Genomic DNA, 112,416 nt, shown 5'->3' with positions numbered 1-112,416 from the left:
CGGCGGTACTCGATGCTCAATGGCGGTTGATTGACCGTCGCGGCAAGGTGCGTGAGAACCGCATCGTTCATCTTCAAGAGCAACACGCCGGCACCACGGCGGCGCAGGTTCAGGCCCAGGGTGTGCTGCTGCAACGACTGGCCGAACAGCTGTCCGTCTCGCTCAAGCCGCTGGCCAACCAGCCTCCTATCGCTGAAGTTCCACGCAAGCCCGCTCCCGCCCCGGCCAAGCCGGCAGGAAAGGAAAAGGACAAGATTCCAATGGCCCTGCCGATTCGGACGGATATGGAAGTGTTCCGGTTCTGACGGTTGGTATGGATGCAAGACAAAGCCCGCGTTGATGCGGGCTTTGTTGTTTCTGCTCTTTGGATTTGTGGCGCCTTCCCCGGCCCTTTCGCGAGCAGGCTCGCTCCCACAGGGGGAGGGCGGCAAGCCACAGATCCGGTGTGGGAGCGAGCCTGCTCGCGCAGAAGCCATCGAAGCCAATAAAAAAGCCCGCAGACAATCACTCATCTGCGGGCTTCGTTATTCCAGGCAACGGGACTCAGGCCTGGCGCTCATGCATCCGCGCCAGTTGCCGTTCCAGCATCGACGGATAAGGCTCCATCAGTCGTTCCACACAGCAGGCGCCCTCGGGGCTGGCGATCGGACGGATGCGTGCGCGTTGGCGGATCAGCGCATCGTCATTGATCTTGCGTTCCACCAGCAGCAGGTTGCGGCTGTGTTGGGAAAGGGCCAGGGCGTCCTGGGCGGTTTCGGTCAGCAGCAGGTCGATCTGGCTCAGGCCGAACAAGCCATCGCCCAAGGTCAGGCCCAGTTGCAATTGCAGGGTGATGCCGCTGTCGGCGACCTCGATCTGCAATTGATGACCCAGCGCCCGCAGCAATTCGCCGCAGCAGATGGCGTTGGTCAGGTAGTCGTCGCCGCTGTCCTCGGTGTGGAACAGCATCAGCGTGCTGCCGTCGTTCAGGGTGTGCAGTTCGCCCTGATAAAGCGATGCGGCCTGGTCGAGGCAGTCGCGATAGCGTTCGAGCAGTTCTTTCAGGCGAGCCTGGGGCAGGCGCCGCAGTTGGTCCTGGGCGCCCAGTTGCACGGCCAGTACGGCGCTGTGCTGGGGCTGGTTCGAGGTGACAGGGCGGGCAAGCGGCTGTGGTTCGCCGGCAATCGAATCGTCGCGCAAATCGGCAAAGGCCTCGTCGTCATCGTCGTCTTCGACAGTGCGCACCACATGTCGCGGCGCGGGGCGAGCAGCGGGCAGCGGCGCGCTTTCGTCGAACCCCGGGTCGCGCAGGTTGCGCACTTCGAAGCCCGGCTCCGCATCGTCCTCGTCAACGTAGTCGATGTCTTCAGGTTCTGGCACGGGTTCTGGCTCCGGCGCGAAGCTGGCGTGCAGCTGCCGGGCCAGGTCGCCGATCTCATCCTGGCGCTGGGTGGCTGGCGTGTGTTCGTCGATGTCTCGCAGCCAGACGCGCAACTGCAACAGCGGCGTGGATATATGCCGCCCCAGGCGCAAGCTCAACGCCAGGGCCAATGCCAGCAGGATCGCGCTGAGGATGCCCATGCTTTGCAGGCTGATAGTCATGGGTTGCTGGAACTGGTCCATGTCCAGGCTGATGCGCAGTTGGCCGGCGGTCACGTCCTGGAAGGTGATCTTGCTCTGGTACATGCCGCCGGTTTCGCCGAGCAAGCCTGGCTTGGGACGCTGGCCGGCCTCGGCGAGGATGCGGTTGTCCACGCTGTAGATGGCAGCGTGGGCCACCAGCTTGTTCTTGGTCAGGTTGTTGAGCAGCACATTGAGACTGAGGATGTCGTTGGACACCAGCAGCTCGGTGGCGGACGTGGCGGTCTGGGTGGTCAGGCTTTCGCCCAGGGCATCCGCCTGCTCGTGCATGGCCTGCTTGAATTGCAGGCCCATCACGCAGGCATAGATGACCAGGGCCAAGGCGACCAGGATCACGTTATGGCTGGCAATGCGCAATGCGATCGGCACGCGGCGATGGCGCAATGCACGGAAGATCAGCAGGAAGAAATTGTCGGTTTTGACTGGCGTGGGCCGGTTCACTGAGCTCGGCTCTTTGTCCGTGAAATTGACGCGCAGTATAGCGACAGCCCCATGACCGGCAAAGCACTGGCGGTGCCCGATGGTCACTGAATGTGAGTAGAATGCGGTTTTTTTCCACCTGCGGGGGTGCGCCTTGCGCGAAATCGTCCTGATAAACATCACTGGCAGCGACCGTCCGGGTCTGACTGCGGCCATTACCGGCGTTCTGGCCCAGGGTGGTGTGAACATTCTCGACATCGGTCAGGCGGTGATCCACGACACGCTGTCGTTTGGCATCCTGGTTGAAATCCCGGACGCCGAACACAGCAAATCGGTGCTCAAGGACATCCTGTTCACCGCATACAAGCTTGATCAGCAGGTGCGTTTCACCCCGGTGTCCGAGGAAGATTACCAACAGTGGGTGGCTGGCCAGGGCAAGAAGCGCCATATCGTGACGCTGTTGACCCGCAAGGTGACCGCCGAGCAGTTGCAGCGTGTCAGTTCGATCACCGCCCAATACGGTCTGAATATCGATCATATCGACCGACTGTCCGGGCGCATGCCGCTGGATACTCCGGCCGATCAAGGCAAGGGCTGCATCGAATTTTCCGTGCGCGGCGAACCCGCCGATCCCCAGGCTTTGCGCGCCGAGTTCCTCAGCGTGGCGCAGGAGCTGAACGTTGACATCGCCTTCCAGGAGGATTCGCTGTTTCGCCGCAACAGGCGCCTGGCGGTGTTCGACATGGACTCGACGTTGATCGAAGCCGAGGTCATCGATGAGTTGGCCAAGGCTGCCGGCGTCGGCGACAAGGTGTCGGCGATTACCGAGCGGGCGATGGCCGGCGAGCTGGATTTCCGTGCCAGCTTCAAGGAGCGCCTGGCGTTGCTCAAAGGCCTGGATGTCAATGTGCTCGACTCGATCGGTGCCTCGTTGCGCCTGACCGAAGGCGCCGAAACCCTGTTTGCCGAACTCAAGCGCCTGGGCTACAAGACCGCCATCCTGTCCGGCGGCTTCACTTACTTCGCCAAGCAATTGCAGGCCAAGCTCGGCATCGACTACGTGTTCGCCAACGAACTGGAAGTGGTGGATGGCAAGGTCACCGGCGTGGCTGTCGAGCCGATCGTCGATGCCCAGCGTAAGGCGGACTTGCTGCGTGAGCTGGCCGCGAAAGAAGGCCTTCGCCTGGAGCAGACCATCGCGGTTGGTGACGGCGCCAACGACTTGCCGATGCTTGCGATCGCCGGGCTGGGCGTGGCGTTCCGGGCCAAACCGCTGGTCAAGCAATCAGCCAGGCAGGCCATTTCGACCTTGGGGCTGGATGGGGTGCTGTACTTGCTGGGCTTCAGGGATCGCGACGGGCAGGTTTAGTTTGCAATAAGCCCTGTGGCGAGGGGATTTATCCCCGCTGGGTTGCGCAGCAACCCTCGATCAGGCACTGCGATGTATTGGTTGATCGGGGTGACTGCAATCGGGCTGCTACGCAGCCCAGCGGGGATAAATCCCCTCGCCACCAAAGGCTTGCATCACCCTAGAGTGACTTCCACAGCGAATCAAAATCGCCTTCCTTGTCACTGCCATCCCCGCCGGTGCCTGAGTCTTCGGGGTGATAAGCAAACTGATTGAAGCTGTGGGTGCTGGTCACGCGCCGATCCAGCGAGGCTCGTCTTTCCTGTCCGTTGGTATTGATCAACACTCGCTGGCCTTCCTGGAAGGGCAGGCGCGGAGCGATCATCGTGGGCGGCAGGTCGATCGCGCTGATTTCCGGCAGCAGCAACCCCCGCAGGTAGTGGCCTTGCTCGTTCTGCTCGCGCGCCAATTGCACGCCGCAAGGCTGGGCATGGGGAGCTACCAGTTCAATGCCCATTTGCATCGCACCGTTGCGCACCTGCCGAATCCAGCGGACCACGGCGATACTCCAGGCCTGGTCGCTGGTGTCACGAATCCCGACCATCTCCCCGGCCTGCAATTGCTCCGGCACTTCCTTCGGCCAGCCGAGGCAGTACCCACCCGGGCTGTGATTGATGATCGGCAGCTCAAAGGTCGGGAAATGATGCTGGTTGTCGGAACTGGCGCCGTCGTCATCGGCCGGGTTGACCGGATACTCGATTTCCTCGTAGGGCAAGAGGTCGCTGTCGCCAGCTGGCGCGGCGTCGAACGCCTGGTTCCAGGTGTCGTTGGTTTTGGTTGGCGAGGCCTCGAATCGGGCCTTGCGCATGGCCGGGTTCTTCAGGATGTCGCTGAAGGAACGTTCGCCCCCAAGGTAATAGTGCAGCGCGCTCATGCCCACGCACAGGGTCAGCGTGCCGTTGCCTTCGGTGCGTTGGAAGCTGCGTTCGGCAGCTTCGCCCCAGGCCGCTTGCAGATGATGCAAGGTGTCGGCACTCATGCCGGCAGGTACCGCCAGGGGGGAGTCGCCAGGTTGCGCCAGGTGAGCGCTGATGGCACGCACCAGGGGCTGGGGATCGAACCCCTGCAGGCTCGGTTGCTGTTCGGCGCGAAATTTGGAGCGATAGCGCGGCCCTACATCCAGTTGCGGTGCGACGGCAAACAGGCTGGCGCCAGTGACGGCCGGGTCGAGCTTGACGCTCTGGCTCCACGGCTCCAGCACTTCGGCCAGCCGGGCGATCTGGCTCTGGCGTAACTGGTTGCTGCGCGACGCGCCCAGCAGCAGGGCGACGACGTAGGTCTGCTCGGCATTCAATTGAGGGACCTGGCTGGCCAGTTCATCGCCAACGCTGAGGTGCTGCAATCGGTGCTGGCAGGCGATCCGGTACAGCTGGTGCAAATCGAGCCATAAACCTTCAGGCACGGGGCTGTAGAGCTGGCTGGCTCGCAACAGCGTGCCGTCGAGGGCATGTATCGCCCGTTGCAGCGCTGTCGCCAGCAGGCGCGCCCGGTCCTTGGTGAATTTTGGCGAGATGCGCGCAACGATTTGTTTGTATCCCATCGCCAAATGAATCTGCAGGGCCTGGCTCAGGTTGACGATCTTGCGCGAGCGCTCATCCAGCACGATGGCCTGTTGCAGGAAATGTCGCTCCAAGTGCTTGCAGACGTAATAAACCTCGGGCCGCAGCAGTTCGAGCAGCTGCAAGCGATTTTCACTCGGGGTGAGCAACTGGTTCAGTTCACCGAGCGCCTGGTACAGCAGGCGCGCGGTTTCACCGATGTTGGCCTTGGGCAGGTTGCCGATCCAGCGCTTGAGGTCGCGTGGCGTGGCATCGCAGAAGGACAGGCGCGACTGGGTCGGTGTCGAGACGCGCAGTAACTGGAGAGGGCTGGTCTCATTCATGCCGTGGATGGGCTCCGGCGGGAAATGAAGGGAATGTTCCAACTCTAGCAGGTGTGGGCAAAAGATCATGCTGCGGCGACACCTGGCGCCCGCGGCGTCCACGACCGCCGCAGCGCCGGTCGGCCACGCTAGCTTTGCAGACGGCCCATTGACTGGGGGTCGTAGGCTTTCATTTCGCCGACGCTGCGGGTGATATACAAGTGGTTGGCCGGGATACTTTTGTTGACGAAGGCGCCAGCGCCGACGATCACGTTGTCGCCCAGCTCCAGGTCGTCTGAAATGATGCAGGCATGGGCGTGTACCCTGACGCCGTCACCGATACGCAAGAGCGCAGTTTCGCTTTGGCCCTTGATGCCCAGCGTGCAGTTCTGCCAGATCTTGAAGTCTTTGCCGATAACGGCGTGCGAGGTGATAACGATTCCATTCGGGTGCGCGATCCAAAGCCCTTCTCCAATGGTGGCGCCGAGCATGATCTCCACATTGAACTGGCGACTGATTCGCTCGTTCAGCAGTTTGCCGCGCCGTCTCCAGAACTTGCTGTCCTGCTGATGCATGGCGTAGGCCAGGCGAAACCAGAACAGATAGCGGTACCGGTTGATGCGCTGGCACTTCTGGTAAAGCCGGCGCCATCTGAACGGTTTGTCCAGGCCACCAAGGATTTCGATATGCCAGTAGCGTTTGGCTGATCGGAAAATATCAATGAGCATCGACAGCCTCTTTGCAAGACGCAGGGCCTGGTAAAAAACGCTGGGAAAGAATGATCCCGACAGGAAGCCAGAAGACGATCCAATAGACCCCGGGCCTGTTGAATACCGTGTGGTAGTCGAACATGGCCGTTACAAGGCCAAAGATGAGCAGCGGCAAGCCGACCGACCCCAAGGGATGAGACCAGGTCTTTCTGTCGATCGAGTACCTGAACACATGAGTAACAGCCAATAACAGCAACGTTGCGCCTATGACTCCGAATTCGTAAAAGAACTGAAGAAACAGATTGTGGACCTGGTTGAAGCACTGCGCCTCGAGGATGCAGATATCAAAGTTGCTCCCCGCACCGGCCCCGAATAGCCAGAACTCTTTGATGCGGCTCAGCCAGCCGGCCCAAATCAGGTCGCGCAGGCTGAATCCACGACTTTGCTGATCGACGATGACTGGCCATAACCATGCAACTGCCACAAGAAAAAGAGCACCTGTGAGGTACAGCCATTTTCTTGTTCGTGGTGTGTGTTGGAACACCACGCTGGTGCAGATGGCCAGGCCATACCCAAGCCAGACGGCCCTTGAAAGGGTGCAGAACAGGTACAGCGACAGGCCTGCCACGCATGCCATGTAAAAGACTCTGAGCCATGGCCCGCAGGGTTTGGTCAGCAGGAGGTGGAACCCGTAGATGCCAAAAAAACCGTAATACAGCGCAGCGATGATCGGGTTCCTGAAGTTCGCATAGTCGCCATACCCCAGGTTGTACAAGCGCCCGCCCGTAAAAAAGATGTTCTGGTCTTGCTGTACGAAATGAATCACCAGGCCTGCGATTGCAAAGAGTCCTGCCACGGCGAAGGCAAACGTGAGGCTTTTTTCAAGCAGCCCCTCTCGAGCCAGTATATGCACAGTGCCGAGGTACAAGGTCACGTACAGCACGGTTTTGAACTGCGAGAAGGCGGACGTCGTCGAGCCGGAGTTCAGGAGCGCGATCAGCAATGAGAAGGCCAGCATCAGCAGGACCGGCCAATAGCACTTCTGCACCAGGCTTTGGCGCAGGCGTGCGTCGACAATGCACAAAAGCAATGCAGGCAGGAACAGGCTCAGATTGGAAATTGTCGTGTAGGTGCTGCCGTCGGTGATGAAAAGTAGCCCTGTCAGGTGTACGGTGAATCCGATCATCAGAACTAGCACGGTGTATCTGGTAAAAACCGAACGTGTCATACCTATTCCAGGGGCAGTGAATGGGAGCCAGGGCTGAGTTTCCAAGGCGTGGGGGAGACCGCCGGCGATGGCAGCGACTCACGTCGCTGCCTCGGTGGTCAAGCCTTGGGTAATGCCAGTCCTTGACCCATCTGCACCGGCGAGCCGGCTACAAGGTCTTCGGCCCACTTCACTTGATCCGGCCCGAACAGCACGATAGCGGTCGAACCCAGTTTGAAGCGGCCCAGCTCGGCACCCTTCTCCAGGTGAATCGGCGCACGGGCGGCTTCGTCATAACGGAAGGTCTTGAGTTCGCGCTTGGGCGGTGTCACCAGGCCGGCCCAGACCGTCTCGATGGACGCCACGATCATTGCACCCACCAGCACCACGGCCATCGGCCCGCGTTCGGTGTCGAAAATGCACGCTACGCGTTCGTTGCGGGCGAACAGCTCCGGAACGTTCTCGGCAGTGGTCTGGTTGACCGAGAAAATGCGCCCCGGGATGTAGACCATTTCCCGCAGCGTGCCGGCCAACGGCATGTGCACGCGGTGGTAATCCTTGGGCGACAGGTAAATCGTTGCGAAGTCGCCGCCCATGAATGGCGCTGCGTTGGCCGCATCGCCGCCCAGCAGTTCCAGCACGCTGAAGCTGTGGCCCTTGGCCTGGAACACGCGGCCATGCTCGATCGGGCCGAGCTGGCTGACGGCGCCGTCGGCGGGGCTCAGAATCGCGCCTGGGGTTTGATCCAGAGGGCGGGCACCGTCTTTCAGCGCGCGGGTGAAGAAGGCGTTGAAGTGCTCGTAGGCGCTCAGGTCTTCCACCAGGGCCTGGGACATATCCACCTGGTAGCGCTTGGCGAACCAGGCCGTAAAGGCGTTCTTGAACCAGCGCACGCGGCATTCGGCAATGCAGCCGGCGAGGCGCGACAGCAAGTGGTGCGGCAGCAGGTATTGGGAAAGGATGAACAAGCGGTTCTTCATTAAATGTCCTTAGGAATCTTCAAAGCTCGATCGGGGTGTCAGGGTGGTTGCCCCATTCGCCCCAGGAACCGGCATAGCCTTTGACTCGCGGATAACCGAGCGCCTTGGCCACCAGATAGGTGAAGCCAGAGCGGTGATGAGTCTGGCAGTGGGTAACGATTTCCTTGTCGGGTGTAATACCCAACTGTCCGAGGATTTCGGGCATGTCCTTGCGAATGCGCAGGTTGCGCGTCGGGTCCATGCCGGCGGTCCATTCGAAGTTCACCGCGCCGGGAATATGGCCGCCCCTGGCCGCGACGACTTTTTCGCCGGAGTACTCCAGCGGGCCGCGTGCATCCCAGATGGCCAGGTCGGCAGCGCCGAGACGGCCTTGCAGGTATTCGCGGGTGGCAGTGGGTTCGTCGTGCAGCACAAGGCTCACCGGGCGTGCGCCGGGCGCGGGCATTTCAGTGGACACCGGCAGGCCCTCATCCAGCCAGGACAGCAAGCCACCGTCTAGGTAGTGATAATTTGAATGACCGATCACGTCCAACAGCCAGATGAAGCGCCCGGCCCAACCACCGCCTTCATCGTCATACACCACGTAGACGGCGTTGGGGTTGTGTCCGAGTTCGCCGAACAGCGCCTCAAGGTCGGCTTTTGCCGGCAACAGGCCTGGGGCCGGAGGCTGACCCAGTTGCGTGCGCTTGGGATCGACGAAACGCGCGCCGGGGATGTGCCCGCTGCTGTAGCGGGCCGCGCTGGTGAGGTCCACCAGAATCAGCTCGGGAGCATCGAGGCGCGGCCGCAGTTCGCTCGGTTCGATTACCAGCGGCAAGCCAGAGAAGTCAGGCATGTGAGGCCTCCTGGGGCGCAAAGGGAAAGGATTGTAGCAAGTTCAGCGGCCGCGGTTGGTGAAGCTGTGCAGGGCGCGCTCGATGCACTGCACGGTTTTACCGAAAGCTTGTACCGTCACATCCGAAAACGGTCCGCCGCCCTGGTCTACCGCCACCAGCATAATCACTCGACCGTTACAGGTCAGAGAGCGCAGCAGCAAGTGTTCGCCGCGAAACAGGCTGCGCAGGCCCGCTGGCAGCAATGCCGAATATTGGGCGTTGTTTTGCGGGGTCAGGCGAACCTGAGCCTGCTGTGCAAGTAATCGTTGCAGGATTTTGCTTTGGCTGATGGAGAAGCTCATGGCCGCCGCTTCCTTGGGCAAACCGGCAGTCTGATGCACGCGTACGCTGGTCTGGCTGCGGTCGGCCATCAAGATCATGACCCGGCGCATGCCACATGCCGCTAGCGCATCCCGTGCCGAGGTGGTCAGGTGCATGGCGTTGCGGAACGGGCTCGGCTCCACCAGCAACGCGGCGCATTGTTTGCGCCATTGGCTCAGGTCCTGGGCGCTGGGCGGGGCGGCGGGCAGCAAACCTGGGTGGACCCGCTTGCTGCCCGGCGGCCAGATCAGCGCCACGGCGGGATGCCAGAGGTCCGGCATGGCGTGCTGGCGCGCGCTGTTGGCGGCCTGTTGATGAAGCTGTTGCTGAATGTCGTCCATCGGCATCTGCAGATACAGGCTGGTGAGGTATTGCCAGCGGGCACTGTGCGGGCTGTCCCAGGCCTGCTGTGCCGAAAGTGCCAGGCCGTTGGCCAGCAGCACGGTGTTGGCTGGCTGATTGAGCCAGCGCCGCAGGGTCGGGTCGTCGTCCAGGCGATTCTGTTGGCGCAGCGGATGCTCACTGTCGCGCGCAATGCGCAGCACTTTGACCAGTTCGCGACGCTCGTTGAGCAGCAGGCGATAGCCCTGCGCTACCCAGACCGGCAGGCGCCAGGTCTCCACCAATGCCAGGCAGATTTTCAGCAGGCTGACGCCGAACAGTTCACGCTCCACTTCGCCGGCTGGCTGGCCTTTGTGAACGACGCGCAGCTCCCATTCCCCGAGCAATCGTGGATGAGTAAGGGCCAGCGGCCAGAGCGGTGACAGGAACAGCAGGCTGCCCCAATGGATGTCTTGCCACAGCCGCGCCAGGCGGCTGGCAAAAAAACCGTTGGCCTGTTGTGTGGCGTGCTGGCTGATCAATTGCAACTGGCGCAGGGCCAAGGGAATCTGCTGCCCCGGCAGTGAGGGCAGGCGAGCAAGCAGTTCTTCGGTGCGCTTGAGGCCGAGGCGGTTGATGGCCACCTCAAGGTTTTCCGCCGGCTCCGCCAGGGTGCCGTGCGTGTGGTGGTTGGCTTCGCGGATGACGCTCAGGGCCAGCGCGGGGCTGTCCTGCATCAATTCGGCGATGTCACGCAGCGAGCGGCGACTGTCGCCAATCGCCTTGCAGACCAGGTCGTGGCTGGCCTGGGGTACCGGCAGGTGCACGCCCTCAAGCAGCTTTACCCAGCCTTCGAGGGTGGTCGGTCTTGGAGTTGGGACGTTCGTTTCGTTAGCCATGGTTGGACGTGATCATCGCATGGGGTATCTACGCCCGGAACGGGGCAAAATTGGCTTTTCGCCGGAACTGGCTATAGTCTGGCGCAGTTTTGCCGATAAGTAGAAGAAGAGATTTTTCAGCTTCCGAATATGACCTTGAACCCGACTTAAATAAGTACTTTCTATCTATGGCTAAAATTATCGGCATCATCGTCGTGTTCGCGAGCGTGCTCGGCGGATACGTGCTCTCCCATGGCAAGATTGCCGCCCTGGTCCAGCCTTTCGAGGTGTTGATCATCGGCGGTGCAGCCCTTGGTGCATTCCTGCAGGCCAACCCTGGCTATATGACAATGCATGTGCTCAAGAAGTCCTTGAGCATGTTCGGCTCGCGTTTCAGCCACACCTTCTATCTCGAGGTGCTGGGGCTGGTCTACGAGATCCTCAACAAGAGCCGCCGCGAAGGCATGATGGCGATCGAGGGTGACATCGAAGACGCCGCCGCCAGCCCAATCTTCGCCAAGTACCCCTCGGTGCTGAAAGACGAGCGCATGACGGCGTTCATCTGTGACTACCTGCGCATCATGTCGTCCGGCAACATGGCCCCCCATGAGCTTGAAGGTTTATTCGACATGGAGCTGTACAGCCTCAAGGAAGACCTTGAGCACCCGTCTCATGCAGTCAACGGCATCGCCGACGGCATGCCCGGCTTCGGTATCGTTGCGGCGGTATTGGGCATCGTGGTGACCATGGCATCCCTGGGTGAAGGCGATCAGGCGTCGATCGGCCTGCACGTGGGCGCGGCATTGGTGGGTACTTTCTTCGGTATTCTGGCGGCGTACGGTTTCTTCGGCCCGCTGGCCCATTCCCTGGCGCATGACGCCAAGGAAGAACTCAACGTCTATGAGGCCATCAAGGCTTCCTTGGTGGCTTCGGCCTCGGGCATGCCGCCGTCCCTGGCGGTGGAGTTCGGTCGCAAGGTCCTGTACCCGGCGCACCGTCCAAGCTTCGCCGAGCTGGAACAAGCGGTTCGCGGTCGTTAAGTTATGGAAAATAACCAGCCCATTATAGTCAAGCGCGTCAAGCGCATTGCCGGCGGGCACCACGGGGGCGCCTGGAAAATTGCCTTCGCCGACTTCGCCACGGCGATGATGGCGTTCTTCCTGGTGCTGTGGCTGCTGTCCACCGCGACCCCGGAACAGAAAATCGCCATCGCCGGTTACTTCAAGGATCCGATCGGTTTTTCCGAGAGCGGCACGCCCTACATCATCGACCTGGGCGGCTCGCCGGTCCTGGCGCCGGAAAATACCCTCAACCCCGAGGTCAAATCCCAGCCTCAACCTGACAAGGCGACGGTCGACGCCAATGAGGCCGAGGGCATGGCCGAGCAGGTCGAGCGCGAACGCCTGGAACTGCTCCTGCAGGAATTGCAGAACAAGGTTGAAGAAAATCCGGAGCTGCAGAAATTCAAGGACCAGATCCTTTTCGAGATCACACCGAACGGCCTGCGCATCCAGATCATGGACGCTGATAACCGTCCGATGTTCGACTCTGGCAGTGCGCGCCTGAAGCCGTATTTCGAAGACATCCTGCTCGCCATGGCCGATACCATCAAAGCGGTGCCGAACAAGATCAGCATCAGTGGCCACACCGATGCCAAGCCTTACGTCGGCAAAGGCGACTTCGGTAACTGGGAATTGTCAGCCAACCGGGCCAACGCGGCACGGCGTGCCCTGGTGGCGGGCAGCTATCCGGATGAGCAAGTGGCGCGGGTCGTCGGTTATGCGTCTTCGGCGTTGTTCGATCGCAAGGATCCGTTCAACCCGGTCAACCGCCGCATCGACATCGTGGTGTTGACCAAGAAAGCCCAGAAAGCCATCGAAGGTTCGCAAACCGACGATCCGGCGCCAGACCCGGCCCCGGGCGAGGGCGCGCCGGGCGAAGTGCCTGCATCGCCCGCCACGCCTGGCGCGGCCGCCGATCCGAACGCTCTGCCGGCGGACCAGCAACCAGTGCCGGCCCATGAGTTGCGCGAGCGCCTGAACCTGTTCGACGACGCCGCGCCGAAACCGGCGGAGCCGCCAGCGCAGTGACCCAATAAAAAGCCGACATCATTGTCGGCTTTTTTATGAGCACTGTTCAGTTGAGACTTGCTTGCTTTTTGTGGCGAGGGAGCTTGCTCCCGCTCGGCTGCGCAGCAGTCGCAAAACCGGCCGATCCGGTCTGCCTGAAGAACAGCCGGGCCTGCTTCGCAGGCCAGCGGGAGCAAGCTCCCTCGCCACAGGAGAGATCAGCCTTGCATTGCCTGCAGGTCAGTAACTGCTTTCCGGCAAGCTCGCGATGATCGAACGGTAGCTGTTCATCCGTTGTTGATGCACGCGGCCTTCTTCCAGCGCCTTGAGCAAGGCGCAGCCGGGTTCGCGGTCGTGCTTGCAGTCGCGGAAGCGGCAGGTGCCGATCAGGTCGTTGAACTCGATGAACCCGGCTTCGACATCCGCCCGGCTGACGTGGCCCAGGCCAAACTCGCGGATGCCCGGCGAGTCGATCAGCTCACCGCCGCCGGGAAAGTGGAACAGCCGCGCGGTGGTGGTGGTGTGGGTGCCCTGGCCGGACAGCTCGGACAACGGCCCGACGCGGGTCTCGACTTCCGGCAGCAGGCTGTTGACCAATGAAGACTTGCCGACGCCGGACTGGCCGACGAACACGCTGATGCGCCCGTCGAGTTGCTGCTGCAATTGCTCCATGCCGTTGCCGTGGTGGGCCGAGACTTCCAGCACCGGGTAACCCAGATCCCGATAGACCGACAGCAGGGCGTTCAGCGCCGGGGCGTTGTGTTCGTCGATCAGATCGAACTTGTTGAGCAACAGCAACGGGCGGATGCCGGCGTGTTCGGCCGCCACCAGGTAACGGTCGATCAGGTTGGCGTGGGGCTCAGGCAGCGGGGCGAAGACAATGACGATCATGTCGACGTTGGCCGCTACCGGCTTGAGCTGGCCCCGGCTGTCCGGGCGGCACAGCTCGGTGTGGCGCGGCAGTTGCGCGACGATCACGCCGATGCCCTGGTTGCCGGCCCGCCAGACCACCTGGTCGCCGGTCACCAGCGCCGGCAGGTTGGCCCGCAAATGGCAACGGAATACCTGGCCGGCCAACTCGCCTTCCTGGGCCTCGACCTCGACCTGGACGCCGAAATGCGCGATCACCAGTCCCGTCTGCTCAGGGCCCAGGTCTCCGCCCTCCAGGGCCTCGACGGCACTGGATTCACGTTTGGCTGCGCGGGCGGCGCGCTCGCCCTGGATCTTTTCGATGCGCCAGTTCTGACGACGATTGAGTTGGCGTTTGGCCATGGGTGTTCCGTATGAAGAAATGCAGCGAATAGGGTAAAACGGCGGCGAGTTTAGCACGCCCGACCGGTTGCCTAGGCTAAACTGCGCAGCTAAGCCGAGGAGCTCCCCCATGCAAAACCCGCAGAACCTGATCTGGATCGACCTGGAAATGACCGGTCTGAACCCTGACACCGACGTCATCATCGAAATGGCCACCATCGTCACCGACAGCGATCTCAACACCCTGGCCGAGGGGCCGGTGATTGCGATCCACCACAGTGATGAGGTGCTGGCCGGCATGGACGAGTGGAACACCCGCCAGCACGGCGGCTCGGGCCTGACCCAACGGGTGCGCGAGAGTAGGATCAGCATGGCCGAGGCCGAAGCCCAGACCATCGCCTTCCTGGAACAATGGGTGCCAAGGGGCAAGTCGCCGATCTGTGGCAACAGCATCTGCCAGGACCGTCGCTTCCTTTATACCCACATGAAATCCCTGGAAAGCTACTTCCATTACCGCAACCTGGATGTCTCCACGCTCAAGGAGCTGGCCGCCCGCTGGGCGCCAGAGGTGCGTGACAGTTTCCAGAAGGGCAGCACCCACCTGGCCCTGGATGACATCCGCGAATCCATCGCCGAGTTGCAGCATTATCGCAAGCACTTCATCAAGTTCTGATCGAAAGCGCTCTTGTGGCAAGGGCCCGCTCTTGTGGCGAGGGAGCTTGCTCCCGCTGGCCTGCGAAGCAGGCCCCAGCAGTTTTCCAGGAAGACTCAATTGTCCGGTTTGCGACTGCTGCGCAGCCGAGCGGGAGCAAGCTCCCTCGCCACAGGGGATCCTCTCAGCCAGGGTCGGCGCCGCGCCCCCTTTTGGTGCCTGCCCAAACTGGCTAGACTGCGCGCCTTCCCGCAAGGACTGCCACCATGTTGCTGATGCTGTATCTGATCGCCATTACCGCCGAAGCCATGACCGGCGCCTTGTCTGCCGGGCGGCGTGGCATGGACTGGTTCGGCGTGGTGCTGATCGCCTGTATCACGGCGCTGGGTGGCGGCTCGGTGCGCGACGTGCTGCTGGGGCATTACCCGCTGACCTGGGTCAAGCATCCGGAATACCTGGTGCTGACGACCGCGGCGGCCATGTTGACGGTATTCCTCGCGCGGTGGATGCGTCACCTGCGCTCGCTGTTCCTGGTGCTCGATGCCGTCGGGCTGGTGGCGTTTACCTTGATCGGCTGCATGACCGCGCTGGAAATGGGCCATGGCATGTTGGTGGCTTCGGTCAGTGGGGTGATTACCGGGGTTTTTGGCGGCATTCTGCGGGATATCTTCTGTAACGATATCCCGCTGATTTTCCGTCGCGAACTCTATGCCAGCGTCTCCTTCGCTGCCGCGTGGTGCTACCTGCTGTGCGTCTACCTGCAATTGCCCAGCGAGCAGGCGATTCTGATCACCCTGTTTGGTGGTTTCCTGCTGAGGCTCCTGGCGATCCGGTTTCACTGGGAAATGCCCAAGTTCGTCTATAACGACGAAGTCTGACGCTCGGCATGTTGGCGCAGCGCCCATTGCACATGTTCCTGCACCAGGGCTGACGGATAATCCTGTCGAGCCTTCAACGCCTCCAACACGGGAATTGTCGTCGGCGCATTGCCAAGCCCCACCGCCAGGTTACGCAGCCAGCGCTCATAACCGGCGCGGCGTAATGGCGAACCTTCGGTGCTGCTGAGAAACCTGTCCTCATCCCACATGAACAGCTCGGCCAGTTCGGCATTGTCCAGGTTGTGGCGTGGCTTGAAGTCGCCTTCCACGGAGGGCCGGGCGAAGCGGTTCCACGGGCAGACGATCTGGCAGTCATCGCAACCGAACACCCGATTGCCAATCAGCGGCCGCAGCTCCTCGGGGATAGCGCTTTTCAGTTCGATCGTGAGGTAGGAGATGCAACGCCGGGCATCCAATACGTAGGGACCAACAAAGGCGTTGGTCGGGCAGATGTCCAGGCAGGCGGTGCATTTTCCGCAATGCTCGGTGCCATGGGGCGGGTCCACCGGCAGGGGCAGGTCGACGAACAGTTCGCTGAGGAAGAAATAGCTGCCGGCCTTGCGGTTCAACACCAAGGTGTTTTTGCCGATCCAGCCCAGCCCGGCCTGTTCGGCAATGGCTTTTTCCAGCACCGGTGCGCTGTCGACAAACGCGCGATAGCCGAAGGGGCCGATGGCTGCCTGGATTTTTTCTGCCAATTGCTGCACGCGTTTACGGATCAATTTGTGGTAATCGCGGCCCAACGCATAGCGCGAGACGTAGGCTTTTTCCGGTTCGCCAAGCAATTGCGCCATTCGGGTGTCGCCCGGCAGGTAGTCCATGCGCAGGGACACCACCCGCAGCGTGCCCGGAACCAGTTCTTCCGGGTGCGAGCGTTTGCTGCCGTGGGCGCCCATGTAATCCATTTCGCCGTGGTAGCCGGCTTCGAGCCAGCGTTGCAAGTGCTGCTCATGCTCGCCAAGATCCAGGCCGCTGATGCCGACTTGCTGGAAGCCCAGCTCGCGGCCCCAGTCCTTGATGGATTGGGCGAGGGCGGGGAGGTCTGTGGGAATGGCAGGCATGAGGCGAGAGAAACCGGAGCTGAGATGCGTATAATTCTGCCAGACATCGGAGCCCGAAGACGCATGCCGCAGACTAAAGATGAATTTCCCGACGCGCTGTACAGTGCCGCGCAAGTCCGGGCCCTCGACGCACAACTGATCGCGGCGGGCACCAGCGGCTTCGAATTGATGCAGCGCGCCGCCCGCGCCACCTGGCGAGCGATCGTCCGGCGCTGGCCTGAGGCCGGCGAGTTGACCGTATTCGCCGGCCATGGCAACAACGCCGGCGATGGCTACCTGGTGGCGACTCTGGCCCGGCGTGCCGGCTGGGCGGTCCGGGTACTGGCGGTAGGCGAACCCCGGCGGTTGCTGGGTGATGCCGCCAATGCCCATGCCGAAGCCGTGGCGGTCGGTGTGCCGGTGGAACCTTGGTCGGATGATTGCGAATTGCGCGGTGTTCTGCTCGACGCGTTGCTCGGCACCGGGGCGAGCGGTGACGTTCGAGAACCGTATGTCCGGGCAATCGACACCATCAATGTCAGTGGGTTACCGGTCGCTGCGGTGGATATCCCTTCCGGGTTGTGTGCCGACACCGGTCAGGTGCTGGGTACCGCAGTGACGGCGGACCTGACCGTGACCTTCATTGGCCTGAAGCTTGGTCTGTTCACCGGCGATGCGGCGGATCGGGTGGGAGAGTTGGTATTCAACGACCTGCACGCGGACCCGGACCTCGTTGACGCGGCGCCGGCCAACGCTCGATTGCTCTTGCCGCATAACCTGCCGCGTCTGCCGCCCCGTGCGCCTTCAGCCCACAAGGGCAAGTTTGGTCATGTGCTGTTGATTGGCGGCGACCGCGGTTTTGGCGGCGCCATCCAGATGAGCGCCGAAAGCGCCTTGCGCAGCGGTGCGGGGATGGTTTCGATGGCGACCCGCAGCGAGCACGTGGCCGCCGCGCTGGTGCGTTTGCCCGAGGTGATGGTGCAAGGCACCCATTCGGCTAACCAGTTGATGGGGTTGCTCAAGCAGGCCAGCGTGCTGGTGGTGGGGCCGGGCCTGGGCCAGGCCGCTTGGGGGCGCAGCCTGTTGTCGGCGGCGGCCAATGCGTCGCTGCCGCAGGTGTGGGATGCCGATGCGCTGAGTCTGTTGAGCCATGGCGTGGTCAGTCTGCCGGAGCAGTGCATCATCACCCCGCATCCGGGCGAGGCCGCGCGACTGCTGGGGATTTCCACCGTTCAGGTGCAGGCCGATCGTCCAGCGGCGGCCCACGCATTGAGCAAAAAATACCGAGCCTGCGTGATTCTCAAAGGCGCCGGTAGCCTGATCACCAGCCCGGACGGGCGCCTGGCGGTTTGCGGTCAGGGTCATCCGGCGATGGCCACCGCTGGCCTGGGGGATGTCCTCGCTGGAGTGGCCGGCGCTTTGCTGGCCCAGGGAATGGAAGGATTCGAAGCCGCGTGCCTGGCCGTCTGGCTGCATGCCAATGCCGGGGTGCAGGTCGGTCGCTCGGGTCGCGGATTGGCCGCGACCGATCTGATTCCGGCCATTCGTCAGTTGTTGGAGGAGCATTCACCGTGTCTGAAGTAACCCTGTACGTGGCGGACGAACAAGCCATGACACAATTTGGCGCCCGCATCGCGCAGATCACCGCAGGCCATGGTCTGATTTTTCTCGAAGGTGACCTTGGTGCGGGGAAAACCACCCTGTCCCGTGGCATCATTCGCGGCCTCGGGCATGTCGGCTCGGTCAAGAGCCCCACGTTCACGTTGGTCGAGCCCTACGAGATCGGTGGTGCCCGCGCCTTCCATTTCGACCTGTATCGACTGGTCGATCCTGAGGAGCTGGAGTTTCTCGGGATCCGTGATTATTTCGAAGATGACGCCTTGTGCCTGATCGAATGGCCTCAGAAGGGTGCAGGCTTTTTGCCAAAGCCCGACCTGACCATTACCATTGGCGCGCAGAACGGCGGGCGTTCGCTGAAACTGACGCCGCAAGGCTCGCGTGGCGAGTCGTGGTGTGCCGCTCTGGCACTGGAAAACTAATTGATGATGGGGTTTGGTATGCGCTTTCGCGCGGTGGTTGCTGTCGTAGGACTGTTGCTTACGGCACTGGCCGTCGATGCTGTGGCTGAGACAAAGGTCAACAGTGTTCGCCTCTGGCGGGCGCCGGACAACACCCGGCTGGTGTTCGACCTGACAGGCCCGGTGCAGCACAGCGTGTTCACTCTCGCGGCCCCGGATCGCCTGGTGATCGACATCAACGGTGCATCCCTGGGCGCGCCGCTGAACGTGCCCACGGCCAACACGCCGATTACCGCGATGCGTTCGGCCCAGCGCACGCCCACCGACCTGCGAGTAGTCATCGACCTGAAACAGGCCGTGACCCCGAAGAGTTTCACCCTCGCACCCAATGCCCAGTACGGTAACCGGTTGGTGGTGGATCTGTTCGATAACCCGGCCGACGCCGCGCCTGCGCCACCGCCCCCGACCAAGGTCGCGACGGTGCCTGCCGTGCCGGTCACACCCACCGAGCCTGCGCTCAAGCTGCCACCGGCGCCAGCCGGCAAACGCGACATCATCGTGGTCATCGATGCCGGCCACGGTGGCGAAGACCCTGGCGCCTCGGGCTCGCGCGGTCAGCGTGAGAAAGACGTGGTGCTGGCCATCGCCCGGGAGTTGCAGCGCCAGGTCAACGGCATGAAGGGCTTTCGCGCCGAGCTGACCCGCACCGGCGACTACTTCATTCCGTTGCGTGGCCGCACCGAGATCGCCCGCAAGAAAGGTGCGGACCTGTTCGTCTCGATCCACGCCGACGCCGCGCCTTCGAAGGCTGCGTTCGGCGCCTCGGTATTTGCCCTGTCCGATCGTGGCGCCACTTCCGAGACCGCGCGCTGGCTGGCCGACAGTGAAAACCGTTCCGACCTGATCGGCGGTGCCGGCAATGTCAGCCTCGACGACAAGGACCGGATGCTTGCTGGCGTGTTGCTGGATCTGTCGATGACCGCCTCGTTGACGTCAAGCCTCAACGTTGGGCAAAAGGTCCTGAGCAACATCGGCCGCGTTACCCCGCTGCACAAGCAACGCGTCGAACAGGCCGGATTCATGGTGCTCAAGTCGCCGGACATCCCGTCGATCCTCGTGGAAACCGGGTTTATCTCCAACGCCAACGAAGCCTCGAAACTGTCCTCCGCGAGCCATCAGCAGGCCCTGGCCCGTTCCATCAGCAGTGGTGTGCGGCAGTTCTTCCAGCAGAACCCGCCGCCGGGCACCTACATCGCCTGGCTGCGCGACTCGGGCAAGATTGCCCAGGGACCACGGGATCATCGCGTCAGTCCTGGCGAAACCCTGGCGATGATCGCGGTGCGCTACCAGGTGTCGCCCGCTACCTTGCGCAGCGCCAATAACCTGCAGAGTGACGAGCTGAAGATCGGCCAGACCCTGACCATTCCCGGCAACGAAGTGGCGGTCAAGCAATGACGGATGAAGTGATTGGCGGCAACGCTCGCATCGAACTGCTCAGCCCGCGGCTGGCGAACCAGATCGCTGCCGGTGAGGTGGTCGAGCGCCCGGCGTCGGTCATCAAGGAACTGCTGGAAAACAGCCTCGACTCCGGGGCCAAGCGCATCGACGTCGATGTCGAGCAGGGCGGCGTCAAACTGTTGCGGGTGCGCGATGACGGTGGCGGCATTCCCGCCGACGACCTGCCGCTGGCGCTGGCTCGCCACGCCACCAGCAAGATTCGCGACCTGGAAGACCTTGAGCGGGTCATGAGCCTGGGGTTTCGTGGCGAGGCGCTGGCGTCCATCAGCTCGGTGTCGCGCCTGACGCTGACTTCTCGCACCCGCGATGCCGACCAGGCCTGGCAGGTCGAGACCGAAGGCCGCGACATGGCTTCTCGCGTCCAGCCCGCCGCCCATCCGGTGGGCACCTCGGTAGAAGTGCGCGACCTGTTCTTCAATACCCCGGCCCGACGCAAGTTTCTCAAGGCCGAGAAAACCGAATTCGATCATCTGCAGGAAGTCATCAAGCGCCTGGCCCTGGCGCGTTTTGACGTGGCGTTTCATCTGCGCCACAACGGCAAGACCATCCTCAGCCTGCACGAGGCCAACGATGATGCGGCCCGCGCCCGGCGCGTGGGCGCGGTGTGCGGTGCGGGTTTCCTCGAGCAGGCATTGCCCATCGAGGTGGAGCGCAATGGCCTGCACCTGTGGGGCTGGGTCGGCTTGCCGACGTTCTCCCGCAGCCAGGCGGACTTGCAGTATTTCTATGTGAATGGCCGCGCGGTGCGCGACAAGCTCGTGGCCCACGCGGTGCGCCAGGCGTATCGCGATGTGCTGTTCAACGGTCGGCATCCGACCTTCGTGCTGTTTTTCGAGGTCGACCCTTCGGTGGTGGACGTCAACGTGCACCCGACCAAGCACGAGGTGCGTTTCCGTGACGGGCGCATGGTCCATGACTTCCTCTATGGCACTTTGCATCGCGCCCTGGGCGATGTGCGTCCCGAAGATCAACTGGCGGCCCCGGCGGCGGTGGCCGGCATGGTCCGGCCAAGCGGACTGGAAGCTGGCGAATTCGGCCCCCAGGGCGAAATGCGCCTTGCGGCCAACGCGCTGCTTGAGCAACCCCAGCCCCAGCCGGTCTATAACACGGCCGGCAGCGGTGCCGGCAGCGGCTATCAATACCAATACACGCCGCGTCCTCAGTCGAATGTGCCGGCGGCGGAGGCCCAGGCTGCCTATCGCGAATTTTTCAAGCCGTTGCAGGAGGCCGGTGCGGCGGCATTGCCCGATGGCCAGGGCGATATCCCGCCGCTAGGCTATGCCCTGGCGCAGCTCAAAGGTATCTACATCCTCTCGGAAAATGCCCAGGGCCTGGTCCTGGTGGACATGCACGCCGCCCACGAGCGGATCATGTACGAACGATTGAAGATCGCCATGGCCAGCGAAGGCTTGAGCGGGCAACCGCTGCTGGTGCCGGAATCCCTGGCCGTCAGCCAGCGCGAAGCCGATTGCGCCGAAGAACATGTGAGCTGGTTCCAGCGCCTGGGCTTCGAGTTGCAGCGCCTGGGCCCGGAGACCCTGGCGATCCGGCAGATCCCGGCCTTGTTGAAACAGGCCGAGGCCAATCGCCTGGTCAGCGACGTGCTGGCGGACCTGATGGAGTACGGCACCAGTGACCGGATCCAGGCGCACCTGAACGAACTGCTCGGCACCATGGCCTGCCACGGCGCAATCCGCGCCAACCGGCGCCTGGCCCTGCCGGAAATGAACGGTCTGCTGCGGGATATGGAAAACACCGAACGCAGCGGTCAATGCAACCATGGCCGGCCGACCTGGACCCAATTGGGCCTGGACGACCTGGACAAACTGTTCCTGCGCGGTCGCTGATGAGCCAGCTCCCTCCGGCTATCTTCCTGATGGGGCCGACGGCCGCCGGCAAGACCGACCTGGCCATCGAACTGACCAAGGTGCTGCCCTGCGAGTTGATCAGCGTCGACTCGGCCCTGGTCTATCGGGGCATGGACATCGGCACCGCCAAGCCATCGAAGGAACTGCTGGCTGAATATCCGCACCGCCTGATCGATATCCTCGACCCGGCCGACGCTTACTCGGCAGCCGATTTCCGGCGTGATGCGCTCCAGGCCATGGCCGAGATCACCGCGCGGGGCAAGATTCCGCTGCTGGTGGGCGGCACCATGCTCTATTACAAGGCCTTGGTCGACGGGCTGGCGGACATGCCGGCGGCCGATCCCGAGGTGCGCGCGCAGATCGAAGAAGAGGCTGCGCGCCTTGGCTGGCAAGCGCTTCACGAGCAATTGGCGCTGATCGATCCCGAGTCGGCGGCGCGTATTCACCCCAACGACCCGCAGCGGCTCAGCCGAGCGCTGGAGGTTTATCGGGTCAGCGGCCAGAGCATGACGGCCCTGCGCCAGCGACAATCTGCGCAAAGTACTGAAGCAGCCGCTTCGGGACTGCAACAATTGCCCTATACTGTCGCGAATCTGGCCATCGCTCCGGCGAACCGGCAAGTGTTGCATCAGCGTATTGAACAAAGATTCACATTGATGTTGGAACAGGGGTTCATAGACGAGGTCGTAGCCCTGCGTGAGCGAAGTGACCTGCATGCCGGGTTGCCGTCTATACGTGCGGTAGGTTATCGACAAGTCTGGGATTACCTGGACGGCAAGCTGACGTCAGCCGAGATGCGCGAGCGTGGGATTATCGCCACGCGCCAATTGGCGAAGCGCCAGTTCACCTGGTTGCGCAGCTGGACTGACTTGCATTGGCTCGACAGCCTTGATTGCGACAATCTGCCACGCGCCTTGAAATACCTTGGGACCATCTCCATATTGAGCTGAGTCCTTGCAATTGCCGTCTATCCTTGGGGGTGTGACGGCCCAAGCCATCTGATTCCGATTTTTATAATTGATCCTTAAAGGAGTGCGGCACATGTCAAAAGGGCATTCGCTACAAGACCCTTACTTGAACACTTTACGTAAAGAAAAAGTTGGGGTGTCCATCTATCTGGTCAACGGGATCAAACTGCAAGGCACGATCGAGTCTTTCGACCAGTTCGTCATCCTGCTGAAAAACACCGTCAGCCAGATGGTCTACAAACACGCTATCTCGACGGTAGTGCCGGTTCGTCCAATTCGTCTGCCTAGCGCAACCGAATCCGAAGGCGCTGACGCTGAGCCGGGTAACGCTTGATAGGAGCCTCCTTTGTTCTTTGAGCGCCACGGTGGTGGTGAACGGACTATTCTCGTTCACTTGGAAGGACAGGACCCTGAGGCGCGCGAAGATCCGCAGGAGTTTCAGGAATTGGCAATTTCGGCCGGCGCCGAGACCGTCGCGTTTGTCAACGTGCCGCGTCATCGGCCAACCGCCAAGTTCCTGATCGGCAGTGGCAAGGTCGAGGAGTTGCGCGACCTGGTCAAGGCCGAGCACATCGATCTGGTGATTTTCAATCACATCCTTACGCCCAGTCAGGAACGTAACCTCGAACGTGTCTTCGAGTGTCGCGTGATCGATCGCACCGGGCTGATTCTCGATATCTTTGCCCAACGCGCGCGTACCCATGAAGGCAAGCTCCAGGTCGAACTGGCCCAGCTTGAGCACATGAGCACACGGCTGGTTCGCGGCTGGACTCACCTTGAGCGCCAGAAAGGCGGTATCGGCCTGCGTGGCCCGGGTGAAACCCAGCTGGAAACCGACCGGCGCCTGCTGCGGGTTCGCCTGCGCCAGATCAAGGGGCGACTGGAGAAGGTCCGCAGCCAGCGCGAGCAGTCGCGACGCGGCCGCAAGCGGGCGGACATCCCGACGGTTTCACTGGTGGGGTATACCAACGCCGGCAAATCGACGCTGTTCAATCACGTTACCCAGTCCGACGTCTACGCGGCCGACCAGTTGTTCGCCACGCTCGACCCGACCCTGCGCCGGCTCGACCTGGACGACCTCGGGCCGATCGTACTGGCCGACACCGTGGGCTTCATCCGGCACCTGCCGCATAAACTGGTCGAGGCTTTCCGGGCTACGCTCGAAGAGTCGAGCAACTCCGACCTGCTGCTGCATGTGATCGATGCTGCCGAGCCGGACCGGATGCTGCAGATCGAGCAGGTCATGGTGGTGCTGGGCGAGATCGGGGCGCAGGACTTGCCGATCCTCGAGGTATACAACAAACTCGATTTGCTCGAGGGCGTGGAACCGCAGATCCAGCGCGATGCCGACGGCAAGCCGCAGCGGGTCTGGCTGTCGGCGCGTGATGGCAGCGGCCTGGACCTGCTCAAGCAGGCCGTGGCGGAGCTGCTGGGCGACGACCTGTTTGTCGGCACCCTGAAGCTGTCACAGCGTTTTGCCCGGCTGCGTGCCCAGTTTTTCGAGCTGGGGGCGGTGCAGAAAGAAGAACACGACGAAGACGGTGTCTGCCTGCTGGCCGTTCGCCTGCCTCGGTCGGAACTGAACCGGCTGGTCAGTCGTGAAGGGCTGCAACCGATGGAATTCATCGAGCAACACACTTTGCAATAAAAGCCTGAGAAAGCTGTGTCAGGCATTCTGTAGCATTGGCCGGCGCGCCGTGGGTGCGTCTTTGCTTTATCAGATGGAGAGCGCTATGGCTTGGAATGAGCCGGGTGGCAACTCGAACAACCAGGATCCCTGGGGCGGCAAGCGTCGTAACAACGGCGACCGCAAGGGACCACCGGATCTCGACGAGGCCTTCCGCAAGCTGCAGGAAAGCCTGAACGGTTTGTTCGGTGGTGGTAAGAAACGCGGTGACGATGGCGGCAGCCGTCCGGGCAGAGGCGGTGGTTTCGGCCTGCTCGGCATCGGTCTTGTCGTGCTTGCGGCTGTCTGGCTGTACAGCGCGGTGTATGTCGTGGACGAGCAGGAGCAAGCCGTGGTGCTGCGCTTCGGCAAGTACTACGAAACCGTCGGCCCGGGCCTGAACATCTATTTCCCGCCGATCGACCAGAAGTACATGGAGAACGTCACGCGTGAGCGTGCCTACACCAAGCAGGGCCAGATGCTCACCGAGGACGAGAACATCGTCGAAGTGCCGCTGACCGTGCAGTACAAGATCACCAACCTGCAGGACTTCGTGCTGAACGTCGACCAGCCGGAAATCAGCCTGCAACACGCGACTGAGAGTGCCTTGCGCCATGTGGTGGGCTCCACCGCCATGGACCAGGTGCTGACCGAAGGTCGCGAGCTGATGGCCAGCGAAATCAAGGAGCGTCTGCAACGCTTCCTCGACACCTATCGCACCGGTATCACCGTCACCCAGGTCAACGTGCAGAGCGCAGCGGCACCGCGTGAAGTCCAGGAAGCCTTCGACGACGTGATCCGTGCCCGTGAAGACGAGCAGCGTTCGCGCAACCAGGCCGAAACCTACGCCAACGGCGTCGTGCCGGAAGCCCGTGGCCAGGCCCAGCGCATCATCGAGGATGCCAACGGTTATCGCGACGAAGTGGTTTCCCGCGCCAAGGGTGAGGCTGATCGCTTCACCAAGCTGGTGGCCGAGTATCGCAAGGCTCCTGAAGTGACCCGCCAGCGTCTGTACCTGGACACCATGCAGGAAGTCTTCAGTAATACCAGCAAGGTCCTCGTGACCGGCAACAAGAATGGCCAGAGCAATCTGCTGTACCTGCCGCTGGACAAGATGGTCGAGAGCGGTCGCAACACCGGCACGCCGTCAACCGGCGCGGCGGCAGCCGCCAGCAATGAAGCCAATGCCCGCGCGGCGGCGGACCTGCAGCAACAGCAAGCACGTACCAGGGAGAGTCGCTGATGAGCAATAAATCGCTGATCGCCCTTATTGTCGGTGTCGTCGTGGCGATCGCTGCCTGGAACTGCTTCTACATCGTGGCTCAGACCGAGCGTGCGGTGTTGCTGCAGTTCGGTCGCGTGGTCCAGGCTGATGTCCAGCCGGGGCTGCATGTGAAAGTGCCGTACGTCAACAAGGTGCGCAAGTTCGACGCCCGCCTGATGACGCTGGACGCGCCGACGCAGCGCTTCCTGACGCTGGAAAAGAAAGCCGTGATGGTCGATGCCTACGCCAAGTGGCGCGTGAAGGATGCCGAGCGCTTCTACACTGCTACGTCCGGCCTTAAGCAGATCGCTGACGAACGTCTGTCCCGTCGCCTGGAATCGGGTCTGCGTGACCAGTTCGGTAAGCGTACCCTGCATGAAGTGGTCTCAGGTGAGCGCGATGCGCTCATGTCCGACATCACCCGTTCGCTGAACACGATGGCGGAAAAAGAGCTGGGTATCGAAGTGGTCGATGTCCGCGTCAAGGCCATCGACCTGCCGAAGGAAGTGAACCGCAGCGTGTTCGAGCGCATGAGCACCGAGCGTGAGCGTGAAGCCCGCGAGCACCGTGCCAAGGGTAACGAGCTGGCTGAAGGCATCCGTGCCGACGCCGATCGCCAACGCCGTGTGCTGCTGGCCGAAGCCTATCGCGAATCGGAAGAAGTCCGTGGTGATGGCGATGCCCAGGCCGCTGCGATCTACGCCAAGGCCTACGGCCAGGATCAGGAGTTCTACGCGTTCTATCGTAGCCTGCGCGCCTACCGTGAAAGCTTCGCGAACAAGTCCGACGTTCTGGTCCTGGACCCAAGCAGCGACTTTTTCCACTACCTGGAAAAGGCCAAGCCTTGATGCGACGTTGACCTGAAGCACTCCGCCCGGCGGCTAAAACGTCGGGCGGGGTGATCCTTTGGGAAAACGTGTGTATGATGCGGCAGCCGGGAAATTCCCGGCTTTTTTGCGTCTGCACGTTCGATTGTGGTGTTGGTTGCAGGCGTCGGGTGAAATGACCCGACAGGTTTTTCGAGGAAAGTGCTTGGCGAGGCCGATTCAAGGCCATTCGTCACGTCGCCCTTGCGCGTGGTTTGCGGTTTTTCGCATGGCGCGGGCATTTTCTGCTTCACTCAAGGCCAGCCCGAAAGTTGGCCGCCCGGATCATAGGGGAATGGCGTAATGGCAACGGTAGACCGCTGGCTGCTGCCAGATGGCATCGAAGAAGTACTGCCACCGGAGGCCGCGCGTATCGAAGTAGCGCGTCGGCAGGTGTTGGATCTGTTCCAGAGCTGGGGTTACGAGTTTGTCGTGACCCCGCATATCGAGTACCTGGAATCCCTGCTGACCGGCGCGGGCCAGGACCTGGATCTGCGCACCTTCAAGGTCATCGATCCGCAGTCGGGTCGGCAGATGGGCTTTCGGGCCGACATCACGCCACAAGTGGCGCGCATCGATGCCCACACCCTGCGTCGTGAAGGTCCGAGCCGCCTGTGCTATGCCGGCAGTGTCCTGCATGCCTTGCCGCGTGCCTTGTCGTCTTCGCGCAGCCCGATCCAGCTGGGCGCCGAGCTGTACGGCGACGCGAGCCCGAGCAGCGACGTGGAAGTCATCAGCCTGATGCTGGCCATGCTGCAACTGGCTGACGTGCCGGATGTCCACATGGACCTGGGCCATGTCGGCATCTACCGCGGCCTGGCGCGTGCGGCCGGCCTGTCCGGCGAAGTGGAACAGCAGTTGTTCGATGCGTTGCAGCGCAAGGCCATCGACGAAGTCATCAGCCTGACCGAAGGCCTGCCGACACAATTATCCGGCATGCTGCGGGCATTGGTGGATCTGTGTGGCGGCCGTGAGGTGCTGGGCGCCGCTCGCGAGCGTCTGGCCGGTGCGCCGGCCCCTGTGCTGGCGGCCCTTGATGACTTGTTGGCGATTGCCGAGCGTCTGTCGGTGCGTTTCCCGGAGCTGCCGTTGTATTTCGACCTGGGTGAACTGCGCGGTTATCACTACCACACCGGCGTGGTGTTCGCGGTGTTCGTACCGGGCGTTGGCCAGTCCATCGCCCAGGGCGGTCGCTACGACGACATCGGTGCCGATTTCGGTCGTGCCCGTCCGGCGACCGGCTTCTCTACCGATTTGAAAACCCTGGTGACCCTGGGGCGTGCTGAGATCGAGTTACCGTCTGGCGGTATCTGGATGCCTGACAGTACGGATGCGGCACTCTGGCAGATGGTCTGCCAGTTGCGCGGTGAGGGTCAGCGTGTCGTCCAGGCATTGCCTGGGCAACCTTTGGCCGCCGCCCGTGAAGCGGACTGCGACCGGCAATTGATTCAGCAGAACGGGCTTTGGCAAGTATTGCCGCTGGCTTCTTGAGTTTTCCTGCCGGCCATCGCCGGCACCAAGTTTGCGCAAATGAGGACAAGTGTTATGGGTAAGAATGTCGTAGTCCTGGGCACCCAGTGGGGTGATGAGGGCAAAGGCAAGATCGTTGATCTGCTGACCGAACATGCTGCCGCCGTAGTGCGCTACCAGGGTGGCCACAACGCAGGTCACACCTTGGTGATCGACGGTGAGAAAACCGTTCTGCACCTGATTCCCTCGGGCGTGCTGCGCGAAGGCGTGCAGTGCCTGATCGGCAACGGCGTGGTGGTTGCCCCCGACGCCCTGCTGCGGGAAATCATCAAGCTGGAAGAGAAGGGTGTACCGGTGCGCGAGCGCCTGCGCATCAGCCCGTCCTGCCCGCTGATCCTGTCCTATCACGTTGCGCTGGACCAGGCCCGTGAAAAGGCCCGTGGCGAGCTGAAGATCGGCACCACCGGTCGCGGCATCGGCCCGGCCTATGAAGACAAGGTCGCCCGTCGCGGCCTGCGCATCGGCGACCTGTTCCACCGCGAACGTTTCGCCGCCAAGCTGGGCGAGTTGCTGGACTACCACAACTTTGTCCTGGTCAATTACTACAAAGAGCCGGCCATCGACTTCCAGAAGACCCTGGACGAGTGCATGGAATACGCCGAGCTGCTCAAGCCAATGATGCTCGACGTTACCGCCGAGCTGCACGAGCTGCGCCGTGCCGGCAAGGACATCATGTTCGAAGGCGCCCAGGGTTCGCTGCTGGATATCGACCACGGCACCTACCCGTACGTCACCAGCTCCAACACCACCGCTGGCGGCATCGCCACCGGTTCGGGTTTTGGCCCGATGTACCTGGACTACATCCTCGGCATCACCAAGGCCTACACCACCCGCGTCGGTTCGGGCCCGTTCCCGACCGAGCTGTTCGACGACGTCGGTGCCTTCCTGGCCAAGCGCGGCCACGAGTTCGGTGCCACCACCGGCCGTGCCCGTCGTTGCGGCTGGTTCGATGCCGTCATCCTGCGTCGCGCCATCGACGTCAACAGCATCTCGGGCCTGTGCCTGACCAAGCTGGACGTGCTGGACGGCCTGGAGACCATCAACATCTGCGTGGGCTACAAGAACCAGGACGGCGCCGTCATCGACGCACCGACCGATGCAGACAGCTACATTGGCCTGGAGCCGGTGTACGAGCAGATGCCAGGCTGGACCGAATCGACCGTGGGCGCCAAGACCCTGGAAGAGCTGCCCGTGGCGGCCCGCAACTACATCAAGCGCGTCGAAGAGCTGGTCGGTGCGCCGATCGACATTATTTCGACGGGGCCGGACCGCAACGAAACCATCGTTCTGCGTCATCCTTTCGCCTGATAAGTCGTTGATGTAACTCACAAAGGACCCTCGTTTGGGTCCTTTGTCGTCTCTGTCTGTCAGACGGCACGACCTTTGCTACGCACCCTTGATAATAAGTACTTCTTGTGAAGTGCCATCAATTTACTGGCGTTAGTAGAGGGATTCCCCTGTGTCGGCCGTTCTCTCACTGTTACAAAGCCGTTTGCTGCGGCCTGTTTTCGTTACGCTCGGTATCGCCCTTTTGGTGCAGGTACTGGTCGCCGTTGCGCTGACCCGAAGCACGGTCACTGCGCTGGAGGCCGACCTGAACGCGCGCCTTGGGGCTGACAGCCAGAAACTCTCCGGTGAGCTGGAGCAGGCCGGGCGTGAAGTCACCTCCAGCCTCGATAGCCTTTCCGCCAGCACCCGCCAACGGTTGAACGCCGGTTTGTCCTCGCGGCTGAAGGAGGAACAGGCCCATCTGCGTGCGACTCTGGAAAAAGACCTGAGGGATTCCGCCAATGATATGGCGCAGCTTTTGGCCTCGGTCGCGCCTCGCGCCATGTGGGACAGCGACGTGCCGACCCTTTCCGAATTCGCCCGCCGCGCCCAGCGCAATCCCAACGTGTTGTTCGTCATCTATGACGACGCTGCCGGCGAGCACCTGACTCGTTATCTGAACCGGGAAAACCCGATCAACAAGGCCCTGCTGGAAAAAGGCAAGGGCGAGCGAGCACTGGACAAGGTGCTGGACGCGGCGAAGAACGACCCGTCGGTCTATTACCTCGAAGCGTCGATCAACCCCAACGGTGTGGAAATTGGCAAAGTGCTGATGGGCGTTTCTACCGCCTCGGTGGAAACCGATCTGAAAGCGCTGGACCAGCGTTTCTCGGCCCTGATCGCCAGCAGCGACCAATTGGTCGGTGACAGCCTCAAGGGCGCAGCCGCCGACAGCGCCACCGCCATGCGTGGCCGCCTGGGCTCGGCGCAGGCAACCGCCACGCAAATGCAGACCAATACCGCCGCCACCGTGCAGGAGGCTGCGGGAACGTTGCGCTGGCGCATCGGCCTGGGCCTGGCGCTGGTCGGGTTCGGCGTGCTGGCATTGCTGGCCGTGGTGCTGGGGCGGCGAGTGGTCAATCGCTTGAAGCTGTTGATTGCAGCGATGAACGACCTGGCGGCGGGCGAGGGCGATCTGACCAAGCGTGTACAGATCAGCAGCAAGGATGAAATTGGCGACATGGCTTCGGCGGTCAATCGTTTTGTCGACAAATTGCAACCTATCGTGCGTGAAGCGGGTGACGTGGCCCAGCGCACCGGCCAGGAAATCGGTGCGATGACCCTGCGCAACTCCGGCGCCGACGCGGCGGCCGGCATGCAGCGCGACGAAGTGGCCGAGAGCCTGCGGGCGTTGTCGCAGATGGCTGATGAGGCGCAATCGGAAAGCCAGGCGATGCAGGCGGCCTTGCAGCAGGTAGTGGAGATCCGCCAGGCCACCGATGAAACGACCCGCACCGCGGCCAAGGTAGGCGGCTTGATCGAAGCGCTGGCCGGACAGGTCGACACCGGGGCGAAGGTCATCGAGCGGCTGGCGCAGCAGAGCGAGCAGATCGAAGTGGTCCTGACGGTTATCCATGGCATCGCCGAGCAAACCAACCTGCTGGCGTTGAACGCGGCCATCGAAGCGGCGCGGGCAGGCGAAACCGGGCGCGGATTTGCGGTGGTGGCGGATGAGGTGCGGGCACTGGCGAGCAAGACCCAGAGTTCGACCGGCGACATCCAGGCGCATATCGTCGCCTTGCAACAAGGTGCGCGCGAAGCGGTGGCTGCGATTGGCCAGGCTGGACGACAAGCGAACGAGGGGCTGGCGGTGCTGCGAGACAGCGCGCGCCTGCAGCAATCAGTGCAGGCTTCGGTCGAGCAGGTCCACGCGGCCATCGGCCTGGCGACCCAGGCAGCGGCGCATCAGGCCCAGGGCGCCCAAGCGGTGCGCGGACGGGTGGAAACCATCCACGCCCAGGCCGAAAAAGCCGCCCAGGCGGTGGTCGAGACCACTGCCAGCGGCAAGGTGTTGGACAGTCTGGCGGCGCAGTTGAAGGCGAGCCTGGGGCAGTTCAGGGCCTGATCAGGTGGAGGCGATGACGGGCTGACAGTTTGACCGGGTACATATCCGTTGCTGTAGTAACGGCTGCTTAGGGTTCCGCCCTGACGGCGGCTCACTTTTATGAAGCGCAAAAGTAAGCAAAACGCTTTTGCCCCACCACTCGGTGCCTCGCTTGGGCTCGGCATGCCCTCACTCCGGCATTGCTCCGTGGGCCCGCCGCGAAGGGCCGTCCCTGGCCCAGCGCGGCTATCCCCGCATCCATGCCGGGATGCCCACTGCGCAATACCTGCGTTCGGCCAGCGTGGTTAACGGGGCGCCGAGATCAACATCCACGGCGAGGCGGCCTTACAGCCGACCTGGCTCTTCGGTTGTATTCCAATCCCATTGTGGGAGCGAGCCTGCTCGCGAAGGCGGCACATTCAACGCTGATGCAAGCTGACCCACCGCTTTCGCGAGCAGGCTCGCTCCCACGCTGATCTCCAGTGTTCATTGCATCCACATGCGCAACAAGCCCCTGTAGGAGCGAGCCTGCTCGCGAAAGCGATTTCAGCGGCTCAGATACATCCGCGTCGTCAGCAAATAGACCGGCAACCCCGACACCAGGATAAGCAGCGCCGCGTAAGGCGCCGCTGCCGCAAACTCGACGTTCGAGGTATGTGCCCAGACCGCTGTCGCCAGGGTGTTGAGCCCGGTCGGGCTGAGCAGCAAAGTAGCAGTCAGTTCTTTCATCGCGTCCAGGAACACCAGCGCAAATGCCGCCCCCAGCGCCGGGAAGATAATCGGCAAGGTCACCCGGCAAAACGCACTGAAAGAAGAAGCCCCCAGCGTGCGAGCCGCCTCTTCCAGCTGCGGCGCGGCCTTGTTCAGCGCCGTGCGCACCGGCGCCTGGGCCAGCGGCAGGAACAGCAGCGCGTAGGCAATCAGCAGCAAACCCGAGGTCTGATAAAGCGCCGGCACATAGTGCAGCGCGAAATACACCAGGCTCAGGGCAATCACCAGGCCTGGCAGTGCATGCAGCAAATACGGCAGGCGTTCTGCCCATAGCGCCAGGCGCCCCTTGTGACGCACCACCAGCAGGCCGACCGGCACCGCGAGTACAAGGCACAGCGCGGCGCCGCCCAGTGACAGCGCCAGGGATGACAGCAGGGCTTCGCCGATCTCGCCCACCGGGAAGGCGGCGGAAGTGCCCACCGCCAGCCAATACACCAGCATCCCCAGCGGAATACCGCTGCCAATGACCGTCAATGCCGCGCAATACAGCTGGCCGAGGAACGCCCAGGGGCCGAGCCGTACCTGTTCCGCGCGGCGTGCCGCGCCTTGTCCGGTGCGTACGTGGCGGCCCTTGCCGCGCACGCGCAATTCCAGCCACAACAGTGCCAGGCAAAGCACCAACAGCACCGCTGACAGCATGGCGGCATTGGCGTTGCTGAACTCCAGCTCGAATTGTTGATAGATCGCGGTGGTAAACGTTTGCAGTCCGATGATCGACAGCGCGCCGAACTCCACCAGCATGTGCAAGGCAATCAACAGTGAGCCGGCCAGCAGCGAGGGCCAGAGCAATGGCAGGGTGACGCGAAAAAACACGCCCCAGCGATTTTGCCCCAGGGTTCGTGCGGATTCCTCGAGAGAGGGATCGAGATTGCGTAGCGTTGCCGCCACCGGCAGGAAAATCAGCGGATATTTGGACAGCGTCATGACCAGGATGGCCCCGCCCAGTCCTTCGAATTGCGCGCTGAGCGATACCCAGGTGAAGCTGCTGACAAACGCCGGCACTGCGAATGGCAGGCAGAGGATCACGCCCCAGACCCTGCGTCCCGGCAGATCGCTGCGCTCCAAAAGCCAGGCCAGCGACAGGCCGATCACGCCACAGGCCAGCGTGACACCGATCATCAGCGCCAAGGTGTTGCGCAGCAGGCCGAATACATAAGGCCGCCAGAGCAAGTGCAATGCTTCTGTCCAACCGGCCTGCCAGGCCTTCGCGATGACATACAGGAGCGGCAACGCGCTCAGCAGCACCAGCAGCAGAACCGGGAGCAGCAGACCGATCGACGGGCGCTTGCGCCGGGGAATATAGCTCCTCGCGGCAGAGGGAGCGTTCAGCGACGGTGTCATCAGTTCAGGCCGACTTCACGTTCCAGCTCCAGGGCTTCTTCAGCATTGCCGAGGTCGGCCGGAGTGACTTTTGGCGGTTCAAGTTCAGTGAACGGCTTGAGGCCACGGTCCGACACCATGCCTTTGTGGAGGGGGTACTCGGCGGACGTCTGGGTAATCACGCGCTGGCCTTCTTCACTGGCCATGTAGGCGAGCAGTTGTTGGGCTTCCTTGGGGTGCTTGCTGGATTTCAGCGCAGCGGCGCTGGACACGGTCACCAGGCCGCCGGCATCACCTCCGGTGAAATAGTGCAGCCTGGAGTCGAGCTGGCCCATCTCTCGCTGCAGCGCGAACCAGTAGTAATTGTTCACCAGGACCGTCGCCACTTCGCCGTTTTCCACGGCCTTGAGGGCAACCATATTGTTGCTGTAGACCTTGCCGAACGCGCGCAGCCCGGTGAGCCATTCCTCGGCGGCGTCCATCCCGTGCAACTTGATGATGGCGACGGCTTGCTCCTGGAACGCGCCGCTGGTTGGTACAAAGCCGACCTTGCCCTGCCATTGCGGCTGGGCGAAATCGAGGACGGTTTTCGGCAGATCTTTCTCGTCGATCAGTTTGGGGTTGTAGGCAACCACACGCACGCGGGCGGTCACGCCCATCCAGGTGCCATTGCTCGCAACATAATCCTTGGGTAGTACGTTGAGCGTGGCGTCGTCGATCTTCGCCAGCAGCCCTTGCTCGCCGAGCTTGTTCAAGGGCGGCGACTCTTCGGTGTAGATCACGTCGGCAGGGGAGCGCTCGCCTTCTTCGACAACCTGGCTGGCAAGCTGGTTGCTGCTGCCCTTGCGCACGTTGACGTGGATGCCGGTCTTGGCCTCGAAGGCCTTGGCCAGTTCATCGCCAACTTCTTTGTGCTGGCCGTTGTAGAGAGTCAGTTCCACCTTGTCGGCGGCTTGGGTGAGGGGCGTTGCGAGGGTCAGGCCGAGCAGGGTGCAGGTCAGGGCGCGGCGCAGGGTGGTTCGAAACATCATTCGCGGGGGTTCCTCACTGTCGTGTAGCAAAAACTTGTAACAATGATAAACGATATTGTTTCTCATGTGCGTTGTGGCGAGGGGATTTATCCCCGTTGGGCTGCGCAGCGGCCCCCGGCCAGACAACTCGGTGCCAGTAAGATTGAGATCGTTGCTTTTGGGGCTGCTACGCAGCCCAGCGGGGATAAATCCCCTCGCCACAGAGGGAATTTCCGGATCCCGAAAACGCAAAAACCCGCTTTCGCGGGTTTCTGTGAGGTTCAAGGCATCTGACCTTGAAGCTTGAATTGGTGCCCAGAAGAAGACTCGAACTTCCACGACCTTGCGGTCACCAGCACCTGAAGCTGGCGTGTCTACCAATTTCACCATCTGGGCAGTATCTTCAGCGTTGCCGCTGTTGATGTCGCGCACTATACGGAGCGCGTTTTGATCTGTAAACCCCTGTTTTTGTTTTGGTAATTGCCAAAACGAAACGGCGGGGGCAAAAATGCAAAAACCCGCTTTCGCGGGTTTCTGTGAAAGCTCGCAGACATTATCTGCTGCTTGAAATTGGTGCCCAGAAGAAGACTCGAACTTCCACGACCTTGCGGTCACCAGCACCTGAAGCTGGCGTGTCTACCAATTTCACCATCTGGGCAATATCGACAACGTGTGTGCGTCGTCGATGGCGCGCACTATACGGAGCGTGTTTTTAACTGTAAACCCCTCGGTGCAAAAAAAAAGCTAAATTTCACGAGCGGTGCAATCACAGGCTTTAAAGGCGTGTCAAAAGGCTTTAGAAAAGGCATCTGACGCTTGAAATTTCCCGTTTCATTACGCCTATGCCAAACTAACCCGCATATAGACAAGGTGAAAACTCTCTAATGGCCGATTGGCAGTCCCTCGATCCCGAGGCCGCTCGTGAAGCGGAAAAATATGAAAACCCTATTCCTAGCCGCGAACTGATCCTGGCGCATCTCGCCGATCGGGGTTCGCCTGCTAGCCGTGAGCAGTTGGTCGAAGAATTCGGTCTGACCACCGAGGACCAGCTCGAGGCCCTGCGCCGCCGTCTGCGCGCCATGGAGCGCGACGCTCAACTGATCTATACCCGCCGTGGCACTTATGCGCCGGTCGACAAGCTCGATCTGATCCTGGGTCGTATTGCCGGGCACCGCGACGGCTTCGGCTTCCTGATTCCGGATGACGGCAGTGACGACCTGTTCATGAGCCCGGCGCAGATGCGCCTGGTGTTCGACGGCGACCGCGCCCTGGCCCGTGTCTCCGGCCTGGATCGCCGTGGGCGTCGTGAGGGTGTGATCGTCGAAGTGGTGTCCCGTGCCCACGAGACCATTGTTGGTCGTTATTTCGAAGAGGGCGGCATCGGTTTTGTCGTCGCCGACAACCCGAAGATCCAGCAGGAAGTGCTGGTGACGCCGGGCCGCAACGCCAACGCCCAGGTCGGTCAGTTCGTCGAGGTGAAAATCACCCACTGGCCAACCCCGCGCTTCCAGCCGCAAGGCGACGTGGTGGAAGTGGTCGGCAACTACATGGCTCCGGGCATGGAAATCGACGTTGCCCTGCGCACTTATGACATCCCCCACGTCTGGCCTGAGGCGGTGCTCAAGGAAGCTGCCAAGCTCAAGCCGGAAGTCGAAGAGAAGGACAAAGAGAAGCGCATCGACCTGCGTCATCTGCCGTTCGTCACCATTGACGGCGAAGACGCCCGGGACTTCGACGACGCGGTCTACTGCGAAGCCAAGCCAGGCAAGTTGCGCTTGTTCTCCGGCGGCTGGAAGTTGTACGTGGCGATTGCCGACGTCTCCAGCTACGTGAAGCTCGGCTCGGCACTGGATGCCGAGGCCCAGGTGCGCGGCAACTCGGTGTATTTCCCCGAGCGCGTCGTGCCGATGCTGCCCGAGCAGTTGTCCAACGGCCTGTGTTCGCTCAATCCCCAGGTCGATCGCCTGGCCATGGTTTGCGAGATGGATATCTCCAAATCCGGCGAGATGACCAACTACTGCTTCTATGAAGCGGTGATCCATTCCCATGCCCGCCTGACCTACAACAAGGTCAGTGCGATGCTGGAAACGCCGAAACTCGCCGAATCGCGCAAGCTGCGCGGCGAGTACACCGACGTGGTGCCGCACCTCAAGCAGCTCTACGCGCTGTACAAGGTATTGCTGGCGGCGCGTCACGTGCGGGGCGCGATCGATTTCGAAACCCAGGAAACCCGGATCATCTTCGGTACCGAGCGCAAGATCGCCGAGATCCGTCCGACGATTCGCAACGACGCCCACAAGCTGATCGAGGAATGCATGCTGGCGGCCAACGTGGCCACGGCCGAGTTCCTGAAGAAGCATGAAATTCCTGCGCTGTACCGCGTCCACGACGGTCCTCCGCCAGAGCGTCTGGAAAAATTGCGGGCATTCCTGGGCGAGCTTGGCCTGTCGTTGCACAAGGGCAAGGAAGGTCCGTCGCCGAAGGATTACCAGGCCTTGCTGGCGAGCATCAAGGATCGTCCGGATTTCCACCTGATCCAGACCGTGATGCTGCGTTCGCTGAGCCAGGCGGTGTACAGCGCCGACAACCAGGGCCACTTCGGCCTGAATTACGAAGCCTACACCCACTTCACTTCGCCGATCCGTCGCTACCCCGACCTGCTCACGCACCGGGCGATTCGCAGCGTGATCCACTCGAAGATGGACACCCCGCACGTCAAGCGTGCCGGCGCGATGACCATCCCCAAGGCGCGTATCTACCCGTACGACGAGGCGGCCCTGGAGCAGCTCGGCGAGCAATGCTCGATGAGCGAGCGACGTGCCGACGAAGCGACCCGCGACGTGGTGAACTGGCTCAAGTGCGAGTACATGAAGGATCGCGTGGGTGAGTCTTTCCCGGGCGTGATCACCGCAGTGACCGGTTTCGGCCTGTTCGTCGAGCTGACCGATATCTACGTCGAAGGCCTGGTGCATGTCACCGCGCTGCCGGGCGACTACTACCACTTCGATCCTGTGCATCACCGCCTGGCGGGCGAGCGCACCGGTCGCAGCTTCCGTCTTGGCGATACCGTTGAAGTGCGGGTGATGCGCGTCGATCTGGACGAGCGCAAGATCGACTTCGAGATGGCCGAAAAAACCATCAGCGCGCCGATCGGTCGCAAGAAGCGCGGCACCGAAACGGCTGCGCCAGCAACCAAGACCACCGCCGAGCCTGCCCCGGCCAAGTCGGGGCGCCGCGGTTCGGCCAAGGAGAAGGCTGTCGAGGCCTATCGCCCGAGCGATGCGGCGGCGAAAAATGCCGAGTTGCGCAAAAGCCGTGAAATGAAACAGGCGTTGCTGGCCGAAGCCAAGAACGGTGGTAAAGCGGCGTCTGGGGGAAAGACCGGAAGGTCGACCCCGGACAAGGCGACCAGCAAGCCGAGCAAGCACCGTAAAGGTCCGCCGAAAGCGGGCTCGGCCCCGGCCAAGAGCGGCGGGGCGCGTAAACCCAAGGGCAAGTCATGAGTCAGCTGGAAAAAATCTACGGCGTGCATGCCGTAGAGGCGCTGTTGCGTCACCACCCCAAGCGGGTCAAGCAGATCTGGTTGGCGGAAGGGCGCAGCGATCCGCGTGTCCAGACGTTGATCGAGCTGGCGGGCGAAAATCGCGTGGCGGTCGGCCAGGCCGAGCGGCGTGAGATGGACGCCTGGGTTGAAGGCGTGCACCAGGGCGTCGTGGCCGAAGTCAGCCCGAGTCAAGTCTGGGGCGAGGCGATGCTCGACGAGTTGCTCGATCGCACCGAGGGCGCGCCGTTGCTGCTGGTGCTGGACGGCGTGACCGACCCGCACAACCTCGGCGCCTGCCTGCGTTCGGCGGATGCCGCCGGGGCGTTGGCGGTGATCGTGCCAAAAGACAAGTCGGCCACCCTGACCCCGGTCGTGCGTAAAGTCGCCTGCGGCGCGGCGGAAGTGATCCCACTGGTGGCCGTGACCAACCTGGCGCGCACCCTGGAAAAACTCCAGCAGCGCGGCTTGTGGGTCGTCGGCACGGCGGGCGAGGCCGAGGTCAGCATCTATGACCAGGACCTGACCGGCCCGACCATCCTGATCATGGGCGCCGAAGGCAAGGGCATGCGCCGCCTGACCCGCGAGCATTGCGATTACCTGGTCAAGCTGCCGATGGCCGGCAGTGTCAGCAGTCTCAACGTCTCGGTTGCCACCGGCGTGTGCCTGTTCGAAGCCCAGCGCCAGCGTGGGGCCAAGGCTGCCGCCAAAAAGCCCTGATCGCCGTACACCTTGTGGGAGCGAGCCTGCTCGCTCCCACATTGGTCTGTGTGTAATTGAAAGTGGTGGTTGTTCAAATAATCGCCAATTGCCTTGCGCCGCCCTCGACCCTTCTCTACAATTGCGCCCCTTGCTGTGATGGCAGGCACTTATGTGTCTAGCGTCCTCAAGTCCATAAGTGTCATTCACTCCTTGTCTGACCGTTTTTGAGCGGCAGGCTACAACCCGTAAGGAGCATTCATGCGTCATTACGAAATCATCTTTTTGGTCCACCCGGATCAAAGCGAGCAAGTCGGCGGCATGGTTGAGCGTTACACCAAGCTGATCGAAGAAGACGGCGGCAAAATCCACCGTCTGGAAGATTGGGGCCGTCGTCAACTGGCCTACGCAATCAACAATGTTCACAAGGCTCACTACGTGATGCTGAACGTTGAGTGCACCGGCAAGGCCCTGGCCGAGCTGGAAGACAACTTCCGCTACAACGATGCAGTGATCCGTAACCTGGTCATCCGTCGCGAAGAAGCCGTCACCGGCCAATCCGAGATGCTCAAGGCTGAAGAAAACCGCAGTGAGCGCCGTGAGCGTCGCGACCGTCCTGAGCACTCTGACAGCGCCGATGGCGATGACAGCGATAGCGACAGCGACAACAGCGATAACGCTGACGAGTAATCCACGGACCTTTTAAGGAGCCAATCACATGGCACGTTTCTTCCGTCGTCGTAAATTCTGCCGCTTCACCGCTGAAGACGTGAAAGAGATCGATTACAAAGATCTCAACACTCTGAAAGCCTACGTATCCGAGACCGGCAAAATCGTTCCAAGCCGTATCACCGGTACCAAAGCACGTTATCAGCGTCAGCTGGCCACCGCTATCAAGCGCGCCCGCTTCCTGGCCCTGCTGGCCTACACCGACAGCCACGGCCGCTGAGACCGGGCAGTCGATACGTAGCAAAGGATTGAATGCATGCGCGCCTTAGCTGAGTTCATCATGCGCGGTCGTATGCAGGCCACTCTCGTAGTGGCTGGATGCGCGGCATTGCCGTTGTTGTATTGGTTGGGTGCTGCCGCGGTGAGTCTCGTACTCCTGCGGCGCGGATTGAGGGACGCCCTTGGCGTTCTTGCTCTGGGACTGCTGCCGGCCTTGCTCTGGTGGTTGTATTCCGCTGACCCGCGGGCACTGATGGTGCTGCTGGGGTCTTCGGCGCTGGCGTTGGTGTTGCGCGCCAGCGAATCCTGGAACCGCGTGCTGCTGGTCAGCATAGCGATGGGAGTGGTGTTTTCAGTGGTGCTCGGGGTGGCTTTCGCACCCCAGATCGAGATGCTCTCGCAGGCTTTGATAAAAATCCTGCCCGAGGCCCTCGGTGATCTCTACCAACAGATGTCGGCAGAGGAGCAGGCGCGTTTCGCGTCCCTGATCGCACCGGTCCTGACCGGCCTGATTGCGGCCTTGTTGCAAATCGTCAGTGTGCTGAGCCTGATTATCGGGCGCTACTGGCAAGCGTTGTTGTACAACCCGGGTGGTTTTGGTCGCGAATTTCGCGCCATTCGTTTCCCGCTCGGGCTGGCGATGTTACTGCTGGCGGGCATGCTCCTGGGGCCGAATTTCGGTCCGCAGATGGCCATGCTCACGCCGTTGTGCAGTGTACCGCTGGTGTTTGCCGCCCTGGCCCTGATTCACGGGCTTGTGGCGCAAAAGCGACTGGCCAGGTTCTGGCTGGTCGGGTTGTACGTCACGTTGTTGCTGTTCATGCAGCTGATCTATCCGTTGCTGGTGGTCCTGGCCATCGTCGACAGCCTGATTGATTTTCGCGGTCGTATGGCGCCGAAAGACGCCGACAACGCGAACGGTGAAGGTTAAAAGTTAGAGGATTTTCACATGCAACTGATCCTTCTGGAAAAAATCGCCAACCTGGGCAACCTGGGCGACAAAGTAAACGTTAAGGCCGGTTACGGCCGTAACTACCTGCTGCCTTTCGGCAAAGCCACCGCTGCGACCGCTGCCAACCTGGCTGCGTTCGAAGAGCGTCGCGCTGAGCTGGAAAAAGCCGCCGCAGACCGTAAGGCATCGGCTGAAAGCCGTGCTGCCCAACTGGCCGAGCTGGAAGTGACCATCACTGCCACCGCGGGCGACGAAGGCAAGCTGTTCGGTTCGATCGGTACTCACGACATTGCTGACGCACTGACCGCCTCCGGCGTTGAAGTTGCGAAAAGCGAAGTTCGTCTGCCGAACGGCACCATCCGCAACGTAGGTGAATTCGACGTAGCCGTGCACCTGCACGCCGAAGTTGAAGCCACCGTACGCGTTGTCGTGGTAGCAGCCTAAGCAACACCTGTCGGTTGGCACCCTCGGGCGCCAACCGGTAACATCGGGCACGATCCTGTCTACAGGTCGTGCCCTTTGTCTTTCTGCAATTCCCGATTTTCATAACCTGACGTGGCCATGAACGAAATCACCGCCCCCGAGCAATACGATCTGCAAACCGCTGCCTTGAAGGTGCCTCCGCATTCCATCGAGGCCGAACAGGCCGTGCTCGGTGGTCTGATGCTGGACAACAACGCCTGGGAACGCGTGCTTGATCAAGTCTCCGACGGCGATTTCTATCGGCATGACCACCGGCTGATTTTCCGCGCGATCGCCAAGTTGGCCGATCAGAACATGCCGATCGACGTCGTGACCCTGGCCGAGCAATTGGACAAGGAAGGTCAGACATCCCAGGTCGGCGGCCTCGGTTACCTCGGCGAACTGGCGAAAAACACGCCGTCGGTCGCCAACATCAAGGCTTACGCCCAGATCGTGCGCGAGCGGGCGACCTTGCGCCAGTTGATCGGCATCAGCACTGAGATTGCCGACAGTGCGTTCAACCCGGAAGGTCGCACCGCCGCTGAGATTCTCGACGAAGCCGAGCGGCAGATCTTCCAGATCGCCGAGGCGCGGCCGAAAACCGGCGGCCCGGTAAGCGTCAACGACCTGCTGACCAAGGCCATCGACCGCATCGACACCTTGTTCAACACCGACAACGCCATTACCGGCCTGTCCACCGGCTACACCGACCTCGACGAGAAGACCAGCGGCCTGCAGCCGTCCGACTTGATCATCGTCGCCGGCCGTCCGTCCATGGGTAAGACCACCTTTGCGATGAACCTGGTGGAAAACGCCGTGCTACGCAGTGAAAAGGCTGTGTTGGTGTACTCCCTCGAGATGCCAGGCGAATCGCTGATCATGCGTATGCTTTCGTCCCTCGGGCGTATCGACCAGACCAAGGTCCGTTCCGGCCAGCTGGAAGACGACGATTGGCCGCGCCTCACCTCGGCGGTGAACCTGCTCAACGACCGCAAGCTGTTCATCGACGATACCGCAGGTATCAGCCCGTCGGAGATGCGCGCCCGAACCCGCCGCCTGGTGCGTGAGCACGGCGAGGTCGGGCTGATCATGATCGACTACCTGCAGTTGATGCAGATCCCCGGCTCTAGCGGCGACAACCGGACCAACGAGATTTCCGAGATCTCCCGTTCCCTCAAGGCCCTGGCCAAGGAATTCAACTGCCCAGTCGTTGCCCTTTCGCAGTTGAACCGTTCCCTGGAACAGCGCCCCAACAAGCGTCCGGTGAACTCGGACTTGCGGGAATCCGGAGCGATCGAGCAGGACGCCGACGTCATCATGTTCGTTTACCGTGACGAGGTGTATCACCCCGAGACGGAACACAAGGGCATCGCCGAAATCATCATCGGCAAGCAGCGTAACGGCCCGATCGGCTTCATCCGCCTGGCATTTATCGGCAAATACACGCGCTTCGAAAACCTGGCGCCGGGTAGCTACAATTTTGATGATGACGAGTAAATCTGTTCGCTTGACCCGCCTTTGTGGCGAGGGAGCTTGCTCCCGCTGGGCTGCGTAGCAGCCCCCAGTTTGCACATGTAATCCAGGTGTGCGGGGGATCCGGCTGCTGTGCAGCCGGGCGGGAGCAAGCTCCCTCGCCACAATTGGTTATTTTTTGTGCTATATTCCGCGCCCGCGATTTTTCATCTTCTATACCGGTCATCGACATGCAAGCAGCCAAGCCATTATTCGATTATCCCAAGTACTGGGCCGAATGTTTCGGACCGGCGCCGTTCCTGCCGATGAGCAGGGAGGAGATGGATCAGCTCGGCTGGGATTCGTGCGACATCATCATCGTGACCGGTGATGCCTACGTCGATCATCCGTCGTTCGGCATGGCGATCATTGGCCGCCTGCTGGAAGCCCAAGGCTTTCGCGTTGGCATCATTGCCCAGCCGAACTGGCAGTCCAAAGACGACTTCATGAAGCTCGGCGAGCCCAACCTGTTCTTCGGTGTCGCGGCCGGCAACATGGACTCGATGATCAACCGCTACACCGCCGACAAGAAAATCCGTTCCGATGACGCCTACACGCCGGGCGGTTTGGCGGGCAAGCGGCCGGACCGTGCGAGCCTGGTCTATAGCCAGCGTTGCAAGGAAGCCTACAAGCACGTGCCGATCGTCCTGGGCGGTATCGAAGCGTCCCTGCGCCGCATCGCCCACTACGATTACTGGCAGGACCGGGTGCGCAACTCGATCCTGATCGACGCCTGCGCCGACATCCTGCTCTACGGCAACGCCGAGCGCGCGATTGTCGAAGTGGCCCAGCGCCTGTCCTACGGCCACAAAGTCGAAGACATCACCGACGTGCGCGGCACCGCATTCATTCGCCGCGACACGCCGCAAGGCTGGTACGAAGTCGATTCCACGCGCATCGACCGTCCGGGCAAGGTCGACAAGATCATCAACCCGTACGTGAATACCCAGGACACCGCTGCCTGCGCCATCGAGCAGGAAAAGGGGCCGGTCGAGGACCCGAGCGAAGCCAAGGTCGTGCAGATCCTGGCGAGCCCGAGGATGACCCGCGACAAGACCGTGATTCGCCTGCCATCGGTAGAGAAGGTGCGCAACGACGCGGTGCTGTATGCCCACGCCAACCGCGTGTTGCATTTGGAAACCAACCCGGGCAACGCACGTGCGCTGGTGCAGAAGCACGGCGAAGTCGATGTCTGGTTCAACCCGCCGCCCATTCCGATGACTACTGAGGAAATGGACTACGTGTTTGGCATGCCTTACGCGCGTGTCCCGCATCCGGCGTATGGCAAGGAAAAAATCCCCGCTTACGAGATGATCCGCTTCTCGGTAAACATCATGCGTGGCTGCTTTGGTGGCTGCACCTTCTGCTCGATCACCGAGCACGAAGGCCGGATCATCCAGAACCGCTCGGAAGAGTCGATCATTCGCGAGATCGAAGAGATCCGCGACAAGGTGCCTGGTTTCACCGGGGTCATTTCCGACCTCGGCGGCCCGACCGCGAACATGTACCGCATCGCCTGCAAGAGCCCGGAAATCGAATCCGCGTGCCGCAAGCCGTCCTGCGTGTTCCCCGGCATCTGCCCGAACCTCAATACCGACCACTCGTCGCTGATCCAGCTGTACCGCAGCGCCCGTGCGTTGCCTGGGGTGAAGAAGATCCTCATTGCCTCCGGCCTGCGTTACGACCTGGCGGTCGAGTCGCCGGAGTACGTCAAGGAGCTGGTGACCCACCACGTCGGCGGTTACCTGAAGATCGCCCCGGAGCACACCGAGGAAGGTCCGCTCAACCAGATGATGAAGCCGGGCATCGGCAGCTATGACAAATTCAAGCGGATGTTCGAGAAGTACACCAAGGAAGCCGGGAAAGAGCAGTACCTGATTCCGTACTTCATCGCGGCTCACCCGGGCACTACCGACGAAGACATGATGAACCTGGCGCTGTGGCTCAAGGGCAACGGCTTCCGGGCCGACCAGGTGCAGGCGTTCTATCCGTCGCCGATGGCTACGGCCACCGCGATGTACCACTCGGGCAAGAACCCGCTGCGCAAGGTCACCTACAAGAGCGACGCGGTGACCATCGTCAAGAGCGAAGAGCAGCGTCGCCTGCACAAGGCGTTCTTGCGTTATCACGACCCGAAAGGCTGGCCGATGCTGCGCGAAGCGCTGACCCGCATGGGCCGCGCCGACCTGATCGGGCCGGGCAAGCATCAGCTGATTCCGCTGCACCAGCCTGCCACCGACAGCTACCAGAGCGCCCGTCGCAAGAACTCGACGCCGGCTGGCAGCCACAAGGTGGGCAAGGAAACCACCAAGATCCTGACCCAGCACACCGGCCTGCCGCCGCGGGCCAGTGACGGCGGCAATGCCTGGGATAAACGCGAGCAAGCCAAGGCCGCTGCGTTCGCCCGTAATCAGCAGGCTGCCAAGGAGCGCAAGGATGCGGCCAAGGGCAAGGGACCGAAGCCTGCGCGCAAGCCGGTTGTGCCGCGCTGATCGCCCCGCCCAATCGCAAGACGCCAGCCTGAGTGCTGGCGTTTTGCTTTCTAGCGGCAGTGCTGGCCGTTTGTTATCGTGGCGCCGCGTTATGGCGCCGAGGTGAATACGAGGTCCTTGTGGCGAGGGGATTTATCCCCGTTGGGCTGCGCAGCAGTCCTAGAACCTTCCACCTCGGTGGGGCAGGTCGATTGCGTTAAGCCTTTTAGGGCTGCTCCGCAACCCAGCGGGGATAAATCCCCTCGCCACGGGGTTCCGTGTGGAAAGAAATTAAATCCATCGATTCTCAAGGACGATTCATATGAGCAGCGCTTCAACGGGCATCGGCATGGACTTGAGCTTTTCCCAGTTCATGGCCCGTCAACGCATCGAAAGCCAGATCAACCTGCCGCGCCTGTTTGCCGCGATCGACGCCGACCCCAACATCGCCGGTGCGGGGGTGGTGTATGTCGATTCCGACTACAACGTGGTGACGCTGCGCGAGTTCAAGCCGATCTGCAGCATCGCGCCCAAGCGCATCATTTTGCGCGAGGCGAAAAAGTACATTGCTCCGCAGCAATTCATAGAACAGGTGAAAAGCAGTCCACGCGAGTCGAAGCTCGGGATTGAGGCGACCAATGCCGGCTTGTCCTGTGTCGCCGCGGTGATTGGTTGGGTGGTGGTATTCAGTGGCAGCGTTGCCGTGCCCTTTACGGCTGGTGCCAGCGCTTTTGTGGTCGCCTTGGGCGCCGCTGCCGCTACGGCCAGTACCGCGCAGTGCGTCATTGGCGGGATGCGGGTGGCGAACGAGTTGAGCAACCCTACTGGCAACGATGAGATGAACGATGCTGACTGGTACAACATCGTGTCGCCGATTCTTGACGGTGTTTCCCTGGTGGGCGTCGGTGGCTCGGCGCTGACGACTGTTCGATTGCTCAAGGCCAACAAGGCGGCCGGCACCGGCAAGAGCTGGTACCAGTTGCTCAAGGGCCTGAATCGCCAAGAGCGCAGTAAGCTGACCAAGGAACTTCTGACGCTGAAGGACCCAAGCCTGACCGCTAAGTTGCTCAAGTTGCAGCAACGGGCAGGGGCTTTGCCCAAGCGTTACTCGTCCGCTGAGATCCGGCATGCGACCCTGACTCAGATCAAGGACTCGCTGGGCGGCGCCCTGGGCGTCATCGGCAGTTATACCGGTGGTGGCCATGTGAAAACCGTTGCCGTCGGCCTGTACGAAGAGTTCACGGAATGATCGGCGGCGGATCACTGAAGCCATTCCTGGCCCGCTATTTTCCGATTTTCATGGGCACCATCCTGCTCGGCTGTTTTTCCGGTTCCACGCTGCTCGTTCTGGCCGGAGCCACTTATTGGCGCGCCTTGGAGCCCTCGATCAGGACCGACTATGTCGGTTTCGGCACGTTGGCCCTGGTGATGGTTCTAGTCTTGGGCAACCTGCTGATTGCACGCGGGCGCGCTTGGGCAATCTGGGGTGTGGCGGGTTATTTCCTAGCCTGTCTGGCGGCGGCGGTGCCGACGTTTGCTTACGGGCCGCACCAGGGCGTGTACATCTTCGCTGTGCTGTTACCGCTACTGGGACTGCTCCTGATCAACAGCAAACGCCACCGGGAAATGCGCCGCAAGCTCGTCGAGATCCGCCACCAGCGCGAACGCATCATCCAATCCGCCAAGGCCTCGCGTCCGCGCCGTTGAGTCGATTCGCTACCGCCCGCGCCGCATTTATGTGCGGCCTTTGCAGATCAATACAGGCATCGCGCGGTTTTAGTGCTCTACTGCCCTGAGTAGACGTAGAAAGTGTCCGACCTGCCTGCATGGCATAAGTCTTGCGCCGCTTTCGATAACGCCCAGGCTCCGCAGGAGGCACGCCGTGTCGATCCATGTCGCTTTGCACCATGTCACACACTATCGCTACGAGCGCGCTGTCGAACTCGGTCCGCAGATCGTGCGGCTGCGCCCGGCCGCCCATAGCCGTACGCGCATTCTTTCGTATGCGCTGAAAGTCTCGCCCGATCAGCACTTCATCAATTGGCAACAAGACCCTCAGGGCAATTACCTGGCGCGGCTGGTGTTCCCGGAAAAGACCGATGAGCTGCGGGTCGAGGTCGATCTGGTCGCCGAGATGGCGGTGTTCAATCCATTCGATTTTTTCCTTGAGCCCTACGCCGAGAAGATTCCGTTTGCCTATGCAGCCGACGAAAAACACGAGCTGATGCCCTATCTGGAAAAGCTGCCGCTGACGCCGAGATTCAAGGCTTATCTGGACGGCATCGACCGCACGCCGCTGCCGGCGGTGGACTTCCTGGTGGCGTTGAACCAGCGCCTGAGCGAAGACATCAGTTACCTGATCCGCATGGAGCCCGGCGTGCAGACGCCGGAGCACACCCTGGAGCATGCGTCCGGTTCCTGCCGGGATTCGGCCTGGCTGCTGGTGCAACTGTTGCGTCATCTGGGCCTGGCGGCGCGGTTTGTCTCCGGTTACCTGATCCAGTTGACCGCCGATGTGAAAAGCCTCGACGGTCCGTCCGGTACGGAAGTGGACTTCACCGACCTGCACGCCTGGTGCGAGGTGTACCTGCCCGGCGCCGGCTGGATCGGCCTGGACGCCACGTCCGGGTTGTTCGCCGGCGAAGGGCATATCCCCTTGGCGTGTAGTCCCGATCCGTCCTCGGCAGCGCCGATCAGCGGCCTGGTGGAACCTTGCGAGTGCCAGTTCAGCCACGAAATGTCCGTCGAGCGAATCTGGGAGGCGCCACGGGTCACCAAGCCATACACCGAAGAGCAATGGCAGGCGATCCAGGCGTTGGGCCGGCAGATCGACAGCGACCTGCTGGAGGGCGACGTGCGCCTGACCATGGGCGGCGAGCCGACCTTCGTTTCCATCGACGACCCGGACGGCGCCGAGTGGAATACCGCAGCGCTCGGCCCGGACAAGCGTCGCCTCTCCGCCGAGTTGTTCCAGCGCATGCGCAAGCATTACGCGCCCGAGGGGCTGGTGCACTTCGGCCAGGGCAAGTGGTACCCCGGCGAGCAACTGCCGCGGTGGTCGCTCAACTGTTATTGGCGGCGTGACGGCGTGCCGATCTGGCGCGACAACGCGCTGATCGCCGACGAACAGCAGGACTACGGTGCCGATGGCGAACTGGCCGGGCGCTTCCTGGCGAGTGTCGCCGAACGCCTGAATATTCCCGCGCTGTTCGTCTTCGCGGCCTACGAAGATAATTTCCATTACCTCTGGCGCGAGGGTAATTTGCCTTCGAACGTGACAGCCGAGGACCCTCGGCTCGAGGATCCCCTGGAGCGGGCGCGGTTGCGCAAGGTCTTCAGCCAGGGCCTGGACAAAGTGGTCGGCCAGGTCCTGCCGCTGGCGCGCACCGCCAAGGGCGATCAATGGCAAAGCGGCCGCTGGTATTTGCGCGACAGCCATTGTCGGCTGGTGCCGGGCGATTCGCCGCTGGGCTATCGCTTGCCGCTGGCGTCGCAGCCATGGGTGACGGCAGCCGAGTATCCGTTCATCCATCCCACCGACCCGAACCAGGACTTGCCCGAGTTGCCTGGCACCGAGCAGCTCACCCATCACGGCGAGCCGGCCCTGGAACAGGAGCGCGCGCCGAAAATCGACGAATCGGCCGATTGGCTGACGCGCACTGCGTTCTGTGCCGAGGCCAGGGAAGGGCGGCTCTATCTGTTCATGCCGCCGCTGGAGCGGGTCGAGGATTACCTGGAACTGGTCAGCGCCATCGAGGCAACAGCCGAAGAACTGGGCTGCCCTGTGCTGCTGGAAGGCTACGAGCCGCCGAGCGATCCGCGCCTGAGCAATTTTCGCATAACGCCTGACCCGGGCGTCATCGAGGTCAACGTGCAACCGTCGGCGACCTGGGATGAGCTGGTCGAGCGCACCGAGTTTCTTTACGAGCAGGCGCGGCTGAACCGGCTGACCACCGAAAAATTCATGATCGACGGTCGACACACCGGCACCGGTGGCGGCAACCATTTCGTCCTGGGCGGCGCGACGCCGGCTGACTCGCCCTTCCTGCGTCGTCCCGACTTGCTGCGCAGCCTGATCAGCTACTGGCATAACCATCCGTCGTTGTCCTACCTGTTTTCCGGACTGTTCATCGGCCCGACGTCCCAGGCGCCCCGCGTGGACGAGGCGCGCAACGACGCGTTATATGAACTGGAGATCGCCTTCGCGCAAATGCCCGAGCCTGGCGAAGCGTGCCCGCCCTGGCTGGTGGACCGATTGCTGCGCAACCTGTTGATCGACGTGACCGGTAATACCCACCGCGCCGAGTTCTGCATCGACAAGCTCTATTCACCGGACGGCGCCACCGGGCGTCTCGGCTTGCTGGAGCTGCGCGCTTTCGAAATGCCGCCCCACGCCCGCATGAGCCTGGCCCAGCAGTTGCTGCTGCGGGCGCTGGTGGCGCGGTTCTGGCGTGAACCCTACGCGCCGGCGAAACTGGCGCGCTGGGGTACTGAGCTGCACGATCGCTTCTTGCTGCCGCATTTCATCGAGCAGGATTTTGCCGATGTCATCGACGATCTCAATGTCGCCGGTTATCCGCTGCGGGCCGAGTGGTTCGCCGCGCACCTGGAGTTCCGCTTTCCCAAGGTCGGCGATTACGCGGTCAATGGTATTGAGCTGCAGTTGCGTCAGGCGCTGGAACCCTGGCATGTGCTGGGAGAGGAGGGCACGGCGGGCGGCACCGTACGCTACGTGGACTCGTCCCTGGAGCGCTTGCAGGTCAAGCTCAGCGGCCTGGCGCCACAACGTTATCTGCTGACTTGCAACGGCGTACCGGTACCCTTGCAACCCACCGGTCGAGTCGGTGAGTTCGTCGCCGGGGTACGTTTCCGCGCCTGGCAACCGGCCAACTGCCTGCAACCGACCATCCCGGTCCATGCGCCGCTGGTATTCGATGTGCTCGACACCTGGATGCAACGTTCGCTGGGCGGCTGTCAGTACCACGTGGCGCATCCGGGCGGGCGCAACTATGACAGCCTGCCGGTCAACGCCAACGAAGCGGAGAGCCGGCGGATGGCGCGTTTCTTCCGGATCGGACACACGCCTGGGAAACTTCCGATACCGAACCTGGCAACGGATGACGAATTTCCCTTCACTCTCGATCTGCGACGCTTCCAAGGGGCATTGAAGCGATAGATTTACCCTGTGGCGAGGGAGCTTGCTCCCGCCGGGCTGCGCAGCGGCCCCAGGATTTTACGGTCGCTGCGCAACCGAGCGGGAGCAAGCTCCCTCGCCACGATGATTGCCCCTGAGGCCTCTTGCCGGATTCAGCTCAAACATACCTATCCGGGCGTCATCTGCCTGCGCTAGTCTCACCTTTCATTGCCGTCCTACCGAGCTTTCCATGCCTGACCTGCTTGACCGTTACCCGTTGACGACGGGCACCTATCACGAATTGCTGGATGACAGCGGTGCGGTGCGTGCGCATTGGCGGCGGCTGTTCGACCAATTGCAGCGCAGCACGCCGGCTCAGTTGATCCAGCGCCAGGCATTGCTCGCCCGGCAGATTCAGGAAAATGGCGTCACCTATAACGTCTATGCAGACCCCAAGGGAGCTGATCGGCCTTGGGAGCTGGACCTGCTGCCCCATGTCATCGACGCTCGGGAATGGACGCAACTGTCGGCCGGCATTGCCCAGCGGGCACGCTTGCTCAATGCCGTGCTGGCCGACCTGTACGGGCCGCAGCGGCTGATCAGCGAGGGGCTGTTGCCGGCGGAGCTGGTATTCGGGCACAACAATTTCCTTTGGCCCTGCCAGGGCATCACACCGCCAGACGGCAACTTCCTGCACTTGTATGCCGTGGATCTGGCGCGCGCGCCCGACGGCCGCTGGTGGGTGACTGCGGATCGGACCCAGGCGCCCTCCGGCGCCGGTTATGCGTTGGAAAATCGCACGATCGTGTCGCGAGCCTTTCCCGATCTTTATCGCGACCTCAAGGTGCAACACCTGTCCGGTTTCTTCCGCACGTTGCAAGAAACCCTGGCGCGACAGGCTCCCAGCAACGGCGAGCCGCCGCTGGTGGTACTGCTGACGCCCGGTCGGTTCAACGAAAGCTACTTCGAACACCTCTACCTGGCGCGGCAGCTCGGCTATCCGCTGGTGGAAGGCGGCGACCTGACCGTCCGCGACGCCACGGTCTATCTGAAGACTCTCAGCGGGCTGCGTCGGGTCCACGCGATCATGCGTCGGCTCGATGATGATTTCTGCGACCCGCTGGAGTTGCGCACCGATTCGGCCCTGGGCGTACCCGGATTGCTGGAGGCGGTGCGTCAGGGGCGGGTGCTGGTGGCCAACGCACTGGGTAGTGGAGTCCTGGAGTCTCCCGGGCTCTTGGGATTCCTGCCGAAAATAAGTCAGTTTCTTTTCGGTGAAGAGCTGATGCTGCCCTCAATCGCCACCTGGTGGTGCGGAGAGCCGCCGGTGCTGGCCCAGGCCCTGGAGAAACTGCCGCAGTTGTTGATCAAGCCGGCGTTTCCGTCCCAGAGCTTCACGCCGGTATTTGGTCGTGACCTGGACGAAGACCAGCGCGCTCAATTGGCCGCACGCATGCAGGCGCGGCCCTATGCCTATGTTGCTCAGGAACTGGCGCAACTGTCCCAGGCGCCGGTATGGCAGGCCGAAGACGGCCAGATCCAGCCCCGAGCCATTGGCATGCGGGTTTATGCGGTGTCCGGCAAAGACGATTATCGAGTGCTACCGGGAGGCCTGACCCGCGTAGCCGCCGAGGCTGATGCCGAAGTGGTGTCGATGCAGCGCGGAGGCGCCAGCAAGGACACCTGGGTACTTGGCGAGCAGGCCCCCGGCGGTGAGCAATGGAAGGCCCAGCGAACCGTGGGCGTGCATGATCTGGTGCGCCGCGATCCCTATCTGCCGTCTCGTGTGGTGGAAAACCTGTTCTGGTTTGGCCGCTACTGCGAACGTTGCGACGACAGCGCCCGTCTGCTGCGGATCATGCTGGCGCGCTATGTCGATGGCGATGATCCACAGGCCTTGCAATCGGCGGTCGCCCTGGGCGAGAGCCTGATGTTGTTGCCGGAGGAGGGCGAGTTGCCCGAGCGCCTGCTGGCGGCCATGCTCGGGGATGACTGGTCGTTCAGCCTGCGCTCCAATCTGCAGCGCCTGCAGTGGGCGGCCTCGCAGGTCCGTGGCAAGCTGTCCCGGGAGAACTGGCAGGCGCTGGTGGAACTGCAACGCGAAGCCGTGGAGCTGGAAACCAGCGAGCCGGACTTCGGTGAGTTGCTGGATTTTCTCAATCGACTGGTGATGTCCCTGGCCGCGTTGTCCGGGTTCGCCCTGGACGACATGACCCGCGACGAGGGCTGGCGTTTCCTGATGATCGGCCGGCGCCTGGAGCGTCTGCAATTTCTCAGCAGCAGCCTGGCGGCATTCCTGCGCGGCGAGGCGGTTTTCGATCAGGCCGGGCTGGAATGGTTGCTGGAGTTGGGCAATAGCAGCATCACCTACCGTTCGCGATACCTGGCGGTGGCGCAGCTGATCCCGGTGCTCGATCTTCTGTTGCTGGACGAACAGAACCCTCACGCAGTGCTCTTCCAGTTGAAACTGGTGGCGCGCACCGTCAAGCGTCTGAACGACGATTTTGGCGCGCCGAGAGAAACCGCCCTGCCGGAACTGGTGGCGCGACTGTCGCGCTTTGACCTGCGCTGCCTGGAGAGTCTTTTGTTCGGCGAAGCCAGCCTGCGCGCGGCGCTCGACGGTCTGGCCGATCTGCTGCAGGAAGTCGCCGATGTCAGCGGGCAGGTGTCCGATCGCCTGGCCTTGCGCCATTTCGCCCATGTTGACGACGTCAGCCAGCGCACGGTATCCGTCTGATGAATGCCCGTTACCAGATCCTTCACGACACCCACTATCATTACGACAGCCCGGTGTCCCTCGCCCAGCAACTGGCGCATCTATGGCCGCGGCCCTGTGAATGGCAGCGCTGTACCGAACGACAACTGACCATCAGCCCGGAGCCCACGACCCGTCGCGATGAAGAGGATGTGTTCGGCAATCCGCTGACCCGCCTGGCCTTCGAGCGGCCCCACGATGAGCTGTTGGTCAATGCCCGCCTGAGCGTCGAGGTGCTGGCGCGCCCGCCACTGGATTTCGGTTCATCGCCCGCCTGGGAATCCACTCGTCATGCATTGACCTACAGCGGCCGGCCGCTGACGGCGCAGTTGCTGGATGCATGCCGCTATCGTTTCGAGTCACCCTATGTGCACCTCAAGCGCAGCTTCGTCGAGTTTTCCGAAAGTTGTTTCCCGGTTGGTCGTCCGTTGATGCTCGGCGTCCAGGCGCTGATGGAAAAAATCTTCGAGGAGTTCACTTTCGACGCGGAGGCCACCCAGGTCGCGACACCGCTGGTGGAAGTGCTGGAGCGACGCCGGGGCGTCTGCCAGGATTTTGCCCACCTGATGCTGGCCTGCGTACGTTCTCGCGGATTGGCGGCGCGTTACGTCAGCGGCTATCTGTTGACCCAGCCACCCCCCGGCCAGGCTCGATTGATTGGTGCCGACGCTTCTCACGCCTGGATTTCGGTGTTTTGCCCGGTGCTGGGATGGGTGGATTTCGATCCGACCAACAACGTGCAACCGTCCTTGGAGCACATCACCCTGGCCTGGGGCCGGGATTTTTCCGATGTGTCGCCTTTGCGCGGGGTGATTCTGGGGGGCGGTACCCATGACCCGGAGGTACGGGTGACGGTGATGCCGTTGGAAAGTGATCTGATGTTCCAATGAACACCTGTGGCGAGGGAGCTTGCTCCCGCTCGGTTGCGCAGCGACCGTAAAATCCTTGGACCGCTTCGCGGCCCAGCGGGAGCAAGCTCCCTCGCCACAGGTGAATTGACTGACAATGAGACTTTTATATGTTCCCGGTTTCCATCAAAGGCGTACTGCAATCTCCCGACGGCCTGGTCGTGCTGATGCTCAACGAGCGTGACGAATGGGAGCTGCCCGGTGGGCGGATCGAGCTGGGCGAAACGCCGCCGCAGTGCCTGGCACGGGAAATCGCCGAGGAGCTGGCGGTCGAGGTCAGCGTGGGCGAACCACTGGATTCGTATCTGTTCGAGGTGATTCCCGGCAAACACGTGTTCATCTCCACTTACCGCTGCCAGTTGCTGGGTGGTTTCGTGCCGACGATCAGTCATGAGCACAAGGAGATCGGGCTGTTCGAGCCAAGCCAGTTGCCAGCGAACCTGCCGGCTGGTTATCGCTTGTCCATTATCAACGCGCTGGGGTTGTGAGGGCCGGCAGCGAGGCTGTCGGCTCTGGACACAAAACCGTGGGGCCGGATCGGATCATCGGGCCCTGGAGGAGTCAGGCGTCGGGGGCCTGGTCTTTCGGTGCATCTGCATCATCGTCTGCCGCCACTTCACCTTCAGCATCGGGGTTCAGTGCTGCTTCATCGGCGGTGGCTTTCTTGCGCTGGAGCTTTTCCTCTTTCTTCTGCTCCTTGGCCAGGTCTCTCTGACGTTTGGCGAAGGAATAATTGGGTTTGGCCATGGGCGATCCTCTGGGGTCGAAGGTGAGGTTGAGCGGCGCGTATTCTGCCCTGTATCGGGGTCGAGCCGTTAGCTGGGTTTTTGCTCGGCCCATTTCGGCGGCACCGAGGGTTGCCATTCATCCAGCGCATCGAGCAGGTCATGGGCCGAGTCGCTCACTTGCAGCATGTCACGATGCGGCGCCCGGACGAAGCCTTCACCGACGATGTGATCGAGAAAACCGGTGAGTTTGCTGTAGAAACCGTTCACTTCCAGCAGCCCCAGCGGTTTAGCGTGGTAGCCGAGCTGGCCCCAGGTCCACACTTCGAAAAGTTCTTCCAGGGTGCCGAGGCCGCCGGGAAGGGCGATGAAGGCGTCGCTGAGTTCAGCCATGCGGGCCTTGCGCGCATGCATGCCGTCCACCACTTCCAGGCGTGTCAGGCCGCTGTGGCCGATCTCCTTGTCTTTCAGGCTTTGCGGGATGATGCCAATCACTTCGCCGCCAGCCGCGAGGGCTGCATCAGCGACGATTCCCATCAGGCCGACCGCGCCGCCGCCGTAGACCAGGGTCAGTTTTCGCTCCGCCAATGCCTGCCCCAGGGCCTGAGCCGCTTCGCGATAGGCCGGCTGGCTGCCGGTGCTGGCGCCGCAAAATACACAAACAGACGCTATGGACATGCTTTACTCCGTGATCGCTAACCGGTCCAGAGTAAAGCCTGCCCCTTGTTGCGCAAAGAATAAACCTCGCGCCGGGGTTTTTCGTAGGTGCCGCTGGCGCCGCAGGCGTAGGCGGCGAGCAGGCTGCATAACAGGCTGTTGAGGTTCATGACGGTTGCTCCAGAGAGGTGATGGAGCCGATCGTAACGGGCGAGTCATACTTGTGGCTGGTTGATTCTGTCCATCAGGCTGATAGTCTTAAGTTGTATACAATATTTGACACAGGTCATAGGAACTTGCTGGAAAATCAGGCAGTCTTCCCCTTGACGGAATTTTGTTAACAATGCCTTGGAGATTCATGATGTTCGCCAAACTTGTAGCAGTATCCCTGTTGACGCTGGCCAGCAGCCAACTGATGGCAGCGGAATGCAAGACCACCATCGATTCCACCGACCAGATGTCCTTCAATACCAAGGCCATCGAAATCGACAAGAGCTGCAAGACCTTCACCGTTGAGCTGACTCATTCCGGCAACCTGCCAAAAAACGTCATGGGTCATAACTGGGTGCTGAGCAAAGAGGCTGACATGCAGCCGATCGCCACCGACGGTCTGGCCGCTGGCATTGACAAGGATTACCTGAAGGAAGGTGATGCTCGCATCATCGCCCACACCAAAATCATCGGCGCCAAGGAAACCGACTCGGTAACCTTTGATGTTTCGAAATTGAGTGCTTCCGAGAAGTACGGTTTCTTCTGCTCGTTCCCGGGCCACATCTCGATGATGAAAGGCACGGTTACCCTGAAATAATCAATTTCAGACATAAAAAAAGCGCCCCAAGCAGGGCGCTTTTTTCATACGTGGCGGATAACCCATGTGGGAGCGGGCTTGCTCGCGAAGGCGGTGTGTCAGCCAGCACTGATGTAGCTGATGCGACGCCTTCGCGAGTAGGCTCGCTCCCACAGGTGATATCAGACCACCGCGGTGATCACGGAGCGTACGGCATCACTCGCTTGTGCTCGGTCTTGCGGTAGGTTTCGCAAATGATCCTGGCCGCCTCTTCGCGAATCGGTTGGCCATGCAGGAAGGCGTCGATCTCGCCGTAGGTCACGCCATGGGCGGCTTCATCCGGCTTGCCTGGCGACAGGTCTTCCAGGTCAGCGGTGGGGACTTTTTCCACCAGCGACTCCGGCGCGCCGAAATCCCGGGCGATGGCCCGGACCTGGTTTTTCACCAGGCCGCTCAGCGGGGCCAGGTCGCAGGCGCCGTCACCGAACTTGGTGAAGAAACCCATGACCGCTTCGGCCGCGTGGTCGGTGCCGATCACCAGGCCTTGCTCCGCGCCGGCGATGGTGTATTGCGCCACCATGCGCATCCGCGCCTTGGTATTGCCCAACACGAAATCCCGCGAACCCGGCGCCTTGCCTTCGAATGCCAGGACTTCCTTCGCCAATGCCTTGACCGCCGGACCGATGTTGACGGTATGGCGCTCGTCCGGCTCGATGAAATCGACGCAGGCCTGGGCTTCGTGCTCATCGAACTGGGTTTCGTACGGCAGGCGCACGGCGATGAACCGGTACGCCGAATTGCCGGTTTTTTCCCGCAGCTCGCGCACGGCACGTTGGGCCAGCAGGCCGGCGGTCAACGAGTCGACCCCACCGCTGATACCCAGCACCAGGCTCTTGAGACCCGAGTTGACGAGGCAGTCCTGAATGAAGCTCACCCGGCGCGCGATTTCGGCCTTGAGGGCGGCGTCATCGGCGAATGGTGGCTGGACCTTGAGCTGTTCAGCAATCTCACGCTGTACGGCTTGCATGAATTCACTCCTTGCTTGATGTGCCGGAAAGGGCGGCAGGTACTTGGAAAACATGTCGCATATAGGCGACGAAATTCGGATCCTTGCAGTGGGTCTTGCCGGGCTCGTCTGAAATCTTGGCCACGGGTTGCCCGTCACAGCTGATCATTTTAAGCACGATGCTCATCGGCTTTACGCCTGGAATGTCGCAGGTCAGGTTGGTCCCGATACCGAAGCTCACATTAATGCGACCACGCAAGGCGCGGAAAATATCCAGGCATTTGGGCAATGTCAGGCTGTCGGAGAACACCAGGGTCTTGCTCATCGGGTCGATGCCCAGTTTGTGGTAGTGAGCAATGGCCTTTTCAGCCCAGATGACCGGATCCCCCGAATCATGGCGCAAACCGTCGAACAGCTTGGCGAAGAACAGATCGAAGTCCTTGAGGAACGCATCCATGGTGATGCAGTCGGTCAGCGCGATGCCCAGCAGGCCTCGGTACTCACGAACCCAGCAGTCGAGCGCGGCGATCTGGCTGTCGATCAGTCGCGGGCCCAGCTGCTGGTGGGCCATGATCCATTCGTGGGCCATGGTGCCCAAGGGCTTCATGTCCAGCTCTCGGGACAGGTGCACATTGCTGGTGCCGACGAAGCGGCCGGGGAAGTCGTGCTTGAGCACGTTCACCACTTCTTCCTGGACACGGTAGGAAAACCGGCGGCGAGTACCGAAGTCGGCCACTTGCAGTTCGGACAATTCGTCGGCACTGGCGTTGGCCGTCAGCCAGTCGAACTTGCGATAAAGCTGCTCTCGCGCCTGTTCCAGGACGACTTCACGGTAGCGATAACGGTTGCGCACCTCGCTGACGATGGCCAGCAGCGGTACTTCGAACAGGATGACGTGCAGCCAGGGCCCGCGCAGACGGATAAACAGCTCGCCGTTATCGATGCCGGTGTGCACATAGCGCAGGTTGAAGCGAAACAAGCCCAGGAAGCGCAGGAAATCCGGCTTGAGGAAGCTGATGCGCTCAAGGAAACCCAGCTGGTCGGCGCTCAGGCTCAACTCGGCGAGGCGTTCGATCTGGAAACGAATTTCCGCGAGGTAAGGGCGCAGGTCTTCGCTGTCGCGGCAACGAAACTCCCATTCCACTTCGACGTTGGGGTAGTTGTGCAGCACCGCCTGCATCATCGTCAGCTTGTAGAAGTCGGTGTCGAGCAGGTTCTGCACGATGCGATCGGCAAACACGCTCTCGCTCATAATGGGAATCTCCAGACGGGTGCTGCGGCGTGCGGCAGTCGTGTTGAAAGGTCTAGTGGCGCATAACCGTGATGGTTATTGCCAGTATTTTTTAGCGTCCGCAGATCTTTTTGTGGCGAGGGAGCTTGCTCCCGCTCGGCTGCGAAGCAGACGCAGAGTTTTTCATCTGACAGATTTTTAGGGCCGCTGCGCAGCCCAGCGGGAGCAAGCTCCCTCGCCACGGGGGGCAACTGTCGCTATGGCGGCGCATCAGGGCTATCGATCTGCTCCAGCATCCATTCCACGAACAACCGCACCTTGGGCACTTCCGCCGAATGTTCCGGGTACGCCAGGTAGTAGGCATTGGTACTGGGCATCGGATGTTGCCAAGGGATGACCAGCTTGCCGTCAGCCAGTTCTTCCTCCACCAGGAATCTTGGCAGCAGGGCCACGCCACAGCCGACCTGGGCGGCGCGGATGCACATGTAAAACGTCTCGAAGCGTGGCCCGTGGTAGCTGTGTTCGGTGTGATAACCCTGATGGTCGAACCAGTCATGCCATGCCTGGGGCCGGGAGGCGTTCTGCAGCAGCACCAGCCCGGTCAGTTGCGTGGGGTCGGTAAAAGGCTCGTCCGGCAAGCTGCCCGGGGCGCAGACCGGCACCAGTTCTTCGCCGAACAGCTTCAGGGATTCGGTGCCTGGCCGCGATCCCTGGCCAAAATAGAACGCCAGGTCACTGCGTCCCTGCTGCAGGTCGTCGGCCTCCTGCTCGCTGCACAGATCCAGGTGAATGCTGGGATGGCGCAGGCGCCAACCCTTGAGTCGCGGGACCAACCAGCGGGCGCCGAAGGTCGGGGGCGTGGAGACCCGCAGGACTTCGGTGTCGCCGCCGTAGGAACGCAGGTAGTGGGTTGACATCTCTACCTGGGAGAGGATTTTTCGCACCTCCCCCAGATACAGATCCCCAGCGGGCGTCAGCTGCAAGCGTCGGCGCACGCGGCGAAACAGCAGGTGTTGCAGCAGTTCTTCAAGCTGCGCGACTTGTTTGCTGACGGCGCTCTGGGTCAGGTTCAATTCTTCGGCGGCGCGGGTGAAGCTCAGGTGACGGGTCACCGCTTCGAAGCACTGCAGCGCGGTGATAGACGGCAAATAGCGCTTATTGAGCATGATGGAGCCTTATTTTTGTCGCTCTGCTTTTGTGCTGCAGAGTCTGCTTGAGTGGCAGCATGAATAAACGGAATGATATCTCGCTTAAAGGTCGTTTGTTGGCAAGTCTCGGGCCAGCTACAACTACAGGTCTGATCAGCCGTGATTGCCCGGCTGCCACATCTTTGTCTTTCGCATGAGGAATTACCCATGGTTGCTGCATTGCTTGATCGACTGGGCGTCAACCCGGCCCTGTACCAGAACGGCAAACAGCCCGTGCATTCGCCCATCGACGGCAGTCGCATCGGCGCGGTGAACTGGGAAGGCGCCGCCGAAGTCGAGCAACAGGTCAGCCGTGCCGAACATGCCTTCGATTTGTGGCGCAAGGTGCCGGCGCCCCGTCGCGGCGAGCTGGTGCGTCAGTTTGGCGACCTGCTGCGTGAATACAAGGCCGACCTCGGCGAACTGGTGTCGTGGGAAGCCGGCAAGATCACCCAGGAAGGCCTGGGTGAAGTGCAGGAGATGATCGACATCTGTGATTTCGCCGTCGGTCTGTCCCGCCAGTTGTATGGCCTGACCATCGCCTCCGAGCGACCGGGGCATCACATGCGGGAAACCTGGCACCCGCTGGGGGTGGTCGGGGTGATCAGCGCCTTCAACTTCCCGGTGGCGGTGTGGGCCTGGAACACCACGCTGGCCCTGGTGTGCGGCAATTCGGTGATCTGGAAACCGTCGGAGAAAACCCCGCTGACCGCCCTGGCCTGCCAGGCATTGTTCGAGCGCGTACTGGAGAATTTCAGTGATGCGCCGCCGTACCTGAGCCAAGTGATCATCGGTGGCCGCGATGCCGGCGAAGCCTTGGTGGATGACCCGCGCGTGGCGTTGATCAGCGCCACCGGCAGCACCCGGATGGGGCGCGAAGTCGCACCGAAAGTCGCGGCGCGTTTTGCCCGCAGCATCCTCGAACTGGGTGGCAACAACGCCATGATCCTGGCCCCGAGCGCCGACCTGGACATGGCAGTGCGGGCGATCCTGTTCAGCGCCGTCGGCACCGCCGGCCAGCGCTGCACCACCCTGCGCCGTTTGATCGCCCATGAATCGGTGAAGGAGGAGATCGTCACCCGCCTCAAGGCCGCCTACTCGAAAGTGCGCATCGGTCATCCGCTGGAAGGCAACCTGGTAGGGCCGCTGATCGACAAGCAGAGCTTCGACAACATGCAGGATGCGCTGGAACAGGCGCTGAGCGAAGGCGGTCGGGTGTTTGGCGGCAAGCGCCAGCTCGAAGACCAGTTCCCGAACGCTTACTACGTTTCGCCGGCCATCGTCGAAATGCCGGAGCAAAGCGACGTGGTGCGCCACGAAACGTTCGCGCCGATCCTCTACGTGGTCGGTTACAAGGATTTTGCTGAAGCGCTGGATTTGAACAATTCCGTGCCCCAAGGCCTGTCGTCGTGCATCTTCACCACCGACGTGCGTGAGGCCGAGCAGTTCATGTCGGCGGTGGGCAGCGATTGCGGCATCGCCAACGTCAACATCGGCCCGAGCGGCGCGGAGATCGGCGGTGCCTTTGGTGGCGAAAAGGAAACCGGCGGCGGTCGCGAGTCCGGCTCCGATGCATGGCGCGGCTATATGCGTCGTCAGACCAATACTGTGAATTACTCGCTGGAGTTGCCTTTGGCCCAGGGGATTACTTTCGACTGAGAACCAGTCAGCGAAAGCTCTCTGTGGAAATGGTCCCCCTGTGGGAGCGAGCCTGCTCGCGAAAGCGCCGGATCAGCCAATATGAAGGTTGGCAGATGAACCGCTTCGCGAGCAGGCTCGCTCCCACATTGAATTCTGTGTTTGTTAGGTTTCTGTTGGAGTCTGGCAATGCCGTTACGCGAAGAATGTCTGTGGGAAAAGCTGACGCCACAACGGCCCGAAAACACCGTGCTCACAGGCGAGGTCACGGTAGATGTCTGTGTGATCGGCGCCGGTTTCACCGGTCTGTCAGCGGCGGTGCACTTGCTTGAGCAGGGCAAACGCGTGGCAGTGCTGGAAGCCCATCGGGCCGGACATGGCGGCTCGGGGCGTAACGTCGGGCTGGTGAACGCCGGCCTGTGGATCCCGCCGGATGATATCGAGGCCGGTTTTGGCGAGGCGGTGGGCAGCCAGCTCAACCGCATGCTCGGGGCCGCGCCGGCCTTGGTGTTCAGCCTCGTCGACAAATACAACATCGATTGCCAGCTGCGCCGCGAAGGCACCCTGCATATGGCCCACAACGCCCGGGGCGAGGCGGACCTGCGCAGCCGCGAAGAACAATGGAAACGCCGTGGCGCGCCAGTGGAACTGCTGACCGGCCAAGCCTGTGTCGAGGCTACCGGCACCGACAGGATCGCCGCGGCATTGCTCGATCGCCGCGCCGGCACGCTCAATCCGATGGCCTACACCAGCGGGCTGGCCAAGGCGGCCAAGGACCTTGGCGGCGAATTGTTCGACCAGTCGCCGGTCACGCGCCTGGAACGCCAGGGCCAGCGCTGGTCAGTGCAGACCGCCCAGGGCTCGGTGCTGGCCGAGCAAGTCGTGATCGCGTCCAACGCCTATACCGAAGGCGACTGGACCGAGTTGCGGCGCAATTTCTTTCCCGGATATTACTATCAGGTCGCTTCGGTCCCACTGACCGACGCAGCCGCCCACCGCATTCTGCCGGGTGGGCAAGGTTCCTGGGATACTCGCCAGGTATTGAGCAGCATCCGCCGGGACAAGGACGGTCGCTTGCTGCTCGGCAGCCTGGGCAATGGCAACCGTAAGCCAACCTGGTTTCTCAAGGCCTGGGCGGACCGGGTGCAGCAGCATTATTTTCCTTACCTCAAGCCTGTGGAGTGGGAGTGCACCTGGACCGGTTGCATTGCGTTCACGCCCGATCATCTGATGCGCCTGTTCGAGCCGGCGCCAGGCCTGGTGGCAGTCACCGGCTACAACGGTCGAGGCGTGACCACCGGCACCGTGGTCGGCAAGGCATTCGCCGACTATCTGTGCCACGGCGATGCCAAGGCATTGCCGATCCCTTTCGCGCCCATGCAACCCTTGGCCGGCGTGGGCCTGCGCAGCTGCCTGTATGAGGCGGGCTTTTCCCTGTACCACGCGGGCCAGTGCCTGCGGATCGTCATCTGATTGTTGAAAAGTGTTACGAGCAGCGGCGTTTTTCAACACAGCGGCTAGCCTGTTATGGTGCGGGCTGTAGCAGCCGCGCACCGGCAGTGTGCAGTTAGGTGACGCAGGTTGTTACACAGTGGTTGCACGCCGTTTCGTATGGCGGTTGCAATGATGGCTCATGGAGGGTTCCACCTACTTGTAAAAACGGTTGCACCTCGTCCGGTTTAGACGGTTGCACGCCCTGTGAAAAAGGGCCCGAAACAGTCGAAATAACAATAAAGCAGCGACTTTTTTAAGAATAAAAAACCGATGGCACGGCCCTTGCTCTTAGCTTTTCAGTGAAGTGAAGTCGCAGTGCCAACTAAAAAAAACCTTGGAGCACCACCTCATGTCCCAGACGTTTTACAAGAAAGGCTTTCTGGCCCTCGCAGTGGCAGCTGCGCTGGGTGTTTCTGCGTTTGCCCAGGCTGATGTGAAATTTGGTGTGGCGGGGCCGATGACCGGCGCCAACGCCGCGTTTGGCGAGCAGTACATGAAAGGAGCGCAGGCCGCGGCCGATGTCATCAACAAGGCAGGTGGCGTCAATGGCGAGAAAATCGTTCTGGTCGCCGGTGACGATGCCTGCGAACCGAAGCAGGCCGTGGCCGTGGCCAACCGACTGGTTGACCAGGACAAAGTGATCGGCGTGGTCGGGCACTTCTGCTCGTCCAACACCATCCCGGCCTCCGAGGTCTATGACGAAGCAGGCATCATTGCCATCACCCCAGGCTCGACCAACCCGGCCGTTACCGAACGTGGCCTGAGCGCGATGTTCCGCATGTGCGGTCGTGACGACCAGCAAGGCATCGTGGCTGGCGACTACATCGTCGACGTGCTCAAGGGCAAGAAAGTCGTCGTCCTGCACGACAAGGACACCTACGGCCAAGGCCTGGCGGATGCTACCAAGGCACAACTGGCCAAGCGTGGCGTGACCCCTGTGTTGTACGAAGGCCTGACCCGTGGCGAAAAAGACTTCAGCGCCGTGGTGACCAAGATCCGTTCGGCCGGTGCCGACGTGGTCTACTTCGGCGGCCTGCACCCGGAAGCCGGCCCGCTGGTTCGCCAGCTGCGTGAGCAAGGCCTCAAGGACGTCAAGTTCATGTCCGACGATGGCATCGTCACCGATGAACTGGTCACTACCGCTGGTGGCGCGCAATACGTCGACGGCGTGTACATGACCTTCGGCGCCGACCCGCGCCTGCTGCCGGACAGCAAGGCCGTGGTGGACGCTTTCCGTGCCCAGGGCGTCGAGCCTGAGGGCTACACTCTGTACGCCTATGCCTCGGTGCAGGCACTGGCCGCCGGTTTCAATGGTGCCAAGTCCAACAAGGGCGAAGACGCCGCCAAGTGGCTGAAAGCCAACCCGGTGAAAACCGTCATGGGCGAAAAAGCCTGGGACTCCAAGGGAGACCTGAAAGTCTCCGACTATGTGGTCTACCAGTGGGACAAGGACGGCAAATACCACCAGTTGGAAAAACAGAAGTAAGGGCTGAAGCGACCGTCCAGGCCCTTCTGGAAGCCGGCCAAACTCCGGTTTCCAGAAGGTGCGCGCTGGTCGCGCCTGACATTGCTCCGACGTAAATCTGTATTTTCCTTAGAAGAGCCGCACGCCCTGGGTGTGCAGGTTCTCACTGCGTGAGATTGCGTTATGGATGGTATTTTCCTGCAGCAACTGATCAATGGCCTGACCCTCGGGTCGGTCTATGGTCTGATCGCCATCGGCTACACAATGGTCTATGGCATCATCGGCATGATCAACTTCGCCCACGGCGAGGTTTACATGATTTCCGCTTACCTCGCGGCAATCAGTCTGGCTCTGCTGGCTTACTTCGGTATCGAATCCTTTCCGCTGATGATCCTTGGCACTCTGGTGTTCACGATCGTGGTCACCGGGGTATACGGCTGGGTCATCGAACGCGTCGCCTACAAACCCCTGCGCAACTCCACCCGACTGGCACCGCTGATCAGCGCCATCGGCATCTCGCTGATCCTGCAGAACTACGCGCAGATCAGCCAGGGCGCCCGCCAACAGGGTGTGCCGACACTGCTCGAAGGCGCCATGCGCGTCGATATCGGTACCGGCTTCGTGCAGCTCACCTACACCAAGATATTCATCCTGATTGCCGCATTCGCCGGCATGGCGCTGCTGACCTACATCATCAAATACACCAAGCTCGGCCGCATGTGCCGTGCCACCCAGCAAGACCGCAAGATGGCCTCCATCCTTGGCATCAACACCGACCGGGTGATTTCCTACGTGTTCATCATCGGTGCGGCCATGGCGGCCCTGGCCGGTGTGCTGATTACCATGAACTACGGCACCTTCGACTTCTATGCCGGCTTCATCATCGGCATCAAGGCGTTCACCGCGGCGGTACTCGGCGGCATCGGCTCCCTGCCTGGGGCAATGCTCGGCGGGATCATCCTCGGGATCTCCGAGTCGCTGTTCGCCGGTCTGATCAACTCCGACTACAAAGACGTGTTCAGTTTCTCGCTGCTGGTGCTGATTCTGATTTTCCGTCCCCAAGGCCTGTTGGGTCGCCCACTCGTGGCGAAGGTATAAGTATGTCTGCTGCCAATAAACCGCTTGATATCAAAAAGAGCGTCATCGACGCGATCCTGGCCGGCCTGATCTCCCTGATCGTATTCGGGCCGATCGTCGGCGTGGTGCTTGACGGCTACAGCTTCAACCTGCAACCGGCCCGCGTCGGCTGGCTGGTGGCGATCGTGATGGTCGGGCGCTTTGCCCTGAGCCTGTTCCTGCAAACCCCGAAGGGGCTGAAGATCCTCCAGGGGTTCGAGAGCACCGGTTCCGGCGTGCATGTGCTGCCACCCGACTACAAATCGCGGCTGCGCTGGATCATCCCGGCCCTGATCGTGATTGCCATCGTGTTCCCGTTCTTCGCTAACAAGTACGTGCTTACCGTAGTGATCCTCGGGCTGATCTACGTGCTGCTGGGCCTGGGCCTGAACATTGTGGTCGGCCTGGCCGGGTTGCTCGATCTGGGTTACGTGGCGTTCTACGCCATCGGCGCCTACGGCCTGGCGCTGGGTTACCAATACTTGGGGCTGGGTTTCTGGACCGTGCTGCCGCTGGCGGCCATCGCAGCGGCGATGGCGGGATGTATTTTAGGATTTCCCGTGTTACGAATGCACGGTGACTACCTGGCCATCGTGACCCTGGGCTTCGGCGAGATCATCCGGCTGGTGCTGAACAACTGGTTGTCGTTCACCGGCGGGCCGAATGGCATGCCGGTTCCTGCACCAACCTTCCTGGGCCTGGAGTTCGGCAGGCGAGCGAAGGACGGTGGGGTGCCGTTCCATGAGTTCTTCGGCATCGACTACAACCCCAACATCAAATTCCTGTTCATCTACATCGTGTTGTTCATCACCGTATTGCTGGTGCTCTACGTCAAGCATCGCCTGACCCGCATGCCGGTCGGCCGCGCCTGGGAGGCCCTGCGCGAGGACGAAATAGCCTGTCGCTCCATGGGCTTGAACCATGTGCTGGTCAAGCTTTCCGCGTTCACTATCGGTGCTTCCACCGCTGGCCTGGCAGGTGTGTTCTTCGCCAGTTACCAGGGTTTCGTCAATCCGTCCTCGTTCACCTTCTTCGAGTCGGCGTTGATCCTTGCGATCGTGGTGCTGGGTGGCATGGGCTCGACGGTTGGCGTGGTGATCGCGGCATTCGTGCTCACCGTGGCGCCAGAGCTGCTGCGCAGTTTCTCCGAGTACCGCGTGCTGCTGTTCGGCGTGTTGATGGTATTGATGATGATCTGGCGCCCACGCGGCCTGATCCGCATCAGCCGTACCGGTGTGACGCCGCGCAAGGGGGTAGCACCATGAGCGAAGTCGTACTCAAAGTCGAAAACCTGATGATGCAGTTCGGTGGCATCAAGGCCCTCAGCGACGTCAGCCTGCAAGTCAAGCGCAACTCGATCTTCGCCCTGATTGGCCCCAACGGCGCGGGCAAGACCACGGTGTTCAACTGCCTGACCGGTTTCTACAAGGCTTCGGGCGGCAAGATCGAACTCAACGTGCGTGGCGAGCAGACCAACGTGATCAAGTTGTTGGGCGAAGCGTTCCGCCCGACGGACTTTGTCTCGCCAAAGTCTTTCGCCAGCCGGCTGTACTACAAGATGTTCGGCGGCACCCACCTGGTAAACCGCGCCGGCCTGGCGCGAACGTTCCAGAACATTCGCCTGTTCAAGGAAATGTCGGTGCTGGAAAACCTGCTGGTGGCCCAGCACATGTGGGTCAATCGCAGCCTGGTGGCGGGCATCCTAAATACCAAGGGGTATCGCCAGGCTGAAAGCGATGCCCTGGACCACGCTTTCTACTGGCTGGAAGTTGTGGACCTGGTGGACTGTGCCAACCGCCTGGCTGGTGAGCTTTCCTACGGCCAGCAGCGCCGCCTGGAAATCGCCCGGGCGATGTGCACGCGTCCGCAGATCATCTGCCTCGACGAACCGGCCGCCGGCCTCAATCCCCAGGAAACCGAAGCGCTGAGCGCGATGATCCGGCTGCTGCGCGACGAGCACGATCTGACCGTGGTGCTGATCGAACACGACATGGGCATGGTGATGAGTATTTCCGATCACATCGTAGTGCTGGATCACGGCAACGTGATTGCCGAGGGTGGTCCCGAGGCGATTCGCAACGATCCGAAGGTGATCGCGGCTTACCTGGGCGCCGATGAAGAGGAATTGGTATGAGTGGGCCTATCCTCGAACTCAAGGAACTGGACGTGTTCTACGGGCCGATCCAGGCCCTGAAGAAAGTCTCGATGCACATCGGCGAAGGCGAAACCGTGAGCCTGATCGGCTCCAACGGTGCCGGGAAGTCCACGCTGCTGATGTCGATCTTTGGCCAGCCCCGCGCTGCGGGTGGGCAGATCATCTACCAGGGCGTGGACATCACCCACAAGTCGTCGCACTACATCGCCTCCAACGGCATCGCTCAATCGCCGGAAGGGCGCCGGGTGTTCCCCGACATGACCGTCGAGGAAAACCTGCTGATGGGCACCATTCCTATCGGTGACAAATACGCCAGCGAAGACATGCAGCGCATGTTCGAGCTGTTCCCGCGGCTCAAGGAGCGCCGCAACCAGCGAGCCATGACCATGTCCGGCGGCGAGCAGCAAATGCTCGCCATCGCCCGGGCCTTGATGAGCCGGCCGAAGTTGTTGCTGCTCGACGAGCCGAGCCTGGGGCTGGCGCCGATCGTGGTGAAGCAGATCTTCGCCACCCTGCGGGAACTGGCGTCCACCGGCATGACTATCTTCCTGGTGGAGCAGAACGCCAACCACGCGCTCAAGCTGTCGGACCGGGCCTATGTGATGGTCAACGGAGAAATCCGCCTGACCGGTAGCGGCAAGGAACTGCTCGCCAACGAAGAGGTGCGCAACGCGTATCTTGGCGGGCATTGAGGCGACAGCTGCAATGAAAAAGCCGGCGAGCGATCGCCGGTTTTTTTATCTCTCCAAACCACCATCGTCCCCTGTGGGAGCGAGCCCGCTCGCGAATGCGGCGGATCAGTTGTCGCCCATGTATTTGACACGCCGCCTTCGCGAGCAGGCTCGCTCCCACAGGGGGATATATAGAGTTTTCAGAATTGTGGACAACAATCTCGAAGCCCTGCGAAACCGCGACATAAAGTCGCCGCAAACAGTTGTTTTGTCACGGTTTTGACTTGTCCCCGTTTGCTGTGGAACTGGCTGTGGGTAACGTGGGTGTACTTGGCTGGAACCCTTTGATTACGCGGCTTTCAGCGTGGTGAGCGATTTTTGATCAGGCGGTTTTGGTCATTCGTAAGTGGCAGTTGTCAACAGTTTTCTGAGCGTCATTGGCGTTCGGAAAAACTGTGAGAAAGCCTGTGGATAAGTCTGTGACTAAACTCTGGAAAGACCGCGCGGAGCAGCGTCGTTGCTGGCTTGGCGCCATCGTCTATCTAGCCTCGGCTTATAGCAGATAACTTCTGCTGCACAACCTCACTTGGTGGGTCAAGCGAAAAAAATTTCCAAATGTCCCGCAAAGCCTTATACACAGCGGCTTCCAGTGTTTGTACTTGCCCCCGATTATTGTGGACGTGCCTGTGGATAAGATGCGCGCAACCCTCTGCAGCCCTTGTTTGGCAAGGCCTGGGCTCGATTGGTTGTTTTATGAGCAGCCGTGCAGGCAAAAACGCGTCCTCAAGCCTTGCCCACGGCGTGCCAGGGCGGGCATGCTGTGGGCCGATTTCCATTAATGGTTTGAAGCCCAAGCAAGGAGAACACGATGTCCGACACCCTGTTTATCACCGGCGCTACGTCCGGTTTTGGTGAAGCCTGTGCCCGTCGTTTTGCCGAGGCCGGTTGGAAACTGGTGCTGACCGGTCGTCGTGAAGAGCGCCTCAGCGCCCTCTGTGCCGAGTTATCGAAGCAGACCGAGGTCCATGGCCTGGTTCTGGACGTGCGTGATCGCAAGGCCATGGAAGAGGCCATCGCCAGCCTGCCGCCTTCGTTCGCCAAATTGCGCGGGCTGATCAATAACGCCGGCCTGGCCTTGGGCGTCGACCCGGCGCCCAAGTGCGACCTCGATGACTGGGACACCATGGTCGACACCAATGTGAAGGGCCTGATCTACAGCACCCGCCTGCTGTTGCCGCGGCTGATTGCCCATGGTCGCGGCGCCGGGATCGTCAACCTGGGCTCCATCGCCGGCAACTACCCATATCCGGGCAGTCACGTGTATGGCGCGAGCAAGGCTTTCGTCAAACAGTTCTCGCTGAACCTGCGCTGCGACCTGCAGGGCACCGGCGTGCGGGTGAGCAATATCGAGCCGGGGTTGTGCGAGAGCGAATTTTCCCTGGTGCGCTTCGGTGGTGACCAGGAGCGCTACAACGCGACTTACGCCGGCGCCGAGCCGATCCAGCCGCAGGACATCGCCGACACGATCTTCTGGGTGCTCAACACCCCGGCGCACATCAACATCAACAGCCTGGAACTGATGCCGGTGAGCCAGACCTGGGCCGGCTTCGCCATTGAGCGCAACAAGGCCTGACGGGTTTCGAGCTGAATTTTTCGTGGCGAGGGAGCTTGCTCCCGCTCGGCTGCGTAGCAGTCGTGGCTTTTGGGGCGGCTTCGCCACCCAGCGGGGATAAATCCCCTCGCCACAGGGGGGATCAGGCCAGATAGTCAGCCAGCCCGCGATAGCAGGTCAGCAGGTGGTAGGGCGTAGTGGACGGCATGTCCCGGCGGCTGACATTGCCGTTGGCATCAAGACATTCGTTCCAGCCCAGGGGATGCAGGAAATGTTGCTGCAACGCCCGTAATTGACGCAGCAAAATCCCTTCGCTTCCTGGGCGCAACGTAAGTGCCCGCAGGTATTCCGCCTGGGCCCAGATGCGTGGGGTTGCATCGCGCGGAGCCGTCTGCGGCTCCAGGGCCAGCATGGCGCAAACGCCAGCGGTATCCGGATCGACGCCTTGTTGTTCGGTATCGCCGAAGCTGCGTTCCAGGGCCAGGTGCAGTTTGCCGCCACGCAACAAGGGCGATGAGGCCAGCAGGAAATACCACTCGAACTGATGCCCCGGCTCGAACCAGTTATCCACAGCCTTGAGCGGTTTCTCCATCATGACTTGTCGTTGCGGATCAACGAAGCACTTGAACATCCCCTCGCACAGGCTCAGCAACGCTTGGCGAACAGCGGCATCGTCGCGAACCGCAAGGGTCGCGAGAAAAGCTTCTGCCAGATGCATCAGCGGGTTCTGCAGCGGGCCGGTCTCGGCTGTCGACCAGTCGCGGCCGAGGCTGGCTTCGTAGAGACCGTCGCCAGTGGCGAAGCGTCGCGCGATGATTTCCAGGGCCGCGTTGAGCACCGACTCCACCAGCGGTTCGCGAACCTTGCCCCAGTAATGGGCGCAGGCGAACAGGATGAAGGCGTGGGTGTACAGATCCTTGCCGGTATCCAGCGGTATCCCCTGCGGGTCGATGCTGTAGAACCAGCCGCCATGTTCGGCATCGTGGAAGTGCCGTTGCAGCGAGCGAAACAGCGCGGCGGCCCGTTCCTCGGCCTGCGGCACTTCGCCGATCAGGCTGGCGAACACATACAACTGCCGCGCACAGGCCATGGCGCGATAACGCTGGGGCGGCAGCGGCTTGTGCTGGGTATCCAGGGACTCGTAGGGCAACGCCAGCTCGGCATTCCAGCCCGGACCTTGCCACATCGGTACGATTACATCGTGAAACTGCTGATGCACCGTGGCGAACAGCGTGGTCAATTCGGGTAGAAGGGCGGAGCGGGAGGCTTCAGGCATTGGCGGACGTCGTCACGGCGGGGGGCGTTTGCGCGACATGGTAGCAGAGTGGCAGGTCTTGGCGATGCGGTGCCTGTCAGGCCGCTTTCGCGAGCAGGCTCGCTCCCATATGGACGGTGGACGCCAATCCATGTGGGCGCGAGCCTGCTCGCGAAGAGGTTTTGAATAAAACAGAAAAGGTCAGCTGGCCAACAACCAGACCCCAGCCGCCGCCGAAGCAGCCCCGGCCAACCTGATCACCGGCGCCGCCGCGCGTGGCAACACACGAACCAGCGCAAAGCCCGCGCCGTGCAGCGCCGCCGTCGCGGCGACGAACCCCACCGCATAGGCCCACGGACTCGACATGTCCGGCAGCTCCAAGCCATGGGCGACGCCATGGAATAGCGCAAATATCGCGGTCGCACCGACTGCCAGGCTTAGCGGCGGACGCACCGCCAACGCCACCGCCAGGCCCAGGGCCAGCACCGAGGCGGCGATGCCGCTTTCCAACGCCGGCAGGTCCAGGCCTTCGAAGCCCAGCAAACCACCGAGCAGCATCGTCCCGACGAAAGTGCACGGCAGTGCCCAGCGCGCGGCGCCTTGTTGTTGGGCCGCCCACAAGCCGACCGCCAACATCGCGAGCAGATGGTCGAGCCCGCCGATGGGGTGGCCCAGGCCGGCGATCAGGCCGTTATCGCCGTGACCGGGATGGGCGAAGGCCAGAGCTGGGGTTAGCAGCAGGGCGAGGGTTCCGAGGATACGTTTGAATGTCATGGATAAGCTTCCTTGTTCGAATGGGGAAAGTCACGCCGCGCTCAGCAGGCCCTGACGCTCGATGAAGGCGATGATGTCGTCCAGGCCCTGGCCAGTCTTCTGGTTGCTGAACACGAAGGGCTTGCCGTTGCGCATCCGCTGGGTATCGCTGTTCATCAGTTCCAGGGAGGCACCCACCAGTGGCGCCAGGTCAATCTTGTTGATCACCAGCAGGTCGGATTTGCAGATGCCCGGCCCGCCCTTGCGCGGTAGCTTGTCGCCAGCCGACACGTCGATCACGTAGATGGTCAGGTCCGACAGCTCGGGGCTGAAGGTCGCGGACAGGTTGTCGCCACCGGACTCGACCAGGATCAGGTCGAGGCCCGGGAAACGCCGGTTCAACTGGTCCACCGCTTCAAGGTTGATCGAGGCGTCTTCGCGAATCGCCGTGTGCGGGCACCCACCGGTTTCCACGCCGATGATCCGCTCCGGCGCCAGGGCTTCGTTGCGCACCAGGAAATCAGCGTCTTCACGGGTGTAGATATCGTTGGTGACCACGGCCAGGTTGTAGCGCTCGCGCAAGGCCAGGCAGAGAGCCAGGGTCAGTGCGGTCTTGCCGGAGCCTACCGGGCCGCCAATACCGACGCGCAAAGGTTGTGTATTCATGTGTCTCTCCTAGGAACGGAACAGGCGGCTGTACTGGCGCTCATGGGCCATGCACGCCAGGGACAGGCCAAACGCGGCGCTGCCGTAATGGTCGGGGTCGAGGTTCGAGGCGATCTGCTGGGCCTGTTGCAGCAATGGCAGCAGCTCGCTGGTCAACCTCTGCGCGGCTTGCTGGCCCAAGGGTAGGGTTTTCATCAGCACCGCCAGTTGGTTTTCCAGCCAGCTCCACAACCAGGCGGCGAGGGCATCCTCTGGCTTGATATCCCAGGCACGGGCCGCCAGGGCCCAGCCCAACGCCAGGTGCGGTTCGCTACGCTGTTCAAGGAAGCTGCGCGCGGCGCTGTCGAGCTCCGGCAGGCCCGCCAGCAATTGTTGCAACGAGTAGCCCATCTGCCGGCTCTCCTGGTACAGCTCGCGGGTTTCCCGACTGGCACGGTGTTGTTCACAAAGCTCCAGCAGCGCGTGCCAATCGCCGGCAGTGGCCGCCCTGCAATGAGCCAGCAGCAAGGGCGCTTCGAAACGCGCCAGGTTCAGTAGCATCTGATCGCTGATCCAGCGGCGTGCGTCGTCCGGCGTCTTGACCAGGCCGTTGTCCACAGCCATTTCCAGGCCCTGGGAGTAGCTGTAGCCGCCAATCGGCAGTTGCGGACTGGCCAGGCGCAGCAGTGCCCAGGCCGGGTTCATGAACGCACGCCGAACTGGTGCAGGCGCGGTGCGTAATTGAAATCTTCGTCGCCGTGCCGGGAATGATGATGGCCTCCGCCATAAGCGCCGTGTTCCGGCTGGAACGGCGCTTCAATGGATTCGGCGCTGGCGCCCAGTTGTTCGAGCATCGCCTTGAGCACGTAATCGTCCAGCAGGCGCAGCCAGCCATCGCCCACCTGCAGGGCAACGTGGCGATTGCCCAAGTGGTAGGCAGCACGGGTCAGTTCGAACGCATTGGCGCAGGTAACGTGGAGCAATTGTTCAGGGCGGGCGCAGACACGCACGATGCGCCCATCTTCGGCCTGAAGGCATTCACCGTCGTACAGCGGCGGCTGGCCTCGCTCCAAGAACAATCCCACGTCTTCACCCTCGGCACTGAAACAGCGCAGACGGCTTTTGCTGCGGGCGTCAAAGGTCAGGTGCAGCTCGGCGTCCCAGCGCGGTTGAGTGTCGATTCTGCGGTGGATAACCAGCATCGGAGTGCTTCCAGCAATGAACGGTGCTGTGTTTAGAGCAAGGGGCTTGCCAATCGAAGGGGATGTAGGAAATGGCGGGGGATGGCGTCCCTGGATGGGGCGGGCTTCGTGCCGTTATGGTGCGCTTCGGGAAAGCTTGCACCACTTTGAGCCGCACGCAAGACATTGTGGGAGCGAGCCTGCTCGCGAAGCGGTGCATCAGGAAAATCAATGCTGGCTGACCCGGCGCTTTCGCGAGCAGGCTCGCTCCCACATGGAGGGTTGGGGGGGCAGGCAGTTACTCGGTGCTACCCAACCCGTGCCAATGCTTGAGGCCGATGAAAATGAACCGTAGTTGCTGGGTAATCTTCGCCTGGGGGGTGAGATGTTCGGGAAGCGCTTTGGCGGGCGGGTCGATGATATCCGGCAGGGTGGCGAAGACACTCTTGACGACGAGGTCGGCCATCACGCTCAGTCCCGCAAGGTCCAGGTGTTGCAACTTGGGCATCAGTGCCAGGTCGGCGGCGAGGTCCGAGCTGATGTCTTCGCGCAGCTTCGCGATGGCCTGGCGTACTGGCAGGGAGCCGCCGTACTGCTCGCGGGCCAGGAACAGAAACTGCGATCGGTTGGCATGCACCACGTCGAGAAAAATCCGCACAGACGCATCGATGATGCCGCCCATGACAAATTCGTTGTGGCGCACCAGCCGGATGGTTTCGCGAAACGTCTGCCCGACTTCGCTGACAAGCGCCAGGCCAAGCTGGTCCATGTCGTCGAAATGTCGATAGAACCCGGTGGGTACGATGCCGGCTGTCTTGGCGACTTCGCGCAGGCTCAGGCTGCCGAATCCCCTGCCGCACTCCATCAAATGGCGCGCTGCATCCATCAGGGCATTTCGGGTCTGTTGTTTCTGTTCGGCGCGGGGAAGCATTGCAGGACTGACTTCCAGGTCATGGGAGCGATGCACTCTAGCAAATCGTCTTTGGCGGCGTCGAACGGTAGGGACGGATCAGTCGGGAAAACGAGGGGCTTGAAAAGTCAAAAGCCCGATTCAGGGAATCGGGCTTTTTTATGGGCCACCATGGGCTCAGCTCACTGCGCTGTTGCGTTCGATTACGCGGTCACCACCGCCTTCGGCAAGGGTCTGGCCTTGTGGAGTGCGATCGGAACCGTCAGCGGCCAGGGTTTCGCCCAGTGGGGTGCGGTCGGAACCGTCAGCCGCCAGGGTCTGGCCTTGTGGAGTGCGTTCGGAACCGTCAGCCGCCAGGGTCTGGCCTTGTGGGGTGCGGTCGGAACCACCTTCGACCAGGCCTTTCTCTTCCAGGCGGTCACGGCCACCTTCGGCTACGGTCTGGCTATAGACAGAATGGCTGTCCTTGACTTGCGGCGTGGCCTGTTCGGAAGCTGGCAAAGCGAAAGCGGTAGAGGCCAGCAGGGAAAGGGAAAGACTCATCAGTAGTTGGCGTTTCATGATCGTTGCTCCTCGAGAGGGCTGAAAAGTGGGTACGAGGGCAATGCTACTCTCGATAAGTCGATATAAAAGTTCATAAACACAATGGTAATAATCAACGGAATTGATTGTTCTGCGGGAAGGCTCTAGAACGGGCCTTTCAGAGGGGCAGTTTTGCCCTGGAGTGGGTAGTTTGTACCCACTCGCGCCCCGCAAAAGTGCGGGCGCGGTAACAGGTAGCTGTCGAAACGGTCAGGTTCCGAGGCGTTTTTTCGTGCCGGTCGTCGCGCTTGGTGGTAAACCTGTCGGCCGTTTCGGCAGTCCAATCGTTTATCGGCAGTGAGCCAGTAGCGGTTCGCCTTGCCTCAGGCGTCGCGGTCTGCACGCCAAATTTGTCAGGAGCCTTGTGCATGACGCGCACCTCAAAAATTTTCGCCTGGGGCTTTGCCTGCCTCATCGCACTGCTGGCCGCGCTTGTGCTGGTCATCGCTTTCTTCGACTGGAACCGCCTCAAGCCCACGCTCAACGCCAAGGTTTCCGAGGAGTTGCATCGTCCATTCGCAATCAATGGCAACCTGGCGGTGATCTGGCAGCGCGAACCGCAGGAAGGCGGCTGGCGCGCCTTTGTGCCATGGCCCCATGTCGTGGCCGAAGATTTGAGCCTTGGAAACCCGGAATGGTCGAAAACCCCGCAAATGGTCACGCTAAAGCGCGTCGAGCTACGTATTTCGCCCTTGGCCCTGTTGGCCCGGCGGGTGGCGATCCCGCGCATCGACCTGACCGAACCCAACGCCAGCCTGCAGCGCCTGGCTGATGGGCGCGCCAACTGGACCTTCCAGTTCGATCCGAAGGACCCGGACGCCGAACCGTCCAGTTGGTCGGTCGATATCGGTGCCATCGGCTTTGACAAGGGGCATGTCACGCTGGATGACCAGACGCTCAAGACCAGGCTCGAGGTGTTGATCGACCCGTTGGGCAAACCCATTCCGTTCAGCGATATCGTTGGTGAAAAGACTGCGAACAAAGCCCGGGAACAAGGTGCGGCGCCACAGGACTACGCCTTTGCTTTCAAGGCTGACGGGCAGTATCAAGGACAGAACCTGAGCGGTTCCGGCAAGGTCGGTGGCTTGCTGGCCTTGCAGGATGCATCGCAACCCTTTCCCCTGCAGGCCCAGGCGAAGATTGCCGACACCCGCATCGAGCTGGCCGGCACCCTTACCGACCCGAAGAACCTTGGCGCCTTGGACCTGCGTCTGAAACTGGCCGGTAAAAGCCTGGCCAATCTTTACCCGTTGACTGGCGTGACGCTGCCGGATTCGCCGCCCTATGCCACCGATGGTCGCCTGATCGCCAAGCTCCACGAACCGGAGGGGGCGCAGTTCCGCTATGAGGCGTTCAACGGCAAGATTGGCGAAAGCGATATTCACGGCGACCTGGCTTATGTTTCCAGCCAGCCGAGACCGAAACTCACTGGCGCGCTGGTATCCGATCAGCTGTTGTTCAGCGACCTGGCGCCGCTTATCGGCGCCGACTCCAACACGCAACAGAAGGCGCGCGGCGGTGCCAGCAAACAACCGTCCGACAAGGTCTTGCCGGTGGAAGAATTCCGCACTGAGCGCTGGAGCGTAATGGACGCCGACGTGGAGTTCACCGGCAAGCGCATCGTCCACAGCGAGCAGTTGCCCTTCACCGACCTCTACACTCATTTGCTGCTGAACAATGGCCAGTTGAGCCTTGAACCCTTGCGCTTTGGCGTGGCTGGTGGCCGTCTCGATGCGCAGATTCGCCTCAATGGACAGACTCGGCCCCTCGAAGGCCAGGCGAAACTGACCGCGCGAGGCTTCAAGCTCAAGCAGCTTTTCCCGGGTTTCGAACCGATGAAAACCAGTTTCGGCGAGCTCAATGGCGATGCCGATCTGTCCGGCCGAGGTAATTCGGTAGCGGCGTTGCTGGGCACCGCCAATGGCAACTTGAAGATGCTCATCAACGACGGCGCTATCAGTCGGGAGTTGATGGAGCTGGCAGGGTTGAACGTTGGCAACTATGTGGTGGGAAAAATCTTCGGCGACAAGGAAGTGAAGATCAATTGCGCGGCGGCTGATTTCGGCATCAAGACCGGCCTGGCGACTACTCGCCTGTTTGTATTCGATACCGAGAACGCGATCATCTATATCGATGGCACGGCGAATATGGCCACTGAACAACTGGACCTGACCGTTACGCCGGAGTCCAAGGGCTGGCGATTGATTTCCCTGCGTTCGCCGCTGTACGTACGAGGCACCTTCGCCAAGCCCGCAGCCGGGGTGAAGGCCGTGCCGCTGATGTTGCGTGGGGCCGGAATGGTCGCGCTGGGTGTCATCGCCGCGCCGGCGGCGGGGTTGCTGGCGTTGGTCGCTCCCAGCGGCGGCGAGCCGAACCAGTGTGCACCGTTGCTTGAACAGATGAAGGCCGGCAAGGCGCCGAAGACGGTAAAGGATTGATTGCGCCTGCGAAGTAGTCGAATGCTTGAGGTCGGCCGCAAAAGTGCGCGGCAAAAAGTAGCTGGCTATTTGTCTTTTAATTGACGTGGTTAGTCAATGTTTATTCGAAGTGTAACTCTATCTTGTTTTTTAATGAATCGGATAGGGTGGCGCGCGAGCGCTTGGGTGGCGGTAATACCGAGTCACGGAAGAGCTGTGGAAAGTCTGGGTTTATATGATTAAGTTGGCCTTGCAGCCATTCGGCTGAATAAGAAACAACAAGTCATCTATTAAAAGGAAAGTGTCATGAGCATTTTATTGCCCAGTGCTGAAGAGAGTAAGCGCTTTTTTGAAACCGTAAGGGTTGCGCCCGTTAATGTTGCCGATTTTTCCGTCGGAGCATCAAAAAGCTCCCGCTTTGCAAGAGTGACGACAAAGCCGGAGAGCCAGGCGGTTTCCAAGGCGGACGTTTTGTTGGCCAATGAAAACCCTGCCATTATTGGATTCGCCGATAATTTGGACGAGGATAAAAAGCAGGCGGCAGCGGACAGTATTCATTTCGCTGAGCTTGTTGCCACTTCCAAGTTTAACAAAAACGTGCAGCCCATCGAGTGGCACACGCTATACAGTAGCGCGATGAGGCATTGCGGATGGACGATGACCAGCAACAAATATCAGGAGCTTACGACCTCGCAGACAAGTTTGACGATGGATTCCATCGTTCTGGAGATTGTCCAGGCGGTGGCGGGACGAAACGCTCCGGCGATGCTTGATTTGTTGTTCGGCGTATTTGATCGGTTACGCTCCGACGAAAAGCTGGTAAATCTTTTTGATAGGAACAGTAACAAAGGTGCGGATAAGGACTTCCGGATTGTGCCTTGCATCCAATCCCCAGGGGGAACACCGATAACGGCTTTCCTGGCTGTAGATTGCAATATTTCTTCAAGCCAGGGTGGGGCTTGGTTCTGGAAATGGAAAGTGTCACGGCTTCGAATGAAACGCGTGGCTACGATGGTCGAGCTCAATATGCGCATACATGATCGGAACAGGGACATGATCTACCAGAAACTGGATAAGAGCTCTGACGATTTTTTCAATGGGATCGAGTTATAAGCGTCCATGGGGTTGCTCGAGTGAGCAACCTCTCTTAGGAGGTAGTCTGTCATGTTGAATGAGGAAATTCTGCTCCTCCCGGAAGGGCTGTTGTCTATTTCGGAAGGAGTGCCGAAGGAATGGCGGCAGAAACTTAAATATTCGTTGCTCTATTCGCATCTGTACGCTCGCTCGACCGGTGACAAGTTTGATGCCTTGGCGAAGTGGCGCGCAGGTTATTCCCGCGCCATGGAAAATCTGGAATGGACAACCCTGGCGAATAAAGCGTCCAGTTTCGAGCCGAAGGACGAGGCTGTCATTGTGCTGAGCGACTTGCTCGGGGAAAAATTGATATCAGATGTCAAGCTGCAGGCGCAGCTTGAGCGGCTGATAGCCAGTGTTGAGGATGCGCTGGGTTCAGAGGCGTTGGGTGCTGCAATCAGGGAGCAGTTGCTTTCACCTGCTCAGGCGAAGGACAAGTCCGATACGACTGTTTTCGTGCATGTCAGCCTGATAGGCGTGGGCCCCGTTGTCCATACGTTCTCTATGAGGTTTCGCACCGCGCAATGTATTGATGAGCTTTTTTTCAAGCAGCGTTTCACGGGCAAGCATGTAGTGGGACAGGTCAGTGTGAATGTTTCCACAAGGCAACTCAGCACAGCCCGTTACGAAAGAAACGGTATTGAACAAAAGGTGCGGCGCGGCCTGCCGACCAACGCGGACTCATTGCTCGTCGAGCTTTCTTCGGCAGGCTGTCCAGAGCCTCATGCTCTGCCAGCATGATCGCTCTGGCTCTGGGCGACCCGATCCTGAAACAGTTTTAACGAACTCGTCAGTGCGTGCCCGGACTGCCGCGCCTCTTCCTCCAGCCATTTGAAAAACGCTCGTACTGGCGGATGGCGTTCCCGGCCCGGAACGCATAAGGCGCTGTAGCCCGCGCCGTTGACCTGGACGTGCGGGTGGTAAGCGACCAGTAGGCCGCTGGCGACGCTTTCGGAGGCCAGCACGTTGCTCGCCAGGACCAGGCCTTGCCCGGCAATTGCCGCTTGCAGGGCGTAATGCTCCTCGTCGTATTCGCGTATGCAGGGCTGACGGGTCAGCCAGGTTTCTCCCGCCCGCGCGCACCAGGCGTCCCAGCCATGGGCATAAAGCTTGGTGTTGTGCCACCGCACACTGATCAACGTCGTCGGTTGTCGGGTCGCCAGAGCGGCTATTTGCTCCGGTGACCCGTATACACCGAAGTACTCATCGAACAGGCACATGCCATACAGGTTCGGGTAGTTCTCCAGGCTATAGCGCACCACCATGTCCACGCTGGCGTCCTGGTGCAGGTCGATCACTTCGCAGTGCGTGTCCAGGCGGACATTGATGGTGGGATGGCGCGCGTAGAACCGACCCAGGCGCGGCACCAGCCAGAGCGCCGCGAACGCTGCGGTGGTGGAAATCGTCAGGTGCGCGGTACTGCGTTGCGGGCGCAGGGTATCGACGCTTTGCGCCACTTCCAGCAAGGCACCGTGCAGGCTGTGGAACAAGCGTTGGCCACCTTCGGTCAGCCGCACCTGGCGAGGCAGGCGCTCAAAGAGTTGCACACCCAGCCAGGTTTCCAGTGAGCGGATCTGATGGGAAATCGCCGTGGGCGTTACCGACAGCTCAGCCGCCGCGGCCTTGAAACTGAGCAATCGTGCAGCGGATTCGAAGGCACGCAATGCATTGAGTGGCAGGGCAGCAAACATCTGGAATCTCCAATGGATGAGAACAGCTCATCCTGGTCAACTAACGCTCATTTGAGCTGATGCAGGCTTGGGCTTCAATCTGAAAGCCATGCGTGGTTCCCAGTGTAGTCACAGTCCAGGAGTTTCAGATGAGCAATATTCTTGTGGTACATGGCAGCCCTCGCGGCGAGCGTTCCCATTCCCGGCGTCTGACGGAGGCTTTCATAGCGGCTTGGCAGGCTGCCAATCCACATACCCAACCGACCCGCCGCGAGGTCGGCCGGACCGTTATTCCTCCGGTCAACGAAGCCTTCATCGCCGCGGCGTTCCACCCCGAGCCTCAGGCAAGGCCGTTGACCATGCAGGCCGACCTGGCCTTGAGCGATGCGTTGGTGGCGGAGCTGCAGGCCCATGACCGGCTGGTGATTTCCGCACCCATGCATAATTTCGGCGTGCCTAGCGGCGTGAAGGCCTGGATCGACCAGATCGTGCGTATTGGCGTGACGTTCAACCACAGCCTGGATAACGGCGTCTCGCAATATCAGCCGTTGGTGCTGGGCAAGAAGGCCCTGATCGTGACCAGCCGTGGCGATTTCGGCTTCGGCCCTGGAGGCTCGCTGGAATCCATGAATCACGCCGATACGCTGCTGCGCACGGTCCTTGGATTTATCGGCATCAGCGATGTGACGGTGGTGGCGGCTGAAGGAGAGGAGTCGGCCGAGCACAGCTTCGCGCGGTCCTATGCCGAGGCCGAGCGCCGCTTGCTGGCGCTGGCACGAACATTCTGAACGGGGCTCGATCGGTTCATCGGGGGCTGGCGTCGGCGCCTTCGATTGACGACGCGGGCCGAAGTGGCGGGTGTGTCATAGACTGGTCATCATCGGTACCGATGCTGACCACCTCTTGATCACAAGGACGTCGCCATGTCGCAACGCTGCGCCACTCGCTACCCGCTGGTGCTGGTCCCGGGCATGCTTGGGTTCATTCGCCTGGTGTTGTATCCGTATTGGTATGGCATCGTCGAGGCGTTGCGCCGGGGTGGAGCCGTGGTGGTCGCGGTGAAGGTTTCGCCATTGCATTCGTCCGAAGTTCGCGGCGAGCAATTGCTGGCACGGATCGAGGAGATTCTCAGGGAAACCGGCGCGCAAAAGGTCAACCTGATCGGCCACAGCCAGGGCGCTCTCACTGCCCGCTACGCAGCCGCCCTGCGCCCGGATCTGGTCGCCTCGGTCACATCGGTGGCCGGCACCAACCACGGGTCCGAACTGGCCGATTACCTGCAAGACCATTATCCGGCCGACAGCGCCAAAGGGCGGTTGCTCAGCGCTTTTCTGCGGCTGATCAACGCGTTGATGAGCCTGCTCGATACCGGCTACCACGGGCCGAAATTGCCGGTGGACATCCGCGCCTCCCACGCTTCGCTGACGACTGCCGGCGTGGCGTTGTTCAACGAGCGTTATCCACAAGGCCTGCCGCAGACCTGGGGCGGGCAGGGGCCGGAAGAAGTCAATGGGGTGCGTTATTACTCGTGGTCCGGGACTCTGCAGCCGGGCAAGACCGACAGGGGCCGCAACCTGTTCGACGGCACCAATCGCAGCTGCCGGCTGTTCGCGCGCACCTTCGTGCGCGAAGCCGGGCAGTGCGACGGCATGGTCGGGCGCTACAGCTCGCACCTGGGCACGGTGATTCGTGATGATTATCCGCTGGACCATTTCGACGTGGTCAATCAGTCGCTGGGACTGGTGGGCAGGGGAGCGGAGCCGATCCGGCTGTTTGTCGAGCATGCGCAGCGGTTGAAGGATGCCGGGGTGTAGCGCATCAGTTGGACCGCGTTATGGTTCTTCGCGAGCAGGCTCGCTCCCACAGTGGCTCTGCGCCGTGCCCCTTGTGGGAGCGAGCCTGCTCGCGAAAGCGGTAGATCAAGCAATGAAGATCTGGCGATGAAGGTGTAACAGGCTTTGTCTACACTGCACCTCATCGCCGTCCTCCTCGGGCGGCAACCAGGAGAAACACCATGAAGATGCTGCGTGTCCCTTTGTTGATGATCGGCCTGCTGCTGTGTTCCCAGGGCTTCGCCGCCACCGCCCAACAGACCAAGATGACCACCTGCAACGCCGACGCCACCGCCAAGGCCCTCAAGGGTGACGAACGCAAGGCTTTCATGAGCAACTGCCTGAAGGCCACTCCGGCCGCCGCTGAACCCAGTACACCGCAGGAACGCATGAAGACCTGCAACGCCACGGCGACGACCCAGGCCTTGAAGGGCGATGCGCGCAAGGCGTTCATGAGTGATTGCCTGAAGAAAAAGTAAGCGTTGAATCTGAGGAGGCTTCATCGCGATCAGGCTCGCTCCCACAGTGGCTTTGCAGTGCTCGGTCTGATGTGGGAGCGAGCCTGCTCGCGAAGAGGCCGGTGCGAGAAACAAAAAAACGCCTGAACCAGGACCCAGGTCGGCCGATACAATCCCTAGTGCTGCCAGCGGAACGCTGGCAGACTGCCGATCCTTTCATGTCGTTTTTTTGTCCTGGGGCTGTATGCCAACGTTTTCTCAGCGTCATGTGTTGTTGGTGATCAGTTGGGTGATCATTTTTGGCGGGTTGTTGCTGGTACTGCCGCTGCGCCTGTTGCCGAGCCTGTTGGCCGGGCTGCTGGTGTTCGAGCTGGTCAACATGCTCACCCCGCAGCTGCAACGACTGATCGAAGGCCGGCGTGCCCGCTGGCTGGCGGTAGCGTTGCTGGGCACGTTGGTGGTCAGTGTGCTGAGCCTGATTTTCGCCGGGGCCTTCAGTTTCCTGCTGCACGAAGCGGAAAACCCGGGCGCATCCCTGGATAAATTCATGGGTGTGGTCGACCGCGCCCGTGGGCAATTGCCGCCGTTCATCGACGCCTACCTGCCGGCCAGCGCCGCCGAGTTCCGGGTGGCGATCGGCGACTGGGTGAGCAAGCACCTGAGCGACCTGCAGCTGGTGGGCAAGGACGCGGCGCACATGTTCGTGACGTTGCTGATCGGCATGGTCCTGGGCGCCATCATCGCCTTGCAGCGCATCCCCGACCTGACCAAGCGCAAGCCCCTGGCCGCCGTGCTGTTCGACCGCCTGAACCTGCTGGTGAAGGCGTTTCGCAACATCGTTTTTGCCCAGATCAAGATTTCCCTGCTTAACACCTTCTTTACCGGGATTTTCCTGGCGGTGGTGCTGCCGCTGTTCGGCATTCAACTGCCGTTGACCAAGACCCTGATCGTGATGACGTTCCTGCTGGGGCTGTTGCCGGTGATCGGCAACCTGATGTCGAACACCCTGATCACCATCGTCGCCCTGTCGCTGTCGATCTGGGTGGCCGTGGCGGCGCTGGGTTACCTGATCGTGATTCACAAGCTCGAATACTTCCTCAACGCCCGCATCGTCGGCGGGCAGATCAGTGCCAAGTCGTGGGAACTGCTCATGGCAATGCTGGTGTTCGAAGCCGCGTTCGGCCTGCCGGGTGTGGTGGCGGGGCCGATCTACTATGCGTATCTCAAGAGCGAGTTGAAGCAGGTGGGGATGGTTTGATCCAAAGGATGTGCTGTCTGATCTGGCGCCATCGCGAGCAAGCTCGCTCCCACAGTTAACCGGGTTTTTTCAGGAGGATGCGGTCAAGTGTGGGAGCGAGCTTGCTCGCGATTCAGGCGCCTCGGTCTCAGATCAGACCTGGCTGCCATACCGCTTCATCGCCTCGATCGCCAACCCGCTGCCGATGCTGCCGAAGATATTACCTTCTACATGGCGCGCCTGGGGCAGCATCGCCGCGACGCTATTGCGCAGCGCCGGAATGCCGCTGGAGCCGCCGGTGAAAAACACCGTGTCGACTTGATCAACCCGCACGTTGGCATCGTTGAGCAGTAGCGTGACGCTGTTGCGCACTCGGTCCAGGAGGCCGTCGATCGCCGATTCGAACAAGGCGCGGCTCAGGTCCACGCTCAGGCCCGGCTCGATCCGGTCCAGGGCCACGTGGCGCTGGTCGGCGTGGGTCAGCTGAATCTTGGTTTCCTCCACTTCCATCGCCAGCCAATGCCCGGCACGCTGTTCGATCAGCTTGAACAGCCGGTCGATGCCGCCGGTGTCTTCGATGTCGTAGCGCATGCTGCCCAGGGCCAGCGTGGACTTTTGCGAATACACCGCGTTGATGGTGTGCCAGGTCGCCAGGTTCATGTGATGGCTGGTGGGCATGTAGGCGCCGCTTTTCATCCGGCTGCCGTAGCCGAACAGCGGCATCAGGCCTTGCAGGCTGAGCTGCTTGTCGAAATCGGTGCCTCCGATGTGCACGCCGCCAGTGGCGAGGATGTCGGCGTGACGGTTGTCGTGCATGCGGCGCTCGGGAGACAGGCGCACCAGGGAGAAGTCCGAAGTACCGCCGCCGATGTCGACGATCAGCACCAGCTCTTCTTTTTCGATGGTCGATTCATAATCGAATGCCGCCGCAATGGGTTCGTACTGGAAGGAGACTTCCTTGAAACCGATGGCCCGCGCCACGTCCACCAAAGTGTTCTCGGCTTCCTGGTCGGCCATTTCATCGTCATCAACGAAAAACACCGGACGCCCCAGCACCACTTCTTCGAATTCCCGCCCGGCGGTGGCTTCGGCACGCTTCTTCAACTGGCCGATGAACAACCCCAGCAGATCCTTGAACGGCATCGCCGTGCCGAGCACGCTGGTATCGTGCTTGATCAGCTTGGAGCCCAGCAGGCTCTTGAGCGAGCGCATCAGCCGGCCTTCGTAGCCTTCCAGGTATTCGTGCAGTGCCAGGCGACCGTAGACCGGGCGACGTTCCTCAAGATTGAAAAAGACCACCGAGGGCAAGGTGATCTTGTCGTCCTCCAGCGCGATCAACGTTTCCATGCCAGGGCGCAGCCAGCCGACGGTGGAGTTGGACGTGCCGAAGTCGATACCGCAGGCACGCGCCGGGGATGGGTTTTTCATGTCTTTCAGTTCCGGTCGTAAAAACGGCCGCGCAGTGTATGCCAGTGCGGCGCGGATTCGAAGGCCGGTTGTCCACTAATTCGCAAACCCCGGCCTTGAAAGACCGCGTCGGCCCCCCAAACTTGCTGGCATGGGTCTGGTGGCACAGGGCGGTACAAGATCCGCCGCCAGCTGCCGATAAACTTCTGATGCACCGTCCGGTCACAATCTTGAGGCCGGTCAACCCGCTGTCCGGTCATCCGGGCATGCCGTGCGTGGCGGTGCGACATCGATAACGGATGGTGATGCTTAGATGGATTTCAAAGACTATTACAAGATCCTGGGTGTGGAGCCGACGGCCGATGACGCCACGATCAAGGCCGCCTATCGCAAACTGGCGCGCAAATACCACCCGGATGTAAGCAAAGAGAAAGACGCCGAGACCAAGTTCAAGGACGTCTCCGAGGCGTATGAAGCGCTGAAGAGTGCGGACAAACGCGCCGAGTACGATGACTTGCGCCGCTATGGCCAGCACGGCCAGCCGTTCCAGGGACCGCCGGGGTGGCAGAGCCGTGGCGGTTTTGGCGGGCAGGACACTGGCGATTTCTCGGATTTCTTCAGTTCGATCTTTGGCAATCGCGGGCCGGGTTTCGGTGGCGGACAATCGGGTCGCAGCGCCGGCCGTCGGGGGCAAGACGTGGAAATGGAATTACCGATCTTCCTGGAAGAGACCCTGTCGAACGAATCGAAGAAGGTCAGCTTTCAGGTGCCGCAGTACAACGCCGCGGGCCAGCATGTGAGCAATACCAGCAGAAGCCTGAACGTGAAGATCCCGCTGGGAGTGACCGATGGCGAGCGCATCCGCCTCAAGGGCCAGGGCGCGCCCGGCATCGGTGGCGGCGCCAATGGCGACTTGTACCTGACCATTCGTTTCGCCCCGCACCCCAAGTTCGATGTCGAAGGCCAGGACCTGATCATCACTTTGCCCCTGGCGCCGTGGGAATTGGCGTTGGGCACCGAGGTGGCGGTGCCGACCCTCACCGGCAAGATCAACCTCAAGGTGCCGGCCGGCAGCCAGAACGGCCAGCGCATGCGCGCCAAGGGCCACGGCCTGCGCAACAAGGCCGGCGAGCGCGGTTACCTGTTCGTGCAGCTCAAGGCCGTGATGCCCAAGGCCAGCGACGAATCGGTCAAGGCGCTGTGGGCGGAGTTGGCGAGGAAAGCCGCATTTGATCCGCGGGAGAACTTCTGAACCGAGGATCATGGCTAGACTCGACAGTTGAAGCATTGGGAGAAGCAGACCATGAGCAACCCGATCATTGAACTGAACCTGATGGAATTCTGTGAGGCCGCTGCGTTGGCCGATGTCCATGTGATTGAAATCGTCGAACACGGCATTCTCGAACCTCACGGCACGGCCCCCACGGACTGGCGTTTCACTGATTACGAACTGGTCCTGGCCCGGCGTGCAGCGAAGCTGCGCCGCGAGTTGGAGCTGGAATGGGAAGGCGTCGCCCTGGCGCTGGACCTGCTGGAAGAGGTGCAGCAGCTGCGCAGCGAAAACCGCATGCTCAAGCAGCGGCTGGGGCGGTTGGTCGAATGAGGCAGGCCCGGACATAAAACCCTGTGGCGAGGGAGCTTGCTCCCGCTCGGTTGCGTAGCAACCGCCAAAAAGCGAGGGCCGCTTCGCACCCCAGCGGGAGCAAGCTCCCTCGCCACGGAGTTTGCGTTCGGCCAGTTATCCACTCAAAACAGAAAATACCGCTGCGCCATCGGCAGGACGTCCGCCGGTTCACACCACAACAGCACGCCATCGGCCTTGACCTGATAGGTTTGCGGGTCGACGTCGATGCTCGGCAGGTAGTCGTTGTGGATCAGGTCGGTCTTCTGCACATCGCGACAACCTTTCACCACGGCGATCCGTTTCTTCAAGCCCAATTGCTCCGGCAGGCCCGCCTCGGCGGCGGCCTGGCTGATGAAGGTCAGGCTGGTGGCGTGTCGTGAACCGCCGTAGCTGGCGAACATCGGCCGGTAGTGCACCGGTTGTGGTGTCGGAATCGAGGCGTTGGCGTCGCCCATCAGGCTGGCGGCAATCGCCCCGCCCTTGAGAATCAAAGTCGGTTTGACGCCGAAGAACGCCGGGCGCCACAACACCAGGTCGGCCCATTTGCCGACTTCGATGGAGCCCACCTCATGGCTGATGCCATGGGTGATCGCCGGGTTGATGGTGTACTTGGCGATGTAGCGCTTGATGCGGAAATTGTCGTTACCGGCGCCATCGCCGGGCAGGGCGCCGCGCTGCTTTTTCATCTTGTCGGCGGTTTGCCAGGTGCGGGTGATGACCTCGCCGACGCGGCCCATGGCCTGGCTGTCGGAGCTGATCATCGAGAACGCGCCGAGGTCATGGAGGATGTCTTCGGCAGCGATGGTTTCACGGCGGATGCGGCTTTCGGCGAAGGCCACGTCTTCGGCGATGCTCGGGTCCAGGTGGTGGCAGACCATCAGCATGTCGAGATGCTCGTCGATGGTGTTGTGGGTGAATGGCCGGGTCGGGTTGGTGGAGCTGGGCAACACGTTAGGAAAACCGCAGGCCTTGATGATGTCCGGCGCATGACCGCCACCGGCCCCTTCGGTGTGGTAGGTGTGGATGGTGCGGCCCTTGAACGCCGCCAGGGTGGTTTCGACGAAGCCGGATTCGTTGAGGGTGTCGGTGTGGATCGCCACCTGCACATCGTACTGGTCGGCCACGCTCAGGCAGTTGTCGATGGCCGCCGGCGTGGTGCCCCAGTCTTCATGCAGTTTCAGGCCGATGGCCCCGGCCTTGACCTGCTCGATCAGCGGCTCCGGCAGGCTGGCGTTGCCCTTGCCGGTGAAACCGATGTTCATCGGGAACGCGTCGGCGGCCTGGAGCATGCGCGCCAGGTGCCACGGCCCGGAGGTGCAGGTGGTGGCGTTGGTCCCGGTAGCCGGGCCCGTGCCGCCGCCGATCATCGTGGTGACACCGCTCATCAGCGCTTCTTCGATCTGCTGCGGGCAGATGAAGTGGATGTGGGTGTCGATGCCGCCGGCGGTGAGGATCATGCCTTCGCCGGCGATCACCTCAGTGCTCGCGCCGATGGCGATGGTCACGTCGGGCTGGATGTCCGGGTTGCCGGCCTTGCCGATCGCCGCGATGCGCCCGTCCTTGAGGCCGACATCGGCCTTGACGATGCCCCAGTGGTCAATGATCAGTGCGTTGGTGATCAACGTGTCGACCACCTCGGCGGCCAGCAGTTGGCTCTGGCCCATGCCATTGCGAATCACCTTGCCGCCGCCGAACTTCACTTCTTCACCGTACGTGGTGAAGTCCTTTTCCACTTCGATCCACAACTCGGTATCGGCCAGGCGAACCTTGTCGCCGACAGTGGGGCCGAACATGTCGGCGTAGGCTTGTCTCGAAATCTTCATGTGCTCGCCTTGAGGTTCTTAAGTCGTATGCAGTCCATTGTGGCGAGGGAGCTTGCTCCCGCTGGGCCGGGCTGGCGCTCCAGCGCGCAGCGGCCCTGGGTTTTTGGGGCTGCTGCGCAGCCCAGCGGGAGCAAGCTCCCTCGCCACAGAGGCGCTTCAGTCCAATTCGCCCATGACCCGCCCGGCGAACCCGAACACCCGCCGGTGCCCGGCCAGGTCCACCAGTTCCACCTCGCGGCTCTGGCCCGGTTCGAAGCGCACCGCCGTGCCGGCCGGGATGTTCAGGCGCATGCCTCGGCTGGCGGCGCGGTCGAAGGCCAGGGCGTCGTTGGTTTCGAAAAAATGAAAGTGCGAGCCGACCTGGATCGGCCGGTCGCCGCTGTTGGCGACGTTCAGCTTGAGGGTACCGCGGCCGACGTTGAGTTCGATGTCGCCGGGCTGGACCTGGTACTGGCCTGGAATCATTGCGGTTGCCCCAAAGTCTTGTAGTAGATGGCGGTCGGGCTGTAGGTCCCGTCCGGTCTCTGGCAGTAGTCGGGCAGTTCGCCGACGCGGGTGTAGCCCATGGCGCGGTAGAACGCCTCGGCTTCGGAACCGGCCTCGGTGTCGAGGTACAGCAGGCCGCGCTGGTGCTGGCGCGCACCGAGCTCCAAGGCATTCATCAACTGCTGGCCGAGGCCGCGGCGACGGGCATCGCCGCGCACCAGCAGCTTTTGCACTTCGGCGCGGTTGAGGCCGTTGGCCTTCTGGCACAGCGCGAGCTGGACGCTGGCTTGCACCTGCTCGTCCTTGACCACCACCCACAGCAGCAGATGGCCCTGGTTGAGGCTGGCCTGGACCTCGTCGAAATAGGCGCGGGCCTGGACGGCATCGAGGTCAGCCATGAACCCCACGCTGGCGCCATAACCCACGGCGTCGAGCAGCAGATCAATCAAGCCCTGGCGGTAATGCGCGAAGCTTTCAGCGTGGACTCGGCGCAACTGGGCGGCGTTCATCGGTATCACTCCTTGTCGATGGTGGGCGGTAGCGCCCCGGGATTGAGGACCAACTGCATGAAGGTCAGGTCCAGCCAGCGACCAAACTTGGTGCCCACCTGGGGCATCTGCCCGGTGATGGCAAAACCGGCCCGCTCGTGCAGGCGAATCGACGCCGAGTTGCCGCTCTCGATGGCCGCAACCATCACGTGTTTGCCGCAGGCCCTGGCGCGCTCGATCAGCGCACTCATCAGCAACGGGCCGAGCCCATTGCCACGTTGATCGCTGCGTACGTACACCGAATGCTCCACGGTGTGGCGGAAACCGTCGAACGGCCGCCAGTCGCCGAATGAAGCGTAGCCGAGCACGTCATCTTCGGCGTCGCTGATCACCAGCACCGGATAACCCTGGGTTTGCCGGGCGCTGAACCAGGCCTGGCGATTGCCCAGGTCCACAGCCTGTTCGTTCCAGATCGCCGTGGTGTTGAGGACCGCATCGTTGTAGATGTCACGGATCGCCGGCAGGTCGGCAGGGCGGGCGTCACGAATGTAATAAGTCATGCCGCGACCTCAGGCGATGGGCTGGTGGACGGTGACCAGTTTGGTGCCGTCGGGGAATGTCGCCTCGACCTGGATCTCGGGGATCATTTCCGGAATGCCTTCCATCACCTGCTCGCGGCTCAGCAGCGTTGTGCCGTAGTGCATCAGCTCGGCCACGGTCTGGCCGTCACGAGCGCCTTCCAGCAGCGCGGCGGAAATGTAGGCCATGGCTTCCGGATAGTTGAGCTTCAGGCCACGAGCCAGGCGCCGCTCGGCGACGAGGCCGGCGGTGAAGATCAGCAGCTTGTCTTTTTCGCGTGGGGTCAGGTCCATGTGCAGTCCAGTAAGGGCAGATAATTTTTTCGCAGTAAACGCCGATCCCTTGTGGGAGCGAGCTTGCTCGCGATGGCAATCGAACATTCAACATAATGGTTGGCTGATACACCGCTATCGCGAGCAAGCTCGCTCCCACAGGTAAAAGCAAATTCAGGTACTCCAGATTCTCGGTGGCATGGCTTCTCGTCCGAGCAATGCGGGCCTGAGCAAGCGCCACAATTCAATCAACCACCCGCGCGCCAGCAGCGCTTCGCTCGTCAGGCAGCGGGCGACGACCAGGCCGGGCAACTGGGTCAGGTCGCCGCGCACGGCATGGCCGAGGGATCGGCAGCGCTCCAGCAGCTCGCTGTCGATCTCGCCGGTCACCAGCAACGTCGCAAACACCGGATCACCGCCCAGCCCGATGGGGGAATCGAGCAAGCCGTCACCGCCGACAATGCGCTGGCGCTCATGCCACAGCAACTGGCCGTCGCGGCGAATGTCCAGCCGCGATTGAAAGTGGCCGAGGTCGAAGCGTTCGCCGCTGGCCGGTCGGCCGAGGGCAACCATGTCCCAGTAGAACAGCCGGGCGTCGCCCTGCAGATCGATGCAGGTGCTGAGTTCGGCCTGGGCCGCGCTGAAGACGATGGTTTCCTGAGGCAGCCATTCCAGGGTCGCACCGCCAGCCACGCTCAGTTTCAGTTGCTGGTACGCCGGGCCGGCCGCGCGGTACCACTTGGCCGCGCCGGGGCTGGTCAGTTGCGCCCAGGCACCGTGGCCGACGTGAGCCGAGATGTCCAGCCGATCACCGCCGGCAATCCCGCCGGGCGGGTGGACGATGATGTGCTGGCAAACTTCGGGACCTTCGGCGTACAGGTGTTTCTGCACCCGCAGTGGACCTTTGTGGCGACGCTGGACCGGACGCGTGCAGTCGCCGAATCGGGCATAGCCCAAGTCCAGCTCGGCATGCCAGCTGGGGGTGAACAGGGCGGAGGGCGATACAGGTAGATTCATGATTTTCTGATTATCGTCGGGATGCCAAGACTAGATCGTTACCAGCCCGCGCACACCCTCTGCCTCCATATTTTCGCCGCGACCCTGCTGGACAATTTCGCCCCGGGACATCACCAGGTACTGATCGGCCAGCTCGGCGGCGAAGTCGTAGAACTGCTCCACCAGCAAGATCGCCATGTCGCCCCGGGCCGCGAGTTTCCTGATCACCACGCCAATCTCCTTGATCACCGACGGCTGGATGCCTTCGGTGGGCTCGTCGAGAATCAGCAGGCGCGGACGGCTGGCCAGGGCCCGGCCAATGGCGAGCTGCTGTTGCTGGCCACCAGACAGGTCACCGCCGCGGCGTTGTTTCATCTGTAGCAGCACTGGGAACAGTTCATAGATGAAGGCCGGTACTTCCTTGGCCTCGGAACCCGGAAAACGCGACAGGCCCATCAGCAGGTTTTCTTCCACCGTCAGCCGAGCGAAAATTTCCCGGCCCTGGGGCACATAGGCGATGCCGGCATGTACCCGCTGGTGCGGCTTTAAGCCGGTGATGGCCTTGCCTTCCCAACTCACCACGCCTTCCTTGGCCGGCAGCAGGCCCATCAGGCATTTGAGCAGGGTGGTCTTGCCCACACCGTTGCGGCCCAGCAGGCACGTCACCTCGCCGACCTTCACGTCGAACGACAGGCCCCGCAGGATGTGGCTACCGCCGTAGTACTGGTGCAGCTTGTCGACTTGCAGCATTGTTTGAATCCCCTTATGCCCCTTATGCCCCTTGTGGGAGCGAGCCTGCTCGCGAAAGCGATGTGTCAGTCGATATTCATGTTGAATGTTCCGTTGCTTCGCGAGCAGGCTCGCTCCCACAGGAAAGCAACTTCTATCGCCTCATCGACCGAGATACACCTCGATCACCCGCTCATCGGCCTGCACCTGCTCCAGCGACCCTTCGGCCAGCACACTGCCCTGGTGCAGCACGGTGACGTGATCGGCGATCGCGCCGACAAAGCCCATATCGTGTTCCACCACCATCAGCGAATGTTTGCCGGCCAGGGACTTGAACAGCTCGGCGGTGAAGTCGGTCTCGGCGTCGGTCATGCCCGCCACCGGCTCGTCGAGCAGCAGCAGCTGCGGGTCCTGGACCAGCAGCATGCCGATCTCGAGAAATTGCTTCTGCCCGTGAGACAGCAACCCGGCGGCGCGATTGACCGAGGCGGTGAGGCGGATGGTTTCGAGCACTTCGCCGATACGGTCATGTTGCTCGCCGGTCAGTTTCGCCCGCAGGCTGGCCCATACCGATTTGTCGGTCTTGAGCGCCAGCTCCAGGTTCTCGAACACGCTCAAGGCTTCGAACACCGTCGGCTTCTGGAACTTGCGGCCGATACCGGCCTGGGCAATCTGCACTTCGCTCATGCTGGTCAGGTCCAGGGTTTCGCCAAACCAGGCCTTGCCGTGGCTGGGCCGGGTCTTGCCGGTAATGACGTCCATCAAGGTGGTCTTGCCGGCACCGTTGGGGCCGATGATGCAGCGCAATTCGCCGACGCCGATGTACAGGTTCAGATCGTTGAGCGCCTTGAAGCCGTCGAAGCTGACGCTGATGTCTTCCAGGGTCAGGATGGTGCCGTGGCGGGTGTCCAGGCCCACGCCAGCGGCTTGGCCGAGGCCGATCGCATCGCGGCTGCTGCCTTGGTCCCGATTGGCATCGACAGGGGGCTCGATAATCGGTTCGAGCATGAAGTCCGCCGTGGGTGTGATTCGCATCATTCGCCCCTTTTCTTCAGCAAGCCGATCACGCCCTTGGGCAGATACAGCGTCACGACAATGAACAACGCGCCGAGGAAGAACAGCCAGTACTCAGGAAACGCCACGGTGAACCAGCTCTTCATGCCATTAACCACGCCAGCGCCCAGCAGCGGTCCGATCAGCGTGCCGCGCCCGCCAAGGGCCACCCACACGGCAGCTTCGATTGAGTTGGTTGGCGACATTTCGCTGGGGTTGATGATGCCCACCTGCGGCACGTACAGCGCCCCCGCCAGGCCGCACAACACTGCGCTCAACACCCAGACGAACAGCTTGAAACCACGGGGATCGTAGCCGCAGAACATCAGGCGGTTTTCCGCATCGCGCAGGGCCGTCAGCACCCGTCCGAACTTGCTGCGGGCCAGGCGCCAACCGATGAACAGGCTCGCCACCAGCAACAGCACCGTGGCAAAAAACAGCACCGCGCGGGTGCCCGGCTCGGTGATGCCAAAGCCCAGGATCGAACGGAAATTGGTGAAGCCGTTATTGCCGCCAAAACCCGTCTCGTTGCGGAAAAACAGCAGCATCCCGGCGAAGGTAAGGGCCTGGGTCATGATCGAGAAATACACGCCCTTGATCCGCGAGCGAAACGCGAAGAAGCCGAAAACCAGTGCCAGCAAACCCGGTGCCAACACCACCAGGCACAGCGCCCAGAGGAAACTGTCGGTCCCGGCCCAGTACCAGGGCAGTTCGGTCCACGACAAAAACGTCATGAATGCCGGAAGGCCGTCACCGGCGGCCTGGCGCATCAGGTACATGCCCATGGCGTAGCCGCCCAGGGCGAAGAACAGGCCGTGGCCGAGGGAGAGCAGGCCGGCGTAGCCCCAGACCAGGTCCAGCGCCAGGGCGACGATGGCATAGCAGAGGATCTTGCCCACCAGGGTCAGCGTGTAGGCCGAGATGTGCAGCGGATTGTCCGCCGCCAGCAACGACAGCAACGGCAGGCTCAGCAGCACGGCGAGGATCACCGCGCCGACGGCAACGGTGAGTTTGGGACCGGCCTTTTGTGTGGCCGTGAGCATCAGGGGCTGGTTCATCAGTCGATTACCCGTCCTTTAAGCGCGAAGAGACCTTGCGGACGCTTCTGGATGAACAGAATGATCAGCGCAAGGATCAGGATCTTGCCGAGCACGGCGCCGATCTGCGGTTCGAGGATCTTGTTGGCGATGCCCAGGCCGAACGCGGCGAACACGCTGCCGGCCAGTTGGCCGACGCCGCCGAGTACAACCACCAGGAACGAGTCGATGATGTAGCTCTGGCCCAGGTCCGGGCCGACGTTGCCGATCTGGCTCAAAGCCACGCCGCCGAGCCCGGCGATGCCCGAGCCAAGGCCGAAAGCGAGCATGTCGACCCGCCCGGTGGGCACGCCGCAGCAGGCGGCCATGTTGCGGTTCTGGGTCACGGCGCGCACGTTCAGGCCCAGGCGCGTCTTGTTCAGCAACAGCCAGGTCAGGACCACCACGAACAGCGCGAAGGCGATGATCACGATGCGGTTGTACGGCAGCACCAGGTTCGGCAGCACCTGGATCCCACCCGAGAGCCAGGCCGGGTTGGCGACTTCGACGTTCTGCGCGCCGAACACCAGGCGCACCAGCTGAATCAGCATCAGGCTGATGCCCCAGGTAGCGAGCAGGGTTTCCAGCGGGCGTCCGTAGAGGTGGCGGATCACCGTGCGCTCCAGGGCCATGCCGATGGCCGCGGTGATGAAAAACGCCACCGGCAGGGCGATCAGCGGGTAGAACTCGATGGCGTTCGGGGCGAAGCGCTGGAACAGCATCTGCACCACATACGTGGAGTAGGCGCCGAGCATCAGCATCTCGCCGTGGGCCATGTTGATCACCCCGAGCAGGCCGAAGGTGATTGCCAGGCCGAGGGCGGCGAGCAGCAGGATCGAGCCCAGGGACATGCCGCTGAAGGCCTGGCCCAGCAACTCGCCGATAAGCAGTTTGCGCTTGACCTGGCCGAGGCTCGTTTCGGCGGCGGTGCGCACGGCGGCATCGGTTTCGACGCCGGGTTCGAGCAGGGCTTCCAGGCGGGTGCGGGCCAGCGGGTCGCCGGTTTCCCCCAACAGGCGGACGGCGGCCAGGCGCACGGCAGGATTGGCATCCACCAGTTGCAGGTTCGCCAGGGCCAGGCTCAGGGCGGCATGCACGTCTTCGTCCTGCTCGCCGGCCAGTTGCCGGTCAAGGAACGCCAGTTGCGCGGGGCGGGCACTTTTTTGCAATTGCTGCGCGGCAGCCAGGCGTACGCGGGCGTCCACGGCGAGTAGCTGGTGGCTGGCGAGAGCGGTTTCGATCAGCCCTCGCAAACGGTTGTTCAGGCGCAGGGTCTTTGGCTGGCCGTCGATGGTCAATTGGCCTTGCTGCAGGGCATTGATCAATTCGACGCGTGCCGGGTCGGGCTGCGCGGCCCAGGCTTCCAGGAGCTTGGCCTGCTGGGTCGGGTTGGCGGCGACGAAGTCTTCGGCTTCGTCGGCGTGGGTCGTCAATGGCAGCAGCAATGCCAAGGCGAGGATGAGGCGGTAAAGGGCGGTGGGCATAGCGAGTCGCCTTACGCGGACAATGTGGGAGCGAGCTTGCTCGCGATGGCGGTGGTTCAGTTTCATCAATATTGAATTGAGTCCGCTATCGTCGGATCGCCGCCCGGAGCAAGCTCGCTCCCACAGGGAGTTGTGTCGGCCCTGAGCGTCGTGCTCGGACCGACACCCATGGGCTCAGTTGCTCTTCACCGCATAGTCAGGCTTCTTGTCGTTGCCGGCGATGAACGGGCTCCACGGTTGCGCGCGGATCGGACCTTCGGTCTGCCAGACCACGTTGAACTGACCGTCGGCCTGGATCTCGCCGATCATCACCGGCTTGTGCAGGTGGTGGTTGGTCTTGTCCATGGTCAGGGTGTAGCCCGACGGCGCGGCGAAGGTCTGGCCGGCCAGGGCTTCGCGGACTTTGTCGACATCGGTGGACTTGGCTTTTTCCACCGCTTGCGCCCACATGTGGATGCCGACGTAGGTGGCTTCCATCGGGTCGTTGGTTACCGCTTTGTCGGCGCCCGGCAGGTTCTTGGCCTTGGCGTAGGCTTTCCACGAATCGACGAACTTCTTGTTCGCCGGGTTATCCACGGATTCGAAGTAGTTCCACGCCGCCAGGTTACCCACCAGCGGTTTGGTGTCGATGCCGCGCAGTTCCTCTTCGCCCACCGAGAAGGCCACGACCGGTACATCGGTGGCTTTCAAGCCCTGGTTCGCCAGCTCTTTATAAAACGGTACGTTGGAATCGCCATTGACCGTGGAGATGACGGCAGTCTTGCCGCCGGCAGAGAATTTCTTGATGTTGGCGACGATGGTCTGGTAATCGCTGTGGCCGAACGGGGTGTAGACCTCTTCGATATCCTTGTCCGCCACGCCTTTGGAATGCAGGAACGAACGCAGGATCTTGTTGGTGGTGCGCGGATAGACGTAGTCGGTGCCGAGCAGGAAGTAGCGCTTGGCGCTGCCGCCTTCTTCGCTCATCAGGTATTCCACCGCCGGGATCGCCTGTTGGTTTGGCGCGGCGCCGGTGTAGAAAACGTTCGGCGACATCTCTTCGCCTTCGTACTGCACCGGATAGAACAGCAGGCCGTTGAGTTCTTCGAATACCGGCAACACGGATTTGCGCGACACCGAGGTCCAGCAGCCGAACACCACGGCGACCTTGTCCTGGGTCAGCAACTGGCGGCCCTTTTCAGCGAACAGCGGCCAGTTCGATGCCGGGTCCACGACCACCGCTTCAAGCTTCTTGCCGTTCACGCCACCCTTGGCGTTGATCTCGTCAATGGTCATCAACGCCATGTCCTTGAGGGACGTTTCGGAGATCGCCATGGTCCCGGACAACGAATGCAGGATGCCGACCTTGATGGTCTCGGCGGCCTGGACGGTCCAGGCCATGCCCATCGCGGCAATGCTTGCCGAGAGTGTAAAAGCCTTGATCAAGCTACGACGCTTCATTGTGCGATCTCCGTGGTCTTTATGTTTTTCTGGATGGCAGATGCAAACGCTGAAAGCGCTTTTGCAAGGGGTGTGCCCGGTCGGGGAAAAGCTTTGAAATGCGGGGTCGACGGCGAGAGAGGGAAGTGACGATGCACCATCAGCGACCACATCGCTGATGCTGGTGCAGGATGGCGCTCCGCATTGGGGCGCGGATGAGGTTGAGCCAAGGTGAAATTATCGCCCGCCCGACTATGCTGACTCTTCTGCCATTGCGAAGTGAGAAAAGCCGTTTGAATGACTCTGGCGCTGCAAGCTATTTTCTTCTCGACGAGACGGCAGCATTCGCCGTGTTGCCTGAAGTCAAACCGGTCGGGCATCCGCAATGGATGCACGTGACGCATTTGCGAGAAGCGAGATATTCGCTGATTCTCACCGCCGGGGAACATCTGCGAAGTAGCCAGCTGGATGTGTTTTCCGATTCCAGACTCTACATTCGTTTTTCGGCAGCGCTGCCAGGCATCAGTGTCGACGGGCTCACGTGTTCAGTTGTTTTTGTCGATGATCCAGGTCAAACCGAATTTCCACTCGGGATCTTTCATATTTGCGGAGGATCTACGCCGTCGGAATGGCGGTTGGTCGATCTGGATCTGGCTTGGTTGGCGGGGAAGCGTGGCCGTCTCTTGGTAACGTGCGGGCCAGGGGCCAAAAATGACCCTACAGCCGACTGGTTGGCGATAGCTGACTTGTGCGTTGCCAGGGAAGGAGTGATGAAGCTTCTCCTGGCGAAAACACACCATCAGATGCGCGTGAAAAACGAGATAGCACACTTCAGTAGCGTCTACCGGAACGAGTTTTACTCGAACGTTCAGGAGCGACAGAGTGAAGCGGCCATGGGCGTTGCTCGCAACGTTCGCCGATTGAATGGACTGGCTCCGGCGCAAGGGCAGGATGCCCGGTCCGAGATGGTGATTCCGGAGCCGTTTGAAGGAGAGGTCGCCTACTCCTATGCCACTCGTATGCTGAGGGCGAACGTCCCGCAAACGCCGCCCGACTTTCAAGCAAGGCTACGTCGGAAAGTCAGTGATCACGGTGCAATAAAAGTCCTGTCGATCTGCAGTGGTGCCGCGCGGATAGAAGCTGGTCTGTCGGCGGCTGTTCCGGAAGGCGTGGAATGGTCACTGCTGGATATCAATGAAGACCTGCTTCACATCGCGGCGAAGCAGTTTTCTTCAGGGGTCGGCCTCGATCTGATCGTGGCCGATGCGAATAACCTGGTGCCTACCGGTGAGCAGTGGGACGTTATTATCTGCGTCTCGGCATTGCACCATTTGATCGAGCTGGAAAAAGTGATGCTCTTTATCTCCCACAGTTTGAAAAACGATGGCGAGTTCTGGAGTGTGGGTGAGGCCGTGGGGCGCAATGGCAATCGCTTGTGGCCTGAGGCAATAATTGCGGCTGATGCCGCGTTCTCGGCATTGCCGGCACGCTACCGGCTGAACGCCGATACCCAGGTTGTCGATGCTGTAATTCCAGACAAGGACCACTCGATCGGGTGCTTCGAGGGTATTCGAAGTGAGGAAATTACCGCGCTCCTCGAACGTTGGCTCAAGCCGGTAGATGTTTACCGTACCAACTGCTTCCTCTGGCGAATGGTCAATCTCGCCTACAGTGGAAATTTTAATCTTGCAAAGGCCGAGGACCGGGCGTTGGTCATTGATATGGTTCGAGCGGAGCTGGAGCATTTTCGAAATGGCGGCCTTGGTACCGAGCTATTCGGCGTGTACAAGAAGAAGCATCTTTTCAGCGACGGCGCATCAGACCAATAAAGAACAGCCCACCGATAGCGGCTGTAGCGACCCCGATCGGCAAATCCTCCGGCGCGATCAGCGTGCGAGCCGCCACGTCCACCCATACCAGGAACAGGCTGCCCAGCAGCACGCAGGCCGGCAGCAGCCGACGATGCTCGGCGCCCACCAGGCGTCGCGCGATGTGGGGCACCATCAGCCCGACAAAACCGATCGAGCCGCTGATGGACACCAGTACGCCGGTCATCAGCGACGCAATCAGGAAGATCCATAATCGCACCTTTGCCGCGTTCAGCCCCAGGGTTACGGCGGTCTGCTCCCCGGCCATCAGCGCGTTCAACGGCCGGGCCATGCCCAGCAGCAACACCAGCCCCAGCAATACACTGGCGGCTGGCACCGCGAGCAGTTCCCAGCGTGCCAGGCCCAGGCCGCCGAGCATCCAGAACATCACCGCCGAACTGGCGCGATGGTCACCGAGGAACAGCAGCAGGTTGGCCGCCGCCATCATCACGAACGACACCGCTACGCCGCAGAGCAGCAGGCGATCGCTCTCCAGGCGGCCCTGGCGGGCAGCGATGGCCAGCACTAGCAACATACTCAACAGCGCGCCGATGAAGGCGGCCAGTGGCAGGGTCAGCAAGCCGATGATCTCGCCGACATGCAACACCACGATGACCGCCCCGAGGGTGGCGCCGGAGGTGACGCCAAGCAGGTGCGGATCGGCCAGCGGGTTGCGTGTCACCGCTTGCAGCACCGCGCCGATCAACGCCAAGCCTGCGCCTACCAGCGCCCCGAGCAGCAGGCGCGGGACGCGGATCAGCCAGACGATATGCTCCTGGCCGGCTGTCCAATGCACCTCGCCGACACCGAAGGCCTTGTGCAGCAGCAGATCCCAGACCACGGCCACCGGTACCCGCGCCGGCCCGAAACCCAGCGACACCACGCACGACACCAGCAGCAGCGCGCCGAGCAGTAGCAGCAGTGCACCATAGCGACGATTGTTCATTGGCTGTGGAAACTCTGCGCCAGGGTTTGCACCGCCAGCACGTTATCGATACCTGGCGTGGCCTGTACGTAAGGGATCACGACGAAGCGCCGGTGCTTGATCGCATCGACTGATTGCAGGGCCGGGTTGCTCAACAGGAATTGCTGTTTCTGCTCGGCGCTGACTTCGCCATAATCGACGATCACGATGACCTGGGGATTGCGCTCCACCACGTTCTCCCAGTTGACGCGGGTCCAACTGGCGTCCACGTCATCCAGAATGTTGCGTCCACCGGCCGCGTCGATCAGGGCCTGGGGCATGCCCAGGCGGCCGGAGGTCATGGCCCGGTCTTCGCCGCTGTCATACAGGAACACCCGCGGTTGTCGGGTTGGCAGGTGCTTGCGCACTTCGGCCACCTGGGCCTGCATCGTGGCGATCAGCGCGTTGGCGCGATCCTGCACGTCGAAGATTTTTCCAAGGTTGCGCAGGTCGTTGTAGGTGTCCTCCAGCGAGGCCGCCGGACGTTTCATCACGAACGCGCAGGACTCGGTCAGTTCGTAGACGTTGATGCCCAGCGGTTGCAGGGTCTGTGGAGTCAGGTCGCCGCCGACGCGCATGCCATAGTCCCAACCGGCGAAGAAGAAATCGACGTTGGCGTCGAGCAGGGTTTCCACCGAGGGATATTTGGCGGCCAGTTCCGGCAGGCCATCGAGGATCCTGGCCATGTCCGGCGTCACCGATTTCCAGCCGCTGATGCCGCTGTAGCCAACCATGCGTGGCTTTAGCCCCAGGGCCAGCATCATCTGGGTCATGTTGATGTCATGGCTGACGGCGTGCCGAGGGGCCTCGTTGAACACCACCTGGCGGTTGCAGCTCTGGATCGTCAGCGGGTAGCGGCTGGCCTCGGCCTGGACATGCAAACTTGCCAGCAATAACGGAAGCAACAGCAGGGGACGCAGGATCATGGTTGGGTTATCCAGGTGATTCGTGGGTAGCCGGCCAGCGGGTGTTCGTCCACCAGGGCCGCGACGCCGAACACTTCGCGCAACAGGTCTACAGTGAGGACGTCCCTGGGCGTGCCGCTGGCGACGATGCGCCCGTGTTCGATCACGTACAGGCGGTCGCAGAACGCGGCGGCAAGGTTCAGGTCATGAATGCTGGCGAGGGTGCCGATGCCCAGGCCCTTGATCAGTTGCAGCAACTGCAATTGATAGCGCGGGTCGAGGTGATTGGTCGGTTCGTCGAGGATCAGCAACTGCGGCTGCTGGGCCAGGGCGCGTGCGAGGATCACCCGTTGCTTCTCACCGCCCGAGAGCGTGGCGAATGCATGGTCGCCAAAGCCTGCAAGCCCGGCCGACTCCAATGCCTGGAGCACCAGTCGGCGATCTTCCTGATTGTCACCATCGAACAGACCCTTGTGCGGCGTGCGCCCCATCGCGACCACCTCATCCACCGTCAGGCCGAAGGCGTCGGGAAACTCTTGCAGCACCACGGCGATGCGTTGGGCGCACCAGCGCGAGGGCTGTTTCCAGACGTTGTGGTGTTCGAGTCTGACCTCGCCGCTTTCTGGCCGGCTGAAGCGGTAGGCGCAGCGCAACAGGCTGGTCTTGCCGCTGCCGTTGGGCCCGATCAACCCGACAAATTCCCCGGCCGCCACCTGCAACGTGGCATCACGCAGTTGGAACTGGTGATGGCAGTGGCCATGGCCCTGCGGGGTCCAGGCGAGGTGGGAGAGGGTTAGCGAGGTCATGCATTTACTCAGATTATCGGATCGACACCCAACCCTGTGGGAGCGAGCCTGCTCGCGAAGGCGATAGGTCAGTCACATCACTGTTGGCTGATTCAGCGCTTTCGCGAGCAGGCTCGCTCCCACGGTTTGGCTGTGGTTACAGCCGGAGAGCGCCGCGATTGTAGAGGTTTCGCGCCGCTTTCCGTTAACGCGCAATTCTCAGCTTGAAGATGAAGCGGCCTCAGGCTGGCGATTGAACCGGGTAACAAGCCGGTCCAACAGCCACACCACCACCAGCGACGCCCCCACCAACGGGAACACCACCGCCAGGGCCAACATGATGAACACACCGGTCTTCCACGTCGGCAGGTCGTGGCGCAGTGGCGGCACGCCGAACTTGCCCTGGGGCCGGCGTTTCCACCAGATCACCATTCCGCTCACGGCGCTGAGCAGGATCATCAGGCAGATCAGCAGGACGATGATCTGGTTCACCGGACCGAACATCTTGCCTTCGTGCAGCATCACCCCGGTTTCAGTGGCGCGGGCAACGAGGTTGTAGTGCTCCCAGCGCACATCGGCCAGGACTTTTCCTGTGTACTGGTCGACGTGCAGGGTCGCGTCGTTGCGCGGGTCATCGGCGAACACGGCGATGGTGAATACGCCCGAGGCGGTCGTTGGCAGGGTGATGCTGTATCCGGGCTCGACCTTGCGCCCGGTGGCGATGTCCTGCACCGCTTGCAGGCTGACGGTGGGTGCGGCGGGGCCTTCGTGCATGCCGCCGTGGGCCATGTGCTCGGCGTGGTCGCCGGACGTCGGCATTGGTGTGTTCTCCACCGCCCAGGGCACGGTCTGGCGATGGGCATTGTTGAGGCTGCCGGCCTCGATGTCGGACTTCGGTACGTCGTTCCACATCGCCGCCGGGAAGCGGTTCCACAGGTCCGCGTACTGCTTGCCCCAGAAGCCGGTCCAGGTCATGCCGCTGAGCAGCATCACCAACAGGAACGCCGCGCCCCAGAAACCGACAACGATGTGCAAGTCGCGCCAGAACACCCGACCGCGAGCACTCCAGCGCGGCCACAGCACGCCGGCCGAGGATTGCCCGCGCGGCCACCACAGGTACATTCCGGAAACCACCAGCACCACGCCCCAGCCGGCAGCCATTTCCACCAGCCGGTCACCGACGGTGCCGATCAGCAATTCACCGTGAATCGCCCGGGCCATGGCTTGCAGGTTGTCTTTCGCGTCCTGCTCGCCGAGCACGTCGCCGTGGTACGGGTCGATGAACACATTCAGCTCCCGACCCTTGTCGATCACCACGAATTGCGCGCTGCGCTCGGCGTTGATCGGCGGCAGGTACTGTTTGACCTGGCCTCCTGGGTAGGCCTGGCGGACCTGCTTGAGCAGGTCGTCCGCCGCCAGGCTGTGATGCCCGGCCGGTACGTTCAGCAGGTTGCCGTACATCAACGGATCGAGTTGCGGCTTGAACAGGTAGATGATCCCGGTCAGGGCCAGCATCACCATGAACGGCGCCACGAACAGCCCGGCATAAAAATGCCAGCGCCAGGCCAGGTTGTAGAAATTGGGTTTCGGTTGGCTCATTGCAAAGCGCTCCGCAGGGCAAATTCGGTTCTTCAAATATCGGCTGAGCGATGCAACCTCTGTGGGAGCGAGCCTGCTCGCGAAAGCTTTCGCGAGCAGGCTCGCTCCCACGGGTTTTATGTTTGCTTCGGCCCAGATGTCAGGCACTCATCCGTGTCCAGGGCAGCGTTGGGCTGTCCTTTGCGACCGGGTGAGCAGGTGCGGGCTTACGCGTCGAGTGGCGGTGCGCGGGTGCGGGCGCCGGGAAAGAACGCCGGCCGGGCATGACCCAGGCGCGGGGAAGGGCTGGTGTAGGTGTGGCTGGGAGGGGTGTCGAAGACGGCGAATGTGTGGCCGCCAGGCAGCGCCGGGCAGTTGAACAGCAGGCTGCAATAACCGCATTTTTCCCATAACGCGTGGTGTTCGCTCTGGGGCGCGCAGTGCTCGGCCGCCGGCGCTTCATGCACCGGCATGTCCATGCTCATCTCCATTTCCATGCTCACGGACACAGGCATGGACATGCGCTGATCCATCGGCATCGACTGGGAAACCAGTGGTCCGATAAAGATCATCAGCATGGCGAACAGGCTGATCCAGCTGCCGCGTGTCAGGCTCATGGGCTGACGGCGGTGCCTGGACGGGCTGGCGCGACGAGGTTGCATAGGCGGCTACGTCTACTGGGCGTGCTGGTGTGTCTTGGTGCCGTCGGGTGCTTTTTTCTGCACCGCGACATTCACCGTCACGTCCCCAGCCTTTTCGAAATGCAGGGTCATGGGGAAACGTTTGCCGTCGCTGAGCAGGCTGCGGTCCTTCAGGTCCAGCAACATCACGTGATAGGCCATCGGCGCGAAGGTGACGGTCGCACCGGGGGCGATGGCGACGACGGGCACCGGTTGCATTTTCATCAGGTCGTTTTGCATCACATGTTCATGGAGCTCGGCCTTGCCGGCAATCGGCGAGTCGACGCCGAGCAGTTTGTCGGCGGTGGCGCCGCCGTTGTGAATCACGAAGTACGCGGCCACGGTTGGCGCGTTGGGCGGCAACTCCTGGGACCACGGATGGGCGATCTCAAGCTCGGCGGCCTTGTACTGGTGGGCCTGGGCGAAGCCAACCGGGAGCAGCAGGGCCGCCAGCAGGATGAGTCGGTTCAACATGGCAATTCTCCGGAACGATTCAGGACGCAGTTTCATGCGGGAAGAATCAGGCCAGAGGCGAAGCACGGGGGTTGAGGCTGGGCCATTGCTGGCGCGGGGTCGGGCTGTCGAGCTTTGCGTGGGCCGTACCGCGATCGGCCCGTTGTGCGTCCAGATACAACTGCGGGGCGTGCCCGGCGAGCGCCATCAGCGGCGCCGGGCCTGAGCAGCACCAGCAATGCTGCATCGTCGAGTGATTGTCTTTTTGTGGCGTGCCTTGTTCCAGCTTGCCGAGGGAAACCGCCAGCATCTTCGTGCCGCTGGATGAGCAGAAACTGCCCCACAGCATTTGTTCCGCTGGCGTACTGGCGGTCGCGCCGGCGCTGCTGGAAAGCGGCATGGCAAGCATGTTGAACAGCACTGCGAAGCAGGCGATCCAGGCAAATGCAAGCCGTTGTCGGGACATGGGGCAATCCGCTCGGTTGGGCGATCAGGTGGCGGTATTTAGCCTGATCGGTGTCCAGAAGTAAAAAGGCCACGTGCGGTGTAGGGTCGCAGGGCTGGTGTTAACAGTAGCAATGGATTTTCAAATGGGTGCTTTTTAAATAAGTAGTCTTGCTTCTGGTTTGGGACACACCCGATGCCTCCCGTTCGGGCAGTCTCAATGCGCCGGTACGGCATGTACCTGCATGTCGACTCCCAAAGTGGTACGGATGACCGCAAATATCGCGGCCAGGTTATCCATGCTTGGATTACCTTTGGCTGAAAGCATCCGGTGCAGGCTTTTACTGGGTCTGGACGTTTCCTTTGCCAGTTCTTCGAATCCCACGGTGGCGTTAACAAGATCGCGAAGAATCATCCTCGCCATCTCGGGTTCTCCGTTTAAAAACAAGGTTGCGGCCTCGTCCAGCAGGATCTGGGCAAACTCAGGATCTCGCTGGGCGCGTTCGGCAATTGTATGTTTGTAGCTGCGTGTGAGAGCCATTGCGTTACCTCGTGTGCCTTTCTGCTTTTTTTCGGACCTGGAATTCGGCAACAAGCGTTTTCGCCTGCTTGACGTCTTTTTTCTGACTGGACTTGTCACCCCCGCCAAACAGGATGATCAGGCGCTTTCCTTCTTGGATCAGGTAAATCCGATAACCTGGACCCCAGTTGATACGGAACTCGCCCAATCCGTCGAACCACTTGATATTTGACGTGTTGCCCAGCTCCAGGCGCATCAATGCGTTAGAGACCTTGAAGGCCGCTTGGGCGTCCAGGCTGGAAAACCAACGCTTGAAAGGGCTAGTGTCGTTGTCTTGCAAATATTCTTCGAGTTTGATCATGCGCGGCCCTGAAGGTAACAAATAGGTTACTGTTCATGCAAGGCAGCGATCTTGTCTCATCCGTTCGGAAGCGCCAACGCCTCAAGTGTTGCTTCAAGCGTCCAAAACTCCCGATCCACCCCCGCCAACACCGGCCGCTTCAACACCAGCACCGGCACCCCCCGCTCCCGGGCCACCTCCAGCTTCGGCTCGGTGGCCGTGCTGCCGCTGTTCTTGCTGACCAGCACATCGATTCGTCGCCGTTCGAACAGTTCGCGTTCACCGTCAATGTGAAACGGCCCACGGGCGCCGATGACTTCGCAGCGTCCGTTGCCGGGGTAAACGTCCAGTGCTCGCAGCGTCCAGAACTGTTCGGCGGGGATTTCATGCAGATGCTGCAGCGGCTCCCGGCCGAGCGTGAACAAGGGGCGGCGAAAAGGCTGCAAGGCCTGGATCAGTTCGGCCCAGTCGGCCACTTCGCGCCAGTCATCGCCGGCCCGTGGGCGCCAGGCCGGACGGCGCAGGGCCCAGCAGGGGATGGCGCAGGCGCGGGCGGCACGGGCGGCGTTGTAGCTGATTTGCGCGGCGTAGGGGTGGGTTGCGTCCAATAGCAGGTCGATGCCCTCGGCGCGAATGAATTGCGCCAGGCCTTCGGCGCCGCCGTAGCCGCCGACACGTACCTGGCAGGTCAGGTCGGTGGGGACGCGACCGATGCCCGCCAAGCTGTAGATGTGCTCGGGGCCGAGCGTGCGAGCGATGGCCAGGGCCTCGGTGACGCCACCGAGGAGCAGGATGCGTTTCATTTAAAGGCTCCAGCGTGGCCGACGATTGCGCCCTGACGGTCGATGGCGAAGACTTCGACCTGGACCTGGGCCGGGACCACGCTGCGAGCGAAGGCCAGGGCGTGCTCGCACACGGCATCACCGAGGGCGATGCCGACGGCGCTGGCCATCGCGAGGGCTTGCTGGCTGGTGTTGGCTTGACGAATGTCGTGCTGCAACTTCTCATCGGCACCGATTGCCGCCGCCCATTTGGCCAGTTGTGGCAGGTCGATGCTTGAATGGCGGCTGTGCAGGTCCATATGTCCGGCGGCGAGTTTGCTGATCTTGCCGAAGCCGCCGCAAAGACTGAGCTTTTCCACCGGCACCTTGCGCACATGCTTGAGCACGGCGCCGACAAAGTCGCCCATTTCGATCAGGGCGATTTCCGGCAGGTTGTAGACCCGGCGCATGGTGTCTTCGCTGGCATTGCCGGTGCACGCAGCGATGTGCAGGTAGCCGTTGGTTTTCGCCACGTCGATGCCCTGATGGATCGACGCTATGTAGGCTGCGCAGGAAAACGGCCGGACGATGCCGCTGGTGCCGAGGATCGACAGACCGCCGAGGATGCCGAGTCGCGGATTCATGGTTTTCAGCGCCAGGGCTTCGCCGCCCTCGACATTGACTGTGACTTCGAACCCCCCGGCATAACCACTTTCCTCGGCCAGGCGACCCAGGTGATCGTTGATCATTTTGCGCGGCACCGGGTTGATTGCTGGCTCACCGACAGCCAGGACCAGTCCCGGTCGCGTCACCGTGCCGACGCCACGACCGGCAACAAAACGCACGCCAGGTTCGGCAATCAGGCGCACCTGGGAAAACAACAGCGCGCCATGAGTCACGTCCGGGTCATCACCAGCGTCCTTGATCGTTCCGGCCTCGGCACCTTGTTCGGTCAGCCGGCAGAACTCCAGGCGCATCTGCACCTGCTTGCCCTTGGGCAGGACGATTTCCACGGCATCGGCCTCGGTGCCGCACAGCAGCAGTCGCGCCGCCGCCAGGCTGGTGGCCGTGGCGCAGCTGCCGGTGGTCAGGCCGCTGCGCAGGGGGGCGGGTTGCTCGGCGGTTTCGTCACGCATCGAGAGGTTTCGTCAGGTCCAGCAAGGTGATTGGCAAGGCTTGACGCCAGGTATCGAATGCTCCCAAAGGCTGGGCCTGGGCGACATGGATGCGGGTCAGCTCACCGCCGTGGCGTTCGCGCCAGCTCATCAGTGTCATCTCGCTTTGCAGGGCCACGGCATTGGCGACGAGCCGACCGCCAGGCTTGAGCCGGGCCCAACAGGCATCAAGCACGCCTTCGCGGGTGACGCCGCCACCGATGAACACCGCGTCCGGACGCTCCAGGTTCTCCAGCGCCTGCGGGGCGCTGCCGCGAATCAATTGGAGGCCGGGCACGCCAAGGGTGTCGCGGTTGCGTTCGATCAAGGCTTGGCGGCCTTCGTCGGCTTCGATGGCCAGGGCTCGACAACTGGGGTGGGCGCGCATCCATTCGATGCCGATCGAGCCGCTGCCGGCGCCGACGTCCCAGAGCAACTCGCCGGGAGTTGGGGCGAGGCGAGCCAGGGTGACGGCACGCACGTCGCGCTTGGTCAGCTGGCCGTCATGCTCGAAAGCGCTGTCCGGCAGGCCGGCCAGGCGTGACAGGCGCTGCGTCGACGGATCGGCCCGGCATTCGATGGCGATCAGGTTCAGATCGGCGACCGCCTCATCGGACCAGTGCGCAGCGCAACCGTCAATCCGTCGTTCTGCCGCACCGCCCAAGTGCTCCAGCACGGTCATGGCGCTCGGGCCGAATCCGCGCTCGCGCAGCAGCATCGCCACGGCGCTGGGGCTGTGGCGGTCGTTACTCAGCAGCAACAGCCTGACGCCACTGGACAAGTGCGCATTGAGCGCTGCCAGGGGGCGGGCCACCAGCGACAGCGTGACCGCGTCCTGCAACGGCCAGCCCATGCGCGCCGCCGCCAGTGAGCAGGAGGACGGCGCGGGGACGACCTGCATTTCCTCGGCCGGCAGCTGTTTCGCCAGGCTGGCGCCGACGCCATAGAACATCGGATCACCACTGGCCAGCACGCACACCGGCTCGCCCCGTCGAGCCAGCAGCGGTTCCAGGGAGAACGGGCTGGGCCACAGCTCCCGCTCGCCGCGGATACACAGCGGCAGCAGTTCCAACTGACGGGCGCTGCCCAGTATCCGCGACGCCCGCAGCAATGCATGGCGAGCCGTTCGGCCCAGGCCCTTGAAGCCCTCTTCACCGATGCCCACTACGGTCAGCCAGGGGGTCATCTCTGTTCCTCGAATAAATGGGTTGATCGCCAGGCTTGTTGCCGCCGCGAACCGGGTCGCCATCATACCGTGCCTCGACGGGTCTGACGTGAACCATCCCCTGTGGGAGCGAGCCTGCTCGCGAAGACGTCGGTCCACTCAACATTTTCTGTTCAGGCAGACCGCGTTCGCGAGCAGGCTCGCTCCCACCGTTTTGGATAACAGGCGTGCGGAAGTCGGGGCTCGCTGTCAGCAATCCGACCGGCAAGCTTTTCATGACCGCGAGCAAAGCAGGCATAATGGCGGCCTTCGCCGCTGCGGCGTTTCCTATTTACCGGTCTGCCTTGAACGAACGTCCATCTTCCAACGTCATTCGCCCCTCGGGTTGTCCGGGGTTGCTGCGTGTCGTCCAGGCACTGGACGGAGGAATCTGCCGAATCAAGCTCGATGGCGGCGTCATCCACGCGGATCAGGCCGAAACCGTCGCGTGGGTAGCCGAGCAGTTCGCCGGGGGCGTGATCGAGGCCACCAACCGCGGCAACTTGCAGATCCGCGGTATCGGCCCTGAGCCGGATGCGTTGATCGAGCCGTTGCTGGCCGCCGGGCTTGGCCCGCGCGAGGCGGCCGGCGATGACGTGCGCAACCTGATGCTCAGCCCCTCGGCGGGGCTCGACCGGCAGATGCTGTTCGACACCCGTCCGCTGGCCGCGCAGATCCTCTTCACCCTGCAAACCCATGAGCGCTTCCACGAACTCTCGGCCAAGTTCGCCGTGCAGTTGGACGGTGGCGAAGCCTTGGCGATGCTCGAGCATCACCATGACCTGTGGCTATCGGCGCTTGTCCAGCACGGCGAGCCCTGGCTTGCCTTTGGCTTGGCCGGTTCGCCATTGGACACACCGGCGGGCAAGGTGCCCCTGGCCCAAGGGCATGCCCTGGTGGTCGCGGTGCTGGAGCTGTTTCTCGAACTGGCCCGCCCGGACCAGAACCGCATGCGCCAACTGCTGGCTGAATGTGCCGTGGATGAATTCATGACCCGGTTAGCCGGCCGCGTGCCGCTGCAACCTTGCCTTGACTGGCGGCGGAGTGCGTCGCCCGGCGGCCTGCACATCGGTATTCATTCCCAGCACGACGAACGGGTCTATGTCGGCGCGGCGGCGCCCCTCGGCCGGCTTGATACGGTCATGCTGCGCGGCGCGGCGCAGTTGGCGCGGGAGAAGGGCGACGGCAATCTTCGCTTCACTCCCTGGCAAAGCCTGTTGCTGCCCAACGTGCGCCGCGAAAATGCGGATGCCGTGTTGACCCAGCTCGACGCGCTGGGCCTGTTGTGTTCGCTCGATCACTCCCTGGCGCAACTCATCGCCTGCACCGGCTCCAGTGGCTGTGGCAAAGGCCTGGCTGACACCAAGGGCGACGCCCGCCAGTTGGCGGATCTGCTGCAACGCCGGGGCCAGGCTTTGAGCATTCATCTGTCCGGCTGCCAGCGATCGTGCGCGGCGGCCCACATCGCCCCGGCGACGTTGCTGGCGGTCGCCCCCGGTCGTTATGACCTCTATTTTCGTGATGCCGCGTTGCCGGGTTTCGGCGCGCTGCAAGCACACAATCTGACAATCGAAGCGCTCGGCCACTGGCTCGACGCTCATCCCCGGAGCCCCCTTGATGCTTGATTACATCCGCGACGGTCAGGAGATCTATCGCAACTCCTTCGCGATCATCCGCGCCGAGGCCAATCTGGCGCGCATTCCTGCCGATCTGGAAAAACTCGCGGTGCGGGTGATCCACGCCTGCGGCATGGTCGAGGCGGTCGATGGCCTGCAGTTTTCCGCAGGCGCAGGCGCGGCGGGGCGCCAGGCACTGGCGGCCGGTGCGCCGATCCTGTGTGATGCGCGGATGGTGTCCGAGGGCGTGACCCGGGCGCGCCTGCCGGCCAACAATCCGGTGATTTGCACCTTGCGCGACGACAGCGTGCCAGCGTTGGCCCGCGAGCTGGGCAACACTCGCTCGGCGGCCGCGCTGGAGCTGTGGCGTCCACACCTGGAAGGTAGCGTCGTGGTCATCGGCAACGCACCGACCGCGCTGTTCTATCTGCTGGAAATGCTCGATGCCGGCGCGCCGAAACCGGCCCTGATCCTTGGCTTCCCGGTGGGTTTTGTCGGCGCCGCCGAGTCCAAGGCGGCGCTGGCGGCCGACAGCCGTGGCGTGCCGTTCGTGATCATGCAAGGCCGCCTGGGCGGCAGCGCCATGGCCGCCGCCGCCGTCAATGCTCTCGCCACGGAGGTTGAATGATGCAGCAGCCTGGACGCTTGATCGGCCTCGGCGTAGGGCCGGGTGACCCGGAACTGATCACGGTCAAGGCCCTGCGCCTGCTACGGGAATCGCCGGTGGTGGCGTACTTCGTCGCCAAGGGCAAGAAAGGCAACGCCTTCGGCATCATCGAGGCCCATCTGCAGGACGCGCAGACCTTGCTGCCACTGGTCTACCCGGTCACTACCGAAGTGCTGCCGGCGCCGTTGTCCTATGAAGAGGTAATCGCCGACTTCTATGACACCGCCGCCGAGCAACTGGCCGTGCACCTGGATGCCGGTCGCGACGTGGCGGTAATCTGCGAGGGCGATCCGTTTTTCTACGGCTCCTACATGTACCTGCACGACCGCCTGGCCGAGCGCTACGAGGCCGAGGTCATTCCCGGCGTGTGTTCGATGCTCGGTGGTGCCTCGGTGCTGGGAGCCCCGCTGGTCTATCGCAACCAGAGCCTGTCGGTGCTCTCCGGCGTCCTGCCCCACGACGATCTCAAGCGTCGGCTGGCCGATGCCGATGCGGCGGTGATCATGAAGCTGGGGCGCAATTTTCCCAAGGTTCGGCAGGTGCTTGAGGAACTGGGCATGGACGGGCGGGCGCTGTACGTCGAGCGCGCGACCATGGCCAACCAGAAAATCGTGCCGCTGGATGAAGTCGAGCCGATGTCTTCGCCGTACTTCTCGCTGATCATCGTCCCGGGCGAGCGGTGGCAGGGATGAGGAAACCGGCGGCAATTGTCATCCTCGGCCCGGGCAGTCTCGCGACGGCCCGACGAATCCAGCAGTGCTATCCCGATGCGCTGATCCATGGCCTCGTCGGGCGGGTCGAGGGCGATCGGCAATATCTTGAGTTCGGCACCACGTTGCGCGAACTCTATCAACAGGACACGCCGATCATTGCGCTGTGCGCGGCGGGCATCGTCATTCGCACCCTCGCGCCGCTGTTGCTGGAAAAAGGCCTCGAGCCGCCGGTGCTGGCAGTGGCCGAGGATGGCAGCGCCGTGGTGCCGCTGCTGGGCGGTCTGGGCGGCGTGAATGTCATGGCCCGGGAAATCGCGACAGCGCTGCAAGTCGCCCCGGCGATCACCACCAGCGGCGAGTTGCGTTTTGGCACCTGCCTGCTCAATCCACCGAGCGGCTACAGCCTCGGCGACCTGGAGCAGGGCAAGCGCTTCGTGTCCGACCTGCTCGCCGGCGAGCCGGTGC

The 112,416-nt window shown here is 61.8% G+C and carries 104 protein-coding genes and 2 tRNA genes (2 of these 106 only partly in view); 55 read left to right on the top strand and 51 right to left on the bottom strand.

Annotated features, from left to right (window positions below; all coding sequences use genetic code 11):
• On the top strand, nucleotides 1-305 hold the 3' portion of the coding sequence (locus J3P96_RS25310; protein ID WP_305497225.1) for a PqiC family protein. It extends 400 nt beyond the left edge of the window; the window shows 305 of its 705 coding nt (coding positions 401-705); its start codon lies beyond the left edge, outside the window; it ends in the stop codon at nucleotides 303-305.
• Nucleotides 306-543: 238 nt separating this feature from the next.
• Here J3P96_RS25310 and J3P96_RS25305 read toward each other — a convergent pair whose 3' ends face one another.
• The gene (locus J3P96_RS25305; RefSeq protein WP_434653840.1) at nucleotides 544-2,061 is read right to left on the bottom strand and encodes an AhpA/YtjB family protein; all 1,518 of its coding nucleotides are present in this window, start codon (nucleotides 2,059-2,061) and stop codon (nucleotides 544-546) included.
• Between the two features lie 133 nt (nucleotides 2,062-2,194).
• Between J3P96_RS25305 and serB the strand changes: the two genes are divergently transcribed.
• Nucleotides 2,195-3,409 carry a phosphoserine phosphatase SerB gene (serB, locus tag J3P96_RS25300; RefSeq protein WP_434653838.1) on the top strand — a complete coding sequence of 405 codons (1,215 nt, stop codon included), beginning with the start codon at nucleotides 2,195-2,197 and terminating at the stop codon, nucleotides 3,407-3,409.
• Nucleotides 3,410-3,569: 160 nt separating this feature from the next.
• Here serB and J3P96_RS25295 read toward each other — a convergent pair whose 3' ends face one another.
• The 6 genes from J3P96_RS25295 to J3P96_RS25270 form a co-directional block, all read right to left on the bottom strand.
• The gene (locus J3P96_RS25295) at nucleotides 3,570-5,330 is read right to left on the bottom strand and encodes a molecular chaperone (RefSeq protein ID WP_434653836.1); all 1,761 of its coding nucleotides are present in this window, start codon (nucleotides 5,328-5,330) and stop codon (nucleotides 3,570-3,572) included.
• Between the two features lie 128 nt (nucleotides 5,331-5,458).
• Nucleotides 5,459-6,037 carry a serine acetyltransferase gene (locus tag J3P96_RS25290; RefSeq protein ID WP_434653834.1) on the bottom strand — a complete coding sequence of 193 codons (579 nt, stop codon included), beginning with the start codon at nucleotides 6,035-6,037 and terminating at the stop codon, nucleotides 5,459-5,461.
• Complete coding sequence (locus J3P96_RS25285; protein WP_434653832.1) at nucleotides 6,027-7,247, bottom strand: O-antigen ligase family protein; 1,221 nt, start codon at nucleotides 7,245-7,247, stop codon at nucleotides 6,027-6,029. The genes J3P96_RS25290 and J3P96_RS25285 overlap by 11 nt, the downstream gene beginning before the upstream one ends.
• Nucleotides 7,248-7,345: 98 nt before the next feature.
• Nucleotides 7,346-8,206 carry an archaetidylserine decarboxylase gene (gene asd / locus J3P96_RS25280; RefSeq protein WP_434570012.1) on the bottom strand — a complete coding sequence of 287 codons (861 nt, stop codon included), beginning with the start codon at nucleotides 8,204-8,206 and terminating at the stop codon, nucleotides 7,346-7,348.
• A gap of 19 nt (nucleotides 8,207-8,225) precedes the next feature.
• A complete protein-coding gene (locus J3P96_RS25275) occupies nucleotides 8,226-9,041 on the bottom strand; it encodes a rhodanese-like domain-containing protein (protein WP_434653829.1) in 816 nt (271 codons plus the stop codon).
• 42 nt (nucleotides 9,042-9,083) lie between these two features.
• Nucleotides 9,084-10,622: an HDOD domain-containing protein gene (locus J3P96_RS25270; RefSeq protein ID WP_434653827.1), complete on the bottom strand. Its 1,539-nt coding sequence runs from the start codon at nucleotides 10,620-10,622 to the stop codon at nucleotides 9,084-9,086.
• Between the two features lie 167 nt (nucleotides 10,623-10,789).
• Here J3P96_RS25270 and motA point away from each other — a divergent pair, with 167 nt between their 5' ends.
• Together motA and motB are read left to right on the top strand one after the other, a co-directional pair.
• Complete coding sequence (motA, locus tag J3P96_RS25265) at nucleotides 10,790-11,641, top strand: flagellar motor stator protein MotA (protein ID WP_305497215.1); 852 nt, start codon at nucleotides 10,790-10,792, stop codon at nucleotides 11,639-11,641.
• A gap of 3 nt (nucleotides 11,642-11,644) precedes the next feature.
• Nucleotides 11,645-12,691 carry a flagellar motor protein MotB gene (gene motB, locus J3P96_RS25260; RefSeq protein ID WP_434602651.1) on the top strand — a complete coding sequence of 349 codons (1,047 nt, stop codon included), beginning with the start codon at nucleotides 11,645-11,647 and terminating at the stop codon, nucleotides 12,689-12,691.
• Nucleotides 12,692-12,910: 219 nt separating this feature from the next.
• On the opposite strand, the gene rsgA is transcribed toward motB, so the two are convergent.
• Nucleotides 12,911-13,942, bottom strand: a complete 1,032-nt coding sequence (gene rsgA, locus J3P96_RS25255) for a small ribosomal subunit biogenesis GTPase RsgA (RefSeq protein WP_217861119.1) — start codon at nucleotides 13,940-13,942, stop codon at nucleotides 12,911-12,913.
• Nucleotides 13,943-14,051: 109 nt separating this feature from the next.
• Between rsgA and orn the strand changes: the two genes are divergently transcribed.
• Together orn and J3P96_RS25245 are read left to right on the top strand one after the other, a co-directional pair.
• Nucleotides 14,052-14,594, top strand: a complete 543-nt coding sequence (gene orn, locus J3P96_RS25250; protein ID WP_305497212.1) for an oligoribonuclease — start codon at nucleotides 14,052-14,054, stop codon at nucleotides 14,592-14,594.
• 245 nt (nucleotides 14,595-14,839) lie between these two features.
• Entirely contained in the window at nucleotides 14,840-15,451 is a 612-nt protein-coding gene (locus J3P96_RS25245) for a trimeric intracellular cation channel family protein (RefSeq protein ID WP_305497211.1), read from the top strand.
• On the opposite strand, the gene queG is transcribed toward J3P96_RS25245, so the two are convergent.
• Nucleotides 15,433-16,512, bottom strand: coding sequence for a tRNA epoxyqueuosine(34) reductase QueG (gene queG / locus J3P96_RS25240; RefSeq protein ID WP_434653826.1), 1,080 nt, complete (start codon nucleotides 16,510-16,512; stop codon nucleotides 15,433-15,435). The genes J3P96_RS25245 and queG overlap by 19 nt on opposite strands.
• Before the next feature lie 63 nt (nucleotides 16,513-16,575).
• Here queG and J3P96_RS25235 point away from each other — a divergent pair, with 63 nt between their 5' ends.
• The 12 genes from J3P96_RS25235 (at nucleotide 16,576) to J3P96_RS25180 (ending at nucleotide 31,583) form a co-directional block, all read left to right on the top strand.
• Nucleotides 16,576-18,075 carry an NAD(P)H-hydrate dehydratase gene (locus J3P96_RS25235; protein ID WP_434653824.1) on the top strand — a complete coding sequence of 500 codons (1,500 nt, stop codon included), beginning with the start codon at nucleotides 16,576-16,578 and terminating at the stop codon, nucleotides 18,073-18,075.
• On the top strand, nucleotides 18,063-18,530 hold the full coding sequence (tsaE, locus tag J3P96_RS25230) for a tRNA (adenosine(37)-N6)-threonylcarbamoyltransferase complex ATPase subunit type 1 TsaE (protein WP_434653822.1): 468 nt from the start codon (nucleotides 18,063-18,065) through the stop codon (nucleotides 18,528-18,530). Before J3P96_RS25235 ends, tsaE begins: the two co-directional genes overlap by 13 nt.
• Before the next feature lie 3 nt (nucleotides 18,531-18,533).
• On the top strand, nucleotides 18,534-19,964 hold the full coding sequence (locus J3P96_RS25225; protein WP_370871022.1) for an N-acetylmuramoyl-L-alanine amidase: 1,431 nt from the start codon (nucleotides 18,534-18,536) through the stop codon (nucleotides 19,962-19,964).
• Nucleotides 19,961-21,874, top strand: coding sequence for a DNA mismatch repair endonuclease MutL (gene mutL / locus J3P96_RS25220; RefSeq protein ID WP_434653820.1), 1,914 nt, complete (start codon nucleotides 19,961-19,963; stop codon nucleotides 21,872-21,874). The genes J3P96_RS25225 and mutL overlap by 4 nt, the downstream gene beginning before the upstream one ends.
• The gene (miaA, locus tag J3P96_RS25215; protein WP_434626376.1) at nucleotides 21,874-22,845 is read left to right on the top strand and encodes a tRNA (adenosine(37)-N6)-dimethylallyltransferase MiaA; all 972 of its coding nucleotides are present in this window, start codon (nucleotides 21,874-21,876) and stop codon (nucleotides 22,843-22,845) included. Before mutL ends, miaA begins: the two co-directional genes overlap by 1 nt.
• A gap of 91 nt (nucleotides 22,846-22,936) precedes the next feature.
• Nucleotides 22,937-23,197, top strand: coding sequence for an RNA chaperone Hfq (hfq, locus tag J3P96_RS25210; protein ID WP_058546527.1), 261 nt, complete (start codon nucleotides 22,937-22,939; stop codon nucleotides 23,195-23,197).
• Between the two features lie 12 nt (nucleotides 23,198-23,209).
• Nucleotides 23,210-24,511, top strand: a complete 1,302-nt coding sequence (hflX, locus tag J3P96_RS25205; RefSeq protein ID WP_434653819.1) for a ribosome rescue GTPase HflX — start codon at nucleotides 23,210-23,212, stop codon at nucleotides 24,509-24,511.
• A gap of 85 nt (nucleotides 24,512-24,596) precedes the next feature.
• Nucleotides 24,597-25,772, top strand: coding sequence for an FtsH protease activity modulator HflK (hflK, locus tag J3P96_RS25200; protein WP_434570002.1), 1,176 nt, complete (start codon nucleotides 24,597-24,599; stop codon nucleotides 25,770-25,772).
• On the top strand, nucleotides 25,772-26,641 hold the full coding sequence (hflC, locus tag J3P96_RS25195) for a protease modulator HflC (protein ID WP_305497195.1): 870 nt from the start codon (nucleotides 25,772-25,774) through the stop codon (nucleotides 26,639-26,641). The genes hflK and hflC overlap by 1 nt, the downstream gene beginning before the upstream one ends.
• Before the next feature lie 321 nt (nucleotides 26,642-26,962).
• Nucleotides 26,963-28,150: an ATP phosphoribosyltransferase regulatory subunit gene (locus J3P96_RS25190; RefSeq protein WP_434626373.1), complete on the top strand. Its 1,188-nt coding sequence runs from the start codon at nucleotides 26,963-26,965 to the stop codon at nucleotides 28,148-28,150.
• A gap of 54 nt (nucleotides 28,151-28,204) precedes the next feature.
• A complete protein-coding gene (locus J3P96_RS25185) occupies nucleotides 28,205-29,497 on the top strand; it encodes an adenylosuccinate synthase (RefSeq protein ID WP_003186407.1) in 1,293 nt (430 codons plus the stop codon).
• 151 nt (nucleotides 29,498-29,648) lie between these two features.
• Nucleotides 29,649-31,583, top strand: coding sequence for a methyl-accepting chemotaxis protein (locus J3P96_RS25180; RefSeq protein ID WP_434626372.1), 1,935 nt, complete (start codon nucleotides 29,649-29,651; stop codon nucleotides 31,581-31,583).
• 525 nt (nucleotides 31,584-32,108) lie between these two features.
• Here J3P96_RS25180 and J3P96_RS25175 read toward each other — a convergent pair.
• The 4 genes from J3P96_RS25175 to J3P96_RS25160 form a co-directional block, all read right to left on the bottom strand.
• On the bottom strand, nucleotides 32,109-33,674 hold the full coding sequence (locus tag J3P96_RS25175) for an ABC transporter permease (protein ID WP_434653818.1): 1,566 nt from the start codon (nucleotides 33,672-33,674) through the stop codon (nucleotides 32,109-32,111).
• On the bottom strand, nucleotides 33,674-34,684 hold the full coding sequence (locus J3P96_RS25170; RefSeq protein ID WP_434626370.1) for an extracellular solute-binding protein: 1,011 nt from the start codon (nucleotides 34,682-34,684) through the stop codon (nucleotides 33,674-33,676). The genes J3P96_RS25175 and J3P96_RS25170 overlap by 1 nt, the downstream gene beginning before the upstream one ends.
• Before the next feature lie 288 nt (nucleotides 34,685-34,972).
• Nucleotides 34,973-35,059: transfer RNA gene (locus J3P96_RS25165), tRNA-Leu, on the bottom strand.
• A gap of 175 nt (nucleotides 35,060-35,234) precedes the next feature.
• A tRNA-Leu gene (locus tag J3P96_RS25160) sits at nucleotides 35,235-35,321 on the bottom strand.
• 226 nt (nucleotides 35,322-35,547) lie between these two features.
• Here J3P96_RS25160 and rnr point away from each other — a divergent pair.
• The 14 genes from rnr (at nucleotide 35,548) to J3P96_RS25090 (ending at nucleotide 54,533) form a co-directional block, all read left to right on the top strand.
• A complete protein-coding gene (rnr, locus tag J3P96_RS25155) occupies nucleotides 35,548-38,166 on the top strand; it encodes a ribonuclease R (RefSeq protein WP_434653817.1) in 2,619 nt (872 codons plus the stop codon).
• A complete protein-coding gene (gene rlmB / locus J3P96_RS25150; protein ID WP_434569997.1) occupies nucleotides 38,163-38,924 on the top strand; it encodes a 23S rRNA (guanosine(2251)-2'-O)-methyltransferase RlmB in 762 nt (253 codons plus the stop codon). The genes rnr and rlmB overlap by 4 nt, the downstream gene beginning before the upstream one ends.
• Before the next feature lie 240 nt (nucleotides 38,925-39,164).
• On the top strand, nucleotides 39,165-39,593 hold the full coding sequence (gene rpsF, locus J3P96_RS25145; RefSeq protein WP_003186395.1) for a 30S ribosomal protein S6: 429 nt from the start codon (nucleotides 39,165-39,167) through the stop codon (nucleotides 39,591-39,593).
• Between the two features lie 28 nt (nucleotides 39,594-39,621).
• Complete coding sequence (gene rpsR / locus J3P96_RS25140) at nucleotides 39,622-39,852, top strand: 30S ribosomal protein S18 (RefSeq protein ID WP_002551829.1); 231 nt, start codon at nucleotides 39,622-39,624, stop codon at nucleotides 39,850-39,852.
• A 36-nt stretch (nucleotides 39,853-39,888) separates the two neighbouring features.
• Complete coding sequence (locus J3P96_RS25135) at nucleotides 39,889-40,782, top strand: hypothetical protein (protein WP_305497181.1); 894 nt, start codon at nucleotides 39,889-39,891, stop codon at nucleotides 40,780-40,782.
• A gap of 18 nt (nucleotides 40,783-40,800) precedes the next feature.
• Nucleotides 40,801-41,247, top strand: a complete 447-nt coding sequence (gene rplI, locus J3P96_RS25130; RefSeq protein ID WP_003186385.1) for a 50S ribosomal protein L9 — start codon at nucleotides 40,801-40,803, stop codon at nucleotides 41,245-41,247.
• Nucleotides 41,248-41,364: 117 nt separating this feature from the next.
• Nucleotides 41,365-42,762, top strand: a complete 1,398-nt coding sequence (dnaB, locus tag J3P96_RS25125; protein ID WP_014336312.1) for a replicative DNA helicase — start codon at nucleotides 41,365-41,367, stop codon at nucleotides 42,760-42,762.
• Nucleotides 42,763-42,968: 206 nt separating this feature from the next.
• Complete coding sequence (locus J3P96_RS25120) at nucleotides 42,969-45,269, top strand: YgiQ family radical SAM protein (protein WP_434653816.1); 2,301 nt, start codon at nucleotides 42,969-42,971, stop codon at nucleotides 45,267-45,269.
• Nucleotides 45,270-45,570: 301 nt separating this feature from the next.
• Nucleotides 45,571-46,497, top strand: coding sequence for an NAD synthetase (locus tag J3P96_RS25115; RefSeq protein WP_434653815.1), 927 nt, complete (start codon nucleotides 45,571-45,573; stop codon nucleotides 46,495-46,497).
• Nucleotides 46,494-46,955, top strand: coding sequence for a hypothetical protein (locus tag J3P96_RS25110; RefSeq protein ID WP_434626365.1), 462 nt, complete (start codon nucleotides 46,494-46,496; stop codon nucleotides 46,953-46,955). The genes J3P96_RS25115 and J3P96_RS25110 overlap by 4 nt, the downstream gene beginning before the upstream one ends.
• A gap of 175 nt (nucleotides 46,956-47,130) precedes the next feature.
• Complete coding sequence (locus tag J3P96_RS25105; RefSeq protein ID WP_434653814.1) at nucleotides 47,131-50,424, top strand: DUF2126 domain-containing protein; 3,294 nt, start codon at nucleotides 47,131-47,133, stop codon at nucleotides 50,422-50,424.
• Nucleotides 50,425-50,632: 208 nt separating this feature from the next.
• Nucleotides 50,633-53,119: a circularly permuted type 2 ATP-grasp protein gene (locus J3P96_RS25100; protein ID WP_434653813.1), complete on the top strand. Its 2,487-nt coding sequence runs from the start codon at nucleotides 50,633-50,635 to the stop codon at nucleotides 53,117-53,119.
• On the top strand, nucleotides 53,119-54,027 hold the full coding sequence (locus J3P96_RS25095; RefSeq protein WP_434653812.1) for a transglutaminase family protein: 909 nt from the start codon (nucleotides 53,119-53,121) through the stop codon (nucleotides 54,025-54,027). The genes J3P96_RS25100 and J3P96_RS25095 overlap by 1 nt, the downstream gene beginning before the upstream one ends.
• 128 nt (nucleotides 54,028-54,155) lie before the next feature.
• Nucleotides 54,156-54,533, top strand: a complete 378-nt coding sequence (locus J3P96_RS25090; protein WP_305497168.1) for an NUDIX hydrolase — start codon at nucleotides 54,156-54,158, stop codon at nucleotides 54,531-54,533.
• A gap of 73 nt (nucleotides 54,534-54,606) precedes the next feature.
• On the opposite strand, the gene J3P96_RS25085 is transcribed toward J3P96_RS25090, so the two are convergent.
• The 3 genes from J3P96_RS25085 to J3P96_RS25075 form a co-directional block, all read right to left on the bottom strand.
• Entirely contained in the window at nucleotides 54,607-54,792 is a 186-nt protein-coding gene (locus J3P96_RS25085; protein WP_434569990.1) for a hypothetical protein, read from the bottom strand.
• Between the two features lie 68 nt (nucleotides 54,793-54,860).
• Nucleotides 54,861-55,448 carry a TIGR00730 family Rossman fold protein gene (locus J3P96_RS25080; protein ID WP_434653811.1) on the bottom strand — a complete coding sequence of 196 codons (588 nt, stop codon included), beginning with the start codon at nucleotides 55,446-55,448 and terminating at the stop codon, nucleotides 54,861-54,863.
• Between the two features lie 17 nt (nucleotides 55,449-55,465).
• The gene (locus J3P96_RS25075; protein ID WP_434653810.1) at nucleotides 55,466-55,597 is read right to left on the bottom strand and encodes a hypothetical protein; all 132 of its coding nucleotides are present in this window, start codon (nucleotides 55,595-55,597) and stop codon (nucleotides 55,466-55,468) included.
• A 191-nt stretch (nucleotides 55,598-55,788) separates the two neighbouring features.
• On the opposite strand from J3P96_RS25075, the gene azu reads away from it, so the two are divergent.
• Nucleotides 55,789-56,235: an azurin gene (gene azu / locus J3P96_RS25070; RefSeq protein ID WP_434574295.1), complete on the top strand. Its 447-nt coding sequence runs from the start codon at nucleotides 55,789-55,791 to the stop codon at nucleotides 56,233-56,235.
• Between the two features lie 178 nt (nucleotides 56,236-56,413).
• Here the strand turns inward: azu and nadE are convergent, their stop codons facing one another.
• The 3 genes from nadE to J3P96_RS25055 form a co-directional block, all read right to left on the bottom strand.
• Entirely contained in the window at nucleotides 56,414-57,241 is an 828-nt protein-coding gene (gene nadE / locus J3P96_RS25065) for an ammonia-dependent NAD(+) synthetase (protein WP_434626359.1), read from the bottom strand.
• A 4-nt stretch (nucleotides 57,242-57,245) separates the two neighbouring features.
• Entirely contained in the window at nucleotides 57,246-58,472 is a 1,227-nt protein-coding gene (pncB, locus tag J3P96_RS25060) for a nicotinate phosphoribosyltransferase (protein WP_434653809.1), read from the bottom strand.
• Nucleotides 58,473-58,708: 236 nt separating this feature from the next.
• A complete protein-coding gene (locus J3P96_RS25055; RefSeq protein ID WP_434626357.1) occupies nucleotides 58,709-59,617 on the bottom strand; it encodes a LysR family transcriptional regulator in 909 nt (302 codons plus the stop codon).
• Between the two features lie 189 nt (nucleotides 59,618-59,806).
• On the opposite strand from J3P96_RS25055, the gene amaB reads away from it, so the two are divergent.
• The 8 genes from amaB (at nucleotide 59,807) to J3P96_RS25015 (ending at nucleotide 69,810) form a co-directional block, all read left to right on the top strand.
• Entirely contained in the window at nucleotides 59,807-61,297 is a 1,491-nt protein-coding gene (gene amaB / locus J3P96_RS25050) for an L-piperidine-6-carboxylate dehydrogenase (protein ID WP_305497156.1), read from the top strand.
• Nucleotides 61,298-61,465: 168 nt separating this feature from the next.
• The gene (gene amaA, locus J3P96_RS25045) at nucleotides 61,466-62,749 is read left to right on the top strand and encodes an L-pipecolate oxidase (protein WP_434653808.1); all 1,284 of its coding nucleotides are present in this window, start codon (nucleotides 61,466-61,468) and stop codon (nucleotides 62,747-62,749) included.
• Between the two features lie 370 nt (nucleotides 62,750-63,119).
• Nucleotides 63,120-64,256, top strand: a complete 1,137-nt coding sequence (locus J3P96_RS25040) for a branched-chain amino acid ABC transporter substrate-binding protein (RefSeq protein ID WP_434569984.1) — start codon at nucleotides 63,120-63,122, stop codon at nucleotides 64,254-64,256.
• 162 nt (nucleotides 64,257-64,418) lie between these two features.
• Nucleotides 64,419-65,333 carry an ABC transporter permease subunit gene (locus J3P96_RS25035; protein ID WP_039592565.1) on the top strand — a complete coding sequence of 305 codons (915 nt, stop codon included), beginning with the start codon at nucleotides 64,419-64,421 and terminating at the stop codon, nucleotides 65,331-65,333.
• A gap of 2 nt (nucleotides 65,334-65,335) precedes the next feature.
• A complete protein-coding gene (livM, locus tag J3P96_RS25030; RefSeq protein ID WP_434569983.1) occupies nucleotides 65,336-66,616 on the top strand; it encodes a high-affinity branched-chain amino acid ABC transporter permease LivM in 1,281 nt (426 codons plus the stop codon).
• Complete coding sequence (locus J3P96_RS25025) at nucleotides 66,613-67,485, top strand: ABC transporter ATP-binding protein (RefSeq protein ID WP_434569982.1); 873 nt, start codon at nucleotides 66,613-66,615, stop codon at nucleotides 67,483-67,485. The genes livM and J3P96_RS25025 overlap by 4 nt, the downstream gene beginning before the upstream one ends.
• Entirely contained in the window at nucleotides 67,482-68,198 is a 717-nt protein-coding gene (locus J3P96_RS25020) for an ABC transporter ATP-binding protein (RefSeq protein ID WP_305497148.1), read from the top strand. The genes J3P96_RS25025 and J3P96_RS25020 overlap by 4 nt, the downstream gene beginning before the upstream one ends.
• Nucleotides 68,199-69,045: 847 nt before the next feature.
• The gene (locus tag J3P96_RS25015) at nucleotides 69,046-69,810 is read left to right on the top strand and encodes an SDR family oxidoreductase (RefSeq protein ID WP_434569981.1); all 765 of its coding nucleotides are present in this window, start codon (nucleotides 69,046-69,048) and stop codon (nucleotides 69,808-69,810) included.
• Nucleotides 69,811-69,931: 121 nt separating this feature from the next.
• On the opposite strand, the gene J3P96_RS25010 is transcribed toward J3P96_RS25015, so the two are convergent.
• The 7 genes from J3P96_RS25010 to J3P96_RS24980 all read right to left on the bottom strand — a co-directional run bounded on the left by J3P96_RS25010 (nucleotide 69,932) and on the right by J3P96_RS24980 (nucleotide 75,094).
• Nucleotides 69,932-71,065 carry an AGE family epimerase/isomerase gene (locus J3P96_RS25010; RefSeq protein ID WP_434653807.1) on the bottom strand — a complete coding sequence of 378 codons (1,134 nt, stop codon included), beginning with the start codon at nucleotides 71,063-71,065 and terminating at the stop codon, nucleotides 69,932-69,934.
• A gap of 180 nt (nucleotides 71,066-71,245) precedes the next feature.
• The gene (locus tag J3P96_RS25005) at nucleotides 71,246-71,818 is read right to left on the bottom strand and encodes a HupE/UreJ family protein (RefSeq protein ID WP_434602674.1); all 573 of its coding nucleotides are present in this window, start codon (nucleotides 71,816-71,818) and stop codon (nucleotides 71,246-71,248) included.
• A gap of 30 nt (nucleotides 71,819-71,848) precedes the next feature.
• Nucleotides 71,849-72,463, bottom strand: a complete 615-nt coding sequence (gene ureG, locus J3P96_RS25000; protein WP_305497140.1) for an urease accessory protein UreG — start codon at nucleotides 72,461-72,463, stop codon at nucleotides 71,849-71,851.
• Nucleotides 72,464-72,472: 9 nt separating this feature from the next.
• The gene (locus tag J3P96_RS24995) at nucleotides 72,473-73,147 is read right to left on the bottom strand and encodes an urease accessory protein UreF (RefSeq protein ID WP_434653806.1); all 675 of its coding nucleotides are present in this window, start codon (nucleotides 73,145-73,147) and stop codon (nucleotides 72,473-72,475) included.
• Complete coding sequence (gene ureE, locus J3P96_RS24990) at nucleotides 73,144-73,644, bottom strand: urease accessory protein UreE (protein ID WP_434569976.1); 501 nt, start codon at nucleotides 73,642-73,644, stop codon at nucleotides 73,144-73,146. The genes J3P96_RS24995 and ureE overlap by 4 nt, the downstream gene beginning before the upstream one ends.
• A gap of 277 nt (nucleotides 73,645-73,921) precedes the next feature.
• Nucleotides 73,922-74,554 (bottom strand): TetR family transcriptional regulator, encoded by a 633-nt coding sequence (locus tag J3P96_RS24985; RefSeq protein ID WP_305497134.1) that lies wholly within the window; start codon nucleotides 74,552-74,554, stop codon nucleotides 73,922-73,924.
• 156 nt (nucleotides 74,555-74,710) lie between these two features.
• A complete protein-coding gene (locus J3P96_RS24980; protein ID WP_434653805.1) occupies nucleotides 74,711-75,094 on the bottom strand; it encodes a hypothetical protein in 384 nt (127 codons plus the stop codon).
• Between the two features lie 389 nt (nucleotides 75,095-75,483).
• Between J3P96_RS24980 and J3P96_RS24975 the strand changes: the two genes are divergently transcribed.
• The 3 genes from J3P96_RS24975 (at nucleotide 75,484) to J3P96_RS24965 (ending at nucleotide 79,407) form a co-directional block, all read left to right on the top strand.
• Complete coding sequence (locus J3P96_RS24975; protein ID WP_434653804.1) at nucleotides 75,484-77,553, top strand: AsmA family protein; 2,070 nt, start codon at nucleotides 75,484-75,486, stop codon at nucleotides 77,551-77,553.
• A gap of 285 nt (nucleotides 77,554-77,838) precedes the next feature.
• The gene (locus tag J3P96_RS24970; protein WP_434653803.1) at nucleotides 77,839-78,645 is read left to right on the top strand and encodes a hypothetical protein; all 807 of its coding nucleotides are present in this window, start codon (nucleotides 77,839-77,841) and stop codon (nucleotides 78,643-78,645) included.
• 51 nt (nucleotides 78,646-78,696) lie between these two features.
• Nucleotides 78,697-79,407 (top strand): hypothetical protein, encoded by a 711-nt coding sequence (locus J3P96_RS24965; protein WP_434653802.1) that lies wholly within the window; start codon nucleotides 78,697-78,699, stop codon nucleotides 79,405-79,407.
• Here the strand turns inward: J3P96_RS24965 and J3P96_RS24960 are convergent.
• The gene (locus tag J3P96_RS24960) at nucleotides 79,389-80,357 is read right to left on the bottom strand and encodes a LysR substrate-binding domain-containing protein (protein WP_434653801.1); all 969 of its coding nucleotides are present in this window, start codon (nucleotides 80,355-80,357) and stop codon (nucleotides 79,389-79,391) included. The two genes, J3P96_RS24965 and J3P96_RS24960, sit on opposite strands and share 19 nt — an antisense overlap.
• 128 nt (nucleotides 80,358-80,485) lie before the next feature.
• Here J3P96_RS24960 and J3P96_RS24955 point away from each other — a divergent pair, with 128 nt between their 5' ends.
• From J3P96_RS24955 to J3P96_RS24940, 4 genes are all read left to right on the top strand, one after another.
• Complete coding sequence (locus tag J3P96_RS24955; RefSeq protein ID WP_434626345.1) at nucleotides 80,486-81,124, top strand: FMN-dependent NADH-azoreductase; 639 nt, start codon at nucleotides 80,486-80,488, stop codon at nucleotides 81,122-81,124.
• A gap of 135 nt (nucleotides 81,125-81,259) precedes the next feature.
• Complete coding sequence (locus tag J3P96_RS24950) at nucleotides 81,260-82,150, top strand: alpha/beta fold hydrolase (protein ID WP_434569970.1); 891 nt, start codon at nucleotides 81,260-81,262, stop codon at nucleotides 82,148-82,150.
• A 200-nt stretch (nucleotides 82,151-82,350) separates the two neighbouring features.
• Complete coding sequence (locus J3P96_RS24945; protein ID WP_305497125.1) at nucleotides 82,351-82,647, top strand: PsiF family protein; 297 nt, start codon at nucleotides 82,351-82,353, stop codon at nucleotides 82,645-82,647.
• Nucleotides 82,648-82,870: 223 nt separating this feature from the next.
• On the top strand, nucleotides 82,871-83,884 hold the full coding sequence (locus J3P96_RS24940; RefSeq protein ID WP_434653800.1) for an AI-2E family transporter: 1,014 nt from the start codon (nucleotides 82,871-82,873) through the stop codon (nucleotides 83,882-83,884).
• 132 nt (nucleotides 83,885-84,016) lie between these two features.
• Here J3P96_RS24940 and J3P96_RS24935 read toward each other — a convergent pair whose 3' ends face one another.
• Entirely contained in the window at nucleotides 84,017-85,291 is a 1,275-nt protein-coding gene (locus tag J3P96_RS24935) for an Hsp70 family protein (RefSeq protein ID WP_434653799.1), read from the bottom strand.
• A 292-nt stretch (nucleotides 85,292-85,583) separates the two neighbouring features.
• Between J3P96_RS24935 and J3P96_RS24930 the strand changes: the two genes are divergently transcribed.
• The gene (locus J3P96_RS24930) at nucleotides 85,584-86,522 is read left to right on the top strand and encodes a DnaJ C-terminal domain-containing protein (RefSeq protein WP_434653798.1); all 939 of its coding nucleotides are present in this window, start codon (nucleotides 85,584-85,586) and stop codon (nucleotides 86,520-86,522) included.
• 51 nt (nucleotides 86,523-86,573) lie between these two features.
• Complete coding sequence (locus J3P96_RS24925) at nucleotides 86,574-86,873, top strand: chaperone modulator CbpM (RefSeq protein WP_434653797.1); 300 nt, start codon at nucleotides 86,574-86,576, stop codon at nucleotides 86,871-86,873.
• A gap of 143 nt (nucleotides 86,874-87,016) precedes the next feature.
• Here J3P96_RS24925 and ureC read toward each other — a convergent pair whose 3' ends face one another.
• The 11 genes from ureC to urtA all read right to left on the bottom strand — a co-directional run bounded on the left by ureC (nucleotide 87,017) and on the right by urtA (nucleotide 97,320).
• Nucleotides 87,017-88,717 carry an urease subunit alpha gene (gene ureC / locus J3P96_RS24920; RefSeq protein ID WP_434653796.1) on the bottom strand — a complete coding sequence of 567 codons (1,701 nt, stop codon included), beginning with the start codon at nucleotides 88,715-88,717 and terminating at the stop codon, nucleotides 87,017-87,019.
• Nucleotides 88,718-88,873: 156 nt separating this feature from the next.
• The gene (locus tag J3P96_RS24915) at nucleotides 88,874-89,182 is read right to left on the bottom strand and encodes an urease subunit beta (RefSeq protein ID WP_434653795.1); all 309 of its coding nucleotides are present in this window, start codon (nucleotides 89,180-89,182) and stop codon (nucleotides 88,874-88,876) included.
• A complete protein-coding gene (locus J3P96_RS24910; protein WP_434653794.1) occupies nucleotides 89,179-89,712 on the bottom strand; it encodes a GNAT family N-acetyltransferase in 534 nt (177 codons plus the stop codon). Before J3P96_RS24910 ends, J3P96_RS24915 begins: the two co-directional genes overlap by 4 nt.
• 5 nt (nucleotides 89,713-89,717) lie before the next feature.
• On the bottom strand, nucleotides 89,718-90,251 hold the full coding sequence (locus J3P96_RS24905) for a GNAT family N-acetyltransferase (RefSeq protein WP_434653793.1): 534 nt from the start codon (nucleotides 90,249-90,251) through the stop codon (nucleotides 89,718-89,720).
• 9 nt (nucleotides 90,252-90,260) lie between these two features.
• Complete coding sequence (gene ureA, locus J3P96_RS24900; protein WP_003197350.1) at nucleotides 90,261-90,563, bottom strand: urease subunit gamma; 303 nt, start codon at nucleotides 90,561-90,563, stop codon at nucleotides 90,261-90,263.
• A gap of 153 nt (nucleotides 90,564-90,716) precedes the next feature.
• Nucleotides 90,717-91,559 carry an urease accessory protein UreD gene (locus J3P96_RS24895; RefSeq protein WP_434653792.1) on the bottom strand — a complete coding sequence of 281 codons (843 nt, stop codon included), beginning with the start codon at nucleotides 91,557-91,559 and terminating at the stop codon, nucleotides 90,717-90,719.
• Nucleotides 91,560-91,589: 30 nt separating this feature from the next.
• A complete protein-coding gene (urtE, locus tag J3P96_RS24890; RefSeq protein ID WP_434653791.1) occupies nucleotides 91,590-92,288 on the bottom strand; it encodes an urea ABC transporter ATP-binding subunit UrtE in 699 nt (232 codons plus the stop codon).
• Between the two features lie 141 nt (nucleotides 92,289-92,429).
• Nucleotides 92,430-93,302 carry an urea ABC transporter ATP-binding protein UrtD gene (gene urtD, locus J3P96_RS24885; protein ID WP_434658325.1) on the bottom strand — a complete coding sequence of 291 codons (873 nt, stop codon included), beginning with the start codon at nucleotides 93,300-93,302 and terminating at the stop codon, nucleotides 92,430-92,432.
• Entirely contained in the window at nucleotides 93,302-94,378 is a 1,077-nt protein-coding gene (gene urtC, locus J3P96_RS24880) for an urea ABC transporter permease subunit UrtC (RefSeq protein WP_434626335.1), read from the bottom strand. The genes urtD and urtC overlap by 1 nt, the downstream gene beginning before the upstream one ends.
• Complete coding sequence (urtB, locus tag J3P96_RS24875) at nucleotides 94,378-95,880, bottom strand: urea ABC transporter permease subunit UrtB (protein WP_434653790.1); 1,503 nt, start codon at nucleotides 95,878-95,880, stop codon at nucleotides 94,378-94,380. Before urtB ends, urtC begins: the two co-directional genes overlap by 1 nt.
• Nucleotides 95,881-96,054: 174 nt before the next feature.
• Nucleotides 96,055-97,320, bottom strand: coding sequence for an urea ABC transporter substrate-binding protein (urtA, locus tag J3P96_RS24870; protein ID WP_025211599.1), 1,266 nt, complete (start codon nucleotides 97,318-97,320; stop codon nucleotides 96,055-96,057).
• A 170-nt stretch (nucleotides 97,321-97,490) separates the two neighbouring features.
• On the opposite strand from urtA, the gene J3P96_RS24865 reads away from it, so the two are divergent.
• Nucleotides 97,491-99,128 (top strand): class I SAM-dependent methyltransferase, encoded by a 1,638-nt coding sequence (locus J3P96_RS24865; protein WP_434653789.1) that lies wholly within the window; start codon nucleotides 97,491-97,493, stop codon nucleotides 99,126-99,128.
• On the opposite strand, the gene J3P96_RS24860 is transcribed toward J3P96_RS24865, so the two are convergent.
• From J3P96_RS24860 to cbiE, 12 genes are all read right to left on the bottom strand, one after another.
• Nucleotides 99,103-100,113, bottom strand: a complete 1,011-nt coding sequence (locus J3P96_RS24860; protein WP_434653788.1) for a FecCD family ABC transporter permease — start codon at nucleotides 100,111-100,113, stop codon at nucleotides 99,103-99,105. The two genes, J3P96_RS24865 and J3P96_RS24860, sit on opposite strands and share 26 nt — an antisense overlap.
• Nucleotides 100,110-101,057, bottom strand: coding sequence for an ABC transporter substrate-binding protein (locus tag J3P96_RS24855; RefSeq protein ID WP_434653787.1), 948 nt, complete (start codon nucleotides 101,055-101,057; stop codon nucleotides 100,110-100,112). The genes J3P96_RS24860 and J3P96_RS24855 overlap by 4 nt, the downstream gene beginning before the upstream one ends.
• Nucleotides 101,054-101,842 (bottom strand): ABC transporter ATP-binding protein, encoded by a 789-nt coding sequence (locus tag J3P96_RS24850; protein WP_434653786.1) that lies wholly within the window; start codon nucleotides 101,840-101,842, stop codon nucleotides 101,054-101,056. The genes J3P96_RS24855 and J3P96_RS24850 overlap by 4 nt, the downstream gene beginning before the upstream one ends.
• A gap of 198 nt (nucleotides 101,843-102,040) precedes the next feature.
• Nucleotides 102,041-103,420, bottom strand: a complete 1,380-nt coding sequence (locus J3P96_RS24845; RefSeq protein WP_434653785.1) for a PepSY-associated TM helix domain-containing protein — start codon at nucleotides 103,418-103,420, stop codon at nucleotides 102,041-102,043.
• A gap of 206 nt (nucleotides 103,421-103,626) precedes the next feature.
• Nucleotides 103,627-104,016: a DUF2946 domain-containing protein gene (locus J3P96_RS24840; protein WP_434602691.1), complete on the bottom strand. Its 390-nt coding sequence runs from the start codon at nucleotides 104,014-104,016 to the stop codon at nucleotides 103,627-103,629.
• Nucleotides 104,017-104,073: 57 nt separating this feature from the next.
• Nucleotides 104,074-104,553, bottom strand: coding sequence for a copper chaperone PCu(A)C (locus tag J3P96_RS24835; protein ID WP_434653784.1), 480 nt, complete (start codon nucleotides 104,551-104,553; stop codon nucleotides 104,074-104,076).
• Between the two features lie 46 nt (nucleotides 104,554-104,599).
• The gene (locus tag J3P96_RS24830) at nucleotides 104,600-104,998 is read right to left on the bottom strand and encodes a DUF2946 domain-containing protein (RefSeq protein WP_434653783.1); all 399 of its coding nucleotides are present in this window, start codon (nucleotides 104,996-104,998) and stop codon (nucleotides 104,600-104,602) included.
• 195 nt (nucleotides 104,999-105,193) lie between these two features.
• Nucleotides 105,194-105,517 carry a DNA-binding protein gene (locus J3P96_RS24825; protein ID WP_434626323.1) on the bottom strand — a complete coding sequence of 108 codons (324 nt, stop codon included), beginning with the start codon at nucleotides 105,515-105,517 and terminating at the stop codon, nucleotides 105,194-105,196.
• Between the two features lie 4 nt (nucleotides 105,518-105,521).
• Nucleotides 105,522-105,857: a type II toxin-antitoxin system RelE/ParE family toxin gene (locus J3P96_RS24820; RefSeq protein ID WP_434626322.1), complete on the bottom strand. Its 336-nt coding sequence runs from the start codon at nucleotides 105,855-105,857 to the stop codon at nucleotides 105,522-105,524.
• Nucleotides 105,858-105,913: 56 nt separating this feature from the next.
• Nucleotides 105,914-106,639: a cobalt-precorrin-6A reductase gene (locus J3P96_RS24815; RefSeq protein ID WP_434626321.1), complete on the bottom strand. Its 726-nt coding sequence runs from the start codon at nucleotides 106,637-106,639 to the stop codon at nucleotides 105,914-105,916.
• Nucleotides 106,636-107,733 carry a cobalt-precorrin-5B (C(1))-methyltransferase gene (locus tag J3P96_RS24810; protein ID WP_434653782.1) on the bottom strand — a complete coding sequence of 366 codons (1,098 nt, stop codon included), beginning with the start codon at nucleotides 107,731-107,733 and terminating at the stop codon, nucleotides 106,636-106,638. The genes J3P96_RS24815 and J3P96_RS24810 overlap by 4 nt, the downstream gene beginning before the upstream one ends.
• A complete protein-coding gene (gene cbiE / locus J3P96_RS24805) occupies nucleotides 107,726-108,937 on the bottom strand; it encodes a precorrin-6y C5,15-methyltransferase (decarboxylating) subunit CbiE (RefSeq protein WP_434653781.1) in 1,212 nt (403 codons plus the stop codon). Before cbiE ends, J3P96_RS24810 begins: the two co-directional genes overlap by 8 nt.
• Before the next feature lie 254 nt (nucleotides 108,938-109,191).
• Here cbiE and cobG point away from each other — a divergent pair, with 254 nt between their 5' ends.
• The 4 genes in view from cobG to cobJ are tightly spaced (each overlapping or abutting the next) and all read left to right on the top strand, a layout consistent with a single transcriptional unit that may run on beyond the window.
• Nucleotides 109,192-110,580 carry a precorrin-3B synthase gene (gene cobG, locus J3P96_RS24800; protein ID WP_434653780.1) on the top strand — a complete coding sequence of 463 codons (1,389 nt, stop codon included), beginning with the start codon at nucleotides 109,192-109,194 and terminating at the stop codon, nucleotides 110,578-110,580.
• Nucleotides 110,573-111,199 (top strand): precorrin-8X methylmutase, encoded by a 627-nt coding sequence (locus J3P96_RS24795; protein ID WP_434569945.1) that lies wholly within the window; start codon nucleotides 110,573-110,575, stop codon nucleotides 111,197-111,199. Before cobG ends, J3P96_RS24795 begins: the two co-directional genes overlap by 8 nt.
• Nucleotides 111,199-111,930 carry a precorrin-2 C(20)-methyltransferase gene (locus tag J3P96_RS24790; RefSeq protein ID WP_305501368.1) on the top strand — a complete coding sequence of 244 codons (732 nt, stop codon included), beginning with the start codon at nucleotides 111,199-111,201 and terminating at the stop codon, nucleotides 111,928-111,930. Before J3P96_RS24795 ends, J3P96_RS24790 begins: the two co-directional genes overlap by 1 nt.
• A protein-coding gene (gene cobJ / locus J3P96_RS24785) for a precorrin-3B C(17)-methyltransferase (protein WP_434653779.1) crosses the window boundary here: on the top strand, nucleotides 111,927-112,416 show its beginning. 1,208 nt of this gene lie beyond the right edge of the window; 490 of the gene's 1,698 nt are visible here — the first part of the coding sequence; it begins with the start codon at nucleotides 111,927-111,929; its stop codon lies off the right edge, out of view. The genes J3P96_RS24790 and cobJ overlap by 4 nt, the downstream gene beginning before the upstream one ends.

This window comes from Pseudomonas sp. R3-56 (assembly GCF_051132075.1).
Lineage (GTDB): Bacteria > Pseudomonadota > Gammaproteobacteria > Pseudomonadales > Pseudomonadaceae > Aquipseudomonas.
The sequence above is the reverse complement of the archived record's forward strand: the minus strand, read 5'-3'. Positions and strand labels throughout refer to the sequence as shown.

Bases quoted from the DNA above. Each gene is read 5' to 3' on its own strand.
- J3P96_RS25290 (WP_434653834.1), bottom strand. From the start codon at position 6,037: ATGCTCATTGATATTTTCCGATCAGCCAAACGCTACTGGCATATCGAA.
- J3P96_RS24815 (WP_434626321.1), bottom strand. From the start codon at position 106,639: ATGAAACGCATCCTGCTCCTCGGTGGCGTCACCGAGGCCCTGGCCATC.
- J3P96_RS24860 (WP_434653788.1), bottom strand. From the start codon at position 100,113: ATGAACAATCGTCGCTATGGTGCACTGCTGCTACTGCTCGGCGCGCTG.
- J3P96_RS25100 (WP_434653813.1), top strand. From the start codon at position 50,633: ATGCCTGACCTGCTTGACCGTTACCCGTTGACGACGGGCACCTATCAC.
- J3P96_RS24930 (WP_434653798.1), top strand. From the start codon at position 85,584: ATGGATTTCAAAGACTATTACAAGATCCTGGGTGTGGAGCCGACGGCC.
- J3P96_RS24975 (WP_434653804.1), top strand. From the start codon at position 75,484: ATGACGCGCACCTCAAAAATTTTCGCCTGGGGCTTTGCCTGCCTCATC.
- rsgA (WP_217861119.1), bottom strand. From the start codon at position 13,942: ATGGCCAAACGCCAACTCAATCGTCGTCAGAACTGGCGCATCGAAAAG.
- motA (WP_305497215.1), top strand. From the start codon at position 10,790: ATGGCTAAAATTATCGGCATCATCGTCGTGTTCGCGAGCGTGCTCGGC.
- J3P96_RS24915 (WP_434653795.1), bottom strand. From the start codon at position 89,182: ATGATTCCAGGCCAGTACCAGGTCCAGCCCGGCGACATCGAACTCAAC.
- J3P96_RS24810 (WP_434653782.1), bottom strand. From the start codon at position 107,733: ATGCGTGACGAAACCGCCGAGCAACCCGCCCCCCTGCGCAGCGGCCTG.
- livM (WP_434569983.1), top strand. From the start codon at position 65,336: ATGTCTGCTGCCAATAAACCGCTTGATATCAAAAAGAGCGTCATCGAC.
- J3P96_RS24830 (WP_434653783.1), bottom strand. From the start codon at position 104,998: ATGTCCCGACAACGGCTTGCATTTGCCTGGATCGCCTGCTTCGCAGTG.
- J3P96_RS24945 (WP_305497125.1), top strand. From the start codon at position 82,351: ATGAAGATGCTGCGTGTCCCTTTGTTGATGATCGGCCTGCTGCTGTGT.
- nadE (WP_434626359.1), bottom strand. From the start codon at position 57,241: ATGCAAGCCGTACAGCGTGAGATTGCTGAACAGCTCAAGGTCCAGCCA.
- orn (WP_305497212.1), top strand. From the start codon at position 14,052: ATGCAAAACCCGCAGAACCTGATCTGGATCGACCTGGAAATGACCGGT.
- hfq (WP_058546527.1), top strand. From the start codon at position 22,937: ATGTCAAAAGGGCATTCGCTACAAGACCCTTACTTGAACACTTTACGT.
- J3P96_RS25015 (WP_434569981.1), top strand. From the start codon at position 69,046: ATGTCCGACACCCTGTTTATCACCGGCGCTACGTCCGGTTTTGGTGAA.
- J3P96_RS25245 (WP_305497211.1), top strand. From the start codon at position 14,840: ATGTTGCTGATGCTGTATCTGATCGCCATTACCGCCGAAGCCATGACC.
- J3P96_RS24835 (WP_434653784.1), bottom strand. From the start codon at position 104,553: ATGTTGAACCGACTCATCCTGCTGGCGGCCCTGCTGCTCCCGGTTGGC.
- ureG (WP_305497140.1), bottom strand. From the start codon at position 72,463: ATGAATACACAACCTTTGCGCGTCGGTATTGGCGGCCCGGTAGGCTCC.
- J3P96_RS25085 (WP_434569990.1), bottom strand. From the start codon at position 54,792: ATGGCCAAACCCAATTATTCCTTCGCCAAACGTCAGAGAGACCTGGCC.
- asd (WP_434570012.1), bottom strand. From the start codon at position 8,206: ATGAAGAACCGCTTGTTCATCCTTTCCCAATACCTGCTGCCGCACCAC.
- rpsR (WP_002551829.1), top strand. From the start codon at position 39,622: ATGGCACGTTTCTTCCGTCGTCGTAAATTCTGCCGCTTCACCGCTGAA.
- J3P96_RS24795 (WP_434569945.1), top strand. From the start codon at position 110,573: ATGCTTGATTACATCCGCGACGGTCAGGAGATCTATCGCAACTCCTTC.
- J3P96_RS25075 (WP_434653810.1), bottom strand. From the start codon at position 55,597: ATGAACCTCAACAGCCTGTTATGCAGCCTGCTCGCCGCCTACGCCTGC.
- ureE (WP_434569976.1), bottom strand. From the start codon at position 73,644: ATGCTGGTTATCCACCGCAGAATCGACACTCAACCGCGCTGGGACGCC.
- J3P96_RS25055 (WP_434626357.1), bottom strand. From the start codon at position 59,617: ATGCTCAATAAGCGCTATTTGCCGTCTATCACCGCGCTGCAGTGCTTC.
- hflK (WP_434570002.1), top strand. From the start codon at position 24,597: ATGGCTTGGAATGAGCCGGGTGGCAACTCGAACAACCAGGATCCCTGG.
- J3P96_RS25175 (WP_434653818.1), bottom strand. From the start codon at position 33,674: ATGACACCGTCGCTGAACGCTCCCTCTGCCGCGAGGAGCTATATTCCC.
- cobG (WP_434653780.1), top strand. From the start codon at position 109,192: ATGACCGCGAGCAAAGCAGGCATAATGGCGGCCTTCGCCGCTGCGGCG.
- J3P96_RS24910 (WP_434653794.1), bottom strand. From the start codon at position 89,712: ATGAACGCCGCCCAGTTGCGCCGAGTCCACGCTGAAAGCTTCGCGCAT.
- urtD (WP_434658325.1), bottom strand. From the start codon at position 93,302: ATGCGAATCACACCCACGGCGGACTTCATGCTCGAACCGATTATCGAG.
- pncB (WP_434653809.1), bottom strand. From the start codon at position 58,472: ATGAGCGAGAGCGTGTTTGCCGATCGCATCGTGCAGAACCTGCTCGAC.
- J3P96_RS25225 (WP_370871022.1), top strand. From the start codon at position 18,534: ATGATGGGGTTTGGTATGCGCTTTCGCGCGGTGGTTGCTGTCGTAGGA.
- J3P96_RS25235 (WP_434653824.1), top strand. From the start codon at position 16,576: ATGCCGCAGACTAAAGATGAATTTCCCGACGCGCTGTACAGTGCCGCG.
- motB (WP_434602651.1), top strand. From the start codon at position 11,645: ATGGAAAATAACCAGCCCATTATAGTCAAGCGCGTCAAGCGCATTGCC.
- J3P96_RS25080 (WP_434653811.1), bottom strand. From the start codon at position 55,448: ATGTCCATAGCGTCTGTTTGTGTATTTTGCGGCGCCAGCACCGGCAGC.
- J3P96_RS25010 (WP_434653807.1), bottom strand. From the start codon at position 71,065: ATGCCTGAAGCCTCCCGCTCCGCCCTTCTACCCGAATTGACCACGCTG.
- J3P96_RS25090 (WP_305497168.1), top strand. From the start codon at position 54,156: ATGTTCCCGGTTTCCATCAAAGGCGTACTGCAATCTCCCGACGGCCTG.
- urtA (WP_025211599.1), bottom strand. From the start codon at position 97,320: ATGAAGCGTCGTAGCTTGATCAAGGCTTTTACACTCTCGGCAAGCATT.
- J3P96_RS25040 (WP_434569984.1), top strand. From the start codon at position 63,120: ATGTCCCAGACGTTTTACAAGAAAGGCTTTCTGGCCCTCGCAGTGGCA.
- J3P96_RS25190 (WP_434626373.1), top strand. From the start codon at position 26,963: ATGGCAACGGTAGACCGCTGGCTGCTGCCAGATGGCATCGAAGAAGTA.
- rpsF (WP_003186395.1), top strand. From the start codon at position 39,165: ATGCGTCATTACGAAATCATCTTTTTGGTCCACCCGGATCAAAGCGAG.
- J3P96_RS24825 (WP_434626323.1), bottom strand. From the start codon at position 105,517: ATGGCTCTCACACGCAGCTACAAACATACAATTGCCGAACGCGCCCAG.
- J3P96_RS25270 (WP_434653827.1), bottom strand. From the start codon at position 10,622: ATGGCTAACGAAACGAACGTCCCAACTCCAAGACCGACCACCCTCGAA.
- J3P96_RS25285 (WP_434653832.1), bottom strand. From the start codon at position 7,247: ATGACACGTTCGGTTTTTACCAGATACACCGTGCTAGTTCTGATGATC.
- J3P96_RS25115 (WP_434653815.1), top strand. From the start codon at position 45,571: ATGAGCAGCGCTTCAACGGGCATCGGCATGGACTTGAGCTTTTCCCAG.
- J3P96_RS24845 (WP_434653785.1), bottom strand. From the start codon at position 103,420: ATGAGCCAACCGAAACCCAATTTCTACAACCTGGCCTGGCGCTGGCAT.
- J3P96_RS25120 (WP_434653816.1), top strand. From the start codon at position 42,969: ATGCAAGCAGCCAAGCCATTATTCGATTATCCCAAGTACTGGGCCGAA.
- rlmB (WP_434569997.1), top strand. From the start codon at position 38,163: ATGAGTCAGCTGGAAAAAATCTACGGCGTGCATGCCGTAGAGGCGCTG.
- J3P96_RS24985 (WP_305497134.1), bottom strand. From the start codon at position 74,554: ATGCTTCCCCGCGCCGAACAGAAACAACAGACCCGAAATGCCCTGATG.
- J3P96_RS24865 (WP_434653789.1), top strand. From the start codon at position 97,491: ATGGCGCTCCGCATTGGGGCGCGGATGAGGTTGAGCCAAGGTGAAATT.
- rnr (WP_434653817.1), top strand. From the start codon at position 35,548: ATGGCCGATTGGCAGTCCCTCGATCCCGAGGCCGCTCGTGAAGCGGAA.
- J3P96_RS24995 (WP_434653806.1), bottom strand. From the start codon at position 73,147: ATGAACCCGGCCTGGGCACTGCTGCGCCTGGCCAGTCCGCAACTGCCG.
- amaB (WP_305497156.1), top strand. From the start codon at position 59,807: ATGGTTGCTGCATTGCTTGATCGACTGGGCGTCAACCCGGCCCTGTAC.
- J3P96_RS24850 (WP_434653786.1), bottom strand. From the start codon at position 101,842: ATGACCTCGCTAACCCTCTCCCACCTCGCCTGGACCCCGCAGGGCCAT.
- mutL (WP_434653820.1), top strand. From the start codon at position 19,961: ATGACGGATGAAGTGATTGGCGGCAACGCTCGCATCGAACTGCTCAGC.
- amaA (WP_434653808.1), top strand. From the start codon at position 61,466: ATGCCGTTACGCGAAGAATGTCTGTGGGAAAAGCTGACGCCACAACGG.
- J3P96_RS24960 (WP_434653801.1), bottom strand. From the start codon at position 80,357: ATGTTTGCTGCCCTGCCACTCAATGCATTGCGTGCCTTCGAATCCGCT.
- J3P96_RS25005 (WP_434602674.1), bottom strand. From the start codon at position 71,818: ATGACATTCAAACGTATCCTCGGAACCCTCGCCCTGCTGCTAACCCCA.
- hflC (WP_305497195.1), top strand. From the start codon at position 25,772: ATGAGCAATAAATCGCTGATCGCCCTTATTGTCGGTGTCGTCGTGGCG.
- urtE (WP_434653791.1), bottom strand. From the start codon at position 92,288: ATGCTGCAAGTCGACAAGCTGCACCAGTACTACGGCGGTAGCCACATC.
- J3P96_RS24790 (WP_305501368.1), top strand. From the start codon at position 111,199: ATGCAGCAGCCTGGACGCTTGATCGGCCTCGGCGTAGGGCCGGGTGAC.
- J3P96_RS24855 (WP_434653787.1), bottom strand. From the start codon at position 101,057: ATGATCCTGCGTCCCCTGCTGTTGCTTCCGTTATTGCTGGCAAGTTTG.
- miaA (WP_434626376.1), top strand. From the start codon at position 21,874: ATGAGCCAGCTCCCTCCGGCTATCTTCCTGATGGGGCCGACGGCCGCC.
- urtC (WP_434626335.1), bottom strand. From the start codon at position 94,378: ATGAACCAGCCCCTGATGCTCACGGCCACACAAAAGGCCGGTCCCAAA.
- J3P96_RS24840 (WP_434602691.1), bottom strand. From the start codon at position 104,016: ATGAGCCTGACACGCGGCAGCTGGATCAGCCTGTTCGCCATGCTGATG.
- J3P96_RS24970 (WP_434653803.1), top strand. From the start codon at position 77,839: ATGAGCATTTTATTGCCCAGTGCTGAAGAGAGTAAGCGCTTTTTTGAA.
- queG (WP_434653826.1), bottom strand. From the start codon at position 16,512: ATGCCTGCCATTCCCACAGACCTCCCCGCCCTCGCCCAATCCATCAAG.
- azu (WP_434574295.1), top strand. From the start codon at position 55,789: ATGTTCGCCAAACTTGTAGCAGTATCCCTGTTGACGCTGGCCAGCAGC.
- J3P96_RS25035 (WP_039592565.1), top strand. From the start codon at position 64,419: ATGGATGGTATTTTCCTGCAGCAACTGATCAATGGCCTGACCCTCGGG.
- J3P96_RS24950 (WP_434569970.1), top strand. From the start codon at position 81,260: ATGTCGCAACGCTGCGCCACTCGCTACCCGCTGGTGCTGGTCCCGGGC.
- dnaB (WP_014336312.1), top strand. From the start codon at position 41,365: ATGAACGAAATCACCGCCCCCGAGCAATACGATCTGCAAACCGCTGCC.
- J3P96_RS24895 (WP_434653792.1), bottom strand. From the start codon at position 91,559: ATGAATCTACCTGTATCGCCCTCCGCCCTGTTCACCCCCAGCTGGCAT.
- J3P96_RS24935 (WP_434653799.1), bottom strand. From the start codon at position 85,291: ATGAAAAACCCATCCCCGGCGCGTGCCTGCGGTATCGACTTCGGCACG.
- J3P96_RS25095 (WP_434653812.1), top strand. From the start codon at position 53,119: ATGAATGCCCGTTACCAGATCCTTCACGACACCCACTATCATTACGAC.
- J3P96_RS24820 (WP_434626322.1), bottom strand. From the start codon at position 105,857: ATGATCAAACTCGAAGAATATTTGCAAGACAACGACACTAGCCCTTTC.
- J3P96_RS24980 (WP_434653805.1), bottom strand. From the start codon at position 75,094: ATGAAACGCCAACTACTGATGAGTCTTTCCCTTTCCCTGCTGGCCTCT.
- J3P96_RS25185 (WP_003186407.1), top strand. From the start codon at position 28,205: ATGGGTAAGAATGTCGTAGTCCTGGGCACCCAGTGGGGTGATGAGGGC.
- J3P96_RS25135 (WP_305497181.1), top strand. From the start codon at position 39,889: ATGCGCGCCTTAGCTGAGTTCATCATGCGCGGTCGTATGCAGGCCACT.
- J3P96_RS25020 (WP_305497148.1), top strand. From the start codon at position 67,482: ATGAGTGGGCCTATCCTCGAACTCAAGGAACTGGACGTGTTCTACGGG.
- J3P96_RS24955 (WP_434626345.1), top strand. From the start codon at position 80,486: ATGAGCAATATTCTTGTGGTACATGGCAGCCCTCGCGGCGAGCGTTCC.
- urtB (WP_434653790.1), bottom strand. From the start codon at position 95,880: ATGCCCACCGCCCTTTACCGCCTCATCCTCGCCTTGGCATTGCTGCTG.
- J3P96_RS25025 (WP_434569982.1), top strand. From the start codon at position 66,613: ATGAGCGAAGTCGTACTCAAAGTCGAAAACCTGATGATGCAGTTCGGT.
- J3P96_RS25295 (WP_434653836.1), bottom strand. From the start codon at position 5,330: ATGAATGAGACCAGCCCTCTCCAGTTACTGCGCGTCTCGACACCGACC.
- J3P96_RS24940 (WP_434653800.1), top strand. From the start codon at position 82,871: ATGCCAACGTTTTCTCAGCGTCATGTGTTGTTGGTGATCAGTTGGGTG.
- ureA (WP_003197350.1), bottom strand. From the start codon at position 90,563: ATGGACCTGACCCCACGCGAAAAAGACAAGCTGCTGATCTTCACCGCC.
- J3P96_RS25275 (WP_434653829.1), bottom strand. From the start codon at position 9,041: ATGCCTGACTTCTCTGGCTTGCCGCTGGTAATCGAACCGAGCGAACTG.
- J3P96_RS25170 (WP_434626370.1), bottom strand. From the start codon at position 34,684: ATGATGTTTCGAACCACCCTGCGCCGCGCCCTGACCTGCACCCTGCTC.
- J3P96_RS24905 (WP_434653793.1), bottom strand. From the start codon at position 90,251: ATGACTTATTACATTCGTGACGCCCGCCCTGCCGACCTGCCGGCGATC.
- J3P96_RS24925 (WP_434653797.1), top strand. From the start codon at position 86,574: ATGAGCAACCCGATCATTGAACTGAACCTGATGGAATTCTGTGAGGCC.
- cbiE (WP_434653781.1), bottom strand. From the start codon at position 108,937: ATGACCCCCTGGCTGACCGTAGTGGGCATCGGTGAAGAGGGCTTCAAG.
- rplI (WP_003186385.1), top strand. From the start codon at position 40,801: ATGCAACTGATCCTTCTGGAAAAAATCGCCAACCTGGGCAACCTGGGC.
- ureC (WP_434653796.1), bottom strand. From the start codon at position 88,717: ATGAAGATTTCGAGACAAGCCTACGCCGACATGTTCGGCCCCACTGTC.
- J3P96_RS24965 (WP_434653802.1), top strand. From the start codon at position 78,697: ATGTTGAATGAGGAAATTCTGCTCCTCCCGGAAGGGCTGTTGTCTATT.
- J3P96_RS25110 (WP_434626365.1), top strand. From the start codon at position 46,494: ATGATCGGCGGCGGATCACTGAAGCCATTCCTGGCCCGCTATTTTCCG.